A 112,214-nucleotide genomic window follows, 5' to 3' on the forward strand; every position below is an offset into this window, starting at 1 on the left:
ACCACGGCTACAAGATGATCGGCGTCGGCAAGCTGGTGGCGGACGATCTCTGCGGCAACGAGAGCGACCTGCTCAGCCCGTTCCGCTTCTCCCGCTTCGCCGAAGGCAAGCTGCATCCCACGTCGAACTCGCCGTTCCCGTGGAGTTGAGGAGCAGCCCCAGCTAGAACTCGGAATCGGGCTGACGATCTCCTGTCGGCGTCGTGGCGAACTGTTCGCGGTAGCACTTGCTGAAGTGCGAGGCCGAGGTGAAGCCGCACATGATCCCGATTTCAAGGACCGGGAGCGAGGTGCGCTGCAGCAGCTTGCGTGCTCGCTCCAGCCGGATCTTCATGTAGTATTTGGATGGTGATGTACTGAGATAGCGCTTGAACAGGCGCTGCAGCTGACGCGACGAGATATCCAGCCCTTCGGCGACCTTCATCAGGTCCAACTCGCCCTCCGACGACCTTTCCATCGCCTCGATGGCCTTCACGATCATCGGTTGTGCCACGCCAAGTCGGTTCCGCATGCTCATGCGCTGCCGGTCGGCGGGCTGACGAACACGGCCGTGGATGAACTGATCGGAGACCATTGCCGCAAGGCCGTTCCCCTGGCGCGTGCGTATCAGATGCAGCATCATGTCCATGGCGGCGGTTCCGCCGGCGCAAGTAAAGACGCCGCGATCGACGACGAACAACTCTTCCAGGGCTTCAAGCTCGCCGAATGCCTCGCGAAAGGCCTCCAGATAGTCCCAGTGGACCGTGCATCGCCGGTCCTTCAACAGACCGGCGCGAGCGAGAATGAAGCTCGCCGTGCTGACCGCGCCGACCAGCGTCCCGCGGCGGGACTGCGCCCGCAGAAACGCCAGAAGCCTGTCGTTTCTGTAGGTTTCGCAGCCAAGACCGCCGCACACGACGATGATGTCGACGTCGGCCTCGCCCGAAGGCAGGCGACTGGTAATGACCTCGAGACCACCGCTCGATGAGACCTTGGCGCCGCCGGTGGACAGATAGGTCCATCGATAGAGGGTCTTGCCGGCCATCAGGTTGGCGCTGCGCAACGGTTCGACGGTCGAAGCAAAGGCCATGAGGGAGAAGCCCGGAATCAACACGATTCCGACGTGGCAAACATCGTGCGCCACCGTCACTGATCAATCCCTTGGCGAACAGGATTGCCGTGGGGCGGAGTTCTGCCACGCTCGAAAAGTCCATTGGTACGGAAGATGTTGCAAGGACAGGAATCCCTAGCCTGGTTGCGCATTTGATCAAACGCGCCAATGGAGCACAGCACTGGTCGGAATCAGGATAGTGGGAACATTGGGTCGGATCAAACACTATCCGATAGAAACCGCTTTCCAGGTGCCTTATGGAAGAACCGCTACGGCGACGGCGCAGCCGCGAGACAAGACGGAGCGCGGGCCCCGCTGTCTCCAAGTGGAGGCGCGTGCGCACCGGCCTGGCGCCGGTTGAGCCGCTGGCGCCCGACCAGTTGATGGAAATCCACGAGGCTTCGCTCCGGCTTCTGGAAGAGATCGGAATCGAGTTCATGGGCGCGGCGGCGCGCGAACTTTTCCGCAAGGCCGGTGCGGAAGTCGATGAGGCGACGGGGCTTGTCCGTATCGCGCCTGAAATGGTGACCCAGGCGCTTTCGACTGCTCCTGCCGCTTTCCAGCTCACGCCTCGGAATCCGGATCGCGCGCTTTTTGTCGGCGAGAACGCCATTTCGTTCAGCCTGGTCGCCGGTCCGCCCAACATCCACGACTGCGTCAACGGGCGCCGCTCCGGAAACTATGCGGACTACGTGAACCTGATCAAGCTGGCTCAGAGCTTCGATATCATCCACTATGTCGGCAATCAGCCCACGGCGCCCATCGAGCTCCCCGCCGGCACGCGCCACCTCGACTGCTATCGCGCAAATCTCGTCTATTCCGACAAGGTGTTCCACTGCACGGCCATTGGTCGCAACCGGGCGCTCGACGGCATCGACATGATGGCGATCTCGCGCGGAAAGACCCGCGAGCAGCTGATCGGCGATCCGTCGGTTCTGACGGTCATATCGGTCAACTCTCCGCGCCGCTTCGACGAGGCGATGTCCGATGGCTTGATGGCGATGTCGGAATTTGGACAGCCGGCGATCGTGACCCCCTTCACGCTCATGGGCGCCATGACGCCGGTCACCGTGGCGGCCGCCTTGGTGCAGCAGAATGCCGAGGCACTGGCGGGCATCGTGCTGTCGCAGTTGACCAGGCCAGGTGCGCCCGTGGTCTATGGCGCCTTCACCTCCAACGTCGACATGCGCAGCGGCGCCCCGGCCTTCGGCACGCCCGAGAATGCCAAAGCCACCATGGCGGCCGGACAGCTTGCGCGCCTCTATCGCCTGCCTTATCGGGCGAGCAACGCCAGCGCCAGCACGTCCGTGGACGCCCAGGCCGCCTATGAATCGCAGATGTCGATCTGGTCCGCGGTCATGGGCCGTGCCAACCTCGTCTATCACGGCGCCGGATGGATGGAGGGCGGGTTGACCGCATCCTTCGAGAAGATCGTCCTCGACGTCGAAATGCTTCAGATGATGGCCGAGACTATCAGCCCGATCGAAGTGAACGCAGCGGAGATCGCCCTGGATGCCATCAGCCAGACTCCGCCCGGCGGCCATTTCTTCGGTGCCGCCCACACACTAGAGCGCTACCAGACCGCGTTCTACGAGCCGCTGGTGTCTTCCTGGAAGAACTACGAGGCATGGCAGGCGGGCGGCGGCCTCGACGCCACGCAACGCGCCACGGCAGTCTGGCGGAATACGCTCCAGTCCTATGAGGCGCCGCCGCTCGATCCCGCCATTGTGGAAGAGCTGGATGCTTTCATCGCGCGCCGCAAGGAAGAACTGGCGCACGTCGATCACTAGGCGATGGATCCTCATCATCGTGGTCGCGAGCCTTGAGGTGGCGGACTATCGCCTAGTGGGCCGAGCAACTTCAGCCGTTCCCCGCCCGGCTAGAGGTGATCCCGGGGGAGCGCAATGTCCCATTCGCGTGAGAAGACTCGTGCCTCGCCTTCATATGCATCCAGTGTCGCGGTCAACAGCAAGTCGTCCTTTCCAACTGTCAAGACCGTCCGCGTATCGATACGGACGCGGAAATCGCCGCGCCCATATTCCTTTTTCCAGGTGATCTCAGCTCTTGCGGAGAGCGGGTCGTCCGGCGTTATCGAGAACAGCTTCTGAGTCTTGGCGGCATATTCCCAGTCGAACTCCGGAATCCGGATCAGGCCGCTGTCACTGTACTCGTCCAGGGTAACTGTGCCGGTGGCTAGGTCCGCAGTGATCCGCGCATGTGTGTCGCCGCGCCTGATACATGTCGACTCAAACGCCGGCGCGTTCTCTGCCGGCTGGAAGGCCGGGAGGTCGACATCTGCGGCCTGAGGCGGACGAACAGGAAGCATAAGCCCGCTTTCGCCGGTGAAGATTGTCAACGTTACTGGCTCTGGTGAGGGCCATGTCGTGGGCCAATAAGTCGAGGAGATGGCAACGCGCAGGCGGCTGCCGACGCCGAGTCTCTGGGCGCAGTCGTTAAGCTTGATTCGCACACGATAGGCCTCGCCGGGGCGGAGCGCCTCGAGTTTCTCGTGACCGTTGCGATGAGTGAGATTGAGCAGCCCGTAGCTGAAGCGGGTCACCGCGCCGTCGGGCAAGACCTCCGACAGGGTCGCCGCGACGAAGGCATTCGGCCGGTCGGCCGCCACCTTGAGGTCGAGCACCGGCGCGCCGACGAACTCCAGCGGCTGCTCCAGCACCGCGGTATCGAACACCAGCGACCCGCCGGCCTCAGCGCGCTGATCAGTCGCCTGATCGGGTGACAGGCCGTACGGGCACCAGCTTCCGGCGGCGAGGCCGACCGTCTGCGGCGATCTGATGCTGATCATTTCCGAGGCAGTACTGGTCCCGGGTTGCGCAAGTATGCCCTTGGCCAAGAGATAGGCCACGGGCGTGATACGCGGGCTCGGCCAAGCCTGCTCCGCGACCCAACGGCCCGGCCGCTCCTGATACATAGCGCGCGGTGCGACGCTGTCCTGCATCCAGACCCGCAGCATCGGCTCATCCATGATGCCCGTCTCCTTGCCCTTCAGCCACTTGTCCCACCAGCGGAGGCATTCCTGCAGGAAGCCGATGCGTGGGCCGGGCAGGGCGAAGTTTGGATACTTGTGCGCCCAAGGGCCGACCAGCCCCTTTCGCGGGCAGCGCAGATGCTCCAGCATCCGGAAGATTGGATTGGTGTAGCCATCGGCCCAGCCGCCCACCAGATAGACCGGACACTCGATCGCCGCATAGTCCTCGCAGATCGAGCCGTGCTTGTAGAACTCGTCGCGGCGCTGGCGGCGGTGCCATTCCTCCAGCCAGAAACCGGATTCCTCCAGCCTCCGCTTCCACATGTTGCGCCACTTGTCGCCGACCAGCGCCGGGTCCGGCGGCGCCGCGTTGTAGGCGAACATGGTCGAGCCCCAGATGACCTTGTCGACCAGCAGGCAGCCGCCCATGAAATGAATGTCGTCGGCGTAGCGGTCATCCGTGGAGCAGAGCGAGATCACCGCCTTCAACTCCTTCGGCCGCCGCGCCGCCACCTGCAAACCGTTGAAGCCGCCCCATGAGATTCCGATCATGCCGATCGCGCCAGTACACCAGGGCTGCGCAGCGATCCAGCGGAGGACCTCCAGCGCATCGTCCTGCTCCTGCTTTAGGTATTCGCCTTTGAGCACGCCCTCGGAATCGCCTGAACCGCGCATGTCCACGCGCACCGATGCATAGCCATGCCCGGCGAAATAGGGATGGTTGAGGGCATCGCGCTCCGTGGTGCCGTCGCGCTTGCGATAAGGCAGGTACTCGAGAATGGCCGGAACCGGATTGCGTTCGGCATCCACTGGCAGCCAGACGGTCGATGACAGGATCGTGCCGTCCGCCAGCGGGATCTCCACATGGTGCAGCGTCTTGGTCTTGTGCGGAAATTCGGTCCGATGGTTCACGCGTCTCTCCCTGGTCATGGGCGGCGCGCGATCGCCGCCGCCCGAATTGGACTCCGTTGCTCTAGCCTGTGAGTGGAAAATGGCAGCGGATCGTGCGGCCATCCGAAAGGACTGTCTCTTCCGGTGGCTCTTCGCGGCAGCGCGCCTGGGCGTAGCGGCAGCGCGCATGGAACTCGCAGCCGCGGGGCCGGAAGGCGACGCTTGGCACTTCGCCCTCGATCGAGGCCAGCGTGCGTCGATGCTCCGGGTCGGGCTGCGGGATGCCGTTGATCAGCGCCTCGGTATAAGGGTGGGCCGGGCGCCGGAATATCGCCTCGCAGTCTCCCTGTTCCACAATCCGACCGAGATACATGATCGCAAGCCGGCCGCTGATGTGCCGGACCACCGGAAGATTGTGCGAGATGATGAGATAGGTGAGGTTGTGCGCGATCTGCAGATCGCGCATCAGGTTCAGCACCTCGCCCTGGATCGACACGTCGAGTCCGGCGGTCGGCTCGTCGGCGATGATCAGGTCAGGCTCGAGCGCCAGGGCCCGCGCCACGCCGACGCGCCGCGCCTGTCCGCCGGACAATTGGTGTGGGTAACGCGACAGAAGCTCGCGTGGCAGATTGACCATGTCGGCCAGCTTGAGGGCAACAGCATCCCGGTCGAATCCCTTCGGGCGATGCACGTCCAACGGCTCGACGATCAGCGAACGCACGCTTTGCCGCGGACTCAGCGATCCGACCGGGTCCTGGAACATCATCGCCATGTTCTCGCGCAGCGGCCGGAACTCGCGTTCGCTAAGCCGGGTCAATTCCCGGCCGCGCAGCGTGATCGAACCCGATGAAGCCGGAATGAGACCCAGGATGCAGCGGCCGAGCGTGGTCTTGCCCGATCCGCTCTCGCCGACCAGGCCCAGGGTCTCTCCGGCCCGGAGGTCGAGATTGACGTCGACAAGCACGTCGATCTTCGCCGGCTGCGCGCCAGGTAGCAGCGACGCCAATCCGCCGCGCCCGGGAAAACTGACGCGAAGGTCCCGTACCCGGACCAGTGGCTCTGTCGCTGCCACGTTGGAACCGGGATCTACCGGCACCCATCCTTCTTGGCGCGACGCCGCGGTCACGGATGAGGAGGCTACCTGCCTCGGGTCCAGGAGGTGACAACGTGCGTCGTGTCCTTCTTCCAGGACGTGGGCAGCGGGCTCCTCATGGCGGCAGCGATCGAAGGCTTTGGGGCAACGGCCGGCAAAGATGCAGCCCGCCTGCTTGAACCGGACATCGGGCAAGTCGCCCGGAATGGTGGGCAGGTAGCGCCGGCGCTCGGTGACCCTCGCCGGGTCGGAGTTGATCAACGCCTGCGTATAGGGGTGTGCCGGCCGAGCATAGACCGCGCCGATCGGCCCACGTTCCACCACCTCACCCGCATACATCACCACCACTTCATCGCAGAGTTCGGCGACTAGGCCAAGATTATGGGAGACGAGGATGATCGTGGTGTGCATCTCCGCCTGGAGGCTGCGCAGCAGGTGGATGATCTGCGCCTCCATGGTCACGTCGAGCGCAGTGGTCGGCTCGTCCGCCATGAGGAGCTGCGGCTTCATCAGCAAGGCCATCGCGATGCCCATGCGCTGCCGCATGCCGCCGGAGAACTGATGCGGGAACTGGTCGATGCGCTGCTCGGAGTCCGGAATGCCGACGCGGCGCATCATCGCCAAGGCATGGCCGATCTTCTGCGAACGGCTTTGCTCCCGATTGCGATAGAGGATGTCGATGATCTGCTGCCGATAGGACTTGACGGGTATCTGCGACGTCATCGGATCCTGGAACACGATCGATGCCTGCCGGCCGCGGAAGTCGCGCAGTGCAGCCTCGCCCAGGTCACACAGGTTCCGCCCGTCGAACAGGATCTTGCCGCCGACGATACGGCCATTGGCCGATAGCAGCCGCGCGATCGACCAGATAACGGTGCTCTTGCCCGAGCCGCTCTCTCCCACGACTCCGACGATCTTGCCCCGCGGCACGTCGAAGCTGACGTCGCGCAGTGCCCTGACCGGACCGCGGTCGGTATCGAATATCACGTCCAGATTGCGGATTTGCACCAGCGGCGTCATCGGTCAGTGACCCTTGGCCAGCCGCGGGTCGAAGACGTCACGCAGCGCCTCGCCCAGGAACGTGAATCCCAGCGTGGTGAGCACCAGGGGGATGCCGCCGGCGACGATTGGCCATGGCGTCTGGCGGATCAGCAGATAGCCCTCGTTGAGGATGCTGCCCCAGCTTGCAGTCGGCGGCAGCACGCCGAGGCCGAGGAAGCTCAGGCCCGCCTCGACCGTCACCACAACCGGCACGTCCATGGCGGCCAGGATGAACATGGGGCCGATCACGTTGGGCAGGATGTGCCGCCAAAGGATGCCGCTGAGCGTTACGCCCAGCGACCGCTCGGCGATGATGAATTCGGTGTTGCGCAATGCCATGGTGCTGGTCCTGACCAGCCGCGCATATGCGGGAATGGTGGTCACGATGACGATGGCAAGAATCAGGTTGAGGCTCGGACCCAACAGCGCCACCGCGGCCAGTCCAATGATAATGGTCGGGAAGGACCGGATCACGTCGAACAGCAGCAGCAGCGTGTTGTCGAGCCAGCGCGGCCCGTACCCCGCCAGCATACCGAACAGCAGGCCGAACACCATCGAAACGGAAATTCCGATTGTCGCGACGTAGAGGGCGACGCGGCCGCCATGCAGTACGCGGGAGAACGTATCGCGTCCGAGCTGATCGGTGCCGGCGATGTGCTGCCAAGTGGGGCCTGATAGCCGCGCCGGAATGTCCAGCGCGTTCGGATCGTAAGGCGCCAGCAGCGGCGCGAAGATCGCGCTGGCCAGGAACATCATGACTAGCACGACGCCAGTCAGGCCCTGCCAGTTGCCCAAGAGGCGGCGCAGCTTACGCCCGCCCTCGCCGCGGAAGGTATTGGCCGCCAGCGCCGCGCTGGCCGGATTCTCAGAGGGAGTCACGGACACGGGGATCCAGCCACGCGACCACCAGGTCGGCACCAAGATTGATCAACACGTATACTCCTGTGGTGATGAGCACGGCGCCCTGCACGACAGGGAAGTTGCGATTCATCACCATGTCGTAGATCAGCTTGCCGACCCCGGGCCGGGTGAAGATGATCTCAGCAAAAAGGGCGCTGGAAAGCAGGCCGCCGAAGCCGATGCCGATGAGCGTGATGGTCGGCAGGATCGCCACCTTCAGCGCATAGCGAAATACCACGGTGCGTGGTTCCAGGCCGAAGGCATGGGCGGCACGGATATAGGTCTCGTTCATGACCTCGAGCATCGAGGCGCGCACCATGCGGGCAAGATAGCCAACCCAACTCAGCCCGACCGCAAACGCCGGGAGAACCAAGTGGTACGCCTGGTCGGCGAGGTCGCCGGGCTCTCCCGCGCCGATCACCGGCAGCCATTTCAGGATCACCGCGAAAACTAACAGCGACCAGATGGAGACGAGGAACGATGGAATGGCGATGGTGGCGACTGAGATGACGCCGGTCAGCCGATCGAACCAGCTGTTCGGCCGGACGGCGGAAATGCAACCCAACGGAACGCCGATCAGCGCGGCCCAGAGCAGGCCGACCGCCGCCAGGATCAGCGTTGAGGGCAATGCCTCCAGTACGATCCGGGTGACGCTGCGCTCGGAGAACACGTCGACGCCGAGATCGCCGCTCAGCGCATTGAACAGATAGATTTGAAACTGCAGAAGAATCGGCTCATCCAGGTGCATTTTCGCGGCATAGCGGGCGATGGCTTCCGGCGTGGCCCTGGGACCAAGGGCGATCGTGGCCGGATCTCCCGGAATCAAATGCAGCAGCAGGAATAGCGCCAGCAGTGCGCACAGCACGATAACGACCGACAGGCCGATGCGCTTGAGCAGGTAATGAAACACTTTCGGACGATGCCCTCGGCTGCTGCCAGGAGGCGGCCGGCCAGCGTGACGCGGCCGGCCGTTGCGCTCCGGATTTTGTGTTCCCTACGGCCTAGGCCTTGGTGAACGCACGAAACCGCATTTCGCCGGACGGCAGGACGTCGACCTTGATGTCCTTCCGATGGACGACGACCTCGGGCTCATGATTGACCCAGACATAGGCGCCGGTATCCTCCATGATCTCCTGCATGCGCAGATAGATCGCCTCGCGCTTCTCCTCATCGCTTTCGGCGATGCCCTGCTTGTAGAGCGCGTCGTACTCGTCGCTCTTCCAGCGCTCCCAGTTCCATACCCCGACCTGATCGCTGGTGAACCACTGGGTGGCTTCCTGCGGATCAGGATTGGTGCCGAAACGCATCAGCCAGATCTGCAGGTTCTTGGGGTCACCCTTCTTGTCATCGCCCATTTCCCAGAACGGGCCGGAATCCAGCGGGATCACCTTGACCGTGATGCCGACCGCGGCCAGCTGCGACTGGATGATCTGCGCGGCCAGGACGCGTTCCTGCTCGTTAAGGGTCTTCAATTCGAGTTGCAACCCGCTGACCCCAGCCTCAGCCAGCATCGCCTTGGCCTTCTCCGGATCGTAGCTGTATTTCGTCGCCTTGCGGTGGCCGATCAGGCCCGGGCAGATGATGCCGTTCGACTTCTCCGTGGTACCATCATAGGCGCCCTGGATGATCTGCTCGGCGTCGACCGCGTGCTGGATCGCCTTGCGCACGCGGATGTCCGAGAGCTTCGGGTGCTCCGTGTTCATGCCCAGCCACATATACTGCAGCGCGCCCGCTACATGGATCGCGCCGTTTGGCGGCGGATTGTCCTTGTACCGGGAATAGGTCGAGGCGGTGATCTCCGTAACCGCGACCTCGCCGGCTTCGAAGGCGAGTTCCGCCGCCGAAGCCTCGGTGATGATCAGCACGTCCACTTCCGCGAAGGCTGGCTTCGGACCAGTCCATTCGGGGTTCGGCCGCAGGGACAGCTTCTGCTTGGGCGTCCACTGGAACACGTAGGGACCGCAGGTCGCGGGAAACTCGGTAGTGAATTTCTCGCCGACCTTCAGCATCGCTGCCTTGCAGAGGATGGCGGCGGGCCCGCTGGTCAGACCGAGCAGCGTGAACGGCGCATAGGGCTGGCTGAGCACCAGAGTGCCGCTGTACTTGCCGGTCACTTCGACACGATCCAGCGCTTCGAAATTTCCGCTCCAGTCGGTGGTCTTGATGCGCTCGTACGTGTATTTGACATCCTCGGCGGTGAATTCACCGTAGCCGTTGGTCCACATGAAGCCCGGCTTGAGCACGAAATCATAGTGGGTCGGATCGCGCTCCTCGAACTTCTCCACGTAGACCGAGGGTTGCCAACCATAGACGCCGTCGTCTCCGATATGGAAGTTCAGCAGCACCGGCAGCACCGCGTTCTGCATCTCGATCTCTGCGTCGCCGATCATGTAGCCCGGATCGAGGATGCTGATGTCGCCATTGGTGCGGGCGATGAGCTTCGTCGCCTGCGCACTGGCATCTCTCGCGAACAGCGGCAAACCGAAAAGGGTCGCGCCGCCGACCATTGCCGAAGATGCCAGAAACGTACGTCTGTTGAGTTTGTCTTCGATCATGACGTCCTCCCCTTGCGTTTTTGATCTTCTTGTTGTTGGCGCCGTTCGAGCGCCGAGTTTCCCGTATTGAATCGCGCCTTACCGGTCAAGGGCGCGGCGTGTGGCGCCAGACCGCCAGCCCTACGCCTCCTACCTGTATATAGCTTTAGGATAAGCCTGTCATATGCGGCGTTGCTTGGCAATGCATCCGAGGAGTCAAGCGCGATGGCTGCGCCTGGAGGTCCGACTGGCGAACTGGCGCCGATGGATCATACGTCCCCGATTTGGCGCGTGCCGCTCGAGCATTCTGGAGACGAGCTCTTATGCCAGTATTCCTTTTACGTGGAGAGTAGCGAGTGCGCGGCAGCCAAGGTACCACGGCCCAGGCACTCTCCACGTCAAGACAGAATCCCTGGTGTCTTCCAACGCGGAAGTCACGTGCACGCCACCCGGTTGCCGAGCACAGTGTTTCGCAATCCTGGTGCGTTAGCAGCGCACGCGGGGATCTGCGCCGGGGGCGACCGGAAACGGTCGTCCCTACCGAGACCGTGGGCCGAGAGCTGGTGCTGCGCCAGGCAGGCTTGGCTGTCGATCGAGATGCGAATCAGGAGGCCCGCGCCAAGAACGACTGAAACTGGGACTTCGCCTCCAAGAGACGCAGGATGTTGGTGCGCGACCCACGGATGTGCTGCCGTGCGAGCTCGCCGGCACGTGGTGCGTCGCCCGCACAGATAGCCTCGACAATCGCGGCATGCTCATCACGCGCAATGCGCCACTCATCCAGCCAGAGCAGCTCCATCCAGACATAATGCTGGCATTTGTCGAGGATGCCGTTGAGCAGGTCGCGCAGCATTTCGTTTCCGCTGATCTCGGCGATCGCGCGGTGGATGTCCATCCCGATTTGCAGCTCCTGGAACATGTCATCGCGGCTGCGATCGGGCAGGTTCGCCAGCCGCTCGCATTCACGGACCATCTCGCGCAGGCGCTGCTTGTCGGGTGCGGTGATCTTCGCGGTCGCCAGCTCGGTCGCGTGGCCGTCGAGCAGCTCGCGCACTTCGAATGCCTCGCGGAACATGTGAATGTCGAATTCCTTGACCGCGTAGCCTTGGCGCCGACCTGCCACCAGTCCGTCGCGCTCGAGGCGATTGAGTGCTTCCCGAACAGGCGTGCGGCTGACCTTCAGCTTCGCAGCCAGCTCGTTCTCGGTGAGGCGGGCGCCGGGTGAAAGCTGGCCCGTCACGATCATCGCCTTGAGCGATCCGTAGACGGACTCGCGCAGCGTGTTCTTCTTTTTTCCTCTGGGCATCCCTGGCGCATTCCCTCCTTGGGGCTGATTGCTCACCGAATCCATCGTTGGTCCCCCAGTCCCAGCTTGGCCGCAACCAAGCGGATAGGCGAGCCCCTCATCGACGGCTACGCATTGACAGACCCCTGGCTCATCTGATTACATGCAGAAATGTATACAATTTAGTATGCGACAACAAGCCGGCGTAAGCCGGCACAGGGAGGAGGCGAACATGACCAAGTTGTGGATGGGTGTGCTGACGGCGGCTGCGCTGTCAGCGTCGGCCAGCGGGGTCGCGGCCGCGGCGGATACGATCACGGTCGCATCGTGGGGCGGTTCCTATCAAGAAGCGCAATCGAAGGCTTTCTTCAAACCGACGGCGGACGCACTGGGCATCACCATCAAGGAGGACACCACCAACGGCCTTGATGATGTGCGGCTCCAGGTCAACGGCAACGCCGTCAAGTGGGACCTTGTGGAGCTCGGCGCGGACGAATGCGCGCGCGGCACGAAGGAAGGGCTGTTCGAAAAGCTGGACTACGAGGTGATCGACGCGACCGGAATCGACCCGAAGCTTGTGCATGACGATTGGGTCGGCATCACCTTCTATTCGGTCGTGCTCATCTATCGCACCGATGTCTTCGGCGAGAACGGGCCCAAGACCTGGGCGGACTTCTGGAACGTCGAGAAGTTCCCCGGCCGACGCGCGCTGGGTGGCGCTTTCGCGACTGAGACGCTGACGGTCGCGGCGATCGCTGATGGCGTGCCGCTCGACCAGGTCTATCCGCTCGACATCGAACGCGCGCTCAAGTCGCTGGAGAAAGTTCGGGACCACGTCGATGCATGGTGGACGTCCGGCGCGCAGGCCATGCAGCTCATCAAGGACGGCGAGGTCGACATGGCGAGCATCTGGAATGGTCGTGCCAGCACCTTGAAGGCGGAGGGTGCGCCGATCTCGTACACCTACGACCAGGGCGTGCTGAATGCCGATTGCATGGTGATTCCGAAAGGTGCCAAGAACAAGGATGTGGCCATGAAAGCACTGGCCATGTTCTTGAAGCCTGAGATCCAGGCAAATCTGCCGCTCTACATCGCGAACGGCCCGGTCAACCTGAAGGCGTTCGAGACCGGTAAGATCCCCGCCGACAAGGTCGCGGAAATCACGTCCGCACCGGAAAATGCCAAGAAGCAGGTCTTGATGGATCCGAGCTTCTGGGCCGACCATATGATCGAGGCGCAGGAAGAGTTCGACAACCTGATCCAGCAATAGAAAAGGTTGCTTCGTGCAGCGCGGGAAGGCAACGGTACCGTGCTTCCCGCGCTTCGCCTCAGCCGACCAGCCGAACAGGAGTAGGCCGTTGTCCGCCGCGCAGTCCGCATTGCCGATCAGCATGCGAGGTATTACCAAGCGTTACGGCCCTGTATCGGTGCTGGCCGATCTGGATCTCGATGTCGCTCCGGGTGAGTTCCTGACACTGCTTGGTCCGTCGGGATCCGGCAAGACAACGCTGCTGATGATCATCGCCGGCTTCGTGCGCGCCAACGCGGGTAGCGTAAAGGTCGGCGGCGAGGAGATCATCACCATGCCGCCGCACAAGCGCAACATCGGCATGGTATTCCAGAACTACGCGCTATTCCCGCACATGAACGTGTTCCAGAATATCGCGTTCCCGCTGAAACAGCGGCGCGTTGGAGCCAAGGAAACGGCGACCAAGGTAGGAAGGGCGTTGGAACTCGTGCAGCTCTCCGGGCTCGGCGATCGCCGCGTCGACCAGCTCTCCGGCGGCCAGCGGCAGCGTGTCGCGCTGGCGCGTGCCATCGTGTTCGAGCCGCGTATCGTGCTGATGGACGAGCCGCTCTCCGCGCTGGATAAAAGCCTGCGGGAGCACATGCAGATCGAGCTGCGCAGTCTCCATCGCCGCCTTGGCATGACGACCGTTTACGTCACGCACGATCAGCGCGAAGCGATCACCATGTCCGACCGCATCGCGGTGATGAACAACGGACGGATCGAGCAGTTGGATCGGCCGGAAGCTCTCTACGCACGGCCGAAAACCAAATTTGTCGCGAGCTTCATCGGAGAATCGAACTTCATCCCGGTAGAATGCAAAGACGGCGCGGTCTGGTACGACGGTCAGCGGCTGCAAACGACATCCGAACTGCCTTCGGCGGGCCAGCACTGGCTGGTGGCGCGGCCTGAAAAAGTCCGGGTAGCGGGCGGCGCCTCGAACCTCAATGGCGCAAACGTGCTGCAAGCGGTCGTGCGGGATGTCGTCTACCAGGGTGACAGCTTCCTCTGCTATGCGGTCCTCGCGGGAGGTGAGCAGATCGCATTGCGTGATTATTGCCGCAGCGACGTCCTGTCCCTCATTCCTTCGGCCGGGGCGCAGATCCGCCTGCAAATTCCGGCCGAGGATACCACCGTCGTGACCGAGCGATGACCGCCCAGGTTGCCGACATGGGTGTACTCGCCGATCGAGGCGCTCTCAATTCCGCCAGGCTGACGCAGGATGCGCGCCGCGAATCGCTGACTTTCCTGGCGCTCTGCTCGCCCGGCCTGATCCTGGTCGGTCTTATTATCGTACTGCCGATCGGCTGGCTGTTCTGGCTGTCTTTCTTCGACGAGTCCGGCGCCCTCAGCGGCGCCAACTACGCGCGCTTCTTCGAGCAACGCTCGTACGTTCGGACATTCATCACTACCTTCCAGGTGGCGTTTCTGGTGACCGGCCTGACGGTCCTTATCGGCTATCCCTTGAGCTACATGCTCTCGCAGATCTCGCGCCGCGCGGCGGCCATCTGCATGATCTTTGTGATCCTGCCGTTCTGGACCTCGGTTCTCGTCCGCACCTATGCCTGGCTGGTCATCCTGCAGCGTAAGGGACTGGTCAACACTTGGCTGATGGATCTCGGTGTGATCGATCAGCCGCTGCCGCTCGCGCACAACTTCACCGGCGTAATCATCGGCATGACGCATATCCTGCTGCCCTTCATGGTCCTGCCGCTCTACGGCTCCATGAAGTCGATCGACACCGACTATCTCAGGGCAGGCATGAATCTCGGGGCCAGTCCGACGGCGACGTTCTGGCAGATCTTCTTCCCGCTCTCGCTGCCCGGGCTGGCGGCGGGAATCATCATGGTCTTTGTCCTTTGCCTCGGTTTCTTCGTGACACCGGCGCTGATGGGCGGCGGGAATGTCATCATGTGGGCGATGCGCATGGAGCAGACCACCAGCCTCTATGCCAACTGGGGAGCGGGCAGCGCGCTGGGCGTCGTGCTGCTGGCTGTGACGCTCGGGTTGCTGGCGCTGTTCCATCGCCTGATGGGCGCACGCGCAACCAGCGTGTGGGGTGGGTAATGTACTCGGATCAAGCCCTGCCGATCTCCCATTGGCGCCGCTCGTGGCTCTATGTGACGGGCGGGCTGGTGCTAGTCTACCTGATTGGACCATCCCTCATTATTGTGCCCATGTCGTTCTCCGGGTCGACCCTGCTGCAGTTCCCGCCGCAGAGCTGGTCGTTGCGCTGGTACGAGGCGTATTTCGGGTCAGTCGAATGGCGCGACGCGACAATCGTCTCGGTGAAGGTGGCGGTCATGACGACGCTGGTGGCCACGCCGATCGGCACCGCAGCCGCCTATGCGATCAATTCGGGCGTACTGCGCTTTTCCGGCTTTATTCAGACGCTGTTGACCGCGACCCTGATTATTCCCGTCATCCTCGTCGGCATTGGCACGTTCTTCCTCTATGCGAAGCTCGGGCTGAACAACACGCTGACCGGGCTGGTGATCGCCCACACAGTGCAGGCCTTGCCCCTGGTCGTGCTGACTGTGCTATCCGGCTTCAGGACTTACGACATGAACCAGGAGCGAGTCGCGCGCAGCCTAGGCGCCAACCGGTTCGCGGCCTTTTGGCAGGTGACGGTGCCGCAGATCCGGTTCTCGATCGTGTCAGGCGCGTTGTTCGCCTTCATCACGTCGTTCGACGAAGTCGTGGTGGCTTTGTTCATATCAGGCGGAGAGACGACCACGTTGACGCGCCGGATGTTCACTGCCTTGCGGGATCAGGTCGATCCCACCATTGCCGCGATCTCGACCTGCCTCATCGTCCTTTCCGTTCTCTTGCTCACGCTTGCCCAACTGCTGGGGCGCCGTCGCTCTTAGGGACAAGGTCAGATCATGCGTGACTTTCAGCTTCCCGGCCGTTCGCCGGTCCGCACGACCGAAACCATGGTGGCAACATCTCATCCGCTCGCGACCTGCGCGGCATTGGACATGCTGCGTTCGGGTGGCAACGCGATGGATGCGGCCGTTTGCGCCGCGGCGGTCCAAGCAGTCGTCGAGCCTCAATCGACGGGAATCGGCGGCGATTGCTTTGTGCTGTACTGCCCAGACGGTCGTGGGGAGGTGCTCGCGTTCAATGGATCAGGCCGCGCTCCCGCCGCTGCCACGGTGGACTGGTACTTGGCAAACGGCTTTGACCAGGTGCCGGCCTACGGCGCCCATTCGGTCACGATCCCCGGTGCGATCGATGCCTGGTGCCGGCTGCTCGAGGACCATGGACGCAAGGGGATCGATGCGGCCCTGGTTCCGGCGATCCGATATGCGGAGCAGGGTTACGTGGTTCATGACCGCGTCGCGCTCGATTGGTCCGAAAGCGTGGAACTGCTACGACAAGATCGAGCGGCAGCGCGCATTTTCCTTCCGGACGGCGCCGCACCGAGACCAGGTGATCTGCATGTGCAGCCCGAATTGGCGGCAACGCTTCGCATCATTTCGGAGCGCGGACGCGACGGGTTCTATGCGGGACCGGTCGCGGAAGACGTTGCCTTTTGCCTGGGCGCGCTCGGCGGTCTCCATACGCTGGAGGATTTCACGGAAACCAAGGGCAACTACGTGACACCGGTCAGCACGCGCTACCAGGGCTACGACATCCATCAGATGCCGCCGAACAATCAGGGTCTGACCGCGCTTCTGATGCTCAACCTCCTCTCCGGATTCGAGCTTGGCGCGCTCGACCCGCTTGGCGCCGAGCGGCTGCATCTCGAGGTGGAAGCGGGCCGCCTGGCTTACCGCGACCGAGATCGCTTCATCGCGGACCAGGATCAGGTGGCCGTGCCGACTGGCGACCTGTTGTTAGCGCGCCACGCCGATCAGCTCCGCGCCGTGATCGATCCGGCGTGCGCCATGACGGATCTGCCGCAGATGGTTCTACCGACGGGCGACACGGTCTACATCTCCATCGTCGACCGGGACCGCAATGCGGTCAGTTTCATCAACTCGACCTTCCACTCATTTGGCAGCGGCATCGTTTCACCGAAGACCGGCGTGGTGCTTCAGAATCGTGGCAGCAGCTTCAAGCTTGATCCCCGGCATCCCAACTGCATCGCGCCGCGCAAGCGGCCGATGCACACGATCATGCCCGGCATGGTGACACGCGATGGTCACGCCATCATGCCATTCGGTGTCATGGGTGGCGGTTATCAGCCTTTCGGCCACGTCCACCTGCTGACCAACATGCTTGATTTCGGCATGGATCCGCAGGCGGCGCTCGATGCGCCGAGGGTGTTCTACGACGCCAATATCCTGGAGGCCGAGCGCGCCGTTCCGTCCGCGGCGGTCGAGGGGCTGCGCAAGCGTGGTCACCGCGTTGAAATCGCGCCTGAGCCTCATGGCGGTGGCCAGGCGATCTGGATCGACTGGCACAAGGGAACACTGACCGGCGCTTCCGATCCACGCAAGGATGGTTGCGCGCTGGGTTATTGACCTATCCCGCTTCGAGGCAAGGGGATCGTGCTGGAAACGTGTCCTCGAGGGCGCGATCCAACGACGCGTCGCATGCCGCATCTGTCAGCTGAGGTGCGAGCTAGTTGTCGATCGTCTCGCGAGGCCTCAGGGTCAACCTGCTAACAGAGGCTGCCGCGTAACTCGCTCGGTGAAGCTCCAAACTGGCGACGGAAACAGCGATTGAAATAGGAAATGTCACCGAAGCCGGCTTGAAGGGCAACCGCGCTGATGCTCCATCCACTGAAGGAGGGATCAGCGAGCATTTCGCGCACACGCGCCAATCGTGTTTCCAATAGAAACCTCGAAAACGTCGTGCCGTCGGTTTCGAACAGACGCTGGACGTGGCGAGGCGTCACATGAAACCGGGACGCAACGGTGTGCACTGTAAGCCGACAGTCGTCGCAATGCCGAGCGACAAATCGCCTGATCGCTTGCAGGCGGGCGGTCCGCAGACTGTGGCCCAAGGCGACGGCCGCCTCCTTTCCGGGACCGAGCGCGAGCGCGAACAGGTCGCGCAGGTGAAGCGACGCCGATTGCGCGACCTGCGGACTCAGGGCTACCCCATCTTCCTCGAGGAACCGCATGTAGCCCAGCAGGTATCGCAGCGCCTCCGATCGTTGCGGAAGGGGCTGCGTGACCGCTTCATCGAGGTCGGGAACGAGCGGCGCAAGCGCGGCGCGGCTCACCAAAACGGAGCGGAAGCGCGGCGAGGAATGCCACAGCATCGTTGCTGCCGTGGTGGTGGCCATTGCGACGGCGTAGCCGGCTTCTACGTCAACCTCGCGCCCACCCAACCTCACGACGACATCCTCAGACCCCATGATAAGACCGATAGTGTCAGTGTCATCGGTCACCATCGCTGGAACGCAGGAAAACCGGCTTGGCGAACATGTCGCCGAGACTAGCCCGACTTCGGGCAGGAGTCGGGCTGTCACTTCGACATGGAACGGAGTGTCACGAATGGGCTCGATATCCGCACCGAAGAACGACCGCCCCCAGAATTCCCGCCACACGGGAACACGCTCCCGCTCGGGCAGATCGCTGCTCGAGAAGCGGATAGGCGTGAAGCTGGCATCCTGCTTTTTCACGATGCATCCCCGCCGATGTCCAGAATTGAAAGATACCGTCTTCCGGACGCCAAATCGAGCGCGTTCCGTTCGCCAGAGTCCAAGGCTTTGTCGCCATTGTCCAAGACGGGGCCGGCCACTTCGATCACCAATTCATGACAGCAGGACTCTTGCCCATGATAGCAAGCTGCGCGTCCTATCTGACGTCCGCGACGGCATAAATCGTCATACCGCCGGTTGCGGATGGACAAGCTCCTGCCTGGCCGCGCACTGGATTCTCAGACCGTGATTGCGGCAGCGGAGCAGCTGCCCATCCAAATTCGAAGGAGCTTGAAGATGATTTCGTTCAGGTCGTTCGCAGCGTCGGCGGCATTGGTGATTGCGGGATCCGTCGTTGCTTCCGGAGTGGTATCCGCCGACGATTCAACCTCGGCTTCCCAGCAGATCATCGTCACTCCGCAAACTCAGGGAAATGCCCAGATGCGCGTGAATAGCCGGATCATGTCCGGCTATAAGAAGAACTCCTGGGAGAAGTATCAGTCCCTAGCGTCGGGCGGAACCCAGGCTGCGGCCGGCAGCGACGTTCCTCCCACCGATTGTCCACCAGCGCCGACGCAGGAGTGCCTCGACAGCTGGAAGCCCAAATTGATCAACCCGTTTCCGGAGAAGGACACCAAGACGATCAACCCGTTCGAATGATGGCGATCCGGTCCACTCTTTGCGCGATTCAACCTTCTCCCGCGGAGGACATCAGATGCCCGACCCGACAATACCACATCATTTGCTCCGACACGTGCCTGGCCTTGCCTTTGCGCTCATCTTCGGCGCTGCCGTTCTGGCCACATTCTTTGCAACGCCTGTCTCCGCTGACGGCGGAGTTGTCGCCATCTGCGGCAACACATGCGTCGGCGAGGAGCGCAATGGCGACCCGCTTTGCCATTGGGTCCCAGCCACTCCGGAACAGACCTGCAAAGCAAAGGGCATCTGCAGCCCGAGCGAATGTACAGTCTGGTGGGCGGCGCAGGCTCCTGCGGCCGACGCTTTCCAGATCACTCCGGAACAAGCGAAACGATTGCCTGGCGCTCGGACTACCAAAGGATCGCGTCCGCCATCCCGCTGAACAGATTCATCAAGTGGGGACGTTACCGGGAGGTTGAGGATGTCAAGGGTACTGCGTCTCTTCCTTGTCGGCGCGGTGATCACTGGCGTGCCGCCAGCCAGCGGAAACGAAGCCGGTGGTGAGTCCGCCGCCAGCGCGCTGCTCCGTACGTTGCACAATGCACCGATCGATGTGGCGGAAGTCGATCAGCTGAAGGTGCCGCCGTACAATCCACCCGGACCGGTCGGACCCGCGCCCGGCACCGGACTGAAGAGCGTGTTTTCGCTTCCCTTCTCGGGCGAGGGTGCCCCGCAAATGGCGCCTGTCGATAAGCTCGTGCACGACTATCTCATGGCCAACAAGATTCCGGGCGCCACGGTCGCGGTGTCCAAGGGACGGCGTCTGGTGTGGTCGAAGGGTTACGGCTATGCCAACTTCGCCACCAAGATCCCAATGCAGCCCTGGCATCGCACCTTCTTCGGCAGCGTCGCGAAATTCGTCACAGCGCTCGGGGCGATGAAACTCGTCGATGACGGCAAGCTGAAGGTGGAGGACCTCGTCTACGGCAAGGCGACGGCGTTGCCCGGAGGCAACGCCAACGATACACCCGGCGTGATTTTCACGCCCGGCGCGCTCCCCGATCCGGGTGCGTATTTCAATGCGATGATACAAGGTGTCGCGAATCTGAAGACGACAAGCCCGTCACTTGCTGCGGGAGCGGTCCCGACGCCTACGCCCAACGTCGAAACGGTTCTTGCCTGGGCGAGCAAGGTGCGGGTCAAGCATCTCCTGAGCCACACGTCCGGGCTCCTGCGCAACGGCGACGTCGACGCCGCTACGGCGTATTTCGGCAAGAGCGAGGCGGACCTCACCTATAAGGAGCTGCACCTCGCCATGCTGCTGGGGGAGGCAGGCCCGCCGTTCCTGTTCGAGCCGGAAACGAAGCAGAGATATTCCAACCACGGGTTCGGGCTGGTCGGGCATATCGTCGCCGAGCGCAGCGGAATGTCCTACGTCCAGTTCATTCAGCAGCGGATTCTGCAGCCGCTCGGACTTAGTCAAATGGTCCCGGCCTACACGTCGGTCGGCCCACTCGATGCATTCCGGCACACGCGCGACAAGAACGGTAATCCGCAACCCATCGCACACAAAATCCTCAACGCGCCAAATCTGGGCGTCGCGGCTGGGGGGTGGGTCGGCACCGCACAGGATTTCGTCCGCCTGATGTGCGCGACCGACAAGCAGACGGCTATTCCGATCCTTAGCGCCGCGTCGATCGACCTCATGGAAACAGTTGCCTATCCCGCGATCGATTCAGATCAGCCGCTCGGCTGGGACAAGCGCGCCGGCGCCGGCGAACTCGTCAAGGACGGCGCGCTCGACGGCGGGAGTGCCCTCATCCATAAATATGTGCCCGGGTTCATCTCTTCGGGCGACCATATCGACCTCTCCGATATCAATGTCGCAATCGGCTTCAACATCGATGCGGATAATCCGACCACACTGATCCGCGACATCGCACGCGCGGCCGGCAAGGCAAACATTCCGCAAGGTTACGATTTGTTCGATCCGCTCTATCGGTGCGCAAAGCAGCCTGGATACACTGTTGCCCCGCTGCCACCGCCGCCAGCGGGCAAGCTGGCTGTACCTGAGGCACCGGCGCTGCCGCGTCTCGTCTGCAACGGCGGCAAAGCGGTCGCGTCGGCCAGCATCCAAGGCAAGGCGACTCAATACTCGTGCCAGTGCCCCGCCGGGCAAATTGCGAAAGCGGTCGGCAAATATCGAAACACGTTTCAGTGCATTCCGGCCGCGGTACTGCCAGTGCCACTGCAGCTGCAACTCCCACAGGCAAAGCTTACGTGCAGTGGCGGCAAGGTCAGCGGCAGCAGTTGCATCTGTGCAAGTGGTTTCAACGCGGTGGCGACCGGCGCCAATGCATATCGCTGCATCCGCAGCGTGACGCTGCCGGTGTCGCCGGCAGCGCCGAAGAGTGCGTGTGCCGGCGGCGTTGTGCGCGCGAACAAATGCCAGTGCCCGAGCGGTCAATCGCTGAAGAACGGCGCGTGCACGGCGACCAACGCACCGCAGCGCAGCGGCACGCCCGTGCGCGTGCAATAGGCAAGAGCACGAGCGACAGGTGCACGAAGATCAGCCCCAACCTGAATGCGGCGCCAGAACTGATTCAAGCGGCCCACCCCGGCTTTCGCATCGCGCGATGAAGGCTCAACAGGGAGATGCAGCCATGAGCACGGTTTTTCATGCAGCGATAATCGCGGGGGCGGCGGTCTTTGTCGCCGCGTGGGCCACGAGCGTCCGGGCGCTCGACGTCAGCAAGGTGGAGCTCGCCGTCATCGACAACGGCGGCGTCAGTTGCCCACGCGACGCCACCGTCACGGCCTGGGCGCACACCAACGAGCCTGGCACTGTGAAGTTCGTCATCCGCAACGATAGCGGCGGCAAGACCGGCGAGTTGTCGGCCGCCGCCGTCAAGGGGCCTGCCGGCAACTACCTCGCGACATACACGCAGACTTTCAAGATCACCGCAGACGTCGACATCAATTACATGGCGGAAGCGGTCGGCCAAGGGAAGCTCTCGGACTGGGTGTCGTTCAAGGCAACCTGCGGCCCGCAAGTGCGCACCAAGAAGTCAAGTGCGGAGCCGCCGGCAAAAAAGACGCCGGCGAAGAAGACGTCCGACGTCAACAAGGATGAACCGACTACCAAGGGACCAGACGCCGAGCCGCCCGCCCAGCAAACCTCGACTGGCAAGCCGGCCAGCAGCGGCAAGCCTACCGGGGCCGGGAAGCCGACGGCCGGTCCCGGCAAACCGGTCGAGCAATGCGGCGACGCGATCTCGGTGACGCGGCTCGCGGCCGTGACCAGGATCGGCGGCAAGGCGACGGCCGAGGCTGGATGGGCGCAGGAAGTGAAAAAGCACTACCCGGACAACTGGGGCAACTGGAACAACGCCAAGGACCGCAATACGAGCTGCAAGTTCGCCGGGACGTGGAATTGTACGGCGTCCGCCCGCCCGTGCGCACCCTAGCCGTTTCGGACCGGCCGCCCGCCCCGCGCGTCACGCAAGAGCCGGCTGGGGTTTCGCATAACCGTGCCGCGCAAGATCGGTGAGGACGACAGCATGAGGAGCTGCCTCAGCTCCAGATCAAATCCGCCGCCGTCGTGGCTGGAGCGTCGCTGCTCGAAAGCGAGGCGCGCCGCTACGATTTGGCAGCCGATCCGGGCCAGGCGTCACTGCTCGTGGTGCTGGACATCGAAAGACGATGGCCTCGCTTATGCACGATCTGATGCGCGCCAACGATGCGCCGCCGGAAGCCTTCGCGCGCCATCGCACTCGCGTGATACGCGGCGCCGACCCGCGCTGAACTATCTGATCCCGCCCGCTGCGGCGCGCCGCGACCGCGCGAAGGACACCTCAAGGCGCGGCCCGCGGGGCGTCGGCAGGCATTTGCGCAGATCGCGTATGAACTGGCGCACGACCTGTACGTCGCCGCTGCCGCGGCGCTGGATGAGCGAGAAGGGCGAAACGTAGGTGAGGCGCTCCGGCAGCAAACGACGCATCTTGCCCTCGGCGACCCAAGCAGCGGCGTAGTGCTCCGGCAGATAGCCGACGTAGGCGCCGGAGAGGATGAGTGTCGCCTGCGCCTCCATGAAATCAACCGAGGCGGCCTCACGCTCGATGCCGAGGCGGGAGAGATCGGCGTGGCGCCAATAGCTGCGCGCGATGACGCGGCTCGCGCGGATATCGGAAAGCGAGACGTCAGCCTTGTGAAAGAAGGGATGGCCTAGGCCGCAGTAGAAGCTATTGATCTCGTCATAGAGCGGCTCGGCGGGCAGCGCCGAGATATCTGAGGGGAAGCAGGCAATGGCAAGATGCAGCCGCTTCTCCAGAACGCAGCGCTGCAGGCTGACGGGCGCTGCGATGGAGACCTCGAGCCGCACGTCATGATCGCGCGCGCTGAAGCGCTGGACCGCCTCGATGACCGGCGAGCGTGGATCGGTCACCATGCAATCGACCAGGCCGATGCGGAGGGTGCCGGTCAAGCGTCCCTTGACCGCGCCGGCGTTGGCGGCGAATTCGTCGGCGGCGGCGAACAGCTTCTGCGCCTCACGATAGATGATGGCGCCTTTGTCGGTCAGAGCGAAGCCGGCGCGACCGCGGGTGCAGAGCCGCACGCCGAGGCGTTGTTCCAAAGCCGTCATATAGTTGCTGATCGATGGCGCGCTGAGATTGAGCTCTGCCTGGGCGGCGGCGAAGCCGTTGCATTCGGCAACGGTCGCAAAGATCTTGAGGAGCCGGAGGTCGGCATCGGAGACGCGTCTCATGGGACCCGCCTATTACTTTTGAGATCACAAAAGTAATATTTGACTAACCCTTATCCTCCCCGAAGTAAAGACGGTCTAGAGAGTTGGGGAAACAAACATGCAATGCTGGCCCTTAGCGTACCGGCCCCAAAGAGGGTGGGCCGCCTAGCCACGGGAGGATCCGAACGTGACCCATCGTCCGACGAACACGATTCATAAAGGGAGCCTGACACGACGCTCCCTGCTGGCCGGCGCTGCCGGCTTGGCGGGTGCCACCGCGATCGGCTTCCCTTCCATCAAGACCCGCGCCGCCCAGACCCTTAAGGTCGGCACCTATGGCGGCTATTTCAAAGACTCCTTCGACGAACACATCTATCCCGACTTCACCAAGGAAACAGGGATCGAAATTCAATCGGTCGCCGAACCTACGGGGGAAGCCTGGCTCATCCAGCTGGAGCAGGCGGCAAAAGCCGGCCAGGCCCCGGCCGATGTGTCGATGATGGCGCAAGTCACGCGGCTGAAGGGACAGAGCGCCAAGCTCTGGGCGCCACTGGACGAGGCGAAGCTCGGTAATACCAAGAATCTCGAGCCGCATTTCGTGCAGCGCTATGACGATGGCGGCATCGCCGCGATCGGCGCCGTCTCGTGGTACATCACCCTCGTCACCAACACCGACGTCTATCCGACCTCGCCCGACAGCTGGAAGGCGCTGTGGGATCCGGCCAACAAGGGCAAGATCGGCCTGCTGGCGCTCGCCACCAACTCCTTCCTCCTGGAGATCACGGCCAAGGCCTGGTTTGGCGGCACGGAGATGCTGGATACCGAGGACGGCCAACTGAAGGCGCTGGAGAAGCTCGCGGAAGTCAAACCCAATGTCGCGCTCTGGTACCGCGACGAGGGCCAGTTCCAGCAGGCACTGGAAACAGGCGAGGTGCCGATGGGCCAGTACTATCACGATGTAACCGGGCTGGCCGCCGCGGAGGGCAAGCCGGTACGCTCGGTCTTCCCGAAGGAAGGCGGTGTACTCGATTCCGGCTCCTGGTGCGTGTCGAAAGCCTCGAAGGCCATCGAGGAAGCGCATGCCTTCATCGATTATATGTGCCGGCCAGAGATCCAGGCCACGCTCTCGCGCAAGGTTGGGACGGCGCCGACCGTGAAGCGCAGCCTGCTCGATCTGACGGATGAGGAATTCGCTGCCGTCGCCAGCGACATTCCCCCGATCATTCCGCGTTACGACATCTATGCGGAGCGGTCCGACTGGCTGAACCAGAAATGGACCGAGATGATCGCCGGCTAAGGCCGGATTCGTCGGCACGGAACAACGCGACCGGGCTGGTCCACCGCAGGCGTGGACCGGCGCGGTCGCAGCGTACATTGCTGTTTGGGTAAAGTGAGGCAATGAGAGCGGCGGTCTCGCCGGACCAGTGGAGGAGGGCCCATGGCCGGATTGCGCCTGGAAGAGATCGGCAAGATCTATGGCAGCTTGGCAGCGGTGCAGGACGTCACGCTCGACTTCCCGCAAGGCAAGTTCGTCTGCCTGCTCGGCCCGTCGGGTTGCGGCAAGACCACGCTGCTGCGGCTAATCGCTGGCCTCGAGACGCCGACGACCGGCCGCGTTCTGCTGGATGGCAAAGACCTGACCGAATGGCCCGCGCATAAGCGCGAATTCGGCATGGTGTTCCAGTCTCTGGCCCTGTTCCCGCATCTGACGGTTGGCGAAAATGTCGCCTACGCGCTGCGCATCCGCGGCGCCGACAGGCCGACCCAGCGCAAGCGCGCTCAAGAACTCCTGGAACTGGTGCGGTTGCCGGGCGTGATCGACCGCCATATCTCGCAGCTCTCGGGCGGCCAGCGCCAGCGCGTGGCGATCGCCCGTGCCCTTGCCCTCAATCCGAAGCTCTTCCTCTTGGACGAGCCGCTCTCGGCCCTGGATGCAAAGCTGCGCGAGGCGATGCAGGTCGAACTCCGGCTGCTCCAGCAGCGCCTCGGGATATCCACCATTGTCGTTACCCATGATCAGCGCGAGGCGATGACCATGGCCGATATCGTGGTCATCATGGATCACGGTCGGGTGCAGCAGGTCGCTTCGCCGCTCGATACTTATCGCAGTCCGGCCAATGCCTTCGTTGCCGATTTCATCGGCACCAGCAATCTCATCGCTGCTATCCTGCAGAGCCCGACCAGCGCCAGTGTGCAAGGCCGTGCCATCCGCATCGAGCGCCTGCCCCAAGGTGTCAGCACGGGTGCGCAGGTCACGCTGTCGGTGCGGCCGGAGGAGGTCCACATCCGGCCCGCCGGTGAAGCAGGCGAGAACCGGATTTCCGGCGAGATCACCTTCATCCGCGATCTCGGCGCGAGCATCGAAGTTACCGCACGTTGTGCCGATGCCGAGATCCTGGCCGTCATGACGCCGCGCGAGCGGCCGAGCGCCCGGATCGGCGATCCGGTGATGGTCGAGCTGCCGGCCCCGGCCTGCGTGGTGCTGAAGCAATGAACGGCGCGCCTCCCAAAGGGCTGCAGCAGCACAGCGCCGTCATCTATCCGGCGGTGATGCTGCTCATCTTCTTCGTGGCGCCGTTCGGCATCATGCTGGCGGTGAGCTTCTATCATCGCGTCGAATCGGCGTTCTACGAGCCGGCCTTCGAGCTCGCCAACTACGCGCGCTTCCTGACAGCGTTCTTCGGCAAGGCGCTGGGCTTCTCGATCTGGATCGCGGCGCTCGCCAGCGCCATTTCGGTGGCGGTGGCCTTCCCGTTCACCTATTTCATGACGCGGCTCGGCCGGCCGGCCCAGGTGCGCTGGCTGGTGCTCATCCTCGCGGTGCTGTCGCTGTCCGAAGTCATCATCGGATTCGCTTGGTCGTCGCTGCTGTCGCGCACCGCAGGCGTCTCCAACATCCTGGTCTGGCTGGGACTCATGGCGCAGCCGGAGGCGTGGACGCCGGCTTTCTCGGCGCTGCTGATCGGGCTCGTCTACCTGGGCTTTCCCTATACCGTTCTGGTGCTCTATCCGGCACTCTCGCGCCTGGATCCGGAACTGGCGCAGGCCTCCCGCATGCTCGGCGCCTCGCCATTCAAGACCTTCTTCCTGGTGATCGTGCCCGTCCTGCGCAATGCGATCATGAGCGCGTTCATCATGGTGTTCGTGTTCGATCTCGGGGCCTACATCCTGCCTCAGGTCCTGGGCAAGCCGGAGCACTGGACGCTGTCCGTGCACATCACGGACCAGGCGGTGTTCCAATCCAATATCCCGTTTGCGGCTGCGCTCGCCATTTTCCTGATGCTGGTCAGCCTGGCACTGGTCAGCCTTACCATGCTGCTGGGTCAGCAGCGGAGGACCCCGTAATGAACAATATCGGCCGCAACATCTTCATGGGCGCCGTCCTGGCCGTGCTGCTGGCGCCGCTGGTGGTCCTGGGGGGCGTGTCGCTCAACGAGCCCAAGCAGCTGCTGTTCCCGCCTGAGGGCTTCTCGCTGAAATGGTACGTCGAGCTGATTACGCTGCCCGACTGGCTGAATGCGGTGAAGAACAGCCTCATCATCGCGATTACGTCGGCGTTCCTGAGTGTCTCGATCGCCTTCCCCCTGGCTTACTTCCTGTGGCGCTATCGTGTCTTCTACGCACGGATCCTGTTCGGACTGGGCCTGGCGCCCTTCATGCTGCCGCCGGTCATCACCGCGCTCGGATTCCTCATCTTCTGGGTCGATGTCGGGCAGCTGCTGAACCTGCAGCTCTACGGCTCGATCATCGCCACCATCGTATCCCATGCGATCTTCTTCGTGACCTTGCCGCTGGTCACCATCTCGCTCGGCCTCGAATCGATCGAGGCGCAGGTGATCGAAGCGGCCTCGACCATGGGCGGGGACGACCGGACCATCTTCCGCACCGTGGTCCTGCCGCTGGTTCGGCCCTATCTCATCTCCGGCTACGCCTTCGCTTTCGTGCTGAGCCTCAACGAGTACATCGTGGCTTACATGGTAGCCGGATTCACGGTTGAGACTCTGCCAATCAAGATCTTCAACAGTCTGCGCTATGGCTACACGCCAGTCATGGCTTCGGTCGCCGTCGTATTTGTGCTCGTTGCCATCCTCGTCTTCGGCCTGATCGCCCGGTTCGGGGATCTGCCGAAGCTGATGGGCGCGTGGTCGAACAAGGAAACCTGAGACCTGAAACTGCGGGACCTTGGAAGGGGTCCAAGACCCGTAGTGTCTTTCGGCCCTCATCCCCAGGGCTGAGTCTTACTACTGGGCAGCTGCTCGAATTTCATCCTCGATGTGGACGCTCTCCACTGGGGCCACCGGGCGAACACGGAACCAAATTGCGTAGAGCGCCGGCAAGAAAAGCAAGATCAGTGCCGTGCCAACCGCAGTTCCGCCGATCAGTGTGTAGGCCATGGAGCCCCAGAACACGGACTGCGTCAGCGGCACGAAAGCCAGGATTGCGGCGAGTGCCGTCAAAATGACGGGGCCGCGCACGTTGGACGGTGGCCTCTATGACGGCGCGATAGGGATCAAGCCCTTCCTCGCGATTGGTCTGGATCTGCCCGATCAGGATGAGCGTGTTGCGCATTAGGATGCCCGACAGCCCGATGAGGCTGTGGACGGTCGTCAACGAGCGCGACGAACTCGGGCCCAACCTCGTGCCGGATTACATGACATCTGTGCAGGAGGGGGCCTTCTACGTCTGGCCGTGGAGCTACTACGGCAATCATGAGGACAAGCGGGTCCACCCGCCGCGGCCTGATATGGTGGAGCAGGCGATCGCGCCCGACTATGCACTCTCCAGCCACGTAGCGGCGCTCGGTCTGATTTTCTCCCACGGCCCGGCCTTGCCGAATGCTTACCAGAACGGCGCCTTCATCGGAGAGCATGGCAGCTGGAACCGCAACTTCTTCGACGGCTGCAAGGTGGTCTACGTGCCGTTCGAGGACGGCAGGCCTGCCGGCAAGGCGCAGGACGTCGTGACCGGCTTCATCGATGGCGACCAGGCGCATGGCCGGCCGGTCGGTATCGCCATTGACGGCACCGGCGCGCTCTTGATTGCGGACGACGCCGGCAACACCGTCTGGCGTGTCGCGGCGCCAGACGGCTCAGTCACCCGGGAACCGATCGGCACAGATCGGGTCGCAGCGGGCCCAGCGCCGGTCGGAGAAGCCGCAGGCGGCGGGATGCCGTCGGACGCCGTCGGCGGCCAAGGATCCGCGGGACAGAACTCGTCAGCATCCCCGTCTCGAGGCGAGACTCCGCCGGAGCCATCACAGACGGAAATCGCGCCGGCCGTCTCGCCGGGTGCGGTACAGGAGGGCGGGGCGCAGCAAGATCACTAGCTCTGGCCGGGCTGACTCTCTTCGCCAGGACTTTCAAATCCGACACCGGCCGAACAACGTGCCCTCATACGCCGTCAAGTTTGCTCGCGCTCTAGCGGCTATTCGCTACGTCACGCAGCCTTCTGTCTCATGCGACGCCTTGACTGGTACCCTGCGGCATCACTGCGGCTGTGGTCGACGTGATGTCCGGATTGTTGCGGCTGCCGCGCACAGTTCGATGGTGGGTGCGACAGGGATTGAACCTGTGACCCCTACCGTGTGAAGGTGTTGCCATCACAATTCTTACTTCTTAAAGTGCAACTATAAAGGGCAACCTTTTCAGAAGTGGCAGGAAATTGACACACGGCAAGCCGAATTTTGGCAACTCACGTTGCAAAACTATGGAATCTCTTCGGCGCCTAGAGTTGCGCAACGAGGGAAGCAAACCGTAATCTGTTCCTGTCCGAGCGACGTGTAATACTGGCGGAGTATAAACGTGACCACAGTTGCTGTGGGCCGGCTAACCCACCCCTGCCCCGTCCCGTTACCCAGATTTTTGGACTGAGGATTACGATGAGATTGATGATGGCACTAGCGCTAGTCGTCGCGACGACCACTCCGCTTCTCGCTGATGGCCAGGAAGTCAATGAAGGCATCCACAATGTGGACCTTTCCGATATTGCTAAGTCACTGCGGCAATGTCCCGGAATACCACAGGTCGCGCAGAACTTGTGCGCCCAGGAACATGCGCTCGCCGCCGCCTCCGAGTTCCAGGCTGTGTCTGGCGGAGTTCGCGCGGCACTCGATCCACAGATGCGACCCGCATTCGACGACGCGCAAACCGCCTTCGTTGCCTTCGTCAAAGCTTCCTGTCAGTTCGACGCAGCACGGTTCAAAGGAGGCAGCGCAGCAATGTGGCTGTTTGAAAGCTGCGTGGCACGTCGGTATGCTGCGCGCGCCCGGTCGTTGACGGCCTATGCCCAATACCCTGACCGCGATGTTGCAGGCCTAACGCTAACAGATTTCGATCTTGGCGACCCGGAGTAGCTTGCGAGCGCATGTCCGGTTTGTGGTATCTGCAGACTGGTGCCCGCCGACTATGTCACAAGACAGAGCGGTGCAGAGGGTCCTTCAGCTTCAGATTGTCATCCGAAGTTGTTGCGCGAGAGAGGACTGAATCCGGGGCGGATTGGCACAAAACTGACAAGTCTCGCGAAGCCAGCTCGCTCCGCATCAAAGAAAGGACTCGACGATTCGGATGGTGGGTGCGACAGGGATTGAACCTGTGACCCCTACCGTGTGAAGGTAGTGCTCTCCCGCTGAGCTACGCACCCGGCCAAGAAGAAAGCCGCGAACAACGGCTTTGCGGTCCGGTCAAGACAGGCCGGTTGTTTAATGGCCGGCCGCTGGCCTGTCAACAACACCGCCGACCCCTGCCATATTGTTGCCCTCATCGCATCGTGAAGTGCGGCCGCTTGACAGAGCCGAGGCTAAATCGCCATCTGCCAAGACCGCAGGGCGCGTGCGGAGAAGCGTCATAAATCAGGAGCTTAGGCGATGAAAACGAGCCTCTTGCCACGTCTGGGCGTGCTGGCGGCATTGGGTGCGGCCGCCTTCGTGCCCGCCGCGTCTGCCAACCAGGCGCAGCTCAGCTATGTCGGCTACATCGCCGGCGCGCCGGTCCTGAACCTCAGCGCTGACATCACCGTGCCGGAGGGCACCAAGCCGGGCGATGGCGCTTATCGGATCGCGGCGGATATCGCGACCATGGGCAACCTTGCCGTGCTTTATCCCTATACCCAATCGCTGCAGGCGACCGGCGCGCTCAAAGCCGGCAAGGCGCGGCCGGCAAAATACAATTCCACGATCCGGATCTGGCAGAGACAGGAGACCGTCACCCTGACCTACGCGCCGAACGGCGCGGTCGGCATCGAGGCCGTCCCGCTGACGCGCCAGGCGCAGATGGCGAAGGAGCAGGGCTACGCCCATGGAACCATGGACCCGGCCAGCCTGGTGGTTGCCGTCGCATCCCTGTTCGCCAAAGCCGGCAGTTGCGAGGGCACGTATCAATTGTTCGACGGCGTGCGCCGCTACGACCTGAGCCTGGCACAGGGCGGTTACGCTGACCTCGTCGCCATGCCCAACTCTTACTATGACGGGTCGGCGACGGAATGCATAGCGACGCCGCAGCTGGTCGCCGGCTTCCAGCAGAGCGCGCTCAACGCCAGCCTCTATCCTCAATCGGCCCGGCTCTGGATGGCCCCCGCGATCGCCGGCTTCCCGACCGTGCCGGTGCGCATCAAGGCGCAAAGCGCGTTCGGCGAAGTGACGCTGGAACTTGTCCAAGTCACCAAATAGCTGGAATTAAAGCCGCGCCAACACCCGCGGCAAATCGGCGAAACTGGCAGCGGTGACGGTCGCCTCTGGCTGCATCATGCCGTAGCCCGACGGAATGATGATCGCCGGCACGCCCGCCGCCGCGGCGCAGGCCAGGTCGACCGCGCTGTCGCCGATCAGGACGGCTCGGTCCGGCGTGCCGCCCAGCGCCTGGATGACTGTCAGCAAAGGCTCGGGCTGTGGCTTGCGTTGGGGCAGGGAATCGCCGCCGACCACCGCCTCGATCAGGGAGTCAAGGCCGAACGCCGCCAGCAGCGCGCGCGTCGGTCCGATCGGCTTGTTGGTACAGACGCCGAGGCGGCATCCGACCTTGCGCAGCGCCGTCAGTGTCTCGATCACCTCCGGATAGACCTTAGTCAGCTTGACCGCGTTGTCGTCGTAATGAACGCTGAAGCGCGCCATCAGGTCGGCCGCCTTGTGGGCGGCGCCGACATGGAGCAGTGCGCGCTCGAGCAGCATCGGCGCACCGTCGCCGATCATGCGCTGGATCGACGGGACCTCGACCTCCGGCAGGTCGAGCTCGGCGAACAGCGCATTGACAGCGGCGGCGATATCGGGCGCGCTGTCCACCAGCGTACCGTCCAGATCGAACACCAGCGTATTGCGGCGCAGGGCTTGCGTCATAATTTTGCCGTTTTCAAGATATTGATTTCACTCGGCTTTCGCGGTGCCACGATCGCTTGGAGTTCACCACCGGATATGGCATTTTCCGCATCGACCGTGCAACGAGCATAACGCCGCGGCGGCCGGCTGATCCGCCCTCCAGTCCAAGAAGCCCTTGAGCCACCATGCCAGACACCAAAGCCGCTGCCATCGTCCTTGCCGCCGGCAAGGGCACGCGCATGAAGTCGAAGCTCCCCAAGGTGATGCACCGCATCGCCGGCCGCACGCTCATCGGCCATGTGCTGGATCATCTGGCGCCGCTCAAGCTGGCGCGCGTGATCGCCGTCATCGCACCCGGAATGGACGATGTGACGAAGGAAGTCGCGCCGCACGGTATCGTTTTCCAGGCGAAGCAGCTCGGCACCGGTCACGCGGTCGGCAGCGCGCGCGAGGCGTTCAAAGATTTCTCCGGCGACATCCTGGTGGTCTATGGCGACACGCCGTTCGTCGCGACCGTAACTCTGCAGCGCATGTTCAAGCGCCGCCGCGAGCCGGACAATCCTGCGATCGTGGTGCTCGGCATGCGCCCGGTCGATCCGACCGGCTACGGGCGGCTGGTGCTGGGTAGCGACGGCACGCTCGACCGCATCGTCGAGCACAAGGACGCCACGGAAGCCGAGCGCGCGATCGGCCTCGCCAATTCCGGCGTGATGGCGATCGATGGCTCGGTCGTCTGGAGCCTGATCGATCGCCTCGACAACAAGAATGCTAAGGGCGAGTTCTACCTGACCGACATCGTCGCCTTTGCGCGGAAGGATGGCCGTCGCTGCGCCGTGGTCGAAGCGCCAGCGGAGGAACTGCTCGGCGTCAACAGCCGGTCGGAGCTGGCAGCGGCGGAGGCCCTGTTCCAGACGCGGGCCCGCATCGCCGCCATGGAGAACGGCGCAACACTGACAGATCCCGCCAGCGTGTTCTTCGCCGCGGACACAAAGGTCGGCCGGGATGTGGTGATCGGGCCCAACGTGCAGTTCGGCCTGGGCGTCGAGATCGCCGACGATGCGGAGATCCGCGCCTTCTGTCATATCGAAGGCGCAAAAATCGAAAGCGGCGCCATCATCGGCCCATTCGCGCGCATCCGGCCGCGCACCACCATCGGCGCGGGCGCGCATGTCGGCAACTTCATCGAGCTCAAGGCCACCGAGTTCGGCGCCGGCGCGAAGGCCAATCACGTGAGCTATCTCGGCGACAGCACCATCGGGGCGAAGGCGAACATCGGTGCCGGCACGATCGTGTGCAACTACGATGGCGTCACCAAGTCGCGCAGCACGATCGGCGCCGGCGCCTTCGTCGGCTCCGACTCCGTGCTGGTGTCGCCGGTCACGGTGGGAGAGGGCGCGTACGTGGCTGCCGGCTCGGTCATCACCCACGATGTCCCGCCGGATGCCTTGGCCATTGCGCGTTCGCAGCAGACCGACAAGCCGGGCTGGGCAACCAAGTTCCGCGCTATGAAGTCAAAGAAGAAAGACTGAAATCCATGTGCGGCATCATCGGCATTCTCGGCAAAGGGGATGTTTCCAACGCCCTGCTCGACGGGCTGAGGCGGCTGGAGTATCGCGGCTATGATTCGACCGGCATCGCCACTCTGGTGAATAGCCGGATCGAACGCCGCCGCGCCAAAGGCAAGATCTCCAACCTCGAAGTGTTGCTGCAGAAGGAGCCTTTGTCCGGATCGACCGGCATCGGCCACACACGCTGGGCGACCCACGGACGGCCGAGCGAGAACAACGCCCATCCGCATGCGACCGACAAGGTCGCGGTGGTCCACAACGGCATCATCGAGAACTTCCAGGAGCTGCGCGACGAGCTCAGCAAGCAAGGGCACGTCTTCACGACCGAGACCGATACCGAGACGGTTGCCCATCTACTGACGCACCTGCTGGCCCAGGGCAAGACGCCGGAACAGGCGATGGCGATTACCATGTCCAGGCTGCAGGGCGCGTTCTCCCTCGCCATCATGTTCGCCGACCGATCCGACCTGATGGCCGGCGCGCGCCGCGGCTCGCCGCTCGCGGTGGGTTACGGCGATGGCGAGATGTTCTTGGGCTCCGATGCCATGGCTTTGGCGCCCTATACCAACCGCATCTGCTATCTCGAGGAAGACGATTGGGCGCTGCTGACGCGCGACGGCGCCACCATCTACAACGGCGACAAGCGCGTGAACCGCGAGGTGCGGCAGACCGCGTTGTCCGGCGCGCTGATTGGCAAGGGCAACTACCGCCATTTCATGATGAAGGAGATTGCCGAGCAGCCGACGGTGATCGGCGACACGTTGCAGGCCTTCGTCAATCCGCTGGCGCGGCGCATCGAGCTGCCGAAGCTGCCGGTCGATCTCGCCAGGCTGTCGCGCCTCACCATCGTCGCCTGCGGCACGGCTTATCTCGCCGGCTATGTGGCGAAATACTGGCTGGAGAAGATCGCGCGCCTGCCGGTGGAGATCGACGTGGCGTCGGAGTTTCGCTATCGCGCGGCGCCGCTCGACGCCGACGGGGCCACTTTGGTCATCTCCCAATCGGGCGAGACCGCCGATACGCTGGCGGCGTTGCGCTATGCGAAGGCGCAGGGCCACAAGATCCTGGCTGTACTGAACGTGCCGGAAAGCACCATCGGCCGCGAATCCGATCTCGTGCTCCACACGCTCGCGGGGCCGGAGATCGGCGTCGCCTCGACCAAGGCCTTCACCACGCAGCTGGTCGTGCTGGCTGCGCTTGCCATCGCGACCGCGCGGGCTCGCGGTGCAATCGATGCCAAGCGCGAAGCGGAACTATCAGCCGCATTGCTTGAAGTGCCGGCCCGCGCCGCCGAAGTGCTGAACCACGACGAGACCTTGAAAGCCATCGCGCTCAAGGTGGCAGAGGCCCGCGACGTGCTGTTCCTCGGCCGTGGTGCATCCTATCCGATCGCGATGGAAGGCGCGCTCAAGCTGAAGGAGATCTCCTACATCCATGCAGAAGGCTATGCCGCCGGCGAGATGAAGCACGGTCCCATCGCCCTGATCGACGAGACGGTCCCGGTGATCGTGGTTGCGCCCAGCGACGACCTGTTCGAGAAGACCGCCTCCAACCTCCAGGAAGTGCGGGCGCGCGGCGGGCGCGTGATATTCTTCTCCGATGCGGACGGCATCCGCCGTCTCGGCGCCGAAGCGATGGCGGCGGTCGAGCTGCCGAAGGTCGATCCCTTCGTTGCGCCCATCCTCTATGCCATCCCGGTCCAGCTGCTCGCCTATCACGCCGCGGTCGCCAAGGGCACCGACGTCGACCAGCCGCGCAATCTCGCCAAGAGCGTGACAGTCGAATAGCGGCCGAATACGCCCATTTTCTTCCACGACGGCCGGCAGCAGCCCGCTGCCATTAAGGCCGGGTTAACCATCTGCCGCGACAATTCCTGATCCATTGCAGTTGGGGTCTGCATGACTCAGGTTTGGGACGTTTCCGTCCTGGTTGACGGTGTAGGGCGCATCCTCGAGGTGCGGGGCCAGGCGAATCTGCATCTGGGGCAGGACGGCAAGGGCTTGATCGGCCAGTCCATCATCAACTTCGTCGATGATTCGGACGTCGAGCACTTCCAGGGCTTCTTCAAGAAGCTGCGCCCGGTCATCGCGGCGCCGCGCTGCGTCGTCCATCTGAAGACGCCCGCCTTTGGCATCCGCTCCTATGTCATGCAGGCGGAGCCGGGCAATCAGCTCGAGACCTACTGGCTGATGTTCGCCGCCGCCGGGCCGGGCATGTCGGCGACCGCCATCAAGGATGCCCAGTTGCCGGCGACCTTTGCCGATGACTCGCGCATGCTGCGGCTCATCGAAATGGCGGCGTCTGAATCCGATTCCACCCTGGATCTGACGGTCATCGCGATCGCGGCCCTGCGCGACCGTCGCAAGCGCGGCCAACTGCAGGGCAAGAACATCGAGCTGCTGGAAGCCGAGCTCGAGCAGGCGATCCTCGATGTGTCGAAGGAAGGCACCGCATCCAAGACCGGCGCCGGCGAGTTCAGCGTCCTGCATAGCCATCAGCAGTCGGTCCACGAGATTGAATCCAATCTCCGCGATGTTGCGGGCCGGTTCGGCGTCGGGAAAGAGGAACTCGGCTTCCACGCCACCACGGTGAAGATCGAGGCCGGCAGCACGCCGTCGGCGATCCGCGAAAAGATCGCCTTTGCCTACAATTCGGTCCGTGAGGACCTCGACGAGTTCGACAGCACCGCGACGCCCGTCGACATGATGAAGGTGCTCGCCTTCTGCGTCGTCGCCCTCGCGATCGGCGGCATCGTCGGAGCCGTGCTGGCTTACATGCCCTGAGGCCGTCGCGCGCGCTTCTGCGCCATGGACAGTAGCCAGTCCTTGAAAATGCCAGCCGGCGATCGCGGCGCGAGTCCAGGCGGATGAACCAGATAGACGTTGTCCGTCGTTTTCAGTCGCAGCTTGAACGGTGCCACCAATCTCTTCTCGCGGAGTAGGTCTTCCGCGAAGCTCGTTCGACCGAGCGCAACGCCGTGACCGAGAGCCGCCATTTCCAGTGACAGCAGCACCGAATCGAATTCGATGTCGCGCTCGCTCGCGTGCCGCTCGATGCCGGCCATCTCGAGCCAATCGCTCCAGCCCTGAGCAAAGCCGATCGTGTGCAGCAACGGAACGGTGAGGAGGTCCGGTGGCTTACGGGCGCGCAGGATGCTAGGGCTGCAGACTGGAAACAGCTCATCTTCGGTGAGCTGAAAACACGCCATGCCCTGAATCGGCGCCGATCCAAGGCGGATATCGATCTCGACATTGGGATCGAGCGGCTCTCCTGCCCAGATCGATGCCGCGATGCGCAGCGGAATTTCTGGATACCTGGTTGAGAAATCCGCGAGTCGCGGCAGCAGCCAATGCCGCGCGAATCCGGCCGCAACCCGTATGACGAGGCGGCCGCCCTTGCGGTCGCCGAACAATTCAAGCAACGCCGCATCCAAGCGCTCGAAGGACTCTCGGCAGACCGGCACCAGCGCCTCGCCCGCCCCGGTTAGGCGAAGCCCGCGCGGCAACCTCTGGAACAAGGCACGCCCGAGTCGATGCTCCAACAAGCGGACCTGCTGGCTGACCGCAGAGGGCGTTACGCGCAGTTCTTCCGCCGCGGCGGAGAAGCTGAGATGCCGCGCCGCCACCTCGAACACGCGCAGCCAGCCGACCGGGGTCTTTGAGCCGCCCATGAAGCGAGCTTAAAGAAAAACTTAAAGCAAGACTACAAACTTGTCGTTTGTCGCTTCCTTGCGGCTTTGCTCACCATCCTGCGTAAAGGTGGCCCGGAGGAATCGATGCTGAGCGCAGCGCCGACGAACAAGGCGTCGGGAACGATCGACATGCTGGATCTGGCGGCTGACCGAACCGACCGGCGGATCATTCAAGTCAGTCACTCTCCAGACGAGCTGCTCCTCACCTGGGACGACGGCCGGTTCAGCCGCTTCCATGCCCTCTGGCTGCGCGACAATTGCCCTTGTCCGAGCTGCCGCCATCCACAGGCGCTGGAGCGCACCTATAAATTCATCGACCACCCGGCGGCAAAGATCGCTACGGCAAGCCTTGGTGCTTCCGGCGAGCTCTCGGTCGAATTCGCTTCGACGGAGGGACGGCACGCCAGCAGTTTCTCTACGGGCTGGCTGCACAGACACTGCTATTCAGAGGCCGCGCGCTATGAACGCGTGAAAAGGCCAAGGTTGTGGGACAGGGCCGCCAGCTGCGACTTACCGGTGGTCGACTTCGCCGATTATATGAACACCGACCACGGTCTGCGCGCGTGGCTCGAAGCCCTATGCAGCTGGGGCATCGTGCTGATGCGCAACGCGCCGGCGGAGCCCGGCAAACTGCTGGAGATCGGCCGGCGGGTCGGGCCAATCCGCGCCACCAATTTCGGCGAGTACTACGACGTCGTGTCCATGCCCAATCCGAACGCCAGCGCCTACACCGCGATGGAGTTGGAGCTGCACACCGATCTGGCCAATTGGCGCTGGCCGCCGGACTACCAATTGCTGTTCTGTGTGCGCAACGATGCGGTTGGCGGTGGCTCGATCTTGGCGGACGGCTTCCGCGTCGCGGAGGATCTGCGGCGCGACGATCCAGAGTCTTTCGATCTTCTGTCGCGCTATCCCGTCGAGTTCCGATTCCATGACGAGAGCTGCGATATCTCCGCAAGCGCGCCGACCATCGGCCTCGATGGTGACGGCCGGCTGCGCAGCGTCCGCTTCAATAACTGGCTTCGCAGCACTTTGGATGTGCCAGCGGACGTGGTGGCGCCGCTTTATCGTGCCCTGGGCCGTTTCTGGGAGCGGCTGCGGGACCCGTCTTATCATCTGACCATCCGCCTCCGGGCCGGTGAGATGCTGGCCTACAGCAATCATCGCGTGCTGCACGGCAGGGAGAGCTTCGACCCCTCGACTGGCGGCCGCCATCTACAAGGCTGCTACATCACCCATGACGATGTGATGAGCCGGTTGCGCTCAATGGATCGCCGCTCTTAGGCCCCGACGCACGGGCTGAGCGAGCCGATCGGCAGCGCGGCGTCGTTGCCCATCGCCGTCTTCAGGCTGAACGAGGCGAGATAGGAGAAGCCTGCATCGGCGATCGCCACGAACTGGATCTGTCCGCCCGGCCGGCGATAGAGCACGAAGCAGTTCGGCGCGTTGTTGTGATAGTTGGGATAGGCGTAGCAGACTTGTCCCTGCTCCATCCACCACTTGCCGGGATAGGTGCAGCCCTTTTCCCAATAGGCCGTCCTGCCGTCAGGCAGGTGATATTCGATCCAGTTCTCGCCATCGACATAACGGCCATAGATGGTGAGGTCGTCCAGGATCTTCTTGATCTCGTCCGGATCGAACACGGCGACAGCGTCCGGCGCCACGTCGGCCGGCACCTCAGTGCCAAGACCTTCCGGGCCTTCAGCGTTGTCCGCCAGCGACAGCGCCGGCGCCATTCCGAGCGTCCCCAGCCAAAGCGCAAGGGCCAACCTGAGATTTCGATGAAGCGCGGTCGTCATGGAGTGCCTGGAGCTATATGTGTCGTGTCGAACAATTCTATCGGCGGATTGTGGCGATGTCAGGATCAAAGCCCATTGTTCACACCGCCGGATCGCCGCAGTTGGGCGCGCCGTCCAGCGGCAGATGATCGGGATTGCCCTCCGCCAGTTCGACTCCGTTGCTGATCAGCCACTGCTCGCCGGTCGCGGGATCCAGCCAGACGAAATGCGTCAGCTGCTCGGATTGATACACCACGAAACATTGTGGCCGCCCGTTGTCCCAGGTCGGGTAGACGTAACAGATCGCGCTGCCGCTGACCCGCCAAGTACCGGGATGCAGGCAGCCGTCGAACTCCCAGACTGTACGGCCGTCCGCCGCGCTGTATTCGCGCCACTTCGTACCTTCCGGCAGATAGACGCCGCGGACGGTGTGGTCCGCGAATAAGGCGGTGAGCGCGGCCGGGTCGGTCACCAGTTTGGCATCGACCGGCAGCGGCACCCACGGGTCCCGGACGCCGCGCGCTTCGGCCGCCACGCCCGGCAGCGTCGCGCAGAACAGCACCGCCAGCAGCCAAATCCCACGTCCGATTCGCTTCATGAGGCCACACATCCTGATCCCAGGCGGATTGTGTCGCCTCCCGCCCGTCACGGCAACCGTCCTTGACACCGACGCGCTCCCCGAATAGAACGCGGTAAAATAAGCTATAAGCCGAATAGTTTTTGGCAATGGACGATATTGACAGGATTATTATAGATCGGCTGCAGGAAGACGGGGCGCTGACCTACGCGGAGATCGGCGCCGCCGCCGGCCTTTCACCCTCCGCCGTCAATGACCGGCTGAAGCGCTTGCGGGCGGAAGGCGTGATCCGCCGTATGACCGCCGAAATCGACCCGGCGGCGATCGGCCTCGGCCTGCTCGCCTTTGTCCTGGTCGCGGTCAACGAGCCGGAGAGCGAGGTCCGGTTTCGAGAGGCCATGAAGGCCACGCCGGAGGTGCTGGAATGTCACCATCTGACCGGGGATTTCTCCTATCTGCTGAAGCTGCGGCTGCGCGACACTGCGCACCTTGAACATTTCCTGATGGATCGGCTAAAGCCGCTTTCCGGGATTGTCCGCACTCACACGCTGATCGCGCTTTCCTCGGTAAAGGAGACCCACATCTTGTCCGCCTCGTTGTCCGGCGCCGTGCATGCTTGATCTGTTGCTGTCGCAGGCCTGGGTGATGGCGGAGGGCGGGGGCATCGGCTTCCTGGTCGCCGCCGCGATCGGGCCGATCGCCATGCTGTGCATCCGCACGACGCTGGAGCGCGGGCGCCTTGCCGGCATTGCCGCCGGGATGGGAGTTGCGGTCGCAGACACCGTCTTTGCCGCCATCGGCGCTTACGGCATCAGCGTCGTCGGCAGGGTGTTGGCCGCCGGCGAATCCTGGCTCAAGCTGGCAGGCGGCCTGTTGCTGATCACGTTCGGCATCTATCTCGCCCGTAAGCGGCCGAACTCAGCCGCCGAGGACAACCGCGAAGTTCCGAAGAGCCTGCACGCCGACTTCGCCATGACCCTTGTCCTGACCCTCACCAACCCGATGACCGTCATTTCCTTCGCAGGGCTGTTCGCGGGCATCTCCGGCCTGCATGGGTTCGCGCTCAATGTCATCCCGGCACTTCTGATCGGCGTGTTCATTGGATCGATGGTCTGGTGGGTGGTGCTGGCGGTCGTGATCGGGCTCATCCGGCACAAGATCGATTCCGCGACCATGCTCTGGATCAATCGGGGGTCGGGTGCCGCCATTGTCGCGTTCGGGCTCTATATGCTGGTCGGGCCGGTGCGGGCTTTTGCCGAGCCGCTGGTTGCACAGCTCATGACCCAATGATAGGGTCCCGCCCGCTTCGCCGGGCCTGATCAAGCCAAGGCCAAGTCAACCCCGAAAAAGCTGGAATACCATGTCGTTAGACAGCAAAACCGTTGCTCACATCGCCATGCTGGCACGCATCAAGGTGCCGGAGGCGGAGCTTGCCGCCCTCGCCAAGGAGCTCTCCGGGATCATGACCTGGATCGAGCAACTGAACGAGGTCGACACGACGGGGGTCGAGCCGATGACCGGGGTGCTGCACCGCAACCTGCCGCAGCGCGAGGACAAGATCACGGACGGCGGCTATCCCGACAAGATCCTGATGAATGCGCCCGATGCCGCACATGGCTTCTTCACCGTGCCGAAGGTGGTCGAATGAGCAGCGAGCTGAACAATCTGACGATCGCCGGCGCCCTTGAGGGTCTTGCGAAGAAGGACTTCAGCGCAGTCGAGCTCGCGCAGGCGCACCTGAGGGCGATGGAGAAGCATCGCGACCTCAACGCCTACATCGTGGAGACTCCCGAGAAGGCGCTGAGCATGGCGAAGGCCTCCGACGAGCGCCGCGCCAAGCGCGAGAAGCTCGGCGCGCTCGATGGCATTTCGCTCGCCATCAAGGACCTGTTCTGCACCGACGGCGTACAGACCACCGCGGGCTCGCACATCCTGGAAGGTTTCAAGCCGCCTTATGAATCGACCGTGACCGCCAATTTGTGGAAGGCGGGCGCCGTGATGCTGGGCAAGGTGAACATGGACGAGTTCGCCATGGGCTCCAGCAATCTCACCTCCTATTTCGGCGGCGTCGGCAATCCCTGGCGAAGGAGAGGCGACAACAAGCGCCTGGTGCCGGGCGGCTCCTCCGGCGGCTCTGCCTCTGCGGTGTCCGCGCGCATGGCGCTGGGTGCGACGGCGACCGATACCGGCGGCTCGATCCGTCAGCCGGCTGCCTTCACCGGCACGGTCGGCATCAAACCGACCTATGGCCGCTGCTCGCGCTGGGGCATCGTCGCGTTTGCCTCGTCGCTCGATCAGGCCGGGCCGATGGCGCGCAGCGTCAAGGATTGCGCCATCATGCTGGGCGCAATGGCCGGCCACGATCCCAAGGATTCCACCTCCGTCGACCTCCCGGTGTCGGATTACACCAAGGCGCTGACCGGCGATGTGCGCGGCCTGCGCGTCGGCATCCCGAAGGAATATCGCCTCGATGGCATGTCGCCGGAGATCGAGAAGCTCTGGCACGAAGGCGCCGAGTGGCTGAAGAAGGCCGGCGCGGAGATCAAGGAGGTCTCCCTCCCGCATACCAAATACGCGCTGCCGACTTACTACATCATCGCGCCCGCCGAGGCCTCGTCCAATCTCGCACGATATGACGGTGTGCGCTTCGGCTTGCGCGTGCCGGGTGAGAGCCTGGATGACATGTACGAGAAGACGCGTGCCGAAGGCTTCGGCAAGGAAGTGCGTCGGCGCATCATGATCGGCACTTACGTGCTGTCGGCCGGCTATTACGACGCGTACTATCTGAAAGCGCAGCGCCTGCGCAGCTTGATCGCGCGCGACTTCGACATCGCGTTCAAGGATGTGGATGTGATCCTGACGCCGTCGACGCCATCGGCCGCTTTCGCCGAAGGCGAGAACACCGACGATCCGATCCAGATGTATCTGAACGACGTCTTCACCGTGACGGCAAACCTGGTCGGCCTGCCCGGCATCTCGGTGCCCGGCGGCCTCGACAGCCAGGGCCTGCCGCTCGGCCTGCAACTGATCGGCCGCGCGTTCGACGAGGAGGCCTTGTTCCGCGTCGGCGGCGTGCTCGAGAGCAGCGCCAACTTCACCGCCAAGCCGGCAGGATATTGATCATGAGCGACGAGAAGAACCTGATCGAAGGCCGCACCGGTATGTGGGAAGTGATCCTGGGGCTGGAAGTGCACGCCCAGGTGATCTCCGAAGCGAAGTTGTTCTCCGGCGCCTCCACCAAGTTCGGCGCGGACCCCAACACGCAGGTCAGCCTGGTCGACGCCGCATTCCCGGGCATGCTGCCGGTCATCAACAAATACTGCGTGGAGCAGGCGGTCAGGACCGGCCTCGGCCTCAAGGCGGAGATCAACCTGAAATCCGTGTTCGACCGGAAGAACTATTTCTACGCCGATCTGCCCGCCGGCTATCAGATCTCGCAATACAGCCAGCCGATCGTCGGCAAGGGCACGATCGTGCTGGACATGGCGGGCGGCGTGAAGCGCCATATCGGAATCACGCGCCTGCACCTGGAGCAGGATGCGGGCAAGAGCCTGCACGATCAGCATCCGACCAAGAGCTACATCGATCTCAACCGCTCCGGCGTCGCGCTGATGGAAATCGTATCGGAGCCGGACCTGCGCTCCTCGGAAGAAGCGGCGGCATATCTTAAGAAGCTGCGCTCCATCCTGCGCTATCTCGGTACCTGCGACGGCAACATGGAGGAAGGCTCTATGCGCTGCGACGTCAATGTCTCCGTGCGCAAGGTGGGTGATCCGCTCGGCACGCGCTGCGAGATCAAGAACGTGAACTCGATCCGGTATGTCCAGCAGGCGATCGAGCACGAGGCGCGCCGGCAGATCGAGATTCTCGAAGAAGGAGGCTCCATCCGGCAGGAGACGCGGCTCTACGATCCGAGCAAGGGCGAGACCCGGTCCATGCGCTCCAAGGAGCAAGCGCATGATTACCGCTACTTCCCCGATCCCGACCTGCTGCCCCTGGTGCTTGATCCCAATTGGGTCAGCGAGATCAAGGCGACGCTGCCGGAGCTGCCGGATGAGAAGCGTGCGCGCTTCATCAGCCAGTACGGCCTCAGCGACTACGATGCCGGCGTGCTGTCGGGCGAGAAGGAAATCGCCGAATATTACGAGACCGTGGCCAAAGGCCGCGATCCCAAGCTCGTTGCCAACTGGGTATCCAGCGAGTTGTTCGGTCAGCTCAACAAGGTCGGCAAATGGATCACCGATTCACCGGTTTCGGCGGATGCGCTGGGCGGGCTGATCGACCTCATCGCCGACAACACGATCTCCGGCCGCATTGCCAAGGACGTGTTCGCCGCGATGTTTGAGACCGGCAAGCCGGCCAAGCAGATCGTCGAGGAAAAAGGCCTGCGCCAGGTGACCGATACCGGCGCGATCGATGCCGCGATCGACGAGATCATGGCCAAGAACGCCGACAAGGTCGCCGAATACCGCGGCGGCAAGGACAAGCTGCTCGGCTTCTTCGTCGGCCAGGTGATGAAGGCGACCGGCGGCAAGGCGAATCCCGCGCTGCTCAACGAACGCCTGAAGGCGAAGCTCGCGGGCTAGGTCTGTGCGGTCATCGCCCTATACCTCTGCACATCCGTTCGGATAGGCGGCCACTGACCTGCTCGCCTAAAGGAATTCCATCATTTGACGCCAAAAATTGTCGTGTCTGAACAGACGCAATGAGAATTTTATCTCAGATTGGTTCGCGCTAGGATCTAATAAATCGCACAATTTCAAATACTACTTAAGTATATTCAGTATTCATGTTTTATTGACGGGACCAATTTACGGTTTCCCTCAAGGGCGCAGCGTTCGACGCCAGAAATGCCCAATGCTGGCCGAATCGTGAGGGGAATTTTCGATGAATGTGCGACTGAAGATTGCGACCGCGGTCAACCTTTTCGGCGTGCTGGTCGGCGTGGGTTTTGTGGCCGTGATCGTGACCGCCCTCATGGCGATCGGCGAGTTGAAGGTCGGCGGCCCCGTCTATACCAGGATTGTGCTCGGCAAGGATCTCATCGCCGATATCCTGCCGCCGCCGGAATACATCATCGAGCCGTATCTCGAAGCGACGCTTGCATTCAACGACCCCAAATCCGTCGGCGCGCGCAAAGAGCGCCTGGCGCAACTGCGCAAGGAATATGATGCCCGCCACGATTACTGGGTCGCGGACAAGACCTATGATCCTGCGATCGTGGGCAAGCTGATCGGCCCGGCGCATGCTGAAGCCGTCAAGTTCTGGGACGAGTTGGAGAAGACTCTGCTGCCCGCGATCGAGCGCGGCGACGCGGACAAGGCGGCCGCTTCCTATGCCAGCATCGCGGCCGCGTATACCGCGCACCGCGCCGTCATCGACCGGATCGTCGCGGAGGCGAACGGCTACAACGCGGAGAGCGAAGCCGCTGCGGCGCGCGATGAAAGCTGGTACATGGCAGTGGTGTGGTCCGTTTCCGGGCTGGTGCTGCTGGTGGTGCTGGGCGGCGTGCTCTTCATGGCAATCGGCGTCGTGCGCCCGATCACCCGCATGACCGGCGTGATGAAATCGCTCGCCGAAGGCACGCTCGACATCGAGATCCCATCTGCTCATCGTCGCGACGAGGTGGGCCAGATGGCTAAGGCTGTCGACGTGTTCCGCGAGAACGCGATCGAAGCGCGCGCCGCGAAGGAGCGCGAACTGAAGCAGCAGGCCGAGCGACAGCAGCGCTACGAGCGCATGGATCAGCTGACCCGCGGGTTCGACGCCAGCGTCAAGGAAGCGCTGCAGCGCCTGGCGCAGGCGGCCGAGCAGATGGAGAATTCCTCTCGTCGCCTGACTGAGGTCGCCGCCCAGTCCAATCAGCAGGTAACCGCGATGACCTCGGCAACGGAGGAGGCATCCAGCAACGTGCAGACTGTCGCGAGCTCTGCCGAAGAGCTATCCGCTTCCTTCACTGAAATGACCCGCCACGCCGGCGAATCCGCCGAGATCGCGCGCGCCGCCGCCAGCCAGGGCTCCGACGCGAAGAGCATGGTCGCCGGCTTGGTGCAATCGGCGGACCGGATCGGCGAGGTGGTGCGCCTCATCAACGACATCGCGGCGCAGACCAACCTGTTGGCGCTCAACGCCACGATCGAAGCGGCGCGTGCCGGTGAGGCCGGCAGAGGCTTCGCCGTGGTCGCCGGCGAAGTGAAGAACCTGGCCTCCCAGACCGCGAAGGCGACCGAGGAGATCCAGGGGCAGATTGGCGCAGTTCAGTCCGCGACTCAGTCGGCAGCCGGCGCCATCTCGGCGATTACGGAAACGATTAACCGTGTCAATGCCATTGCGGCAGAGATCTCCGAAGCGGTCGAGCAGCAGACCGCCGCGACGCATGAGATCGCGCGCTCGATCCAGGAGGCCGCCATAGGAACCCATGAAGTCTCCAGCAATATGGCGGGCGTGAAGCAAACCGCGGAGCACACCAAGGAGTCCGCCGGCGCGGTCCGGGCGACCGCCGATGACCTCAAGCACGAGAGCGAACAGCTGCGTACCCTCGTCGGCAGCTTCCTGGCGGAGGTGCGGGCGGTCTAGTCAGCTCTCGCGCAGGAAGGGCAGGAGGGCCGCCAGCACCTCCTGCGGCTTCTCCTCCGCGACGAAGTGGCCGCACTGGACACCGAGGCCGCGCACATCCGCGGCCCAGCGCCGCCAGATCTCGATCGCCTTGCTCTCGCCGGTGTGGAGATACTGCTCGCCGGAAATGACCAGTACGGCGCAGGCGATGCGCTTGCCGGCCTTCTGGTCCGCGCGGTCCAGCGCATCATCGATGCCGTAGCCGGCGCGGTAGTCGGCGCAGGTGGCGGCGATGTTCTCCGGCTTGCGGAAGCAGCGGCGATACTCGGCCAGCGCCGCAGGGTCGAGCGCAGCGTAGTCGGCTGCCCACAGCCGCATCAGGTAATCCTGGAAGAAATCCGGCTCATGGCCGATCAGGCGCTCGGGCAGGCCGCCGTCCCGCGCCAGGAACCCCCAGTGAAACGTATTCACGGCGAAGTGGCGGTCAGCGGTGTCCCAGTAGTCCGAGGTCGGCACGATATCGAGAATGCCGAGGCGCGTGACGGTACGGGGATGGTCGAGCGCCAGGCGGTATGCGACCCGCCCGCCGCGATCGTGCCCGACGAGGGCAAAGCGCTCGTGGCCAAGCTCCCTCATCAGCGCCAGCATCTCCTCGCCCATGACGCGCTTGGAATAGTTGGCGGAATCCGCTGCCGGCGGCGGCGCATCGCTGTCGCCATAGCCCTTGAGGTCGGCGCAGATCACGGTGAAGTGGCGCGCCAGCTCCGGGGCGATCTTGTGAAAGGCGACATGGGTCTGCGGTAGACCATGCAGCAGCAGGACCGGATCGCCTGATCCGCCGATCCGCACATTGAAAGCGATGTCACCGACCTTGACCCGCCGCTGCTCGAAACCTGGAAAAAAGCTCATGGTATCTGTTCCTGCTTCCAACCGCCGGGAATCCGACTATGCTCCGGCCGAAAAATCCAGCGCCATTATGGCCGCCCTTGCGCAAGGTCCTGTCATGATCGTCTCCGAGCCGCTCCCGCAACCCAATCCGTTGCGCGCCCGTCTGCGCGCCCATTACCGCGCCGATGAAACCGGCGTGGTGCAAACCCTGCTGGCCCAGGCGGACCTCTCCGCCGACATGCAGGACCGGATCGCCCAGCGCGCCCGCAAGCTGGTGCGGAAAGTGCGGGAAAACCGCGTGGGGCAGGGGGGCATCGACGCCTTCATGCACGCCTACGAGCTCTCCAGCAAGGAGGGCGTGGTGCTGATGTGCCTTGCCGAGGCGCTGCTGCGGATCCCCGATCCCGAAACCGCCAACATGCTGATCCGCGACAAGCTGCGCGATGCCGATTTCAGCGCGCATCTGGGCGAGAGCGATTCCATCTTCGTCAATGCCTCGACTTGGGCGCTGATGTTGACCGGCCGCATCATGCAGATGGAACCCTCCAAGGACCTCAAAGGGGTGCTGAAGCGGCTGGTGACGCGCTCCGGCGAGCCGGTGATCCGTCAGGCCGTCACACAGGCCATGAAGATCCTGGGCCGCCAGTTCGTCATGGGCCGCAATATCGACGAGGCCCTAGAGCGCGCCGAAGGCATGGAGCGCAAGGGCTATCGCTATTCCTACGACATGCTCGGCGAAGCGGCCCGCACCGCGCGCGACGCCGACCGTTACTTCGAGGCCTACAGCAACGCCATCGCGGCAATCGGCCGCGCCGCCGCCGGCCGTGGTCCGATCAACAGCCCCGGCATTTCCGTCAAGCTCTCCGCTTTGCATTCGCGCTACGAGATGGCGCAGCGCAAGCGCACGTTGGACGAGATGGTGCCGCGCCTCATCGAGCTGGCGAAAGCGGCCAAGACGGTCGACATCGGCTTTACCATCGACGCGGAGGAGGCCGACCGCCTCGACCTCTCCCTCGACGTGATCGAAGCCGTCTCCGGCGACCCGTCGCTGAAGGGCTGGGATGGATTGGGCCTCGCCATCCAGGCCTATCAGAAGCGCTGCCTGCCGCTGGTCGATTGGCTGGCCGATCTCGCGCGCAAGCATCGCCGGCGCCTGATGGTGCGCCTGGTCAAGGGCGCTTATTGGGACAGCGAGATCAAGGTGAGCCAGGAGCGCGGCCTCAGCGGCTATCCGGTCTTCACGCGCAAGGCATCGACCGACGTCTCCTATCTCGCCTGCGCACGCCGCCTGCTCGCCGACCAGAGTGCATTCTATCCGCAATTCGCCACCCACAACGCGCACAGCCTTTCCACCATCATCGAGATGGCTGGCGGCGAAGCGACGGCGCGCGAGCGGCTCGAATTCCAGCGCCTGCACGGCATGGGCGAAGCGCTCTACAACGAGGTGACTCCGGCGGACGCGATGGGCATTCCCTGTCGTATCTATGCGCCGGTCGGCAGCCATGAGGATTTGCTGGCCTACCTCGTGCGGCGCCTGCTGGAGAATGGCGCCAACACCTCCTTCGTCAACCGCATCGTGGACGAGAAGGCGCCGCTGGATGAGATCGTCGCCGATCCCATCCTGCGCGTGCGCAAGCTGCCGCAGATCCCGCATCCGCGCATTCCCCTGCCGCGCGATCTCTATGGCGCAGAGCGCAAGAACTCGACCGGTGTCGATCTCTCCGACCCCGACGTGCTGACGCCGCTCGCCTCTGCGCTGGAGGCAGCTGCGGCGAAGCCCGCTTCGGCGGCGCCGATCATCGGTGGCCTCGAGATCGCCGGCAATGCGCAGCCGGTGGTCAATCCAGCCGACACGCGCCAGAGAGTGGGGCAGGTCACCAACGCCACGCCCGCGCAAGTGTCCGACGCCGTCGCCCGCGCGCTGCGCGCGTTCGAGGATTGGTCGAGAACGCCGGCCGAGAAGCGCGCCGCCTGCCTGGAGCGCGCCGCCGACCTGCTGGAGGCTGCGCAGACCGAGGTGCTGGCGCTCTGCATTCGTGAGGCAGGCAAGACGATCCCGGACGCAGTGGCCGAGTTGCGCGAAGCTGTCGACTTCTGTCGCTACTACTCCCTGCGCGCCCGCGCCGATTTTGCCAAGCCGTTGCCGCTGCCCGGCCCGACGGGAGAGCGCAACCAGATCCAGCTTCACGGCCGGGGCGTGTTCGCCTGCATCTCGCCGTGGAACTTCCCGCTCGCAATCTTCATGGGCCAGGTGACGGCGGCCCTTGCCGCGGGCAACACCGTGGTGGCAAAGCCAGCTGAGCAGACGTCGATGATCGCGGCCCTCGGTGTGCGCATCCTGCACAAGGCCGGTATCCCAGCCGAAGTGCTGCATCTGGTGCCGGGAGACGGGCCTTCTGTCGGCGCGCCTTTGGTCAACGATCCGCGCATTGCCGGCGTCGCCTTCACCGGCTCGACCGATACGGCACGCGCGATCAACCGCGCGCTTGCGGCCAAGAACGGCGCGATCGGTCCGCTGATCGCAGAGACCGGCGGGCAGAACGTGATGATCGTCGATTCCTCAGCCCTGCCGGAGCAGGTGGTGCGCGACGTCCTCATCTCGTCGTTCCAGAGCGCGGGCCAGCGCTGCAGCGCCCTGCGCGTGATGTTCGTGCAGGAGGACATCGCCGGGAAGCTGACGGAGATGCTGGCAGGCGCGATGGCGGAGCTGAAGGTCGGTGACCCGTCGCTGCTGTCAACCGACGTCGGCCCGGTGATCGACCTCGACGCCAAGACCATGCTCACGAAGCATGCCGAGCGCATGAAACGCGAAGCGGAGCTCATCTACGAGGTGCCGCTCGGCCCCGAGCATGCGCACGGCCACTTCTTCGCGCCGGTCGCGTTCCGCATCGATGGCCTGCCGCGCCTGACCCATGAAGTGTTCGGTCCCGTGCTGCATGTGATCCACTACAGCGCCGAGCGGCTCGACGACGTGCTCAATGCCGTGAACGACACCGGCTATGGCCTGACGCTGGGCGTGCACAGCCGGATCGACGGCAAGGTGCGCCACATCACCGAGCGCCTGCGCGTCGGCAACGCGTATGTGAACCGCAACATGATCGGCGCCGTCGTCGGCGCGCAACCCTTCGGCGGCGAAGGCTTGTCCGGCACCGGCCCCAAGGCCGGCGGCCCGCGTTATCTCCACCGCTTCGCGACCGAGCGCACACTCACCATCGACACGACAGCGGCAGGCGGCAACGCCAGCCTGCTCAGCTTGAACGAGGAGAGCGCGGCGTAATATTCTCGCGGCCGTCACTTGGGGATTGGGCCGATGAGTGTGTCACTGGAGCCAAGGAAGCGCCGCGCCTGGCTCGCTGCCTTGTTGTCGCTGTTTTTGCCTGGCTTGGGGCAGCTCTATAACCGGGATACGCATCTGGCATTGCCGCTGATGGTGGCGGCGTTCCTGCTGCCCATTCCCGGCCTCTGGCTCATTGCAGCACTGCCTGCCACCGTTGCCGCGCTCGCGACTGCTGTCGCTGCCCTGGCCGTGATCGCCTTCACTCTTTCCGCAATCGTGCAGGCGGTAATCAGAGCTAGACGCGCTGGCGCCATCTCGCTCGCTTGGTTCAATCGCTGGTATGTCTATATTGGCTTGTATGTCTTGCTGGTGATCTGGCAAAGCGCCGCGCCGCTTGTGCCGATCTCCTCGGTGACGGGATACAGCATGCCGAGCGGCAGCATGATTCCCACGCTGTTGGTCGGCGACCATTTCGAGGCGCGAACTAGGTCGTTCAGCGGTCGATCGCCGGAACGCGGCGAACTTGCTCTTTTCAGATTGCCAAGCTACCCGGACATCGATTTCGTGAAACGCATCATTGGGCTGCCTGGCGATCGCGTCCAGCTGCGCGAAGGACGGCTCTATCTCAATGACGCGCTGGTCGAGCGGGTACCGCTCAGCGACGAGGAAGTGGCTCCACTCGTTCAGGATTTGCGAAGCGCGCGGGCGTATCGAGAGACGCTCCCCGGCGGCATCAGTTACCTCATCGCCGAGATCGGCGATGATGAGGGACTCGACAACACGCCGGAGTATCTCGTGCCGGCCGACCATGTATTTGTGCTCGGCGATTATCGCGATCGATCGAATGACAGTCGCGCCAAACTGGGCTTTATTCCGATCGCGTTGCTGCGTGACAAGCCATTGTTCATCTTCTGGTCCAGCGATTTCTCGCGCCTTGGTGCGATCTTGGAATAGTCCGAGACGTCCGTCAGCTGCTCTTCGTCGCCAACCTTGTCACGTGTCCCATCTTGCGCCCGGGCCGGATCTCGGTTTTGCCGTAGAGGTGCAGCTTGGCGTTGGGTTCGGCGAGGATCGCGCGCCAGTCGCGCACGTCATCGCCGATCAGGTTCTTCATCACCGCGTCGGAATGCCGCTCCGGTGAGCCGAGGGGCAGGCCGCACACGGCGCGCACGAACTGCTCGAACTGGCTGGTGTTGCAGGCATCGATGGTCCAATGGCCGGAATTGTGAGGGCGCGGCGCCAGCTCGTTCACCAGCACGTCGCCGTCGCGGGTCACGAACATCTCGACCGCCAGCAGCCCGACCAGCTTGATCTCCTGCGCGATGTGGCGCGCGATCGCCTCGGCCTTCACCGCGACCTCCGGCGTGATGCGCGCCGGGGCGATGGTGGTGTCGAGGACGTGGTTGCGGTGCTGGTTCTCCACCGCCACGTACATTTCCATGGCGCCGTCATGCCCACGCGCGATCAGCACCGAAATTTCGCGCTGGAAGTCGACGAAGGATTCCAGGATCGCGAGATCGCCGCCCATCTGCTGCCAGACAGGGCCGAGATCGGTTTCCGGATCGATGCGCACTTGGCCCTTGCCGTCATAGCCGAAGCTGGCGGACTTGAGCACGCAGGGCCGGCCCAGCGCCTGCACCGCCTGCGGCAGCGCTTCCTTGTGCGCGACCTCGAGATAGCGCGCGACCGGCACGTTGATGGAGGAGAGGAGGTTCTTCTCCCGCAGCCGCTGCTGCGTCAGATGCAGCACGCGCGGGTCCGGCCGCGTGGGTCTCCACGCCGCCAGCTTCTCGCCGGCTGCAGCGGGCACATTCTCGAACTCGAAGGTCACGACATCGACCACCTGCGCAAACGCTTGCAGGGCGGCGAGGTCGTCATAGGCTGCCACGGTCGTCGCGGCGGCCACGTCGCTGGCCGGCGCGTCCTCGTCCGGGCAGTAGATGTGGCAGCGATAGCCGAGCCGCGCGGCTGCCATGGCCGTCATGCGCCCAAGCTGCCCGCCGCCCAGGATGCCGATGGTGCCGCCCGGCGCGATGCTTTGTCCGTTGTCCGCGGTCATTCTGTCTTGTCCCGTCCGATAGGTGCCGCCGCCTGGCTATTATTGGTCCCGCGTCGGGATTTCCGCCACTGCTTCGGTCTGTTTATGACGATAAGTATCGAGCCGCTTACCCAGCGGCGGGTCATTGAGGGCGATGATGGCCGCCGCCAGCAGCCCGGCATTGGTCGCCCCGGCCTTGCCGATCGCCAACGTCCCGACCGGGATCCCGGCCGGCATCTGGACGATCGAATAAAGGCTGTCCTGCCCCTTCAGCGCCTGGCTTTCGATTGGAACGCCGAGGACCGGCAGGGGGGTCACGGCGGCCACCATGCCGGGCAGGTGGGCAGCCCCGCCGGCGCCGGCGACGATCACCTTCAAGCCGCGGTCGCGGGCGCTCTCGGCATAGTGCATGAGGCGCTTGGGTGTGCGATGCGCGGAGACGATCCTGACCTCGTGTGGAACGTCGAGATGTTCAAGAACATCAACGGCATGGCGCATGGTCTGCCAGTCGGATTGACTGCCCATGATCACTCCGACCAGAGGCTTTTTGTTGCGCGTTGCCATGGAATCCCCGACTCAAAAGGAGGCGGCATTATAGGGACCGACCGTCTGACCGCAACGAACGAGGCGCGAACAGGTGACTGCCCGGTCCGTCGGTTTAAGATGGTTTTAACCAAGCAACCCTAGCATCACTGCCGGGATTCGCATTTACTATCCGGGCAGCCGGACGAGACCATTCAGGAGTTCTGGAACCCGCGCTGATGAGGATCCGAGACAACCTTCCCCCCGGATCGACCGCCCGCGTCGCCACTGTCAAACCGGTCACGCAGGTCCGCAACGCCGAAGCGGCGAGCGCTGCCGCGGCCACCAGCACCTCCACGCAGGCTGATCAGGCCACGTTCCTGGGGCTCAACGAGACCGAGCTGTCGCCGAACGTGCGCGCCGCCCTGATGGCGCTGCTGGACGAGGTGAGCCGACTGCGGCAGGAATTGGAGCTGACGCGCAAGCGCATCTCGCACCTGGAGCGCATGGCCGACGAAGATTCGATGCTGCCGATCGCCAATCGCCGCGCCTTCGTGCGCGAGTTGACGCGGCTGATCTCTTATTCCGAACGCTATGGCACCGCCGGCAGCGTGCTCTATTTCGATCTCAACGGCATGAAAGAGATCAACGACCGCTACGGCCACCCCGCGGGGGACGAGGCGCTGCGTCATTTCGCGCGGATCCTGGTTGCGAACGTGCGCGATTCGGACGTGGTCGGCCGCCTGGGCGGCGACGAATTCGGCGTGATCCTGGCGCAGGCCGACGAGACGCAGGCCCGGGACAAGGCCGGCTCCCTGGTCGAGCTGGTGAATAGCCATCCGGTGGTGTGGCAGGGGGAGGCGCTGCAGCTGTCCTGCGCCGTGGGCATCCATCAATTCTCGGCCAGGCAGAATGCGGATGAGGCGTTGAGCAAGGCCGACGCCGACATGTATGACGAGAAGCGCCGCTATTATGCGGAACTGAACAAGCAGCGCTAGCGGAGCCGATCGAGTCCCTCGCAGCGAACCGCGAAACGCGCTAACACTCACCGCATGTATATCGCATCACCGCGCCATCTGCCCTCGATCAAGGAGCTCCACGACTACTGGAGACAGTCCCGCGGCAACCGCGCCATGCCGCGGCGCGCTGACATCGATCCGACCGACATTCCGCACCTGCTGCCCAACATCTTTCTGGTCGATATCGAACCGTCGCCGTTCCGCGTGCGCTACCGCCTGGTCGGCTCCAACGCCGTGGAATGGCAAGGCCGCGACTTCACCGGCCACTATCTCGACGAGATGCGCTTCAACAAGCCGGACGAGGTGCTGGCGCTCTATCGCCGCGCTGCGGAGGAGAAGATGCCGACCTTCCGCTCCAGCACCTGGCAGATGCCGAACGGCGTCACCCGCGCCGTCGAAACCGCCATCCTGCCGCTATCCGAAGACGGCGAGCACGTGACGCAGTGCATCGCGATCGAAGATTTCCAGGACTTCCGCGACCGAGCATACCTGCCGTGGGGGTAGGAGTGCGACGTGCGCATCCCCCGATGTCATCCCGGCCGAGCGTAGCGAGAGCCGGGACCTATACGATCCATCAATCGCGCGGCCAGATCCCATAGGTCCCGGCTCTGCGCCACTTCGTGGCTCGGCCGGGATGACAGCGGAAAAAGACGGTATCTGCTACGCAATAATATCCGGCAGCAGCTGGCTTTCGAGCTTGATGATCTGGTCCTTCAAGACCAGCTTGCGCTTCTTCATGCGCTGGATTTCGAGCTGGTTAAAGGGCGACGTCTCCGCCAAGCTTTGGATGGCCAGGTCGAGGTCGCGGTGCTCGGCACGCAGCTCTTCAAGCTTGGCCCTGAGTTCGCTCGTCCCGAGAATGATGGTCACCACATACTCCTTCGAGGGCACATATTTTAGCGCATAGGGGGGCCGCGCGTCACGGACTTGAGGGGGTGGAGCGGCCATCTTGCACCGCCCATCCAGTCCCTCTAAACAGGGATAGTCCCCTCATTTTCCGGCGGTTTCCGGGGCCGGTTAGGATCATTGGCGGCAAGAATGCCAGACAAATTCGATCTTGTAATCGCGGGCGGCCAGGTGGCGACTCCGAATGGCATCGAATCCTGCGATATCGGGGTTGCCGGCGGGCGAATCACGGCGCTCGGCGCGCTCGGCAGCGCCCCCGCCGGGGCGCGTTTCGACGCTGCCGGCCTCGCGATCCTGCCAGGCGTGATCGATACCCAGGTCCACTTCCGAGAGCCCGGCCTCGACCACAAGGAGGATCTCGCGAGCGGATCGGCCGGTGCCGCCATGGGCGGGGTCACGGCCTTTTTCGAGATGCCCAACACCAGCCCGAACACAACCGACGAGGCGGCGCTCGAGGACAAGTTGCGCCGGGCGGCCGGCCGGGCCTGGGTGGATCATGCCTTCTTCATCGGCGCGACCGACGAGAATGCCGAGAAACTGGACCGGCTGGAGCTGCTGCCCGGCTGCGCCGGGGTGAAGGTCTTTATGGGCTCCTCCACCGGCTCGCTGCTGGTTGCCGACGATGATGCCCTGGAGGCGGTGCTGCGCCACGGCCGCCGCCGGGTCGCGATCCATGCGGAGGACGAGCCGCGGTTGCGCGAGCGCCTGGCCCTGGTGCGCGATGGCGCCGATCCATCGATGCATCCGGTCTGGCGCGACGAGGAGGTGGCGATCCGCGCCACCTCGCGCCTCCTACGCCTGGCGCGGCAGGCAGGCCGGCGTGTGCATGTGCTGCATGTCAGCACGGCGGAGGAAATGGACCTGCTCGCCGCCAACAAGGACCTCGCCACGGTCGAACTGCTGGTCAATCACCTGACTCTGGCCGCGCCGGATTGCTACCAGCGGCTCGGCACATTCGCGCAGATGAATCCGCCGATCCGCGATGCCCGGCATCAGGACGGGCTCTGGCGCGCGCTGCGGGCCGGCATCGTCGATGTGATCGGTACCGACCACGCACCCCACACGCGCGAGGAGAAGGCGCGGCCCTATCCGCAAAGCCCCTCCGGCATGCCTGGCGTGCAGACTCTGATCCCGGTCATGCTGGACCATGTGAATGCCGGCCGTCTCACCCTGCAGCGTTTCATCGACTTGACCAGCGCGGGTCCCGCACGCATCTACAATATAGCGGGCAAGGGCCGGATCGCCCTTGGCTACGATGCGGATTTCTCGGTGGTGGATCTGAAGGCGAAGCGCACCATTACCAATGCGATGATGAAGACCAAGTGCGGTTGGACACCGTTCGACGGCATGGAAGTCACAGGTTGGCCGAAGGCCACCATCGTGCGCGGCCGCATCGTGATGCGCGAGGATGAGCTGATCGGATCGCCCATTGGCGCGCCGGTGCGGTTCCAGGAAACCCTACAGCAGGAGGATGCGGCATGACGGGCACCTCGATCATCGGCTGGGCGCATCTGCCGTTCGGCAAGCATGCCGACCGCGACATCGAAAGCATGATGGTGGAAGCGGGCGCCGCCGCGCTGAAGCATGCGGGCGTCGCGCCCAAGGATGTGGATGCGATCTTCGTCGGCCATTTCAATGCCGGCTTCTCGGCCCAGGATTTTCCGTCCTCGCTCAGCTTCGGCATCGATCCCGCTCTGCGCTTCAAGCCGGCTACGCGCGTGGAGAACGCCTGCGCAACCGGCTCCGCCGCCGTGCATCAGGGCATCAAGGAGATCGCCGCCAAGCAGGCGCGCATCGTTCTGGTGATCGGCGTCGAGCATATGACCGCGAACGACAACGCCGCCATCGGCCGCAACCTCCTGAAAGCGAGCTACGTAAAGGAGGAGGCCGACATACCCGGCGGCTTCGCTGGCGTGTTCGGCCGGATTGCGGAGCTCTATTTCCAGCGCCATGGCGACCAGTCCGACGCGCTGGCGCGTATCGCGGCCAAGAACCACCGCAACGGCGTCGACAATCCGTACGCCCAGATGCGCAAGGACCTCGGCTACGATTTCTGCCGGAACGTCTCGGACAAGAACCCGCTGGTCGCCGGCCCGCTCAAGCGCACCGATTGCTCGCTGGTATCGGATGGCGCTGCGGCACTGGTGCTCGCGGATTTGGGTACCGCGCTCGCCGCCGACCGCGCGGTGCTGATCCGCAGCGCAGCGCAGGTCAACGATTTCCTCCCCATGCGCGCCCGCGACATCGTGCAGTTCGAAGGCTGCTCGCAGGCCTGGTCGCGCGCGCTCGCGAAAGCGAAGCTCACGCTCGATGATCTGAGCTTCGTCGAGACCCACGATTGCTTCACGATCGCCGAGCTCATCGAATACGAGGCAATGGGCCTGACGAAACCAGGCGAGGGCGCCCGCGCCATCGACGAAGGCTGGACAGAGAAGGACGGCAAGCTCCCAATCAACCGCTCCGGCGGCCTCAAGGCCAAGGGCCACCCGATCGGCGCCACTGGCGTCTCCATGCACGTGCTCACCGCCATGCAGCTCAAAGGCGAAGCCGGCGCCATGCAGCTCAAGAACCTCAAGCTCGGCGGCATCTTCAACATGGGCGGCGCCGCGGTGGCGAATTACGTCAGTATTCTGGAGCCGCTGCGCTAGCGGTCAATCGCGGAAGAGGGCTGCGATCTCTGACATCTGATCAGCTGTCAGGGGGCCGAATTCCATGGCGCCAACATTTTCTTCGATCTGGGCAACTGTCCTGGCACCGGGGATGGGAATTGTGCAGGCACTGCGTGCCCAAATCCATGCCAGTGCACCCTGAGCCAGGGTGCGGCCGCTTGAGCTTAGGATCTCTTTGACCGCCTCGAGCGCTGCGTGCCATTCCCGCGATGTGCTCCCGCCCTCTTTGAAGTAGCGGAGCCATGCTGGTGGCCTGCTGCGGATATCGTCCGCGGGAAGGTGACTGGCAGGTGAGTATTTTCCGGTCAGGAATCCCATGGCCAGCGGAAGGCGGACGATGCCAGCGAAACCGCGGGACTCACAGATCTCAACGATCTGAGGGGAGTCTTCAAACACGTTCATATCGAATTGGACGGCCGTGGCGGCGGGGCGGTCCGCAAATGCCGCCGCACAGACAGGATTATCTGTGCTCCAGCCATAGTAGCGGACTAGACCCTCCCGACACAGGTCATCAAGAGTGTCCGCCACGATTGCAGCCTGATCGAGGGGGAGTTCGCCGATGTGCAATTGATAAAGGTCGATCCAGTCGGTTTGAAGTCGCTTCAACGAAGCGTAGCAGGCTTCACGAATGTAGCTTGGGGACGCATTGGTTCCCGTAAGTTCCCGGCGATCCTCGTCATAAGTATTGCCGAACTTCGTGCAAATCAGCACGCGGTCACGCACATCTTTGAGGGCCTCTCCGACAATCCGCTCGCCGTGACCGGTTCCGTAGGCATCCGCTGTGTCGAACAGCGTGATGCCAAGCTCAGCAGCCCTTCGCAGGGTCTGAATTGAGATCCTGTCGTCCGTCTCGCCGTACCCCAGCGGAGCGCCCAACGGATATCGACACCCAACGCCGCTAAAGAACGGCCCTCCGATGGCCCAGGTGCCCACGCCTAAGGGGCCGGTCACAAGCCCCGACCGGCCAAGCCGACGCATGCGAAAGTCATCACTCATGGCTTACTTTCCTTGTAGGTTGCGGGGAACGGCATCACAAATGAAACAATCAGCACCCAATCTCAAAATAGCGCGTAGAATGCTTGAGTTTTTAGCGAAAATCGCGGAACGGCCATTTCATGAATGAAACGATCCAGTGGGATGATCTGCGTCTGTTTATTGCCGTGGCACGCGCTGGCGGGCTTGCCGGCGCGGCGAGGGCGGTGGGCGTCAGCCCCCCGACTTTGGGCCGCAGGATGACAGCGCTGGAGCAATCCCTGGGCCGACAGCTGTTCGTGCGTCAGCGCGACGGTTACGAACTGACGAGCGGAGGCAAGGACCTTCTGCGCCTCGCCGAGGCACTTGAGTTGGATGCGCTGAAAATCGATCGTTGGCGTACCTCGAACGGGATCGGCTCCGTCATCAGGATCGCGGCGGGGGCGTGGACCAGCGCATTTCTCGCGCGCCATATGAGTGAACTCGTTGACGACGACGAGGATACACAGATCGAGCTTGTGACTAGTACAAGCCCCGCGGACCTGCTGCGGCGCGAGGCAAATCTCGGGCTCCGGAATCGGCGGCCGGAGCTTCCCGGTTTGGCTGGCTACAAGCTAACGCGCGTGGCTTTTGCCGTGTATGGCGGGCGAGCTTATGTGGAGGAGAAAGAGGGCGCCGCTGATCACAGGAGATTCAAGACGTGCCGGTGGATCGCTTTTTCGCCTCCTGGACCCAAGACGCCGTCGGCGGTATGGCTCGACGAACATCTCGCGCGAGCCCCTGTGTTGCGATGTAGGTCAGCGCAGGAGGTGCTGGAGGCTGCCAGCAGCGGTTTTGGTCTGTGCGTCCTCCCATGTTTCATCGGAGATGCGTGTGGCGACCTGAGTCGGGCCTCGGGCAACATTGACGAGCTGGAGCATGATCAATGGCTGGCGAGTCACGACGAGGACCGGCAGCAAAGGCACATTCGGCGGGTCAGTAAGAGACTCCAAATCCTGATGAAGACCCATCGGAACCTCTTCATAGGTCTGCATAGTGCTGATCCGTCGAAGCTCCCATCAGAGAACGTAGTGCGGAGGCGGCCTACAAGGGTAGAGCGATAAGGGCTTGCAAATTTGCATTGGCAATTCAGGATATAGGTCGATCAATCGTGCACGTGCGGCCGTGCAGCCAAAGAACGCAAAGCTCGGCGGCATCTTCAACATGGGAGGGGCCGCGGTCGCGAACTACGTGAGTATGCTGGAGCCGCTGCGGTAGCCGGCGTCCTTTCGAACAGATTGGAGAGGATATGAGCCAAGCGAGTTCACAAGCTCATGCCTTCTACAAGGACATCGCGACATCGCGCCATGTTTGGGGAATTCGGGATAGCGGTGGAATTCCAGCACCTAAAGGTGACGGCGGCAAGCGGGTGATGCCCTTCTGGTCCTCTCTGGGCCGGGTTGAGACGATCATCAAGACTGTGCCTGCTTATGCCGGCTTTGAGCCGTTCGAACTGAACTGGGACGAGTTCCGAGACGAATGGTTAGCCGGTTTGGAACGTGACGGCTTGCTTGTCGGTGTAAACTGGAGCGGTCCGCGGGCCGTCGGATTTGATGTCGAACCCAAGTCTGTCCGACTTGCGGTCGAGGCGTACATCGAAGACCAGGAGACGAGTTAAGCTCGCCTCCAATTCAGGAGCTATCCTGCCCATGTTCAAAGCCCTTCTGCTGACCGAGAAAGATGGCAAGGTTTCATCGCAGATCACGCAGCTTGACGAGGAGCGGCTGCCGGACGGCGATGTCACGGTGCGCGTGCAATATTCCACGCTGAACTACAAGGACGGGCTGATCCTCAACGGGCTCGGGCGGCTGGTGCGCAATTACCCGCATGTGCCCGGCGTCGATTTCGCGGGCGTGGTCGAGGCCTCGCAGCACCCGCGGTTCAAGTTGAACGACAATGTCATCCTTACCGGCTGGCGGGTGGGCGAGGTGCATTGGGGCGGTTATGCCGAGCGTGCGCGGGTGCGCGGCGATTGGCTGGTGAAGCTGCCGGCGGATCTGACCGCCCGCAACGCGATGGCGATCGGCACGGCCGGCTTCACCGCCATGCTTTGTGTGATGGCACTTGAGGCGCACGGCCTGACGCCGAAATCCGGCGACGTGCTGGTGACGGGTGCTGCCGGAGGTGTTGGCAGCGTTGCGGTCGCGATCCTGGCGAAGCTCGGCTATCGCGTGGTCGCGTCGACCGGCCGTGCCGACACGCATCAGTATCTGAAGGACCTTGGCGCGGCGGAGATCATCGACCGCGCCACCATCGCACAACCCTCGGGCAAGCCACTGGAAGGCGAGCGCTGGGCCGGCTGCATCGATTCCGTCGGCGGCTCGACGCTCGCGGCCGTGCTGCCGCAGATGAAATACCGCGCGAGCATCGCCGCCTGCGGCCTCGCCGGCGGCAACAAGCTGGAGACGACTGTCATTCCCTTCATCATCCGCGGCGTGAAGTTACTCGGGGTCGATTCCGTCATGAGCCCGCCGGACGAGCGCTGGGAAGCCTGGACCCGCCTCACGCGCGACCTGCCGGCGGAAAAACTGGACTCGATGATCGTGCCGGCCAAGCTCGAAGACCTGCCCGCGCTCTCCAAGCAGATCCTCGAAGGCAAGATCCGCGGCCGCGTGGTCGTATCGATCGGGGCTTAGTTTTCTCCCTTCAGGCACAGTTCCGGGAAGGTGATCAATGACCGAGGCGAAGGCGCCCGAAATTCTGCCGAGTTCCGAGCCCGCCTTGCGGGCGATTGCGATGCCGGCAGACGCAAACCCGCACGGCGACATCTTTGGAGGCTGGCTGCTTTCCCAGATGGATCTCGCTGGCAGCACTGTGGCGGTCCGGCGTGCCAAGTCGCGCGTGGCCACTGTCGCCGTTACCACCATGACCTTCCGCAAGCCGGTCTTCGTCGGCGACGAAGTCAGCTGCTACGCTGAAATCACCAAGGTCGGAACAACGTCAGTCACCGTGAGAATCGAGAGTTGGGTCCGCCGTGGAATCAGCGGCGAGGCCGTAAAAGTGACCGAAGGCGTGTTCACCTATGTCGCCATCGATCCTGAGCGGCGTCCTTCGGCAATAGCCAGGGAATGAATGTCTCGCGACGGCGCTCGCGTCGCAGGTTCGTCCCCGCCAGTGCGCGCTATTTCCGCGGCGTAAAGCCCGCCTTGCTGAGCGCCGCCGCCAACGCATTGTCGGGAGCCTTCGCCGCGCCGGCCTTCGGCTTGTCCATCATGTGCTGCCGGTCGCGCTGCGACAGCGGACGTTCACCGGATCTCCCAGCTGCCGTCGTCGGTCGCCCACTGGCCTCGTCACGCAGCCGCATGGTGAGGGAGATGCGCTTGCGCTTGAGGTCGACCTCCAGCACCTTGACCTTCACGATGTCGCCGGGCTTCACGACTTCGCGCGGATCCTTCACGAACCGGTCGGCCAAGACAGAGACATGCACCAGCCCGTCCTGATGAACCCCGATATCGACGAAGGCACCGAAATTGGCGACGTTGGTTACCACGCCTTCCAGCAGCATGCCGGGTGTGAGGTCCTTCATCTCCTCGACACCGTCCTTGAAGCTCGCCGTCTTGAATTCCGGCCTCGGATCACGACCGGGCTTCTCCAGCTCCTTCAAGATATCGGTCACCGTCGGTGCGCCGAACTGTTCGTCCGCGAACTCTTCGGGTCTGAGGCTGCGCAGCACGCTCGCATCGCCGATCACCGCGCGGATCTCGGACTTCAGATGAGTCAGGATGCGGCGCACCACCGGATAGCTTTCCGGATGCACGGCGGACGAATCGAGCGGATTGTCGCCATCTCGAATACGCAGGAAGCCGGCGCATTGTTCGAACGCCTTGGGACCGAGGCGTGACACCTTCAATAGTTCCTGGCGCGACCGGAACGGGCCGTTCTGGTCGCGATGCGCGACGATGTTCTGAGCGAGCCCGTCGTTGAGACCCGAAACCCGCGCCAGCAGCTTGGCCGACGCCAGATTGACGTCGACGCCGACGGCGTTAACGCAATCCTCCACCACCACGTCGAGCGCCTGGGACAGCTGGGTCTGATTGACGTCGTGCTGGTACTGGCCCACGCCGATCGACTTCGGGTCGATCTTGACCAGCTCCGCCAGCGGGTCCTGCAGGCGCCGCGCGATCGAGACCGCGCCGCGCAGCGACACGTCGAGCGACGGGAGCTCCTTGGACGCATACTCCGAGGCCGAATAGACCGACGCGCCGGCTTCGGACACGACGATCTTGGTCAGCTTCAGCTGCGGATGCAGCTTGATCAGCTCGGCCGCCAGCCGGTCGGTTTCGCGCGACGCCGTACCGTTGCCGATGGCGACCAGCTCGGCCTGGTGACGCGCCGCCAGGGCGGCCAGGATCGCGATGGACTCGTCCCAGCGCCGCTGCGGCTCGTGTGGATAAATCGTCGCCGTCTCCAGCACCTTGCCGGTGGCGGCGAGCACGGCGACCTTCACTCCCGTCCGCAGGCCCGGGTCAAGACCGATGGTGGCCCGGCCGCCGGCGGGCGCCGCCATGAGGATGTCCTTCAGGTTCGCGGCGAACACCCGCACCGCCTCGGTCTCCGCCTGCTGGCGCAGCCGCGTCATGAGCTCGACGTCGATATGCAGGCGCAGTTTCACGCGCCAGGTCCAGCGCACAACCTCCTGCAGCCATGAATCTGCCGGCCGGTTGCGGTCGACGATGCCGAAGCGTGCTGCGATCTGCCTTTCGCACGGGCCCAGTTCTTTGCTTTTCGGCTCCTCATCCAGCACCAGGGCCAGCGACAGCACCTCCTCGTTGCGGCCGCGCAGCAACGCGAGGGCACGGTGCGACGGAATCTTCGCGATTGGCTCCGATGCATCGAAGTAATCGGAGAACTTGGCGCCCGCCTCCGCCTTTCCTTCCACCAGCTTGGAGGTGAGCCGTGCGTGGCTCCAGACATATTCGCGCAGCGCACCGACCAGATCGGCGTCCTCGGCAAAACGCTCCATCAAGATCTGCATCGCGCCATCGAGCGCCGCCTTCGCGTCAGCGACGCCCTTGTCGGCGTTGACGAAAGCCAGAGCCTCACTCTCCGAGGAGCGCGTCGGATCGCCCAGGAGCAGGTCGGCAAGCGGTTCCAGGCCGGCTTCGCGCGCAATCTGCGCCTTGGTGCGGCGCTTGGGCTTGAACGGCAGATAGAGATCCTCCAGCCGCGCCTTGGAATCCGCCGCCTCGATCTGCTCGCGCACCTCGGGCGACAGCTTGCCTTGCTCCTCGATGCTCTTGAAGATCGCGGTGCGACGATCTTCCATCTCTCGCAGATATTTGAGGCGCTCATCGAGCGTGCGCAGCTGCGTGTCGTCGAGCCCGCCGGTCGCCTCCTTACGGTAGCGCGCGACGAACGGCACGGTCGATCCGCCATCGAACAGCTCGATGGCGGAGGCAACCTGTGTCTCGCGCACGTTCAGTTCCTGCGCGATGCGCGAGGCAATGGAGAGAATCGACAAGGAAACACCTGTGCGACATGCCGGAGCGAAGAGCGGTCGCTCTTCTAGCTTGGCACTGGGCACGGCTCAAGGCCAAAGGGCGATTGACAAGCCGCAAGCTTGCCCTCTCGGCGTCCGCTAACCCAGCTCCGCCGAGCCCGTGATGCGGTATAGCCGCTTCACCTGCGGGGCCGACAGCTTCTGCTCCTGATCCGGATTGAAGCGGCGCACGAAGATGCTGTCGTGGGTGCGGCGCAGGAACTGGCGGATTTGGCCGCGGCCGTCCGCCATCTCGATCGCGACGAAGCAATTGGGCGTGATGGGGCGGTTGGGGTTGACGAACAGGAGCTCGCCCGCGAAGTAGCGCGGCTGCATGCTGTCGCCATCGGCATAGAGCGCGAAGGCGTTGGCGACGCCGCGCAGGTTGGCGGGCCGCTCCACGAATTCCTTGGCGTCGCCCTCGATGAACCAGAAGCCATCCGATCCTTCGCGGAAAGCGCTCTGGACGGGCAGGTCACGCTGACCGGCCGAAGCGTTCAGCGAGACGGGGCGCACGACGGCGGCCCCGGCGCGCGGCGGGATGGTCTGGCTGCCCTCTAGTCCGGCGAGCTGCAGAACGGCACCGGCCTGCACGCCTTGCCGCACAAACATGTCCTCCAGCGCACGGGCGAGCTCGAACGGCAGGTATTTGCGCTTGTAACGATCCTCGTAGTGCTGATAGCGCGTCAGGCTCCAGCCCAGGGCGTCGCTGACCGATCGCATGGTCAGGCCCGCCTGCTCCCGCAGCTCCTTCAGCCGCCGCGCGACTTCCGAGACTTCCGACATTCCACTCTGTCCCAACGCAAACCGCAAAGACCGTAACGCACTTTACGTTATTCTGGTCTGCCGTTCAACCCGGGAAGACCACGATCGAGGGGGCCAGGACCTACCGCGCGGGGTCGATCAGGCTCTTCATTTCCTGGCATTGCGGGGCGGCCTCGTTGCCGCCGGCGCATTTCTGGCGATACATCGCTTCGCCGACCGCGGGGCATTGCTTGATCGCGCTGCGCGCCAGGTCGGCAGGGTCGCCTTTGAATGGACTGCCGCCAATGCTGGCTGGCTCATTGGCCCTGATGGCGTCTTCAATCTTGAGCCGGGCTTCGTCGGTCAGGAAGGAGACCATCACCGGCGCCATGCAGGCGCAGGCGCCCTCGAGCTGCGCCGGCTCCAGTTGATAGGCGTTCTCCGAGACGCACCGGACATAGAAGGCATCGACAACAGGATCCGCCGGCGCGGCGGTAACGGGCACCGAGCACGCCAAGATGAGTGCGCCGAGGATGCCTGGAAGCTTCATGTGCGCTCCGGTTGCAAGGATCTCGGGGACCATAGCAGGCGGATTCGGCCGCGCACAGGCGGGGCGAAAATGGCGGCAATAAGGCGCGTTCGGCCCCATTCACGCCATCTTGGGCGGCGACACAGGAACTCGGTGTGTGGGGCGGGGGTTAAGGGCCTTGGGGGGAGTTCCGAAAAGAGCAGGGCCGGGAGAATCGCCATGAACAACGTCTATGCGATGACTGAAATCGTCGGCACCTCCGACAAGAGCATTGAAGACGCCATCGATCAGGCCATCAACGTCGCAAACCAGTCGCTCCGCAATCTGGATTGGTTCCAGGTGTCTGAATTGCGCGGTCACATCCAGAATGGCCGCGTCGCGCATTATCAGGTCGCGCTGAAGCTCGGCTTCCGCTATGAGGCCAAGTCGGGGTGACGCAATCCTGAAGACTCCCAGCCACGGACAGACTGGACATTTCATGAGAGCAAAGGACCAACGAACGCCAGGACTTTGCCTGGCGGTCGCAACCGTCGCAGCTATGCTGGGCGCCGCCCAGGCCCGGGCCGACGACAACAGCCGCTTTGGCGTCATCGAAGAGAACGATTCGATCGGCTTCGGTAAGGACAAGTACTATACGCAGGGCATCGAGTTCATCTATCTCGGGCCGGACGTCGCGGCGGACAGCGCGTTGATGGCGCCATTCAACACGCTCGCGGATCTTGGGCCCTTCGATGCGGCGGGCGCCGGCGAGGTCTCGCGGCGCTATGAGGTGATGCTGGGACAGAGCATGTTCACGCCGGAGGATACCGCGCGCGAAGATCCCGATCCCAGCGACCGGCCTTATGCGGCCTGGTTCTATGGCGGCGTCGGGCTCATCCAGGATACCGACCGGCGCCGGCTCGATCATCTCGAGCTGCTGGTTGGCGTGGTTGGTCCAGCAGCCTTTGGCAAGAAGACGCAGAACGACTGGCATCAATATATCGGCGTCGATGAATCGCGCGGCTGGGACAAGCAATTGGACAACGAGCCTGGCCTGGTGCTCTCTTACGAGCGCAAGTGGCGCCTTCTGCAGCCGATCGGCGACGGCTTCGGCGTCGATGCGATCCCGGAGCTGGGCGTCACGGTTGGCAACGTCTTCGACTACGTGCAGGCGGGTGGCATGCTGCGCTTCGGTAAAAATCTCGAGGCAGACTATGGCCCATCCCGTATCCGGCCGGCCCTATCCGGCACGCCCTATTTCAACAGCGACTATCTGGACGGGCCATTCGGCTTCTATTTCTTCATTGGCGCGCAAGGCCGCGCCGTCGCACGCAACCTGTTCCTCGACGGCAACACCTTCGAAGACAGCCGCAGCGTCGATAGCGAAGCGCTGGTGGGCGACCTCTCAGGCGGATTGTCGATGTTCTGGACCGATGCGGTGAAGCTGGATGCGGTGGTAACCTACCGTAGCGAAGAATTCGAGCGGCAAGACGACCCGACTAAATTCGCTGGCATTAATGTAACTATCGGATTCTAATTCTTAAGCATCAGCAAAAGCTATTCGGGATCCGGGTGGACTCATTTGCCGGAGGCGGGCGCCGACGCAGCGTCAGCATCCGCACCAAACGTCGCATGTGCCTGCCGATACGTTTCATTGAGATTCCCCACTAAAGATATGAGCAAGCCCGAAGGCAAATTCCGGGCCTGCCGTTGCGAATCGCCCCCTAGCGATCCCGGGTCTGGAGCGGATCCTGCCGCGATTGGCGGCGCGCCGCGTCCCTTTCACCCATATCGGGGTCGGAAGCGCGCTCCTTCGGCTCCTGGCTCTGCTGCTGGGGCGATGCGGATTCATGCTCCCGCTGCGGGTCCTGCTGACTACGACGTGAGGTGGATTTGCGCTCGCGCTGCTGGCCGCCGGCCTGGCCCGGCATCTTCTGTTCGGCCATGATGATCTCCTGATCTCGGGTGTAGGAAGCAAACACGCTTGCGGACGCGCGAGTTCCGTCCGTTAATGTCGCAGGGGGATCAAGACTTCGAGGCAGGCCAGTCCGCAGGATGTCCAGCAGGCGAGGCGGCACCGGCTCATCCATCATCTGCAGGTACAGCTGCCTGATTTCGAGTTCAAACTCCGAAAGAATGCGGGGTCCAGCTCGTGCGCGGGTCCTCCCCCGGAGCGGGGCCATGGGCGGGCCACCCTCCCGCTGCATCAATCCCATGCGACCTCCTCTCGGCCAGCGGGCTTGCCGTGCGTTTTCGGAATAGGAAACAGGCGAGCCGCCCTTCTGTTGCAAGCCTGATCGATAAAATAAGCCGTCAGTCGGGATCGCCCGGCTCGACAAGGGCGGTCTGCGTCCGGCCGTGCCAGGGGTCCGGCGCCAGGCGATCCTTAATGAGATCATCGAACGCCTTGAGGGTATTGGCTGCGCGATCATAAGCGTCGGTGGCCGGGACCCCTAGGAACAGTTCCACCGCTTCCTCCACCCGATCGACCGCCCAGATGGAGAAGGTGCCGTCGGCCACGGCGGCAGCCACGTCGTCCTCCACCACCAGGTCGCCCGTATTGGCCAGTGGAATAACCACGCCGTGCCGCACGCCGTCGGCGCGCTCCTTCGCTGTCACGCGGAAAAACCCTTCGGCCTTTTCGATCACGTCGCCCACCGCCTGCACCTCGCCGAGCTGATTGAAGGAGCCGGTGACCGCCAGCTCCTGGCGCACGGGCAGGCCGGACAGCGCCGAGATGATCGCGACGAGCTCGCTGACGGAAGCACTGTCGCCCTCGATGCTGCCGTAGCTCTGCTCGAACGTGATGGAGCAGTCGAACGAGATTGGATGCCTGCGCGCGAAAGTGCCGCGCAAATAGCCTTCGACCACCAGCGCGCCCTTCTGCTGGGTGCGGCCGCCGAGCTCGGCCATGCGCTCGATGTTGATGAGGCCGCGATGGCCGACGGAAGCACGCGCCGTGATGCGACTGGGCCGTCCGAAATGGCTGTCGCCAAGTTCGCGGATGGTCAGAGCGTTCACCTGGCCAACCGCGGCGCCGCTGGTGGCGATCGCGACATGGCGCCGCTGCATGCTGAGGTGAAAGCGTTCTTCCGCTCGCGCTTCGCGTCGATAGCGCGCGCGCCAGGCGGTCAGCACCGCCTCCGGCTTCAGCCGTTCGCCGGCCTTCACGTGCCCGCCGGATTCGTGCAGCAGATCCTCGATCAGCTCAAAGCGCGAGGATAGGGCATCACGTCGCGTCGCAAGGCGCGAGGACAGGCCGAGCAGCAGCGATACTGCCTCCGGCGTGCAGAGGATCCCCTGCCGCGCCGCCATGCGATCGATCAGGCTGCCCAGTATGTTGCGGTTTTCCGGCGTCGCCGGCATGTCCGGATCGATGTCGGCCTTCACCTTGAAATAGGTTTTGAAGTCCGGATCGTTACTGAAGAAGTTGTAGTAACTGTCGGGCGTGCCGACGATCACGATCTTAGCGTCGAGCGGGATCGCCTGCGGGCGCGGTGTTCCGCTCAGCAGCATGCCGCCGCTGCGATGCGGTTCTTCGATCCGTATGGCGCGGTCGCGCAAAGCCGCCTTCAGATAGGTCCAGACGGTTTCGTCCTTGGCGAGCGGCTCAGCGCGCAGCACCAGCACGGCACCATTGGCGCGATGCAATGCGCCGGGCCGGATCAGCATCAGATCGGTCTCCGACGTACCGTCGACCCGGCGATATTCGATATAGCCGAACAGGTTCTCGTAGGTCGGATTGGGCTCCAGCACCACGCATTCGTCGGTGCGCGCGTGATCGACGATCAGGTTGGTGCAATATTTGGCGGGCAGCCGATCGCCGTCCGGTGCAGGCCGGCCGAGATGGCGCACGTCGCGCAGCATCTCCTCGGTCAGATCGTCGATCCACTCCGACAGCGCGGGATAGTCGGCAAACGTGGCGGCGAACTCCGCGACCTCCGCTTCGATCAGGCCGGCCAGGGTCTGGCGATCCAGCGCCAGGGCCTGCGCCTCCGCACTCGCACGCAGCTGGCCGGCCTCGCGTTCCAGCTGGTCGAGCGCGCTGGAGAGCCGGTAGCGGTTGCGCTCTCGGTCGGCCGTTTCCGCGACGGTCGGGCGCAGGCGTACGCCTTCGGAGCTCTCCTCAAGCGTGAATCCGACCTCTTCCGCAGCGCGGGCGAGGGCAGCCTGCTTCTCGTTGATCTGCTCATCGGCGATGCGATAGATCGCCTTGATCCGCTCGCGATGCGCCTCGCTCTCCAGCGCCGCGACGAGCATGGACCGGATGCGGCTCATATAGCGCCGCAACGCCTCGGAGAAGCGCGCGCCATCGCCGACCGCGAGTCCGAAGGTTAGCGGCTGGCGCGGGTCGCGGAAGTTCTGCAGGTAGATCCAGTCCTTGCGTCTTGACCGCTCAGGCGTGCAGATGGCGTTGAGATAGGCGACCGTTGCCGTCATCCGGCCAGTACGATCGTCGCCCAGGACATAGACGTTGAAGCCGGGAGCGCCGATGGAGAGCGCGAAGTCCAGGGCCTCGCGCGCCCGCGCGTGGCTGCTCAGGGCAAAGGTGTCCTCGTCGACGGCTTTCCAATCGTGGCGCGGAATTCCGACATCTGCCGCGCGCAATGCAAGCATGGGCTCCCTCTTGGGCGAGCCAGTGAGCGCGAGCTAGCCCTGGCTCCACATGGCAAGCAGGACGACCATGGCGATGATGGCAATGGCGAGACCGGCAATCAAGATGGTCCGCACATGGCCACTGGTCTCGCCCGAGCGGGCCTCCTTGGTCGTCAACCTGACGTGATCGTCATCCTTGTTCACGCAGCAGATGCTTCTTTGGCTGAAACCGTCCTTGGTTGCGCGCCAGGGCGTTCGGCAGCTGGGCCGAGCTGTTCCATCTGCGAGACGGCGATGTTCGCCTCAAGCAGGCCGGCGAAGTTGCCGCAGTCGAAGCGGCGGCCGTCATATCGAACGGCGCTGACGCCTGCAGACCGGCAGGTGGCGGCAATCGAATCCGTCAACTGTATCTCGCCGTTCAGCGTCGGGCGCGCATCCTGCAGCCGCTCCAGCACCTCCTCGTCCAACACATAGCGGCCGATGACAGCGAGATCGGACGGGGCGATCGCGGGTTGCGGCTTCTCGATCACGCTACGCACGCGCCAAGTGCTGCCCGGTCCGCCGTCGATATCGACGATGCCGTAGCGGCTCACCTCAGACCGGGCGACCCGCTTGACTGCAATCGCCGAGCCGCCATCCCGTGCCCGGCAGTCAAGGAGCTGGGCGAGGCAATTCTCGCCGATCAGCAATTCATCCGGCAGCAGGACCGCGATCGGCTCACCGGCTGGGGCGCCGCGGCGCACGGCATCACCCAATCCCAGCGCCTTCTCCTGCAGGACGAATTCGATGGAGATGCCTTCGGCGCCGTTGGAATGGTCCGCGAAATAGGTCTGCAAAGCTTCCTTGCCTGGCGCCGTGATGATGATCACGCGCTCGATCCCCGCGAACGCGGCTTCCTCCATTGCGTAGTCGAGCACCGGGCGTTTCCAAACCGGCAGCAGTTCCTTGGGAACCGCCCGCGTCAACGGCAGCAGGCGTGTTCCGAGACCACCGGCCGGAATGACGGCGGTTCGAATGCGTGTCGCCATGGAAAACTCTCCCTGTTGCGGCTGGAATTTGTGCGGGCTGAAGCGTGTCGGTCTGAACTCAAAAATTGGGGACGCAAACAGCCGCAGCCGTTTACGCTATTAACCGAAACAGTCCGCGCTTGCTTTTGTTCCTTCTATCCAGCTGCGAAAAGGTGTGCGCACGGCCGGAACCATAGCGCCTTGCGAGACTTGGTTTTTCGAGCCCGCGACAGCGGTGCCGCTTGTCCGGCCACATATTGGCCATGGGAGTACGGTCGCGATGCTGAATGAGGAGTTGAGCGAACTCATCGAGCAGGAGATCCCGCGGCTGCGACGCTACGCGATGTTCCTCGCCAGAGATCCGGAGAAGGCGGACGATCTGGTGCAAGAATGCTTAGTACGCGCGATCGACAACATCGACAAGTTTCAGCCGGGAACGAATATCCGGTCGTGGCTGATGACGATCCTGCACAACATCTTCGTCAATGAGACGAAGAAGCGCAGGCCGCTGCTGACGCAAGACGGCGTCATCGAGCGCTCCACGCCAATCGAGGGCGGGCAGGAAGCGCGCCATCAGATGCGCGACGTGCAACGCGCGTTCGAAGCGTTGAGCTGGCAGCATCGCCAGATCATCTGGTTCATCTGCGTCGAGCAGATGGACTACAACGAGGTCGCGCGGCAGCTCGAGGTACCGGTTGGCACGGTGCGCTCGCGCCTGTGTCGTGCACGCGAGCATCTCAAGCAGCTCATCGAGCTGGAGAGCAAAGGCAAGAACGACGATCTGGGCGAAGAAGGAATGGCGCGCCTGAAAGGCGTCAAATCCCGTCCGCGCAGCGGTCGCTCCGTGAGCGATGCGCCGAAGCGAACGGGAACGCGCGGATGAACCGCTGCTAGATATAGCCGGTCAATAGCGCCACAACCGCGATGACCACAAGGATCGTGAGGAGGCCGCTCGGTGCATAGCCCCAGGACCGGCTGTAAGGCCACGTCGGAACGGCACCGATCAGAAGCAGAATGAGAATGATCAGCAGGATAGTTCCAAGCATAGTTGTCTCCTCCTAGGCTTTTGGCTCTTGAACGCGCCGGCGTGGACCTTGGTTCCTGCGGCGCTCCCCAGCGTCACTGCCGGCCTGGCGCTTGGGCCTTGATTCATCGCGCTTTTCCTTCTCCACAGCGGCTCCGTTGGCGAGTTCTCTGTAGCGATCGTGCAGCTGCTGCAGCTCCTGCTCGCTACGCTCCTCCAGGTCGACGAGCCGGGTATCCGCGGCATCAAGCGCGCGGAGCAGCTCGTCGATCTTGAGATGCAAAGCATGGTTATCGCGGTTCTGGGTGTTCTGGATCAGGAACACCATCAAGAAAGTCACGATCGTGGTGGAGGTGTTGATGATGAGCTGCCAGGTATCCGAATAGCCAGCGATCGGACCGAGCCCGGCCCATACGATGACGATCAGACAGGCCAGGGCGAAGCTAAATGGATGCCCGACCAGTCGGGCAATGTGGGCAGCGGCTCGATCGAAGAAGCTCATGCGCAACTTTTGCACTGCCTATGTTGCTGGATGGCACAACGCCGAGGCATGACCCTGGTTCCTGCGGGAGCGGGGAGGCGTCCAGCAACGCCGAGACGTCCCGGTTGTTTTGGAAGCATGAAACGCATGCAGAGGGCCGCGAAAATGGATAGGGACCGTTCGGATTATTGGGGCTTGTTCGAGAATCGGCCGGCGAGGGAGCGCACATCCTCCGCGGCCGCGACAAGAACGCCAGCGCCACCGAGGGAGAACTCCTCGCCCCGCGGCCGAACGTCCCGCGAGGATGCCGCGGTGGAGCGCAGTAGATGCTAGAATGGATTTTGGGCAACCCAGTGCCGCCCGAGCCACCAATGCCTCCGCCGATCCCACCGGCGCGACCGCAGCCGAGCGATCCCCCGGTCAATCCGCCAGGTGACCCAGTTCCGCCGCCTATTCCCGGGCCGGGCCAGCCGGAGCCGCCCACACCAGATCAGCCGGTCAGCGCTGGGCTCTCGTCTTTCCCTGGGGTGGGGTGACCGAGCCCGCCTTGGCGGGGCCGGAACCTTCATCACTCATTTCAGCGCCCAGCTTCTCGGCAGCGGCGCGCACTTCGCGGATCTTCTCCGCATTGTTTCCGGGCGCTGCGTCGCTGGTCATGTTCTCTTCGGTCGCCACCTGCATCAAGTGCAGGTCGTATTCCCATTGCCGCAACAGCGCGAGTTTCTGCTCGCGCGTCAGGTCCTCTTTCGCGAGCAGAGCCGCAAGGCTCTTGAAGTGACTCGCTACGTCCGTCATGAGCGCGTCAAACGCTTGCTGATCCATGATTCCCTCGTCTCCGTAGCTCGAGGAATCGTGCACACCTAATGGTCAACACGCACGGACTCGTGAGGTTCCGAAACTTGCGGCAACCGGCGCGTCTCCGGCCTGTTTACGAGCACTGAAGTTGTCACTCAATTGTGGAGAGCATGAGATGAAGAGAGCATTGCTTCTGAGCGGCGCGGTTACAGCGATGCTAGGTGCTGCGCCAGTCCTCGCATTTGCCGACGATGCCATTCCGAGCAACGCACCGTCGGTGCAAATAGCGGAGGGCCAAACAGAGACTGGCCAAGTCGACGCAGGCAACCTCATAGGCAAAGAGGTGCAGGATGCGAACGGCGAAAAGGTTGGGGATATCGAGAGCGTGATGGTCGACGAGAGTGGCGAGGTGAAATCTGTGGTCCTCGACGTGAGCGGCTGGCTGGAGGGCGAGAAGCTGATCTCTGTGAACTGGTCGGATCTTCAGATGGCTGAGGACGGCAAGATCACCACGTCCATGACCAAGGAGACCGCTGAGACCGCCGCGAACTATGAATACAAGGACGAAAATCTGCGCGGTCAGGTGATGACCGAAGCCGGCGAGCCTTACACCGCGGCTGGCGCGGCGCCGCGGCCGGTCGGTGGCGAAACGACGACAGCGGATACCGGCACAGCAGATACCGGCACCGCAGATACCGGCGCCGAAGATACGGCCGTGATGAATCCTGACGGCACACTGAATGCCAGCAAGCTGATCGGCCTCGACGTCCAGAGCGCAGAAGACAAGAAGGTCGGTGACATCGGTGAAGTCGTGATCGACAAGAGCGGCCAGATCGAAGGAGTCGTGGTCGACGTGGGCGGATTCCTCGGGTTGGGCACCCATCCGGTGTTGCTGGACTGGAAGGATGTGACCTTAACCAGTCAGGACGGTAGCGACCGGGCCGTGGTCAACCTGAACCGCGAGAAGCTGGAACAAATGCCGGCGTACGAAAGTTCAAGCAGATAACCGACCTGCCACGAGTTGCAGGGAACAGGCGGGTCCCAGCCCGCCTGTTTTCGTTTTGGATTTACCGGCTTGGAAGAGGAGGCAATGATGTCGAGGCGCAGCAAATTCAGCCACACGGAGCGGGCCTATGACGACCTAGTGGATGAGTTCGGCAATCTGGTTGAGGCCATGGAGGAGGTCTTTACGGCGGCCAAGGAGGATGGAAGCGAGAGATTGACCGAGCTCAGAGGGCAAGCCGAAGCCAGCCTCAAGCGCGCGAAAGCACGGCTCGGGCACATGGAGAAGAGTACCGTTGCCAAGGCGCGCAAGCTCGCGTCCGATTCCGATGAGTATGTGCACGAGAATCCGTGGACCGCGATCGGGATCGGGGCCGGGGTCGGATTGCTGGTCGGATTGCTGATCGGACGGAAATGAGCCTGCGCGCAGGCGAGCATCACTCGATGTCCGTGCACGCCACCGATGGCATCGTTCGCTCCGGCCGGCGCATGCTCGCCATTCTGGTCGGCATGGTGCGTACGCGGCTCGGCCTGCTGGCCGTCGAGCTCTTGGAGGAAAGGAATCGCATCTGGCTGATGCTGGTGCTGACGGCGCTGGCACTGATCTTCGCCGCCATGGCGCTGTTGATGCTCTCGCTCTTGGTGGTCGTCGTATTCTGGGACGAGAACAGGTTGCTCGCGATCGGCGCGCTATTCATCTTCTATCTGCTGGCGGCTGGTGCAACGCTGCTGGTGCTTCGGCAAAAGACCAAGGCGGGCTCGGCATTGTTTGCGAGCACGCTTCGTGAGCTCGAAAGGGACAGCGACGAGCTGGGAGGCGAGTTCGAGACGGAAGATGAAGACATCGACTTCGATCGTCCGCGCGGGCGTGCGCGTGGCTAGCGCGCGAGCCGGCGCAGTCGAACTCAGGCGCCGCCGGGAGATGCTGATTGCGCGGGCCGCGCTTGAGCGCGCCGAAATGCGCGATGCGACGCAGGACTTGCTGATTGCCAGCGATCGCATCGCCCGCTTCGTGATGGTCGGTGCCACGCTGATCCGCCGATATTGGCTGCCGCTGAGCGTGCTGTTGGCCGGCGGTTTGTTCAAGCGGACCCGTCCCGTGCTTCGCTTTGCGCGCACTGGCCTTGCGATCTGGCAGACGGCGCGCTTGTTGCGCGCAGCGCGCAGATAGCAACGGCGTGAGCTTTCATCTGTTTACGCAAAGGAGGCGGCAACGACGTTGCCGCTCGTCAGCAGTCGCTACATGACAGGAGCAACCATGAACAAGGACCAAATGCAGGGCAACTGGAAGCAGTTGAAAGGTAAAGTGAAGGAGCAGTGGGGTAAGTTGACTGATGACGATCTTACGATCGTTGAAGGTAATATGGATCAGCTCGCCGGTCGCGTGCAGGAGCGTTACGGCGTTCAGCGAGACGAGGCGGAACGCCAAATCAAGGAGTTCCGGCGTCGTAACGAGGATCTCTGGCCATAGGCACTAAGTGAAGCAAGAACGAATACGGCCCGCATTGCGGGCCGTTTCTTTTTGCGGAAGGCGCGTCAGAAGATGGTGCGGGCCGGGCCGCCTTTCTGCATCGCGCACACGATGAGCGCCACCAGCAGCATGATCAAGGAGATGCCGAACAGGAGCTGTCCGATACTGCTGGCGATCGGCGAAGAGGCACCGAAGCCGAGCGCGCCGGAACTGACCGTGGTGATCAGAAACAGAACGACCCACCGCATGGCGACCTCTCCTCGGAGACCGAACCAGTGAATCAGTTGAACAGCAGCCAGATGACGATCAGGATCGGAATTGGCACGCCCAACAGCCATAGCAACGCGTACCGCATGGCTTACCCTTCACCAAAGTCCCGCCACGCCATCCCGGCGCGACACTGGATTGCCGACAAAACCCGAAACAGGGGCGGTTTGTTCCGGAGGCGCCTGGGCTAAACCGGCTCGGGCGAGCGGGCGGCGGTGTCGGCGCTTGCGGCCTGCTGGCGGTCGTTGGCGGTATCGGGGCGGGCGGGACCGAGGCGGAAGCTCAGTGTGCTGGTTGTGCCTGGCGGGCCGGACGTCGTGATCTCGCCGCCCAGCTGGCGGGTGAAGGCCTCGATCAGAGTCTGGCCCATGCTGCCAGGCATCTCGCCGTCCACCTTGCGCTCCGACTGGCCGATGCCGTCATCGGCGATGATCAGCTTCGCCATGCCGTTCTCTTCGCGCGAGATCCGGACGATGATGTTGCCGGAGCGCTGATTGGGAAAAGCGTGCTTGAAGGAATTGGTGAGGATCTCCGTCGTCAGCAGCGCGAGCGGGACAGCGCGGTCGCCCGTCACCTGGAGATGCGGAATATCGACGTTGAGCCGCACACGCCGCGGCGGGACCCCCGAGCCATCCTGTAGCAGGCTGCACAGGTTCGTCATGAAGGGATGCAGATCCACCTCCTGCATGTCCTGGCTCTCGTAGAGATGCCGATGCACCAGGGCGAGCGCGTTGATCCGCATCTGCACATCGGTGAAGGCCTGCTTGACGGCCTCGCCGCGCGGGATGCGGGCGTAGAGATTGAGGAGGCTGGTCACCGTCTGCAGGTTGTTCTTCACGCGATGGTGGATCTCGCGCAGCATCATCTGCTTCTGCGCCAGCGACTGACGCAGATCGGCTTCGCGTTCATCGAGCCGGATCGCCATCTCGCGCAACGTGTCCGCCAGCTCGCGAAACTCAGCCGGCGCGCCCTCGAATTCGCGTTTGACCGAGAGGTCGCCGACGCTCATGGACCCTGCGGCCTCGGTCAGGCGATTGATCCATTTGGTGACCAGGAAGCGCGTGCCGATGAGGGCTGCGGCCATTGCCGCCACCGAGACGAACGCGAGCACGCCGATCTGGAGGAGAAGCGTAGTCCACAGCGGCTCGATCAACCGGGCCGTCGGCTGACCGAGCAAGACGAACAGCTCCTTGTCACCGATGACGTTGACGGCGTAGTTGCGCCGAATTCCGTCCTGTCCCACGGAATCGAAGGTCCGCACGTAGCCACCGACGACTTCCTGAATGATCTCTGCATCCGGCAGACCGGCTTGCGTATCCACCCCCTGCGCCTTCGGCCCGACCAGAACCTGGCCCGCGCGGTCGAGCAGATAGACCATGGCGTCGGGTGGCAAACCGGGTTCCTGCCCGATCGCCGACAGCCACTCCAGGCGAATGGCCAGCGAGAGGACGCCGGTCACTTCGTTTCGGTCGTTCATCACCGGCGCCGCATAGATGATGACGCCCTCCTGCATCCGGGCAGCGTAGAAGTATCCGCTGACGGCCTCGCGGCGGGTTTCCATCACGGACCTGAACCAGTCCGCGGTCATGACATTGGGAGCGTGTGCGGCTGGGTCGGACTGGCAGACCGCATCGCCCTTGGCATTGCGCAGCACGGTGATGGCGTAGGCGGGGTAGGGGCGGATTGCCGTTTCCAGCAGCTGCGCGCATTCCGCGCCGACTCCCGGCGCGCCGGCAACTGCCGCCACCACCGGGGGCTGATGCGCCAGGTTCTGGATGATGCGGTTGGACTGCCAGAGCAGGTTGGTCTCGTAGTTCGACGCTAGCGTCGCGAAGCGCACGGTCGATTCATGCGCCTGGCGGACCTGATCGCGATAGCGATCGATGGCGGCGATGATGCCGAAGGTGCTGGGAACGACGAGAACGATCGCGAACAGCAGGATCAGCCGGTGGCGCAGTGGCTGCAGGAGCTGACCGAACATAGACAACAGGTCTCCCTCATCACCCGCCCGGGATCTTCGGGGCGCACGACATCGACTCGCGCACCCCGACCCAGACGGCCGACAGGCTAGACCGCCTGTCTGCTCTGTCTAGGCTGACCGAAAAAGGACAGGGCCTGGGAGATCGTAACCTTCAGCGTGTCCGGCTCGAACGGTTTGGTGACGAGGTAGGTCGGCTCCGGCCGCTCGCCGGTGAGCAGGCGCTCCGGATAGGCGGTGACGAAGATCACCGGCACCCTCATGGAATCGAGGATCTCCTTGACCGCCGTGAGGCCCGAGCCACCCGGACCGAGGTCGATATCGGCCAGGACCAGGCCCGGCTGGCTCTTCTGCGCCAGGCGCACGGCTTCGACTTGGCTGGAGGCGATCCCAACCACGGAATGCCCCATGTCCCGCACCAGCCCCACGATGTCGAGGGCGATCACCGGCTCGTCCTCGATCACCAGGATCGAGGTCGCCATCTGCTCGTTCACCGAGGACCATGCGGATGCGAGCAGATCGGCACCTGCCTCGTGCGGGATGCCGAGAATTTGCGAAGCGTCCTGGACCGAAAAGCCTTCGAGCGTTGTTAACAGTAGGATCTGGCGTTCGGAGACGGGCAGGGCCTGCAGACGCGCCTCGACCGACAGGTCGTTGGGTTCGCTCTCACCTTCGTCTTCGTCGTGGACCCCCGTGCGGGACCAGACGTCATGGAACAGGCGGAACAATTGCAGGCGAACATCGCCCGTGGCGGATATGCGATCCGGCTCTTGGAGCAGGTCCTCGAGACAGATGCGCACGTAGGTATCCCCGGTCTGCTGCGAGCCCAAAAGCGCCCTGGCGTAGCGCCGCAGATAGCGCAGGTTTTCTACGATTTTTTCGGATACGTCTGGCATAAGTCCCTCTCTTGCCACCCGTTGATTTTTTTTATGACCAAAGGAACCCCAACCGTAACGTCGGGGTTCCCGTCAGGAGATAAAAATGTGCGGCTCGGGCATAGCTCCATATTCCTACCACATCGGGGATTTGCAGGAAAATGGCTACCGCGTCTAAAAAATCCCCCAGCGACAACAGTGATTTCGGGGCGGCGCACTACGCGTCGGGGGTGAGGTCAGTGAGTAAAGACGATAAAGACAAGGGCGTGAAAAGCGAAGTGATAACATCCCAGAGTTCCCAAACACGCGCGAAAAAGGGCCGCCGCGCGCCGGCCGTGCTTGACCGCTGGTTCGATGCCCAGCTTGGGCGGCTCTATGCCGACGTAGCATCCGAACCCGTTCCCGTTGAAATGCTGCAACTGATCGCCAAGTTGAAGAAACCAAAGCAACCGGGCTCCTGAGAACGCGGTCAATCAATTGGGAAGAAGAGGCATGGAGGAACCGGCGTTCGATCGTATGTCGGCCGAGCTGCAGTCGGCATTGCTCGATGTGCTGCCGCACTTGCGCGCTTTCGCGCGGTCTTTGACACGCAATCGCGACCAGGCCGATGACCTTGTCAACGACACGATCGTGCGGGCGATCAGCGCATCGCAGCAATTCACCCCGGGCACCAATTTCAAGGCGTGGATTTTCACCATCCTGCGCAACCTGTTCTACAACGAGGGACGCAAGCGGCATTCCAGGTTCTCCTCACTCGACGACCTCACGGTGAACGAGCCCTCGATCGGTGCTTCGCAAGAATCGAGCCTGGAGTTCTGCGATTTCCGCCGCGCCTTCTGGCAGCTCAACCCGGATCAGCGCGAGGTGCTGATCCTGGTGGGGGCGAGCGGCCTGAGCTACGAAGAAGCGGCCGCCGTGTGCGACTGCCGTGTCGGCACCATCAAGAGCCGCGTGTCGCGCGCACGGGCCGATCTCAAACGCATGCTCGACGAAGGGACGCTGGCAACCGTCCGCTCCGACATCGCGCCGATCAGCGGCGGCAGCGGCTTGGCAGAAGCTTTGGAACCGGTCATTCCCGCCAAGGCATTCAAGCGCGTGCGCTGACCAGCAATCGCAGTTCCAGAACCAGTGCAATGATGCGGCCAAGCGCCATGTCATCCTCGGCACCGCACTGCGCCGCCGCGGCGCCGAGCTGCGTTTCGTCCTGAACTGCCGCCAGGAACTGCGCAGCGGGCGCATCCAACTCCCGCACCACCAGCGCTCGATCCGGCCGGCAGACCAGCAGGACCTGGGGCCGCGCCGTCATGTCGATGACGGAGAGATCCGGATCGGGCACCTGGTGCGCCTTCCAGAGCTCCGCCACCGGCGCCTTCACCGGAACGACCTGTGCATGCTGCGCCCGGCGGATCGGAAGCGCCTCCAACTGATCCGGCGGCAAGTTCGCAAGCGTGTCTGGTGAGACATACCGTTCGACGGCTGCGTTGTACGAGGCTATGCGCGCGAACTCGAAGCGCGCCACCTCCGAGACATAGGGCAGCGCACCCAGCTCCGGCAGGTCGCTCAGATAGCCCGGAAACTCCGCGCCATATTCGAACAAGCATGGCCGCCGCGGCGGACGCGCGAGCACGAAACGCCGAGCAGCTTGCTCGAAGAAATCGCGTCCGAGCAGGTGCAGCGTGACCGGGAAGTTGGCTTTCAGCGCCTCGCTGAGACCGACCAGGAAATTGTTGCGATAGATGCCGAGGCGCTCCGCGCCGTCGAACGCATCGGCGACGATGGCCGGCGCGAGCTGCGCACTATCACCGGTCAGCAGATAATGGCGATAGGCGCCCTGCAGGTCCGCGAGCCTCACGCGACGCTCCCTTTCGCATGATCGAGGCGTCTTTGCGCCTTCTTTGCCTCCGCCAGCAGGGTTTCCAGCGGCGGCAGAGCGCTGTCCCACTCGATGAGGGTGGGGCGCGGCCCGATCAGAGCGAGTGCGTGCTCGTAAAGGGACCAGACCTGGTCCGAAACCGCAGAGCCGTGATCATCGATGCGGATCGCGCGGTTGCCGATCTGACGCAGATGATGTCCGGAGAGATGGATCTCGCCGATCGGCAGATGCGCGACCGCAGCGAGATAGGCGTGCGCGTCGTCACCGTGGTTCTCCGACGAGACGAAGACATTGTTGACGTCGAGCAGCAGGCCGCAGCCGCTGCGCTGGCAGAGTTCCCTGAGGAACTGCGACTCGGCGCGATCGGATTGCGCGTGCCGCAGATAGGTCGAGGGGTTCTCCACCATCACCGGCCGGCCGATCGCGTCCTGAAAGCGCATGACATTACGCGCGATGATGCCGAGCGTCTCCTCATCGTACGGAATCGGTAGCAGGTCGTTGAAATAGACGCCGCGTGTCACGCTCCATGAAACGTGGTCCGACACCGCGGCCGGGTCTATGCGCCGGACCAGAGCCGCGACGCGTGACAGATGATTCTCGTCCAGACCCTCCGCCGAGCCCAGCGACAGGCCGACGCCATGCAGGCTAATTGCGTAACGCTCGCGTACAGTGTCCAGCAAGGCCGGTGCCGCGCCGCCGCCCAGGAAATTCTCGGTGTGAACCTCGAGCCAGGCGATCTCCGGTCGTTCGGTCGCGACGTGCTCGTGATGTGCTGCGCGCAGGCCGATGCCGCTTGCGACCGGCAGATGTGAGCAGGATGGCAAAGCAGCGTTATCCATTTCATCCGTCCGGGAGAAAGCCGCTGGCGGAGATGGGAGCAGGACGGGCCGTGCCGCCCCAGATGATGAGGGGCCGCAGCCAAGCCAGTTCGGCCGCATCATCGTAGCGGATGGCGCCGTCCGCCACGGAAACACCGAGGCGGCGCCAGAGCTGGTCCAGGTCCATCGCAGAGCCCCGCTCGATATGCTGCTTGGCGAGCGCGGCGATGACGTTTCCGCCCAGCAAGGCATCACAACGGTCGAGCAGTTTCATGGTCGGCCATTTGACTGTCACATCGCCACCTTCGGCCAGGACGGCGCGCAGGCAATCGCTGAACCCGATCTTGCCGCCGCTCGCCTGCAAGGATTCGATCTCCGCCATCAGCACGAACAAGGCTCCGCCCCAGTAGATTCCGCCGCGCCCGGCATTCGCCAATCCGGCGCCGGTCACAGCCGGGATGCCGCGCGGCATCTGGGAAATCCATTCGTGCCAGACGTCGTCCTCGGATTTCCATCCTGCGCGGGCGCGCAGCACGGGTTCGTAGAAGGTCGCAATGCCTTCGTTGAGCCAGGCGCCGGTGTCTCGCATCAGGGGCGAGCCAAGATGAAGCATCTCGTGCACCAGCACCCAGTCGTCGTAGAGATCCTGAGGCGTCGCCCGGCGGCCGACCAAAACCGTCACGACGGCGCCGCCAAGCGACAGCACGCGCCCGAACGGAACGCCGCCGCGCGGAGTGGGAACGAGGATGATTAGACCTTTCCGCGCGGGAGAGCGTGCCCAGAACCGGCGATTGCCCTCCGCCACGGCCGAGACCCAAGCGATCAGTTGTTCCCGCGCGATCAGCGAGCCGTCGGGCTGAATCGCGAGCGTCAACTCCGGATCACCCACGATCTCTTCGGCCGTGACGTTGCCGAGAATCAGCGGCCCGGCTTCGTTGAGGCGCAGCAACGGGACCCGGTAGTAGCCATCCTTGTCCGGCTGGAGCGCGGTGAGAACGGCGCCACCCGCAGGGAACTTGAGGCGGAAACGCAGCATGACCGCGTGCTCCGTCTCGGGCAAGGCCAGCAGGAAGCCCGGCGTCACCAGCGCGGCGTCGCCGAACACCATGGCCGAGCCCATATTGTCTTCGCTCTTCGCGAAGGCGCCAAGATCGTAGGTGAAGCGGCCGTTGCCGTCGCGATAGCCCTCGGGATCGGTCCACCAGTGATCGCGATTGCCGAGCGCGGTGAATTGGGTGACCTTCACCGCGGGATCGCAGGCAACGGAAATGTCGAGCTTGACGGCGCCGGGATCGACGAGCGTGACGTCATAGTCGCAGGTAAGATCATCCGCACGCGCAGGCACCGCCGTGGCGGCCATAAGCGCCGCGCACGCCGTTGCAATGATGCTATGCCGCAGAGCCCAGCCCCTCATGTCCAACCGTTGCCACGATGCCACATTCCAGCCACCCTTGCAGGATCTGCGCGGCGCGCAGCGGCGCTGCATCTGGGCTGACCTGCTGCGCCACCAGCTCGCACATGTCGCCGAAGGTGGCGCCATTCTGCATGGCCTGCAGCGCGGCGTGTTCCAGCAGGTCGATCGCGCGGAACTTCAGGTCGTAAGCAATGCGCCAGACCATGATTGCACGGTCGCAGCGCGCCTGACGATCGAGCGTGACGTCCGCGTTCTCCAGCAAGCGCAACCGCGCTTCGTCGACCGGAGTCGAGACGCCGAAATGGTCGAGCGTCGGATGAAACTGGAGCCGAATGGTGCCCCAGAACTCGGGCGGCATGCCGGCCAGATCTGCAAGCGCCGCCGCCGGCGCGTCCGGCGCATCGAAGGCGAAAGCGAGCGCCCAATCGAAGCGCGCCATGTCGCCAAACCATGGATCATCGCGGTACGGCGCCTCGCCGGCCAGGAATTCAGCGAGTCTTCGGCCGGCCCAGCGGATCGAGGGATGCTGAGATGGATTCCTGGCGATGTAGGCGCGCGCCATGCGGTCGAACGCTTCGTCGCCCATCAGCGCGTTCAGCGCGGGGAAATCGTTGCCGAGCGCTTCGACCAGCCGGGCCCAATAGGCTTTGCGATAGACGCCGAACATGGTCTCGGCGCTCTCGCGCGCATTGCCGCGCACCACGCGCAGAACGTCCTGCGAGCGGCCGATCAAGCCGTCCTGGAACGCGTGCTCGGTGCGCAGCAGATCCATCACGCCACCTGTGCCTGCTTCTTGAGTGCAGCGGCCGCGACCTTGCGGGCATGCGCCAACTCCTGAACCAGCTCTTCGAGCGGCGGAATCTTGTCATCGCGCTCGATCATGGTTGCGACCGGCCCCAGCCGTTGGATGGCATGGGCATAGAGCTGCCATACGTCGCCGACCACCGGATGGTCATGCGTATCGATGATGTAGGTCTTGTTGTTCTCGTGCCCCGCGAGATGGATGTAGGCCACCGCCTCGCGCGGAATCGCGTCGATATAGTCGATGGCGCGGAAATCGTGATTGAAGGCGCTGACATAGATGTTGTTCACGTCGAGCAATAGCCGGCAGCCGGTGCGACGCGCGATCTCCGCCAGAAACTCCCATTCCGGGATCGCATCCTGCGCGAAGGTCACATAGGTCGAGGCATTCTCCAGCGCGAGCTCACGTCCCAGGAACGATTGCACCTGATCGACGCGCGCGGCGACATGCGCCAGCGCTTCCTCGGTCAGCGGCAGCGGCAGCAGATCGTGCATGTTGAGGCCGGCGACGCCGGTCCAGCATAGATGGTCGGAAACGATGGCTGGCTCCACCCGCGCGGCGAGCGCCTTCAGCCGCGCGAGATAATCCATGTTGAGCGGATCGGTGGATCCGATCGACAGCGAGACTCCATGCATCACCATCGGATAGCGCTCGCGGATTGCCATCAGCTTGGCGAGCGGGCGCCCGCCATCCACCATGTAGTTCTCGGAGATGATCTCGAACCAGTCCACATCCGGCGTTCCTTCCAGGATTGCCGGGTAATGCTGAGACCGGAGGCCGAGGCCGAAACCGAGATCCGTGACCGCGCGCTCTGCCATGCTGCGACGCCTGAGGACAGAGTGAAGAAAGGAACAGGCGCCGGCCGATATGCGACCGGCGCCCGTCGATCTTAGCAGAACTCGGTTAGCCGTTGATCACGGTGCCGCCGGCCGCCGTGCAGGCTTCCGCGCTGGATTGCTCGACCCAGCCCTGGCCCTTGCAGGCATTCTGGCCCTTGCAGGAATTGCTGGCGGACTTGCAGGCGCTCTGACCCTTGCATGCATTGATCCCTGCACAATGGACACTATCGGCACTGGCCGGCGCGCTGGTCAGGCTGACTGCGCCACCCATCAACATGGCTGCGGCGGTGGCGGCGAGGGTCGCGCCTGTGATCTTTCTCATCGAAGTCATGGAACTTCCTCCTGGGTCTCAGGTTTTGGTCTCTCGCAGCTGCCGGGAACGGTAGCGGTTCACTTCATGGGGGATAAATCACCTTTGTGTGAGAAAAGGTTATAGAAAGGTCATGGCGCGCCTGTTGCACCTGCGAAGGACGGTCGGTATGTAGGTAGCCTCGCAAATTAGACAGCAGGACTGCCCCACGGGGCTCCACTTTTCACAGCTTGGAGCTGCGAGACGCCATGAATCATCTGGACCGGTTGGAGGCGCAAAGCGTCTACATCCTACGTGAAGCTTTCAACCGTATCGATAAGCTGGCCATGCTCTGGTCCTTGGGCAAGGACAGCAATGTCATGGTCTGGCTCGCCAAGAAGGCGTTCTTCGGCCACGTGCCCTTTCCAGTGATGCACATCGATACCGAGAAGAAATTCCCGGAGATGTACGCCTTTCGCGACCGTTACGCGAAAGAATGGAAGCTCAACCTGATCGCCGACAAATGCCCGCCCGTGGAAGAGGTGGATCCCACTTTGCCGCCGGCTGCACGGTCGGCAGCGCGCAAGACACTGGGCCTCAGGATGGCGATCGAGCGCTATGCTTTCAACGGCATCATCGCTGGCATCCGTCGCGACGAGGAAGCGGTTCGCTCCAAGGAGCGCGTGTTCAGCCCGCGCGGCGAGAGCGGGCAGTGGGATTTCCGCGATCAGCCGCCGGAATTCTGGGACTACTTCAACACCGACCTGCCGCCGGGCACGCATCTGCGCGTCCATCCGCTGCTGCATTGGACCGAAATGGACATCTGGCGCTACATCGCACGCGAGAATATCCCGATGGTCGACCTCTATTTCGCCAAGAACGGCAAGCGCTACCGTTCGCTCGGCGATCAGGACATCACTTTCCCGATCGACAGCACGGCCAACACGATCGAAGAAATCATCATCGAGTTGGAGCAGACGCGGGCGCCAGAGCGTGCTGGCCGCGCCATGGACCGTGAGACCGAGGATGCCTTCGAGCGGTTACGCGCCGCCGGCTATATGTGAGTGTTCCAGCAATGAGCAATGAACGCGATCTGATGCGAGTCGTGATCGTCGGCCACGTCGATCACGGCAAGTCCACCATGGTTGGCCGTCTGTTCCACGACACCGGCTCGCTGCCCGAAGGCAAGCTGGAGCAGATCAAGGCGATGTGCGAGCGGCGTGGCATGCCGTTCGAATGGGCGTTCTTGATGGATGCCTTCCAGTCGGAGCGCGACCAGGGTATCACCATCGATACCGCGCAGATCTGGTTCAAGACGCCGAAGCGCGACTACACCATCATCGACGCGCCCGGCCATCGCGAATTCATCAAGAACATGATTACCGGCGCTTCAAGCGCCGAAGCCGCCATCATGCTGATCGACGCCAGCCAGGGCGTGCAGCAGCAATCGCGCACCCATGCATTCCTGCTCAATCTGCTCGGCATCCGGCAGATCATCGTGATCGTCAACAAGATGGATCTGATCGACTATTCCGAAAGGACCTTCGAGGCGATCAAGGCCGAATATGTCCGCTATCTGGACGAGATCGGCATCGTGCCGAATTTTGTCATTCCGGCCGTGGCGCGCGACGGCGACAATCTGGTCCACCGCTCAGAGCGCATGAGCTGGTTCCAGGATGGAACGCTGATCTCGGCCCTGGATTCGTTCCAGAGCCAGGGCGATCTCAAGGCGTTGCCGCTGCGCTTCCCGATCCAGGACGTCTACAAGTTCGATGACCGGCGCATCCTCAGCGGGCGCATCGTGAGCGGGCGGATCAAGGTCGGCGACCGGCTGATGTTCTCGCCCTCCAACAAGGTCGCGCGGGTCAAGACCATCGAGGCGTGGAACGCCGCGCCGCCGGACGAAGCGGGGCCTGGTCAGTCAATCGGCATTACCACGGACGAGCAGCTCTTCATCGAACGCGGCGAGATCGCCAGTCACGAGGAGGACGCGCCGATCGAAACCAACGTGTTTCACGGCCGCCTGTTCTGGCTCAGCAGGAAGCCGATGACGGAGGGCGAGACCTATCGCCTCAGGATGCAGACCAGGGACGTGCAGGTGACGGTCGAACGGATCGAGGCGATCTACGATCCGGATGCGCTGGCACAGCGGCCGGCGGAGCGGGTGGAGCGGAACGAGATCGCCGATGTCGTGCTGCGGTCCTACGCCCTGCTGGCCCTGGACGATGCCGAGAAAAATCAGCGCACCGGCCGTTTCGTGCTCAGCGACGGCGCGAATATCGTCGCCGGAGGCACCATCAGCATGCGCGACTATCCCGACCAGCGGAAGCTGGTCACGATCAGGTCGACCAACATCACCGCGGTCGCGCATCGCATCACCAACACGCAGCGCGTGTCGCGCAACGGACACAAGGGCGGCGTGCTGTGGTTCACCGGTCTGTCCGGCGCGGGCAAGTCGACCATCGCCATGGCGGTGGAGCAGGAGTTGTTCCGCCGTGGCTTCCAGACGTATGTGCTGGACGGTGACAACGTGCGTCGTGGCCTCAATTCCAACTTGTCCTTCTCGCCGGAGGATCGCGCCGAGAACATCCGCCGGGTAGGCGAGGTGGCGGCCCTATTCGCGGATTCAGGCCAGATCGTGGTCACCGCCTTCATCTCGCCCTACCGTTCCGACCGGCGGCGTGCCCGCGCGGCCGCCAAGGACGGTTTCCACGAGATCTACATCAAGGCGAGCCTCGAAACCTGCGAGAAGCGCGATCCGAAGGGCCTGTATCGGCGCGCGCGTAGTGGCGAGATCGCGGAGTTCACCGGCGTGACCGCACCCTACGAAACGCCGGAATCACCCGAGCTTACCATCGACACGGACAAGCTCACGATCGAGGAGAGTGTTGCTGCGGTGCTCGAGTATGTCGACAAGACCTTCAGGAAACACTCGTGATTTCGGCGATTCACCGCTGTGCTGAAACTGCGACTCAAGATGCTGTAAAGTCACACAATATCGTGGTGGCGTTTTAAGCTTGCGCCGCCGATTTCCCCTGCTTTAAGTTGTCTTTAAACAACGCGGCCGCGGCATGGCTAATACAGCCGTAAGTTCGCGGCGTTTGGGTGGCTAAGAGCATAGATTGCCGGTGTGTTGCTTGCCGCTCCCTGGGTTTGTGGGCCCCAAGGAGCCATGGTGCTTTTTGTCCAACGCTTCATCCTGTTGGGGGGTATGGCAGAGATGAAAGATGTGAAGGCCCGACTTGGCGAGCTCGTTCGCCGGTGGTTTGCCCCGCGCGAAATCATCATCCGCACCAGCGGCCGCATCCAGTTCATATGCCTGTCCACACGCGCGCAATTCATTGCAACCACCGTGCTTGGCGGCGTTGTTCTGGGCGCGCTCGGCGCTTCGATCAATCTCGCGATCGAGCAGCTGCACCAGTATTCCCGCGACATCGCGGTTCGCCAGGCGGAATCGGCCTATAACGAGCTGCTGACCGCGTTCGGCGATTACGTCGAGCGGGCTGGCGACTCCATCGCGGCAGCGGACGCCGAAGTCGCGGCGCTGGCAGCGCGCGCCAATCCGGGCGGCAGCGCCCTGTCCACGCCGGCCCAATCCGGTGACATGCTGGCGAGCTTGTCCGGCCGCGGCGATGCCGCGCTGAAATCGGCGCTCCGTGACCGACTCACGATGTTCGAGGCCGACCTGCGCAAGGTGTCGGAGCGCAACAAGCTGCTGGTCGGCGAGCTCTCGGTGCTGAAGCGCGAACTGCAGCAGGCGCAGTTCGACCGCGACACCGCGATCGACGCGCGCCAGGCCAAAGCTGCCCAGCTGGCCGAAGAGATGAACAAGACCCGCACGCTCGGCGAACGCGGCGCGGCCTTGCAAAGAGAGCTGGCGGAAGTGACGGCGCGCGGCGCGGGCGCGGAAACCCGCATCAATTCGCTGAACGCCAAGGTGGCAAGCCTGGACGCGGAGCTTCGGGACACCAACCGCCGCGCCGGCGACATCGAGGAGCAGGCCCGGCAGTTGACCGTCGCGCTCAATACCGCGATCGAGCAGCGCAACCGGCTGCAGAACGAGCGCGCCAGGATGGCCGGGACGGTGGGCGAGCTGCGCCAGCAACTGGCGTCGTTGCAGGAAAGCCAGGCCAACTTTGTCGCCAACCTCGCGGAGCGCGCGCGCGACAATATCGAAGACATGGAAAAGACCGTCGCGATGACGGGCCTCGATGTCGACAAGCTGCTGCAGAGCATCGACCAAGAGTCCGGCGAAGGCGGACCGTTCATTCCTGTACCGGCCGGCACCAACGACGAGGGCGAGCAGAAGTTGCTGGCGAGCGTCGCCTCGCTCGGCGATCAGGTGGAGCGCTGGGAAAAGCTGCGCCTGATCCTGCGCACCCTGCCGCTGACCGCTCCGATCGACAGCTACTATATTTCCAGCATGTATGGCACGCGCACGGACCCGTTCAACGGCGCCCGGGCGCTCCACGAAGGCGTCGATATGGTCAGCAAGCTCCGGTCGGAAGTGCTGGCGACCGCGCCGGGAACCGTAACATTTGCCGGTTGGAAAGGCGGTTACGGTCGCCTGGTCGAGATCGACCACGGCCTCGGCATCGTCACCCGCTATGCCCACCTCCATGCCATTAACGTAAAGGTAGGAGATGTGGTCGACTATCGGCAGGAGATCGGCAAATTGGGAAGTTCCGGCCGATCCTCCGGGCCGCACGTCCATTTTGAAGTCCGTTACAATGGCCGTCCGCTCGACCCCATGGCATTTTTGAAGGCGGGTCGATATGTTTTCAAAGGGTAGCAAGAAGGCGTCTGCCGGCAGCACCAGCGACAGCGCGCGTTCAGCCAAAACCTCGGTGCCCTCCATCATCAGTTCCGATCTCCGGATCAACGGCGATCTCGTCTGCAGCGGCGACGTACAGGTCGACGGCTGGGTGGAAGGCGATATTCAAAGCCGCAACATCGTGATCGGGGAGGCCGCCACCGTGCATGGCGCGTTGCAGGCCGAGACGGTGCGGATCTGCGGCCTGGTGAAAGGCGCGATCAAGGCTGACTCGGTCGTGCTGGAGAAGACCGCCAAGGTCACCGGCGACATCCTGCACAAGACCCTGACGATTGAGGAAGGGGCTCAGCTCGAAGGCATGTGCAAACGGCTCGACGCGCCGACCGCGCAGGGTGTACTGCCAGCGCCGGCTGTGGCCGCGAATGAGACCAAGGCGCTCGCCAGCAGCGACGCCATCAAGCCGCTCGCCGAGCGGATCGCGGCGATCGGGTAAGGGCCACCCTCTGCGTAAGTTCTTGTCATGGTCGTGCCAAGCACGAGCATGACGAATGAACGCAGACTAATTCGCGAGCGCCTTGCGCAGCATTTCGTCGTCAATGTTTCCGCCGGAACAGACGATGACGATGGTGCGCGCGTCCTTGGGGGCGCGGCCCTGCAGGGCGGCGGCGAGCGCGACTGCGCCGCCGGGTTCCACCACCAGCTTCAGACGCCGCGCGGCGAACGCGACGGCGGCGAGCGCCTCTTCGTCGGTGGCGACGAGGCCGCCGGACAGCAGGCGTTTGTTGATTGGGAACGTGATCTCGCCCGGCGACTTGGAGAGCAGCGCATCGCAGATGGACTTCTCGCTGCCTTCGTTCTCCAGCCGCCGACCTGCCGCGAGGGAGCGCGCCGTGTCATCGAAGCGCGCCGGCTCGCAGGCGAAGACCCGCGCCTCCGGAGAACGCGCCTTGATGGCGGTCGCGATGCCGGAGATGAGGCCCCCGCCGCTGCATGGCGCCAGCACGACATCCGGTGTGACGCCGAGCTTCGCGCAGTCCTCGGCGATCTCCAGACCGATCGTGCCCTGGCCGGCGATGATGGCCGGATCGTCATACGGCGGAACGACCAGATAGCCTTTGTCGCGCGCGATCGCCCGCGCGATGGCTTCGCGATCCTCCTTGTAGCGGTCGTAGAGCTTCACCTCCGCACCGAGGGCGCGGGTGTTCTCGATCTTGATGCGCGGGGCGTCCTCCGGCATCACGATGATCGCCGGCACGCCGAGCTGCCCGGCGGCAGCGGCGACGCCCTGGGCGTGATTGCCCGACGAAAAGGCAACGACGCCCGGGACCTCTTCGTGGCTCTCCAGCGCCGACTTGATCTTGTTGTAGGCGCCGCGGAACTTGAACGAGCCGGTCAGCTGCAGGCATTCGGGCTTCACGAACGCGTGCGTGCCGAGCCGCCGGTCGAGTTCGAGCCAGCTGAGGAGGGGCGTGCGCTGCGCGTGACCCGCGATCCGCCGCGCCGCGGCCTCGACGTCGGTAAAAACCGGCGCCGGCGCGGCGCCGTCAGTATTTGAGAGCAATGCCAAGATCCTGTGAGATTCGCAGGTTCGCCACGCCGTCACCATTGAGGCGAGCGCGGTAGACCTGGGTGTTTTCAATGATGCGCATCACGTAGTTCCGGGTCTCATCGAACGGGATCGACTCGATCCAGTCAATCACATCCGTCGAGCGGTCGCGCGGATCGCCATAGGTGGAGATCCAGTTCCGCACGCGGCTCGGGCCGGCATTATAGGCGGCGGCGGTCAGCACGTAAGAGCCGCCGAACCGGCTCAGCAGCTCGTCGAGGTAGGCCTTACCGAGGGTGATGTTGTAGTGCGAATCGCTGGTGAGGCGCGTCTCTGCAAACTTGACCCCGGCCTGCTTGGCGACGCCCTTGGCCGTGCCGGGGAGCAGCTGCATCAGGCCGCGCGCACCGGCACTGGAGACGGCGCCGACGTCAAATGCGCTTTCCTGCCGGATGATTCCCAGAACCAGTGCGGGCTCCGGATTGTGTCCGCTGGGCAGCGTGATGACCGGATAGAGGAAATCGATCATCTCCGTACCGCGGGTGCGGGCTTCCTTGGCCACCACCACGGCGAAGTCCTTGCGGTTGATCTCCATCGCGAGGGCCGCAATCAGTTGGTACTCCGCGGGACGAGAGCTGAGCTCCATCAGCTTGGTGAGAAAAAGGCGCGTGCGGTCGCCCTCGCCAAGCGCGGTCAGCATGCGGACCACCCGCACCAGTTCTTTCTTATCGAACAGGGCCTTTTCCTGGGCAGTGGGCTTGGCGGTCGCTGCCAGCTGCAACTTGCGTCCGTCATTGAGGTGGGCGGCCGCCAATTGCCCGTAGAAGGTGGTCATGCCCTTGGCCGCGGTCTTGTACCAGTCCTGCGCCTTGGCCATGTCGCCCATCTGCTCCGCCGCCCGGCCTGCCCAATAGGCGCCGCGCGACTGGGAGATGACCGAGGTCGTTCCGGCGTAAAGCGCGGTGAAGTGTTTCATCGCGGTCGGCGCGTCCTGGAGGAAGCGCAGCGCAATCCAGCCGGCCATGAACTCGCCCTCGGCAAAGGACTCGCCGCTGGTGGTGCCGTGTGCCGCCGCCAAGCGATAGGCGGCAGAGATGTTGCCCTCGTTAAGCAGCCCACGGGATGCCCTTTTGAGCTCGGCCCACATCGTGTCGGGCCGCAGCACTCCCTGGGGCGGTGGGTCGAGCAGGGCAGCCGCTTGGTTGAACTTGTCCTGGCGCCGCAGCAAGCGCGCATGCTCGAAGATGAGGCCCGCGTCCTTGCGCAGCTCCGCCGGAACAGCGGCCACGGCCGCCAGCGCATCCGTCGCTTCGCGTGCCAGCTTCAACCGCGCTTCTGCGAGCGCCTGCCGATTGGCATCGACCCTGTCCAGCATGCGCAGCGCCTGGTCGCGCTCACCGTCCCACATCAGGCGATCGAGCCGCGCCCAGTGCTGCTGCGGGTGCAGCAGGTGCCCGAAGCGCTGCAGGAAGACCTGCTCGTTCTCCTTGTTGAAGTCACGCCCGATCCAGGCGGCCCAGACGATCTGCTCGGCACGCTTCTCCTGGCGGGTGGCGCTCAGCGCGCCCGCCAGCTTGATGGCGCCCTCGACCGTTAACGGGTCGCGCTCGCCGAACCACTTCAGGATGTCCTGCGGTTGGAGGTATTCCGGCATCGCGCGCTCGGCCTGCTGGGTCAACGTGTAGCGCAACGGCCAGTCCGGATTGGCCCTCAGGAACTCGCTCATCTCCCTGAAGTCGCGGCCGGGCCCGGGGCGGGTCAGGTCCAGCCACTGGATCACCTTGGCCGGGAGCGGATCCTTGGCCGTGGCGGCAATGCGCCGCGCCTCCTTCCAGCGATCCTTTTTGATCGCCGCGAAGGCCTGCTTATAGACGGTGATGTCACGACTGCTGAGGCCGCTGGCATCCGCAGCGGCTCGATCTTGGGCAATGAAAAGCGCGGCCGCTCCGAGCACGACCGCGACAAAACTCAAAAAACGCCGCACTTTGGCCCTCATACGCAACTCTATCTGCATTTTAACCATGGTGCGCCGGCCGGGCAATTCGGCCAGCCGGTCGATTATGGCAAAGAAACCCTTAACAGCGTCTTGAAAGCCGAGGATGGGCGTGGCAATTGTCCCGGTTCGCGCGCAGCATCACAGTCTGGTGAAAAGGGAAGGGCAATATGGCGAGATTCCAGGGGTCGATTACCGCACTGATCACGCCCTTCAAGAACGGCGCGGTCGATGAGCAGGGCTTCCAGCGTTTCGTCGAGTGGCAGATCGACGAAGGCATCGACGGCCTGGTGCCGGTCGGCACCACCGGCGAGTCGCCGACGCTGAGCCATGACGAGCATAAGCGCGTGGTGGAGCTATGCGTCGAGGCGGCGCGCCGGCGCGTGCCGGTGATCGCCGGCACCGGCTCCAATTCCACCGACGAGGCGATCGACCTCACCCGACACGCGCAAAAGGCGGGCGCCGACGCCGCGCTGATCGTGCTGCCCTACTACAACAAGCCGACGCCTGAAGGGCAGTATTTGCACTTCAAGGCCATCCACGACGCGACCGACATCCCGATCCTCATCTACAACGTGCCACCGCGCAGCGCGGTCGACATGACCGTCGACACGATGGCGCGCCTGGCGAAGCTGCCGCGCATCGTGGGCATGAAGGACGCGACCGCCGATCTGGTGCGCCCGATCCGCACCAAGCTCGCGATCGACAAGGACTTCATCATGCTGTCGGGCGAGGATGGGACGGCGCTGCCGTTCCTGGCGCAGGGTGGCGTGGGCTGCATCTCGGTCACCGCCAACGTGGCGCCGCGCCTGACGGCCGAGATGCACAAGGCCTGGCGCGAGGGCGACATCAAGCACGCGATGCAGGTCAACGAGCGGCTGATGCCGGTCAACGATGCCCTGTTCTGCGAGACCAGCCCTGGGCCGGTGAAGTATGCCGTGAGTCTGCTCGGCCGCTCGTCGGACGAGGTGCGCCTGCCGCTGGCGCCGATCGCCGAAGCGTCGCGCCAGAAGGTGCGGGCGGCTCTGGTGAAGGCCGGGCTGCTGAACTAAGAACCAGCATGACATCATGGCACGAGACCCGGCGACCCAGCGCTTTGCGGCGCAGAACCGCAAGGCGCGCCACGACTACCTGATCCAGGACACGATCGAAGCCGGCATGATGCTGACCGGCTCCGAGGTGAAGTCGCTGCGCCTGGGCCGGGTCTCCATCGCGGAGGCGTTCGCCGCCGAGAAGGACGGCGAGTTCTTCCTGTTCAACTCCTATTTCCCGGAATATGAGGCGGCCAAGCACTTCAGTCACCAACCGCGCCGCGCCCGCAAGCTGCTCCTGAAGAAGCGCGAGATCAACAAGCTGATCGGCGCGACGCAACGCACCGGCATCACGCTGGTGCCGCTCTCGATCTATTTCAACCCACGCGGCATCGCCAAGGTCCAGCTCGGCCTCGCCAAAGGCAAGCGCAAGGTCGACAAGCGCGAGGCAGAGAAGGAACGCGACTGGAAGAGGGAGCAGGCAAGGCTGCTGAGCCATCGCGGCAGGGACGAATAGGAGCCACTTCTCTCGTCATGGTCGTGCCAAGTACGCCCATGACGATATGGGTTGACGTCTGCATGCTACTTGTTCCGATCTCACCAGGAGCGACGATGCCTGTCAGGGCGGCGATACCTGTCTCCGCTGCTTCGCGCATGCGTCCCGTACGCACCCGCGCAGCCAGCGGTGGGCTGGGTCGGCGTCCATGCGCGGGTGCCAGAGCAGTGACACAGTGATCTCCGGCGTCGGAACCGGAATGGCAAAGCTGTGCATGCCGGCACGCTGCTTTCCGGTGTGCCGTTCGGGAACGGTGGCGATCAGGTCGGTGGCTCGCGCGAGCGCCAGCGCGGCCGAGAAGCCGCCGACGATCGTGACGATCTCCCGTTCCAGGCCGAGTGCCTCCAAGCCTTCGTCAATCGGCCCTTTGTCGAGCCCACGTCGCGACACCAGGATGTGCCGGCCGGCCACGTAGCGGGTGGGCGTGATCTTACCGCGGCTCAGCGGGTGGCCCTTGCGCACGACGCCGATGAACCGGTCTCGGAACAGGGCCTGCGTGCGCACCTCAGGGCCTGTCATCTTTCCCACCACGCCGGTCTCCAGATCGACGGTGCCGTCGCGCAGCGGCGTGCTGTCCTTGCTTGTCTTCGGCACGAAGAACAGCCGCACGCCGGGTGCTTCCTTGCCGACGCGCGCGATGAGGTCGGGCCCGAAGTTCTCCACGAAGCCGTCGCTGGTGCGCAATGTGAACGTGCGGACCAGCTGCTTGAGATTGAGCTTCTCGGCCGGCCGCAGAACCGCCTGTCCATCCTGCACGAGCTGGCTGACCCGCGCGCGGAGCTCGAGCGCGCGCGGCGTGGGGACGAGATCGCGTCCGGCCCTGACCAGCAGCGGATCGCCCGTCGTGTCGCGCAAGCGCGCCAGAGCCCTGCTCATCGCCGAGGGGCTGAGCCGCAGTCGTTGGGCGGCGCGCGCAACGCTGCCCTCCGCGAGCAGCACGTCCAGGGTGATCAGCAGGTTGAGATCGGGTCGCGACATGCACCGACCGTAGCAAATCCTGACATGGCGTCAAATGCACGAATACAGTGCATATCGTGCGTCTACCGCCATGTGACGCACGGAACTACGTTTCCGACAGCTCTCTTCGGGAGTTCGCGGAAAACGGAGTTCACGTTGAAGCCAATCCTTGCAGGAAACAGCGAACCGGTCGCCGGAAACGGGGCACCTTCTGTCCCGTGGGCACTCGCCAGCCTTTCGCTCTCCATCTTGTTGTCCTCGCTCGGCACAAGCATTGCCAATGTGGCCTTGCCGACGCTGGCACACGCGTTCGAAGCCTCGTTTCAGCAGGTCCAGTGGATCGTTCTCGCCTATCTCCTCGCCATCACCACCCTGATCGTTAGCGTCGGGCGGCTTGGCGACATCATCGGCCGCCGACGGCTGCTGCTGGCCGGACTGCTCTTGTTCACCGTGGCCTCCGTCCTGTGTGGCCTCGCGCCTACGCTCTGGCTGCTGATCGCCGCGCGGGCGGTGCAGGGGCTGGGAGCGGCCGTCATGATGGCGCTCGGCACGGCGCTGGTCGGCGAGACGGTGCCGAAGGCGAGGACCGGCCGCGCCATGGGTTTGCTCGGAACGATGTCCGCGATCGGCACCGCGGCCGGCCCTACCATCGGTGGCGTCCTGATCTCCGGCTTCGGGTGGCCGGCCATCTTCCTGGTCAACGTGCCGCTGGGGATCCTGGCTCTTCTGCTCGCCAATCGCCATCTGTCCGTTGACCGCCAGGGACGGAAGGCTGGCCGGGCGGGCTTCGACACTTTGGGCACGGTGCTGCTCGGCTCGTCGCTCGCAGCTTATGCGCTCGCTATGACGATCGGGCGCGGCAGCTTCGGCTCGCTCAACATGACGCTGCTGTTAACCGCGGGACTGGCTGTGGGACTCTTTGCGCTGGTGGAGGCGAAGACGGCCTCGCCCTTGATCCGGCTGGAGATGTTCCGCAATCCGGTGCTGAGCGCAGGGCTCGCGATGAGCGTGCTCGTCCTGACCGTGGCGATGGCGACCCTCGTCGTCGGGCCGTTCTATCTCTCGCGTGCGCTCGGACTCGACGCGGCCGCCGTCGGACTCGTCATGTCGACCGGCCCGATCATGTCCGCACTGAGCGGCGTGCCGGCCGGTCGCATCGTCGAGCGTCTGGGCGCGTCGTTCATAAGCCTCGTTGGGCTCGTCGCAATGGCGGCCGGTTCGTTCGCGCTCGCCGTGCTTCCGGAGATGCTCGGGGTTGCCGGCTACGTTGCCGCCCTCATCATCCTGGCGCCGGGCTACCAGCTGTTCCAGGCCGCCAACAACACGGCCGTCATGATGGATATGCACGCCGAGCAGCGGGGCGTCGTGTCCGGCATGCTCAACCTGTCGCGCAATCTCGGCGCCATCACCGGTGCTTCCGTCATGGGCGCCATCTTCGCCCTTGCAACTGGCACAACGGACATCGCAACGGCAGATCCCACCGCCGTCGAAACCGGGATGCGGATAACATTCACCGTCGCGGCGATCCTGATCGTCGTGGCTCTGGCCATCGCGGTTGGAGGGCGGGCGCTCGCGCCGCGCCGCTCACGCGATCTCACAGCGCGGCCAAGGAAGCCCAGCGCCATCATCGGGGTGCGTTCGTCCGGAGTTACAGACTGATTGGATGTTGCGCGCCCGTGATCGTCACTCATGGACCGCTCTTGCAGCTTGACTCACCACGTCGCGGAACATCTGGGTGGTGAGCCGTCCCGTGTTCGTGTTGTAGCGGGAGCAGTGATAGCTGTCGTAGAGGACCAGGCCGCGCGGCAATTGGTGGCGTGCGCCGTGGGCGAACCTGGCCGTCGACTTGCGTTGACCCAGGCCGACCAGCACGGCATCGTGCGCGATCGAACCCAAGGCCAGGATGACCTTCAGCTTCGGCAATGACGCCATTTCTTCGGCCAGGAAACGGTTGCAGACGCGGATCTCCTCGGGCGTCGGCTTGTTCTCCGGCGGCACGCACTTGACGGCATTGGAGATGCGGCAGTTGACGAGCTGCAGACTGTCATCCGGCCGCTCCTCATACTCGCCGCGGGCCAGGCCGAATTCCTTGAGCGTGGCGTAGAGCAAGTTGCCGGCGTAGTCGCCGGTGAAGGGGCGGCCGGTGCGATTGGCGCCCTGCAAGCCGGGCGCTAGGCCGACGATCAGCAGCCGCGCGTCGTCGGGCCCAAAGGGCTGAACGGGCGCGTTGTGCCAGTCGGGGAACTTTGCCCGCGCGGCCAAGCGAAAATCGACCAGCCGCTTGCAAAGCGGGCAATCGCGATCGGGAAGAATCATGCGCGCAACTTAGCGCATGAATCAAAAGCTCAGGAAGCGTCGGCTTCGGAAGCCTCCGGAGTGTCTGCCGGAGCCGCCTGCTGTTGAACGTGACCGCCGTGACCGCGCTGACCGTTATGCTGGCGCGCGATCAACGGCGACAGCTCTTCAAGCTCGATGAAATTGTCAGCCTGACGGCGCAGCTCATCCGCCACCATGGGTGGAGAGGACCGGATCGTGCTGACGACGGAGACCCTGACACCCTTGCGTTGCACTGCCTCGACCAGGCGGCGGAAATCGCCATCGCCGGAGAACAGCACCACATGGTCCAGGTGCGTCGCCATCTCCAGCACGTCGATGGCGAGCTCGATATCCATGTTGCCTTTGATTTTCCGCCGGCCCATGGAATCGGTGTATTCTTTGGTCGGCTTGGTCACCATGGTGAAGCCGTTGTAGTCGAGCCAATCGACCAGCGGCCGGAGCGGCGAATACTCCTGGTCCTCGACCAGCGCCGTGTAGTAGAAGGCGCGGATTAGGTGGCACTGTTCCTGGAAGTGCTTCAGCAGCCGCTTATAGTCGATGTCGAAGCCGAGTGAGCGCGCTGCGGCGTGCAGATTGGCTCCGTCGATAAACAAAGCCACGCGCTCATTAGGGTAAAATCGGTTAAACATGGATGGTGCCCTCGCATGAATCAGTGTTGCGTATAGCCGCGTTGGATCGCGGCGTCGGAATATGGCGGATGGTCCGCGGCGCCCCAGATGCCTTCCCCAAGTTCAGGCCGCCGCGAAACCGTACCGCCACAATTTATGACCGAACTGGCCAATGCTTGACGATCTATACATTGGGTTAGGTGCAAATCTGCCCCACCCGCGGTTCGGACCGCCGAAATCGACCCTGGAACACGTCCTTACTCTGTTCCCGGACCATGGCCTTCGGGTGCTCGCACGCTCGCCTTGGTATGAATCTGCACCAATTCCGGCCTCCGATCAGCCTTGGTACGTGAATGGTGTTGTCCGCGCGGCGACAGCCCTCTCTCCTTCAGATGTGCTGTCGGAATTGCAAGCCATTGAAGCAGAATTAGGTAGACAAAGAGTTGAGCGGAACGAGGCACGCTCGGTGGATCTGGACATTATTGCATTTGGGAATATGATCCTTAACGGGCCTAGGCCGCCCATCGTGCCGCACCCCCGCATGGCAGACCGCGGCTTTGTCCTTCTGCCGCTGGCGGATCTGGCCCCAGATTGGCGGCACCCGGCGACCGGTGAGCGGATTTCGAGCCTGGTCGCCAGGCTGCCCCGCGATCAGGTCACCCGGCCCCTGCAGGAAACGCCGGGTTCCGGCGCTTGAACGCAGTGCAATAATAGGTTAGCTACAATCAATTAGCCCAATTCCTGGAGAGACTTGAAGAAATGGCACGCGTTACCGTCGAAGATTGTGTCCTGCAGGTGCCGAACCGGTTCCAGCTGGTGATGCTCGCTGCCCAGCGAGCGCGCGAGATCTCGGCCGGCAGCCAGCTCACCCTCGATCGGGACAATGACAAGAACCCGGTCGTTGCGCTGCGCGAGATCGCCGATGTCACGCTCAATCTGGATACTTTGGCAGATAGCCTGGTAAAGGGCCTGCAGCGGCAGGTCGAGACCGATGAGCCGGAGGAGGAGGGTGCGGGCTTCGGTGCCGGCGCCGGCGACTTGCTGGCCGAGATGCAGCAGGCGCAGATCAGTAAGGAAGAGGCCGAGGACTCCGATCTGTCGATCGACGGCGAGTTCGAAGACGCGGCGGTCGGCGACGAGGAGTGATGAAACACCCCGGGATCCCGGTCTCGGGGTTGATATGGACGGGGCCATCGGCGGGACAATTGAGCGAGGCACGAAACGAAGCGTGACGTCACCCAATTATCGCGGCCACAACATCTGATCAGCTCAATCCATGATTAGGCAATTTGAACTGGTCGAACGTGTAAAGGCCTATGATCCAGGCGCGGATGAGGACCTGCTCAACCGCGCCTATGTTTTTTCCATGAAAGCGCACGGCTCGCAGTCGCGGGCATCGGGTGACCCCTACTTCTCCCATCCGCTCGGCGTCGCGGAGATCCTGACGCGGCTCAAGCTCGATTCCGCATCGATCGTCACCGGCCTGTTGCACGATACCGTCGAGGATACCGAAGCCACGCTCGACCAGATCGAAGGGCTGTTCGGGACGGAGATCGGGCAGCTGGTCGACGGCGTCACCAAGCTATCGCGCCTGGAGCTGCAGTCGGACCACACCAAGCACGCGGAGAACTTCCGCAAGCTGGTGCTGGCGATGTCCAACGACATTCGCGTGCTGTTGGTGAAGCTGGCGGATCGTCTGCACAACATGCAGACCATCCACTACATCAAGGACCCCGAGAAGCGCCGGCGGATCGCACTAGAGACGCTGGAGATCTATGCTCCGCTCGCCGAGCGCATGGGCATGCACGAGATCAAGGACCAGCTCGAGAACCTCGCTTTCGCGCAGGTCTACCCGGAGGCCTACGCTTCGATCGTGCAGCGCCTCAGCTTCCTGCGCGAGCAGGGGACGGACCTCGCCGACCAGATCATCGCGGAATTGGGCGCGGTGCTGACCGATGACGGCGTCCAATGCACCGTCTCGGGCCGAGAAAAGACGCCATACTCGATCTGGCGCAAGATGCAGAAGAAGCGCATGGAGTTCGAGCAACTCTCGGACATCATGGCGTTCCGCATCATCGTCGATGATGTGACGGCGTGCTACCAGGGGCTGGGCGTCATCCACAGCCACTATTCGATGATCCCGGGGCGGTTCAAGGATTACATCTCGACGCCGAAGCCGAACAACTACCGCTCGCTCCATACCGGCGTGATCGGGCCGTTGCGCCACCGCATCGAGATCCAGATCCGCACCTACGACATGCACGAGGTGGCAGAGCTGGGTGTTGCCGCGCACTGGCAGTACAAGCAGGGCCGGCCGCTGATGGAAGGACGGCAATATCGCTGGCTGCGCGAATTGCTCGACATCCTGGAGCATGCGGCGGGACCGGAAGAGTTCCTCGAGAACACCAAGCTGGAGATGTTCCAGGACCAGGTGTTCTGCTTCACGCCCAAGGGCGACCTCATCGCCTTGCCGCGCGGCGCGACGCCTGTCGACTTCGCTTACGCCGTCCATACCGAAGTGGGCAATACCTGCGTCGGCGCGAAGATCAACGGCCGCATCGTGCCGCTCAGGAGCGAGCTGCACAACGGCGACCAGGTGGAGATCGTCAACTCGCGTGCACAGACGCCCTCGCCCACGTGGGAGCGCTTCGTCGTCACCGGCAAGGCGCGCGCCTGCATTCGCCGCTTCATCCGCACCCAGCAGCGCGCGCAATACATCGAGCTCGGCCGCGCGATGATCCAGAAGGAGTTCCAGCACGAAGGCTACGAATATGCCGACAAGTCGCTGGACGGTGTCCTGAAGAAGTTCAAGGCCGAGGAACCGGAGGACGTGCTGGCGCAGATCGGCGAAGGCATGCTGGGTGCGCGCGAAGTCGTCAACGCGATCTTTCCCGGCACGCGCGCCAAACAGGTGCCGGACAAGGTCGTGCCGCTCAACCGACAGCGCGCCAAGGCCGCCAAGGGCAGCACCGCCATTCCGATTCGCGGCCTCATTCCCGGCATGGCGATGCATTTCGCCGGCTGCTGTCATCCGCTGCCGGGCGACCGCATCGTCGGAATCGTCACCACCGGCAAGGGCGTCACCATCCACACCATCGACTGCGAGACGCTGGAGAGCTTCGCGGAAACGCCGGAGCGCTGGCTGGATGTCGCCTGGGACCAGGATCCGAACGCTGCCGACAGCCATGTCGGGCGCCTCTCGGTCGTCATCACCAATCAGCCGGGCAGCCTGGGCAGCCTCACCACGGTGATCGGCAAGAACCTGGGCAACATCTCGAACCTCAAGATCACCAACCGCTCGATCGATTTCTTCGAGGTGCTGGTGGACGTGGAGGTCAAGGACGTGCGGCACCTCACCAACATCATCGCCGCCCTGCGCGCGACGCCGGCGATCAGCTCCGTCGACCGGGCGCGGGGATGACGGGTAGGATGATGCTCAGATCCGAAGCATTCTCTTTGTCGTCATGGTCGGGCTTGGGTCCTCGGCGCAGGCCGATATTCGGCGGCAGGCCATCCATATGTGGACGGCCCTTTGCCTGCACGAGTTTGCCTGCGGCTTCTCGCTGTTGCTCATCGAAACCCGTGGATGGTCGGACCAAGTCCGACCATGACGGAGTACGGGGGCGCGACGAAGGCCACTTCCAGCCAGGGGCCACCACATGATCCTCGGCATCGGCAATGACATCATCGACATCCGGCGCGTGGAGAGGTCCATCGAGCGCTTCGGCGATCGGTTCCTCAATCGTGTCTTCACGGATATCGAACGTGCGAAGTCCGACCGGCGGGCGCAGCGCGCGGCCTCCTACGCCAAGCGCTTTGCCGCGAAGGAGGCGTGCGCGAAGGCGCTCGGCACCGGGCTCAATGCGGGCGTGTTCTGGCGCGACATGGGCGTGGTCAATCTGCCGTCGGGCAAGCCGACGCTGAAGCTGACCGGCGGGGCGCTGAGGCGGCTGCAGGCCATCACGCCACCGGGGATGGTGGTTCAGATCGATCTCACCATCACCGATGATTTTCCACAGGCCCAGGCCATCGTGATCATCTCGGCTAATCCGGGCTGACACCGCAAGTCCATGATAAGATGCACAAAAATACCGTCGGGTCAGGACGGCGAGTTTCTTGACTTTGGCGGCTCTGGCTGGCTTGATCGCCCGCGGTCGGGCGAGGCGGCGCTCGCGCCTTGTTCCGTGGATTAAAGAAGACCTATGTCACGCAAAGCTTCCGGCGCCTTCAGCGAGTTCTGGGAAATCGTCAAGACACTGCTGTGGGCGGCGATCATCGCGATCGTCATCCGCACCTTCGCCTACGAACCGTTCAACATTCCCTCCGGCTCCATGATCCCGACCCTCCTGGAAGGCGATTATCTGTTCGTCTCCAAGATGGCCTACGGTTATTCCAAGTTCTCGTTCCCGGGCGGGCTGGTGCCGATCGAGGGGCGGATCTGGGAAGGCGAGCCGAAGCGCGGCGAGGTGGTAGTGTTCCGTCCATCGCGCGAGCCGGACACCGACTTCATCAAGCGAGTCATCGGGCTGCCGGGCGATCGCATCCAGATGCGGCAGGGCCTCCTCTACATCAACGATGTCCCGGTCGAGCGCCAGCGCATCGAGGACTATGTCGATCCGGACAATCCGACCGATCAGGTGCCGCAATATCTGGAGACGCTGCCTGGCGGTGTCACACACCGGATTATCGAACGGTTCGGCGACAGGGCCGATTCGGACAACACCCAGACATTTATCGTCCCCGCGGGCCACTATTTCATGATGGGCGACAACCGCGACGGCTCCAATGACAGCAGGGCCTTGAGCCCGGCGAATTTCATCGCCTCCGTGAAGGTTGGCGACAACCAGGGCATGGAACTGGCGGAAGCGGCGTTCAACGAGCGCTGCCGCAGCCGGGGCATCATTGATGAAAGCAACAAGGATTGCCTCGCCACGGTCGGGTTCGTGCCGAAGGAGAACCTGATCGGGCCGGCCAAGATCCTGTTCTGGTCGTATGGCAGCTCGTTCCGGTGGTACAATCCGGTCACCTGGGCCACTGCCTTGCGCTTCGGCCGCTTGCTGAACGTGATCCAGTGAATGACGAAGGACGGGGACTCGCCGCTTGAAGAACTGATGCAGGTCCTGGGGCACAGCTTCGGAGACCCCGAGTTGCTGCGCACGGCATTGACCCATCCGAGCGCCTTGACTCGCCGCAGCGGCCGGCAAGGCCCGCGCCAGAAGGGCGGCCAGGACAATCAGCGGCTGGAATTCCTCGGCGACCGCGTTCTGGGCCTGATCGTCGCGGAAATGCTCTATCGCACATTCGGCAAGGAAGACGAAGGCGCGATGGCCAAGCGCCTCGCCGCGCTGGTGCGACAGGAGGGCCTTGCCCATGTCGCGCGCTCGATCGACCTCGGCAGTCATCTCATTCTCTCGCGCGGCGAGGCGGAGGGCGGCGGGCGCGACAACGCCGCGACCCTGGCCGATGCGTGCGAAGCGGTGATCGGCGCCATCTATCTCGATGCCGGCCTGGATGCGGCGCGGCGGTTCGTCGAGCGCCACTGGAGCAGCCTGATCGCTGCTGATTCCAAGCCGCCGCAGGATGCCAAGACGGCGTTGCAGGAATGGGCGCAGGCCTCCGGCCTGCCGCTGCCGATCTATCAGGTGGTGGAATCGAGCGGGCCGCCGCACGATCCCACCTTCACGGTCGAGGTGCGGGTCAGCGGCAAGCGCGCCGCCAAGGCCAGCGGCAAGTCCAAGCGCGCGGCGGAACAGGCGGCGGCCGCTTCGCTGATAGCGGAACTGCGCTCGTGACGAACAAGGAAGACCGTTCCCGATGCGGCTTCGTCGCATTGATCGGCGCGCCCAACGCCGGCAAGTCGACCCTGCTCAATCGCCTGATCGGAGCCAAGGTCTCGATCGTCAGCCCGAAGGTGCAGACCACGCGGCGACGCGTGCTGGGCGTTGCGATGTGCGGGAACGCGCAGGTTATCTTCGTCGACACGCCCGGCATCTTCGCACCCAGGCGCCGCCTCGACCGCGCCATGGTGGCCGCGGCCTGGAGCGGGGCAGGGGATGCCGATCGCATCGTGCTGCTGGTCGACGCCATCAAGAAGAAGATCGATGCGGACACGCGCGCGATCATCGAGGGATTGAAGAAGAATGGCCGGCAGGCAATCTGCGCCATCAACAAGGTCGACGCGGTCAAGCATGAGGTCCTGCTGAAGCTGGCCAGCGAACTGAACGCCGCCTTTCCGTTCGAGCGCATCTTCATGATCTCCGCCGAGACCGGCGACGGCGTTGAAGACCTGATGGATGAGGTGGTGGCGCATCTGCCGGAAGGACCGCATCATTTCCCGGAGGACCAGCTGACGGATCTGCCGGTGCGCCTGCTGGCGGCGGAGGTGACACGCGAGCATCTGTTCCGCCAGCTCCACGAGGAAGTGCCCTACGCGTTGACGGTGGAGACGGAGGCTTGGGAGGAGTTCAAGGACGGCAGTGCCAAGGTCTCGCAGACCATCTATGTCGCGCGCGACACGCACAAGGCGATCGTCATCGGCAAAGGTGGCAGCCGCATCAAGCAGGTGCGCGAAGCGGCGCAGAATGAGCTGGAGCAGATGCTCGAGCGCAAGCTGCACCTCTTCTTGTTCGTCAAGGTGCGCGAGAACTGGCAGGACGATCCGGAGCGCTACCGCGAGATGGGGCTGGATTTCGAGCCGTAACGGTCCTCTATCTTCTACAATGGAGCGCTTGCTTCCCCCACCCTAACCCTCCCGAGGGAATACAGGATCCTTCTCCCCCGACACGGGGGAGGGCTGGGGAGGGGGAAGATGCAGTGCCTAGTATCGCGAGCAAATGGACTGGCAAGACCAAGGCTTCGTGTTGGCGGCGCGGCGGCATGGCGAGAGTGATGCCATCCTGACCGTGCTCACGCGCGAGCACGGGCGGCACCTTGGCATCGTCAAGGGCGGAACGGGGCGGCGCCAGCGCGCGGTGGTCGAGGTCGGCAATGCGGTCATGGCGCATTGGCACGCGCGGCTCAGCGAGCATCTCGGGCGGTTCCAAGTGGAGCTCGGCACGCCGCATGCGGCGCTGTGCATGGCGGACCCGGCACGGTTGGCGGCCCTGAGTGCGGCCTGCGCGACGTTGGACGCCGCGCTGCCCGAGCGCGAGCCCCACGAGGACGTGTTCGATGACTTCGCCGCGCTCGTCGAACAATTGTCGCGTAAGGCGGTGGACTGGCCGACACAATATGTGCGCTGGGAGGCGCGGCTGCTCTCCTCGCTCGGCTTCGGGCTCGATCTCTCGCAATGCGCGGTGACGGGCGAGCGGGAAGGCCTCGCCTATGTCTCGCCGAAGACCGGCCGCGCCGTCACGGTCGAGGCCGGAAAGTTGCACAAGGATCGACTGCTGCCGCTGCCTTCGTTCCTGATCCAGGGTCACGTGAAGCCAAGCCGTGACGAACTGGTCGCCGGCTTGCGCTTGACGGGATACTTCCTGGACCGGCATGTCTTTGCCCACGCGATCAAGCCGGGCGCGACGGAAGCCCGGGCGCGCTTGATCGAACGACTGGCGGCGAAGTGACGGGGGAGCAGGTGGGAAGGAACGTTCTGGTGATTGGCGCCGGCATCGTCGGATGCTCGGCGGCGCTGTGGCTGCAACGCGACGGCCATCAAGTGACGATCGTCGACAGGAGCGGGCCGGGAGAGGGCGCGTCCAAGGGCAATGCCAGTGTGATTGCGACTGAGTCCTGCATTCCGGTGGCGACGCCGGGCATCCTGTGGGACGTGCCGAAATATCTCGCCGATCCGCTGGGGCCGCTCGCGATCCGCTGGTCCTACCTGCCCAAGCTGGCACCCTGGCTGTGGCGCTTCGTGCGATCGAGCGGCGAAGCCAAGGTCGAGGAGATCTCCATTGCCTTGCGCGCGCTGCTCGTCGAGGCGCTGGCGGCGCACAAGGAATTGGCGAAAGCCGCAGGCTGCGGCGACCTCATCCAGGATACCGGCTGGCTGGGCATCTTCGAAAGCGATGCCAAGTTCCAGTCCTACCAGTGGGACCTGGAGCTGCAGAAGCGCCGTGGCGTCAGGTTCGAGATCCTGAAGGCGGAGGAGATTCGCCAGTTCGAGCCGAGCCTGCAGCCGATCTACAAGCACGCGGTCTATTATCCGGAGAATTCCTACGTCCTCGACAACTACCGCCTGGTGCGCACGCTGGCCGAAGACGTGACGCGCAACGGCGGGCGCGTCTTGCAGGACGAGATCCAGGATTTCGAGATCGGCGCCGTCGGACCGAAGGCCGCGATCGGCAAGAACGGGCGCTACGACTTCGACGCGGTGGTGATCGCGGCCGGCGCCTGGTCGCGCTTGCTGTCCGCGAAGCTTGGCGAAACCGTGCCATTGGAGACCGAGCGCGGCTATCACGTGACCTTGCCGCATGCCGAGAAGCGGCCGCGCATGCCGCTTTATTCCGGCGACCATTCCTTCGCCGTCACGCCGCTCGACATCGGATTGCGTTTCGCCGGCACCGTGGAGCTGGGCGGGTTGGAGCTGCCGCCCAATCCTGGGCGCAACGAGGTGCTCCTCAAGCACGGCCGGCGCATGTTCGGCGCACTCGACGAGACTGGCCGCAGCGACTGGATGGGTTTCCGTCCTTCGATGCCGGATTCCAAGCCTGTGATCGATCGCGGCCGCCGCTTCAAGAACGCGTTCTTTGCGTTCGGTCACGGCCACGTGGGCCTGACGCTCGGCCCCATCACGGGCAAGCTGATCGCAGACCTAGTGAGCGATCGCAAGCCAGCGATCGATCTGAAGCCGTTTGCGATGGATCGATTTTAGCTGATGCACTGCTCTCTCGCTCGTCATGGTCGTGCTTAGCACGACCAGCGAGTTTGTCTGCGACCCTGCCTATGGAAACTCGTGTATGGTCGGACCAAGTCCGACCATGACGAATAGAGGCGTGAAGCGGGGCGGCGAGTCGCAGGCCGTTATGCTTGACGCCCCGGCTTTCGCGCCTAAATTGACGCCGAATATTCCGACTCGAGATCGATATGGCCAAATCCGCTACTCCTGTTCCGCCGCCTGAGGGCGAGATTCGCATTGCCAACCTCGCGGATGCGCTGGGCGAGCGTTATCTCTCCTATGCGCTCTCCACCATCATGTCGCGGTCGCTGCCGGATGTACGCGATGGGCTGAAGCCGGTGCATCGCCGCGTGCTCTATGGCATGCGGCAGCTGAACCTGGAGCCGGGACCGAACACTAGGCACAAGAAGTCGGCGCGCGTGGTCGGCGATGTGATGGGCCAATACCATCCGCATGGCGACCAGGCAATCTATGACGCCATGGTGCGCATGGCGCAGGAGTTCGCGCAGCGCTACCCGCTGGTCGACGGCCAGGGCAATTTCGGCAATATCGATGGCGATAACGCGGCGGCCATGCGCTACACCGAGGCGCGCCTGACCGACGCCGCCGGGCTGATGCTGGAGGCAATCGACGAGGAAACTGTCGACTTCCGCCAGACCTACGATGGAGAGCACAGGGAGCCGGTGGTGCTGCCTGCCGCCTTCCCGAACCTGCTCGCGAACGGCGTGCAGGGGATCGCGGTCGGCATGGCGACCAGCATCCCGCCGCACAACGTGGCGGAGATCTGCGATGCGCTCCAGCACCTCATCAAGACGCCGAACGCACGCACCGAGACGCTGCTCAATTACATGCCGGGCCCGGACTTCCCGACCGGCGGCGTGCTCAGCGAAACGCGCGAGACCATCGTCGAAGCCTACAAGACGGGCCGCGGCTCGCTGCGCGTGCGGGCGCGCTGGAAGAAGGAGGATCTGAAAGGCGGCGGCTGGCAGATCGTCGTTACCGAGATCCCATACCAGGTCGCCAAGGGCAAGCTGATCGAGAAGATCGCGGAGCTGCTGCAGGAAAAGAAGCTGCCGTTCCTGGACGACGTGCAGGACGAATCCGCTGCCGACGTCCGCATCGTGCTGGTGCCGAAGAGCCGCAACGTCGATCCGGAACATCTGATGGAACAGCTGTTCCGGATGACGGATCTGGAGATCCGCTTCGGCCTCAACATGAACGTGCTGGACGCCAACCAGGTGCCGCGCGTCATGTCGCTGGCGGAGGTGCTGCGCGCCTATCTGGACCACCGGCGCGAGGTGCTGCAGCGGCGCACCAAGTGCCGTCTTGCGGAGATCGAGCGCCGCCTCGAGATCCTCGAGGGCTACCTCAAGGCCTATCTCAACATCGATGCCGTCATCCGCGTCATCCGCACCGAGGATGATCCGAAGGCGGTGATGATGAAGAGGTGGGATCTCACCGACCTGCAAGCCGACGCGATCCTCAACATGCGGCTGCGCGCGTTGCGCAAGCTGGAAGAGATCGAGATCAAGACCGAGCACAAGAATCTCACTGCCGAGAGGAAAGAGCTCAACGCGCTGCTCAAGAGCGAAGACAAGCAGTGGGAGAAGATCTCGGGCGAAGTGACGGAGCTGAAGAAGCGCTACGGGCCGAAGACGGAGCTGGGCCGCCGCCGGACCGAGATGGGCGAGGCGCCGTCCGCCATCGTCATTCCGATCGAATCCCTGGTGGAGCGCGAGCCGGCCACGGTGATCTGCTCGGCCAAGGGCTGGATCCGCGCCATGAAGGGCCATGTCGAGGACACCAGCGAGATCAAGTTCAAGGAAGGCGATAGGGGCAAGTTCGAGCTGCGCTGCGAGACCACGGACAAGCTGCTGGTGTTCGGCACCAACGGCAAGTTCTACACCATCGGCGTCGACAAGCTGCCGGGCGGTCGCGGCCACGGCGAGCCGATCCGCCTGATGATCGATCTCGGCAACGAGCAGGATATCGTGCAGCTCATGATCTACAAGCCGGGGCAGAAGCTGCTGGTCGCCGCGGCTGACGGGCGCGGCTTTATCGTCAATTCCGATGAGGTGCTGGCGCAGACCCGCACCGGCAAACAGGTGCTCTCGCTGCCCGAAGGTGTCGAGGCGCAGGTCTGCACACCGGCCGAAGGCGACATGGTCGCCTGCATCGGCGAGAACCGGAAGATGCTGCTGTTCCCGATCGACCAGGTGCCGGAGATGACGCGCGGCCGCGGCGTGATGCTGCAGAAATACAAGGATGGCGGTCTCTCCGACGCCAAGATCTACAAGAAGTCGGAAGGCCTCACCTGGCGCCTCGGCGACAAGACGCGCACGGAGACGAACTTGCGCGACTGGATCGGTGAACGCGCCCAGGCCGGAAGACTCCCGCCGCAGGGCTTCCCAAGAGGGAACAGGTTTACGTAGACACTGGCGCGTCTACCGGGCGCCACCGCCGTCGACGACGATGGTCTGGCCGGTAATGTACGGCGCGCCGGCAAGCAGATAGAAGATCACCTCGGCGTAGTCTTCCGGCTTGCCGGCCCGTCGGAGGGGGAGCTCGGCGACGCTCTCGGCGAGCGCGGCGGGATCGAAGCGGCATTCCCAGCCGGAGCCTTCCACCACGTTGGGTGCGATCGCATTGACCCGCACGTCTGGCCCGAGCGCATGAGCCCATTCCTTGGTGAGCAGGATCAGCGCGGCCTTGGTCGAGGCATAGACCGACGAGGAGCCGCCATAGAGGCCTGCCGTCGACGCTACGTTGACGACAGCGCCCTTCGCCTGGCGCAGATGCGGGGCGGCGGCCTTGAGGCAGCGATAGGGCCCGATCTGGTTGATCGAAACGAGCTTGGCCCAGAACGCCTCGTCTTGCCGCTCGAAATCGTCGGGGGGAATCGGCGCCGTCGTGCCGGGCGTCGCAGCGTTGTTGACCAGGAAGTCGAGGCGGCCGAAATGCTGGACCGCTTGCTCGATCATTGCGTCGACCTGCTCCGGCTGGGACACATCGGCGCCGACCGCTTGCACCTCGAAACCGGCTGAGCGCAGCCGCGCCATCTCCTGATCCAGGCGCGGGTTGCCAGCGAGATCATTCATCGCAACGTTGCAGCCGTTTGCCGCCAGCCGCTCGACTGTAGCGAGGCCGATGCCCGAGGCAGCGCCGGTGACCAGCGCCACCTTGCCGGAAAGCTCTGCCGTGATCATCGTCCTCAATCCTCCTCGTCGCGAAATTCGCCGCTGACCGTTAGGCCTTCGATGTTGGTGGCGCCGTCTTCCTTGATGACGCGGCGGGCTTTCTTGCCGGTTTCCTCGTACAACGCGGCAGCGAGGGCCTCGGAGTGGGTCACGATCCAGATGCGTGTGCGCTGGGCGGCCTGGGCGATCAGGCGGGCGAGGGGCGGGAGGAGCGAAGGATGCAGGCTCGCTTCCGGCTCGTTGAGCGCGACAAGAGAGGGCAGGCGATAGCCCATAAGGGCGCCGAGCAGGCAGAGATACTTGAGCGTGCCGTCGGAGAGCTCATGCGCGCCGAAGGGACGCGGCATGTCCGGGAACTGCATCTCAAGTTTGCACCAGCTTCCTTCATCACGCGCTTGCAGTCGCGCTCCGGGAAAAGCGTCATCGATGGCACGCTGGAGATCGATGGTGTCTTGTCGGATCATGAACAAGGTCGCAAGCAGAGCGGCGAGATCGTGCCCGTCGGCGCTCAAGGTCGGCGTGGTGATGGCATGGCAGGGCTGGCGGATCAGCGAAGCATCATCGGTTCGGAAATCGTGATAGAGCCGCCACTCAAGCAGCTCGCGGCGGATCACTTCGATTTCCGGATAGCGCGAGGCGTCGCGAAAAGCCGCCAAGGCGGTTTCCGACGACAGTACCGCGTCTTTGTGGACCTCGCGCGCACCTTCTTCATTGCGCAAGGCGACCATGGGTCCTTTGCGTTCCATCATCACCGCTTTGCGGGACCCGTGGCGAGCTGTCAGTTGTTCTTCCTTTACCAGCGGCTCGATCTCGAAGGCCGCTTCGGTGCATTTCGGCAGGCCGACCTCGACCTCGTAGGCTAAATCCTCGAACTTGGCCTCGAGGATCATGCGCACCGGCTGGTTGCGCTGACGCTCGCCGGCCCACAGCACGGACTCGATCCCGCCTTCCTGAGCGATGGCACGGGTGAGGGTGCCCTCGGCGGCGCCGCGTAAGAGGCCGAGCGCCTTGTAGAGATTGGTCTTCCCGACGCCGTTCCCGCCCACGAAGATCGAGCAGGCGTCCACTTCAAAGTAAAGATTACGGATCGACCAATAGCCTTTGATTGAAATCGCAGTTAAAGGCACGGCTCATCTCCCTCTAGTCGCGTGGCAGCGGGAGGTTATGCAGCCTGAGGAAGCTCAGCTTGTCCCGATAGCCGCGCTGGGACACGATCCTGCC

109 protein-coding genes and 1 tRNA gene (1 of these 110 running past the window's edge) are annotated in these 112,214 nt (G+C 63.6%); 64 read left to right on the forward strand and 46 right to left on the reverse strand.

Features of this window, described 5'->3' with window-relative positions; genetic code table 11:
* Positions 1-162: 162 nt before the first annotated feature.
* Positions 163-1,128 (reverse strand): GlxA family transcriptional regulator, encoded by a 966-nt coding sequence (locus tag DTX69_RS23175; protein WP_119303967.1) that lies wholly within the window; start codon positions 1,126-1,128, stop codon positions 163-165.
* Between the two features lie 218 nt (positions 1,129-1,346).
* Here DTX69_RS23175 and DTX69_RS23180 point away from each other — a divergent pair, with 218 nt between their 5' ends.
* Positions 1,347-2,879, forward strand: coding sequence for a trimethylamine methyltransferase family protein (locus tag DTX69_RS23180; protein ID WP_119303968.1), 1,533 nt, complete (start codon positions 1,347-1,349; stop codon positions 2,877-2,879).
* Positions 2,880-2,968: 89 nt separating this feature from the next.
* Here DTX69_RS23180 and DTX69_RS23185 read toward each other — a convergent pair whose 3' ends face one another.
* The 6 genes from DTX69_RS23185 to DTX69_RS23210 all read right to left on the reverse strand — a co-directional run bounded on the left by DTX69_RS23185 (position 2,969) and on the right by DTX69_RS23210 (position 11,843).
* Positions 2,969-4,990, reverse strand: coding sequence for a CocE/NonD family hydrolase (locus tag DTX69_RS23185; protein ID WP_284736012.1), 2,022 nt, complete (start codon positions 4,988-4,990; stop codon positions 2,969-2,971).
* A 61-nt stretch (positions 4,991-5,051) separates the two neighbouring features.
* Entirely contained in the window at positions 5,052-7,082 is a 2,031-nt protein-coding gene (locus DTX69_RS23190) for a dipeptide ABC transporter ATP-binding protein (protein ID WP_119303970.1), read from the reverse strand.
* 3 nt (positions 7,083-7,085) lie between these two features.
* Positions 7,086-7,982: an ABC transporter permease gene (locus DTX69_RS23195; RefSeq protein WP_284736013.1), complete on the reverse strand. Its 897-nt coding sequence runs from the start codon at positions 7,980-7,982 to the stop codon at positions 7,086-7,088.
* A complete protein-coding gene (locus DTX69_RS23200; RefSeq protein ID WP_119303971.1) occupies positions 7,969-8,913 on the reverse strand; it encodes an ABC transporter permease in 945 nt (314 codons plus the stop codon). The genes DTX69_RS23195 and DTX69_RS23200 overlap by 14 nt, the downstream gene beginning before the upstream one ends.
* A 91-nt stretch (positions 8,914-9,004) precedes the next feature.
* Positions 9,005-10,558 (reverse strand): ABC transporter substrate-binding protein, encoded by a 1,554-nt coding sequence (locus tag DTX69_RS23205; protein ID WP_119303972.1) that lies wholly within the window; start codon positions 10,556-10,558, stop codon positions 9,005-9,007.
* A 583-nt stretch (positions 10,559-11,141) separates the two neighbouring features.
* Complete coding sequence (locus DTX69_RS23210; protein ID WP_119303973.1) at positions 11,142-11,843, reverse strand: GntR family transcriptional regulator; 702 nt, start codon at positions 11,841-11,843, stop codon at positions 11,142-11,144.
* 211 nt (positions 11,844-12,054) lie between these two features.
* On the opposite strand from DTX69_RS23210, the gene DTX69_RS23215 reads away from it, so the two are divergent.
* From DTX69_RS23215 to ggt, 5 genes are all read left to right on the forward strand, one after another.
* Positions 12,055-13,092 carry an ABC transporter substrate-binding protein gene (locus DTX69_RS23215; RefSeq protein WP_119304072.1) on the forward strand — a complete coding sequence of 346 codons (1,038 nt, stop codon included), beginning with the start codon at positions 12,055-12,057 and terminating at the stop codon, positions 13,090-13,092.
* An 88-nt stretch (positions 13,093-13,180) separates the two neighbouring features.
* Positions 13,181-14,263 (forward strand): ABC transporter ATP-binding protein, encoded by a 1,083-nt coding sequence (locus DTX69_RS23220; protein WP_119303974.1) that lies wholly within the window; start codon positions 13,181-13,183, stop codon positions 14,261-14,263.
* Positions 14,260-15,177: an ABC transporter permease gene (locus DTX69_RS23225; protein ID WP_119303975.1), complete on the forward strand. Its 918-nt coding sequence runs from the start codon at positions 14,260-14,262 to the stop codon at positions 15,175-15,177. Before DTX69_RS23220 ends, DTX69_RS23225 begins: the two co-directional genes overlap by 4 nt.
* Positions 15,177-15,980 (forward strand): ABC transporter permease, encoded by an 804-nt coding sequence (locus tag DTX69_RS23230; RefSeq protein ID WP_119303976.1) that lies wholly within the window; start codon positions 15,177-15,179, stop codon positions 15,978-15,980. The genes DTX69_RS23225 and DTX69_RS23230 overlap by 1 nt, the downstream gene beginning before the upstream one ends.
* Before the next feature lie 15 nt (positions 15,981-15,995).
* Positions 15,996-17,582: a gamma-glutamyltransferase gene (ggt, locus tag DTX69_RS23235; protein ID WP_119303977.1), complete on the forward strand. Its 1,587-nt coding sequence runs from the start codon at positions 15,996-15,998 to the stop codon at positions 17,580-17,582.
* A gap of 140 nt (positions 17,583-17,722) precedes the next feature.
* Here the strand turns inward: ggt and DTX69_RS23240 are convergent, their stop codons facing one another.
* Positions 17,723-18,691: a helix-turn-helix transcriptional regulator gene (locus DTX69_RS23240; RefSeq protein WP_119303978.1), complete on the reverse strand. Its 969-nt coding sequence runs from the start codon at positions 18,689-18,691 to the stop codon at positions 17,723-17,725.
* Between the two features lie 222 nt (positions 18,692-18,913).
* Here DTX69_RS23240 and DTX69_RS30370 point away from each other — a divergent pair, with 222 nt between their 5' ends.
* The 3 genes from DTX69_RS30370 (at position 18,914) to DTX69_RS23255 (ending at position 22,815) form a co-directional block, all read left to right on the forward strand.
* Positions 18,914-19,369 carry a hypothetical protein gene (locus DTX69_RS30370; protein ID WP_162917494.1) on the forward strand — a complete coding sequence of 152 codons (456 nt, stop codon included), beginning with the start codon at positions 18,914-18,916 and terminating at the stop codon, positions 19,367-19,369.
* Positions 19,370-19,829: 460 nt separating this feature from the next.
* Entirely contained in the window at positions 19,830-21,887 is a 2,058-nt protein-coding gene (locus tag DTX69_RS23250) for a serine hydrolase domain-containing protein (RefSeq protein ID WP_119303980.1), read from the forward strand.
* Positions 21,888-22,011: 124 nt separating this feature from the next.
* Positions 22,012-22,815: a hypothetical protein gene (locus DTX69_RS23255; RefSeq protein ID WP_119303981.1), complete on the forward strand. Its 804-nt coding sequence runs from the start codon at positions 22,012-22,014 to the stop codon at positions 22,813-22,815.
* 338 nt (positions 22,816-23,153) lie between these two features.
* On the opposite strand, the gene DTX69_RS23260 is transcribed toward DTX69_RS23255, so the two are convergent.
* Complete coding sequence (locus DTX69_RS23260) at positions 23,154-24,113, reverse strand: LysR family transcriptional regulator (protein WP_119303982.1); 960 nt, start codon at positions 24,111-24,113, stop codon at positions 23,154-23,156.
* Positions 24,114-24,279: 166 nt separating this feature from the next.
* Between DTX69_RS23260 and DTX69_RS23265 the strand changes: the two genes are divergently transcribed.
* The 7 genes from DTX69_RS23265 to DTX69_RS23295 all read left to right on the forward strand — a co-directional run bounded on the left by DTX69_RS23265 (position 24,280) and on the right by DTX69_RS23295 (position 30,444).
* A complete protein-coding gene (locus DTX69_RS23265; RefSeq protein WP_284736014.1) occupies positions 24,280-25,389 on the forward strand; it encodes an ABC transporter substrate-binding protein in 1,110 nt (369 codons plus the stop codon).
* A 141-nt stretch (positions 25,390-25,530) separates the two neighbouring features.
* Positions 25,531-26,586, forward strand: a complete 1,056-nt coding sequence (locus tag DTX69_RS23270) for an ABC transporter ATP-binding protein (protein ID WP_119303983.1) — start codon at positions 25,531-25,533, stop codon at positions 26,584-26,586.
* Positions 26,583-27,437, forward strand: coding sequence for an ABC transporter permease (locus DTX69_RS23275; protein ID WP_119303984.1), 855 nt, complete (start codon positions 26,583-26,585; stop codon positions 27,435-27,437). The genes DTX69_RS23270 and DTX69_RS23275 overlap by 4 nt, the downstream gene beginning before the upstream one ends.
* The gene (locus tag DTX69_RS23280; protein ID WP_119303985.1) at positions 27,437-28,255 is read left to right on the forward strand and encodes an ABC transporter permease; all 819 of its coding nucleotides are present in this window, start codon (positions 27,437-27,439) and stop codon (positions 28,253-28,255) included. Before DTX69_RS23275 ends, DTX69_RS23280 begins: the two co-directional genes overlap by 1 nt.
* 229 nt (positions 28,256-28,484) lie before the next feature.
* Entirely contained in the window at positions 28,485-28,664 is a 180-nt protein-coding gene (locus DTX69_RS31115; RefSeq protein WP_407643995.1) for a hypothetical protein, read from the forward strand.
* A gap of 16 nt (positions 28,665-28,680) precedes the next feature.
* On the forward strand, positions 28,681-29,418 hold the full coding sequence (locus DTX69_RS23290; protein WP_456073061.1) for a hypothetical protein: 738 nt from the start codon (positions 28,681-28,683) through the stop codon (positions 29,416-29,418).
* Positions 29,419-29,970: 552 nt separating this feature from the next.
* Positions 29,971-30,444: a lysozyme inhibitor LprI family protein gene (locus DTX69_RS23295; protein WP_119303986.1), complete on the forward strand. Its 474-nt coding sequence runs from the start codon at positions 29,971-29,973 to the stop codon at positions 30,442-30,444.
* A 212-nt stretch (positions 30,445-30,656) separates the two neighbouring features.
* Here the strand turns inward: DTX69_RS23295 and DTX69_RS23300 are convergent.
* A tRNA-Val gene (locus DTX69_RS23300) sits at positions 30,657-30,731 on the reverse strand.
* 223 nt (positions 30,732-30,954) lie between these two features.
* Between DTX69_RS23300 and DTX69_RS23305 the strand changes: the two genes are divergently transcribed.
* The gene (locus DTX69_RS23305; RefSeq protein WP_119303987.1) at positions 30,955-31,755 is read left to right on the forward strand and encodes a DUF3108 domain-containing protein; all 801 of its coding nucleotides are present in this window, start codon (positions 30,955-30,957) and stop codon (positions 31,753-31,755) included.
* A gap of 6 nt (positions 31,756-31,761) precedes the next feature.
* Here the strand turns inward: DTX69_RS23305 and gph are convergent, their stop codons facing one another.
* Positions 31,762-32,418, reverse strand: a complete 657-nt coding sequence (gene gph, locus DTX69_RS23310) for a phosphoglycolate phosphatase (RefSeq protein ID WP_119303988.1) — start codon at positions 32,416-32,418, stop codon at positions 31,762-31,764.
* A 164-nt stretch (positions 32,419-32,582) separates the two neighbouring features.
* Between gph and glmU the strand changes: the two genes are divergently transcribed.
* From glmU to DTX69_RS23325, 3 genes are all read left to right on the forward strand, one after another.
* Positions 32,583-33,926, forward strand: coding sequence for a bifunctional UDP-N-acetylglucosamine diphosphorylase/glucosamine-1-phosphate N-acetyltransferase GlmU (gene glmU, locus DTX69_RS23315; RefSeq protein ID WP_119303989.1), 1,344 nt, complete (start codon positions 32,583-32,585; stop codon positions 33,924-33,926).
* 5 nt (positions 33,927-33,931) lie between these two features.
* Positions 33,932-35,752, forward strand: coding sequence for a glutamine--fructose-6-phosphate transaminase (isomerizing) (glmS, locus tag DTX69_RS23320; RefSeq protein ID WP_119303990.1), 1,821 nt, complete (start codon positions 33,932-33,934; stop codon positions 35,750-35,752).
* Between the two features lie 111 nt (positions 35,753-35,863).
* On the forward strand, positions 35,864-36,748 hold the full coding sequence (locus tag DTX69_RS23325; protein ID WP_119303991.1) for a hypothetical protein: 885 nt from the start codon (positions 35,864-35,866) through the stop codon (positions 36,746-36,748).
* On the opposite strand, the gene DTX69_RS23330 is transcribed toward DTX69_RS23325, so the two are convergent.
* Positions 36,736-37,635: a LysR substrate-binding domain-containing protein gene (locus DTX69_RS23330; RefSeq protein ID WP_119303992.1), complete on the reverse strand. Its 900-nt coding sequence runs from the start codon at positions 37,633-37,635 to the stop codon at positions 36,736-36,738. The genes DTX69_RS23325 and DTX69_RS23330 overlap by 13 nt on opposite strands.
* A 105-nt stretch (positions 37,636-37,740) precedes the next feature.
* On the opposite strand from DTX69_RS23330, the gene DTX69_RS23335 reads away from it, so the two are divergent.
* Positions 37,741-38,940, forward strand: coding sequence for a TauD/TfdA family dioxygenase (locus DTX69_RS23335; RefSeq protein ID WP_119303993.1), 1,200 nt, complete (start codon positions 37,741-37,743; stop codon positions 38,938-38,940).
* Here the strand turns inward: DTX69_RS23335 and DTX69_RS23340 are convergent.
* Positions 38,937-39,455, reverse strand: a complete 519-nt coding sequence (locus DTX69_RS23340) for a hypothetical protein (protein WP_119303994.1) — start codon at positions 39,453-39,455, stop codon at positions 38,937-38,939. The genes DTX69_RS23335 and DTX69_RS23340 overlap by 4 nt on opposite strands.
* Before the next feature lie 79 nt (positions 39,456-39,534).
* The gene (locus tag DTX69_RS23345) at positions 39,535-40,032 is read right to left on the reverse strand and encodes a hypothetical protein (RefSeq protein ID WP_119303995.1); all 498 of its coding nucleotides are present in this window, start codon (positions 40,030-40,032) and stop codon (positions 39,535-39,537) included.
* A gap of 128 nt (positions 40,033-40,160) precedes the next feature.
* Between DTX69_RS23345 and DTX69_RS23350 the strand changes: the two genes are divergently transcribed.
* From DTX69_RS23350 to DTX69_RS23375, 6 genes are all read left to right on the forward strand, one after another.
* Positions 40,161-40,631: an Lrp/AsnC family transcriptional regulator gene (locus tag DTX69_RS23350; protein WP_119303996.1), complete on the forward strand. Its 471-nt coding sequence runs from the start codon at positions 40,161-40,163 to the stop codon at positions 40,629-40,631.
* Positions 40,624-41,301 carry a LysE family translocator gene (locus tag DTX69_RS23355; RefSeq protein WP_119303997.1) on the forward strand — a complete coding sequence of 226 codons (678 nt, stop codon included), beginning with the start codon at positions 40,624-40,626 and terminating at the stop codon, positions 41,299-41,301. Before DTX69_RS23350 ends, DTX69_RS23355 begins: the two co-directional genes overlap by 8 nt.
* 70 nt (positions 41,302-41,371) lie before the next feature.
* Positions 41,372-41,659, forward strand: a complete 288-nt coding sequence (gene gatC, locus DTX69_RS23360; protein WP_119303998.1) for an Asp-tRNA(Asn)/Glu-tRNA(Gln) amidotransferase subunit GatC — start codon at positions 41,372-41,374, stop codon at positions 41,657-41,659.
* Positions 41,656-43,131: an Asp-tRNA(Asn)/Glu-tRNA(Gln) amidotransferase subunit GatA gene (gatA, locus tag DTX69_RS23365; RefSeq protein WP_119303999.1), complete on the forward strand. Its 1,476-nt coding sequence runs from the start codon at positions 41,656-41,658 to the stop codon at positions 43,129-43,131. The genes gatC and gatA overlap by 4 nt, the downstream gene beginning before the upstream one ends.
* A gap of 2 nt (positions 43,132-43,133) precedes the next feature.
* Entirely contained in the window at positions 43,134-44,597 is a 1,464-nt protein-coding gene (gatB, locus tag DTX69_RS23370) for an Asp-tRNA(Asn)/Glu-tRNA(Gln) amidotransferase subunit GatB (RefSeq protein ID WP_119304000.1), read from the forward strand.
* Positions 44,598-44,898: 301 nt separating this feature from the next.
* Positions 44,899-46,587 carry a methyl-accepting chemotaxis protein gene (locus DTX69_RS23375; RefSeq protein WP_119304001.1) on the forward strand — a complete coding sequence of 563 codons (1,689 nt, stop codon included), beginning with the start codon at positions 44,899-44,901 and terminating at the stop codon, positions 46,585-46,587.
* On the opposite strand, the gene DTX69_RS23380 is transcribed toward DTX69_RS23375, so the two are convergent.
* Entirely contained in the window at positions 46,588-47,475 is an 888-nt protein-coding gene (locus DTX69_RS23380; protein WP_119304002.1) for an alpha/beta fold hydrolase, read from the reverse strand.
* A 94-nt stretch (positions 47,476-47,569) separates the two neighbouring features.
* Between DTX69_RS23380 and putA the strand changes: the two genes are divergently transcribed.
* Together putA and lepB (DTX69_RS23390) are read left to right on the forward strand one after the other, a co-directional pair.
* Positions 47,570-50,731: a bifunctional proline dehydrogenase/L-glutamate gamma-semialdehyde dehydrogenase PutA gene (gene putA / locus DTX69_RS23385; protein WP_119304003.1), complete on the forward strand. Its 3,162-nt coding sequence runs from the start codon at positions 47,570-47,572 to the stop codon at positions 50,729-50,731.
* Positions 50,732-50,815: 84 nt separating this feature from the next.
* Positions 50,816-51,685 carry a signal peptidase I gene (gene lepB / locus DTX69_RS23390; RefSeq protein ID WP_162917495.1) on the forward strand — a complete coding sequence of 290 codons (870 nt, stop codon included), beginning with the start codon at positions 50,816-50,818 and terminating at the stop codon, positions 51,683-51,685.
* Between the two features lie 13 nt (positions 51,686-51,698).
* Here the strand turns inward: lepB (DTX69_RS23390) and DTX69_RS23395 are convergent, their stop codons facing one another.
* A complete protein-coding gene (locus DTX69_RS23395; protein WP_119304005.1) occupies positions 51,699-52,790 on the reverse strand; it encodes a 5-(carboxyamino)imidazole ribonucleotide synthase in 1,092 nt (363 codons plus the stop codon).
* Between the two features lie 39 nt (positions 52,791-52,829).
* Positions 52,830-53,294, reverse strand: a complete 465-nt coding sequence (purE, locus tag DTX69_RS23400; protein ID WP_284736015.1) for a 5-(carboxyamino)imidazole ribonucleotide mutase — start codon at positions 53,292-53,294, stop codon at positions 52,830-52,832.
* Positions 53,295-53,530: 236 nt separating this feature from the next.
* Between purE and DTX69_RS23405 the strand changes: the two genes are divergently transcribed.
* Positions 53,531-54,289: a GGDEF domain-containing protein gene (locus DTX69_RS23405; protein ID WP_119304007.1), complete on the forward strand. Its 759-nt coding sequence runs from the start codon at positions 53,531-53,533 to the stop codon at positions 54,287-54,289.
* Between the two features lie 54 nt (positions 54,290-54,343).
* A complete protein-coding gene (locus DTX69_RS23410) occupies positions 54,344-54,814 on the forward strand; it encodes a PAS domain-containing protein (RefSeq protein WP_119304008.1) in 471 nt (156 codons plus the stop codon).
* 156 nt (positions 54,815-54,970) lie between these two features.
* Here DTX69_RS23410 and DTX69_RS23415 read toward each other — a convergent pair whose 3' ends face one another.
* A complete protein-coding gene (locus DTX69_RS23415) occupies positions 54,971-55,180 on the reverse strand; it encodes a YdcH family protein (RefSeq protein WP_284736016.1) in 210 nt (69 codons plus the stop codon).
* Between the two features lie 168 nt (positions 55,181-55,348).
* On the opposite strand from DTX69_RS23415, the gene DTX69_RS23420 reads away from it, so the two are divergent.
* Both DTX69_RS23420 and DTX69_RS23425 read left to right on the forward strand, forming a co-directional pair.
* Entirely contained in the window at positions 55,349-56,698 is a 1,350-nt protein-coding gene (locus tag DTX69_RS23420; protein ID WP_119304010.1) for a dihydroorotase, read from the forward strand.
* Positions 56,695-57,864, forward strand: a complete 1,170-nt coding sequence (locus DTX69_RS23425; RefSeq protein ID WP_119304011.1) for an acetyl-CoA acetyltransferase — start codon at positions 56,695-56,697, stop codon at positions 57,862-57,864. Before DTX69_RS23420 ends, DTX69_RS23425 begins: the two co-directional genes overlap by 4 nt.
* A gap of 3 nt (positions 57,865-57,867) precedes the next feature.
* Here the strand turns inward: DTX69_RS23425 and DTX69_RS23430 are convergent, their stop codons facing one another.
* Positions 57,868-58,881 (reverse strand): aldo/keto reductase, encoded by a 1,014-nt coding sequence (locus tag DTX69_RS23430; RefSeq protein WP_119304012.1) that lies wholly within the window; start codon positions 58,879-58,881, stop codon positions 57,868-57,870.
* Between the two features lie 119 nt (positions 58,882-59,000).
* On the opposite strand from DTX69_RS23430, the gene DTX69_RS23435 reads away from it, so the two are divergent.
* The 4 genes from DTX69_RS23435 to DTX69_RS23450 all read left to right on the forward strand — a co-directional run bounded on the left by DTX69_RS23435 (position 59,001) and on the right by DTX69_RS23450 (position 61,968).
* Positions 59,001-59,960, forward strand: a complete 960-nt coding sequence (locus tag DTX69_RS23435) for a LysR family transcriptional regulator (RefSeq protein ID WP_119304013.1) — start codon at positions 59,001-59,003, stop codon at positions 59,958-59,960.
* A gap of 185 nt (positions 59,961-60,145) precedes the next feature.
* Complete coding sequence (locus tag DTX69_RS23440; RefSeq protein WP_119304014.1) at positions 60,146-60,514, forward strand: DUF2750 domain-containing protein; 369 nt, start codon at positions 60,146-60,148, stop codon at positions 60,512-60,514.
* A gap of 31 nt (positions 60,515-60,545) precedes the next feature.
* A complete protein-coding gene (gene acuI, locus DTX69_RS23445; protein ID WP_119304015.1) occupies positions 60,546-61,532 on the forward strand; it encodes an acrylyl-CoA reductase (NADPH) in 987 nt (328 codons plus the stop codon).
* A 37-nt stretch (positions 61,533-61,569) separates the two neighbouring features.
* Positions 61,570-61,968, forward strand: coding sequence for an acyl-CoA thioesterase (locus DTX69_RS23450; protein WP_119304016.1), 399 nt, complete (start codon positions 61,570-61,572; stop codon positions 61,966-61,968).
* A 49-nt stretch (positions 61,969-62,017) separates the two neighbouring features.
* On the opposite strand, the gene DTX69_RS23455 is transcribed toward DTX69_RS23450, so the two are convergent.
* The 3 genes from DTX69_RS23455 to DTX69_RS23465 all read right to left on the reverse strand — a co-directional run bounded on the left by DTX69_RS23455 (position 62,018) and on the right by DTX69_RS23465 (position 65,669).
* Positions 62,018-64,351 carry a Tex family protein gene (locus DTX69_RS23455; RefSeq protein WP_119304074.1) on the reverse strand — a complete coding sequence of 778 codons (2,334 nt, stop codon included), beginning with the start codon at positions 64,349-64,351 and terminating at the stop codon, positions 62,018-62,020.
* A 123-nt stretch (positions 64,352-64,474) separates the two neighbouring features.
* Positions 64,475-65,161: an XRE family transcriptional regulator gene (locus DTX69_RS23460; RefSeq protein ID WP_119304017.1), complete on the reverse strand. Its 687-nt coding sequence runs from the start codon at positions 65,159-65,161 to the stop codon at positions 64,475-64,477.
* Between the two features lie 100 nt (positions 65,162-65,261).
* On the reverse strand, positions 65,262-65,669 hold the full coding sequence (locus tag DTX69_RS23465) for a hypothetical protein (protein WP_119304018.1): 408 nt from the start codon (positions 65,667-65,669) through the stop codon (positions 65,262-65,264).
* Positions 65,670-65,867: 198 nt separating this feature from the next.
* Here DTX69_RS23465 and DTX69_RS23470 point away from each other — a divergent pair, with 198 nt between their 5' ends.
* Positions 65,868-66,083, forward strand: coding sequence for a dodecin (locus DTX69_RS23470; RefSeq protein WP_119304019.1), 216 nt, complete (start codon positions 65,868-65,870; stop codon positions 66,081-66,083).
* A gap of 43 nt (positions 66,084-66,126) precedes the next feature.
* Complete coding sequence (locus tag DTX69_RS23475) at positions 66,127-67,164, forward strand: lipid A deacylase LpxR family protein (protein ID WP_162917496.1); 1,038 nt, start codon at positions 66,127-66,129, stop codon at positions 67,162-67,164.
* A gap of 187 nt (positions 67,165-67,351) precedes the next feature.
* On the opposite strand, the gene DTX69_RS23480 is transcribed toward DTX69_RS23475, so the two are convergent.
* From DTX69_RS23480 to DTX69_RS23490, 4 genes are all read right to left on the reverse strand, one after another.
* Positions 67,352-67,843: a hypothetical protein gene (locus DTX69_RS23480; protein ID WP_162917497.1), complete on the reverse strand. Its 492-nt coding sequence runs from the start codon at positions 67,841-67,843 to the stop codon at positions 67,352-67,354.
* Between the two features lie 97 nt (positions 67,844-67,940).
* Positions 67,941-70,244, reverse strand: coding sequence for an AAA family ATPase (locus tag DTX69_RS23485; protein ID WP_119304022.1), 2,304 nt, complete (start codon positions 70,242-70,244; stop codon positions 67,941-67,943).
* A 33-nt stretch (positions 70,245-70,277) separates the two neighbouring features.
* Positions 70,278-70,427 (reverse strand): hypothetical protein, encoded by a 150-nt coding sequence (locus tag DTX69_RS30375; RefSeq protein WP_162917498.1) that lies wholly within the window; start codon positions 70,425-70,427, stop codon positions 70,278-70,280.
* Positions 70,424-71,251 (reverse strand): UTP--glucose-1-phosphate uridylyltransferase, encoded by an 828-nt coding sequence (locus DTX69_RS23490; RefSeq protein ID WP_119304023.1) that lies wholly within the window; start codon positions 71,249-71,251, stop codon positions 70,424-70,426. The genes DTX69_RS30375 and DTX69_RS23490 overlap by 4 nt, the downstream gene beginning before the upstream one ends.
* A gap of 259 nt (positions 71,252-71,510) precedes the next feature.
* Here DTX69_RS23490 and DTX69_RS23495 point away from each other — a divergent pair, with 259 nt between their 5' ends.
* Entirely contained in the window at positions 71,511-72,113 is a 603-nt protein-coding gene (locus DTX69_RS23495) for a sigma-70 family RNA polymerase sigma factor (RefSeq protein WP_284736017.1), read from the forward strand.
* Positions 72,114-72,120: 7 nt separating this feature from the next.
* Here DTX69_RS23495 and DTX69_RS23500 read toward each other — a convergent pair whose 3' ends face one another.
* The 3 genes from DTX69_RS23500 to DTX69_RS23510 all read right to left on the reverse strand — a co-directional run bounded on the left by DTX69_RS23500 (position 72,121) and on the right by DTX69_RS23510 (position 73,557).
* Positions 72,121-72,276: a DUF3309 family protein gene (locus DTX69_RS23500; RefSeq protein ID WP_119304024.1), complete on the reverse strand. Its 156-nt coding sequence runs from the start codon at positions 72,274-72,276 to the stop codon at positions 72,121-72,123.
* 12 nt (positions 72,277-72,288) lie between these two features.
* On the reverse strand, positions 72,289-72,756 hold the full coding sequence (locus DTX69_RS23505) for a low affinity iron permease family protein (RefSeq protein WP_119304025.1): 468 nt from the start codon (positions 72,754-72,756) through the stop codon (positions 72,289-72,291).
* Positions 72,757-73,233: 477 nt separating this feature from the next.
* The gene (locus DTX69_RS23510) at positions 73,234-73,557 is read right to left on the reverse strand and encodes a hypothetical protein (RefSeq protein WP_119304026.1); all 324 of its coding nucleotides are present in this window, start codon (positions 73,555-73,557) and stop codon (positions 73,234-73,236) included.
* A 148-nt stretch (positions 73,558-73,705) separates the two neighbouring features.
* On the opposite strand from DTX69_RS23510, the gene DTX69_RS23515 reads away from it, so the two are divergent.
* The 5 genes from DTX69_RS23515 to DTX69_RS23535 all read left to right on the forward strand — a co-directional run bounded on the left by DTX69_RS23515 (position 73,706) and on the right by DTX69_RS23535 (position 76,003).
* On the forward strand, positions 73,706-74,536 hold the full coding sequence (locus DTX69_RS23515; RefSeq protein WP_119304027.1) for a PRC-barrel domain-containing protein: 831 nt from the start codon (positions 73,706-73,708) through the stop codon (positions 74,534-74,536).
* 87 nt (positions 74,537-74,623) lie between these two features.
* Positions 74,624-74,950: a DUF883 family protein gene (locus DTX69_RS23520; RefSeq protein ID WP_162917499.1), complete on the forward strand. Its 327-nt coding sequence runs from the start codon at positions 74,624-74,626 to the stop codon at positions 74,948-74,950.
* A complete protein-coding gene (locus tag DTX69_RS23525) occupies positions 74,947-75,414 on the forward strand; it encodes a phage holin family protein (protein WP_119304029.1) in 468 nt (155 codons plus the stop codon). Before DTX69_RS23520 ends, DTX69_RS23525 begins: the two co-directional genes overlap by 4 nt.
* Positions 75,368-75,703, forward strand: a complete 336-nt coding sequence (locus DTX69_RS23530; RefSeq protein WP_162917500.1) for a hypothetical protein — start codon at positions 75,368-75,370, stop codon at positions 75,701-75,703. Before DTX69_RS23525 ends, DTX69_RS23530 begins: the two co-directional genes overlap by 47 nt.
* 87 nt (positions 75,704-75,790) lie before the next feature.
* Positions 75,791-76,003 carry a CsbD family protein gene (locus DTX69_RS23535; RefSeq protein ID WP_119304031.1) on the forward strand — a complete coding sequence of 71 codons (213 nt, stop codon included), beginning with the start codon at positions 75,791-75,793 and terminating at the stop codon, positions 76,001-76,003.
* A gap of 65 nt (positions 76,004-76,068) precedes the next feature.
* On the opposite strand, the gene DTX69_RS23540 is transcribed toward DTX69_RS23535, so the two are convergent.
* The 3 genes from DTX69_RS23540 to DTX69_RS23550 all read right to left on the reverse strand — a co-directional run bounded on the left by DTX69_RS23540 (position 76,069) and on the right by DTX69_RS23550 (position 79,144).
* Positions 76,069-76,251 (reverse strand): DUF1328 domain-containing protein, encoded by a 183-nt coding sequence (locus DTX69_RS23540; RefSeq protein WP_162917501.1) that lies wholly within the window; start codon positions 76,249-76,251, stop codon positions 76,069-76,071.
* Positions 76,252-76,457: 206 nt separating this feature from the next.
* A complete protein-coding gene (locus DTX69_RS23545; protein ID WP_119304033.1) occupies positions 76,458-78,251 on the reverse strand; it encodes a sensor histidine kinase in 1,794 nt (597 codons plus the stop codon).
* An 86-nt stretch (positions 78,252-78,337) separates the two neighbouring features.
* Entirely contained in the window at positions 78,338-79,144 is an 807-nt protein-coding gene (locus DTX69_RS23550; protein ID WP_119304034.1) for a response regulator, read from the reverse strand.
* A gap of 140 nt (positions 79,145-79,284) precedes the next feature.
* Here DTX69_RS23550 and DTX69_RS23555 point away from each other — a divergent pair, with 140 nt between their 5' ends.
* Together DTX69_RS23555 and DTX69_RS23560 are read left to right on the forward strand one after the other, a co-directional pair.
* Positions 79,285-79,584 carry a NepR family anti-sigma factor gene (locus DTX69_RS23555; RefSeq protein ID WP_119304035.1) on the forward strand — a complete coding sequence of 100 codons (300 nt, stop codon included), beginning with the start codon at positions 79,285-79,287 and terminating at the stop codon, positions 79,582-79,584.
* Positions 79,585-79,615: 31 nt separating this feature from the next.
* Positions 79,616-80,227, forward strand: coding sequence for a sigma-70 family RNA polymerase sigma factor (locus tag DTX69_RS23560; RefSeq protein ID WP_284736018.1), 612 nt, complete (start codon positions 79,616-79,618; stop codon positions 80,225-80,227).
* Here DTX69_RS23560 and DTX69_RS23565 read toward each other — a convergent pair.
* The 6 genes from DTX69_RS23565 to bufA2 form a co-directional block, all read right to left on the reverse strand.
* A complete protein-coding gene (locus tag DTX69_RS23565; RefSeq protein WP_162917502.1) occupies positions 80,211-80,975 on the reverse strand; it encodes an HvfC/BufC family peptide modification chaperone in 765 nt (254 codons plus the stop codon). The genes DTX69_RS23560 and DTX69_RS23565 overlap by 17 nt on opposite strands.
* Positions 80,972-81,835: an MNIO family bufferin maturase gene (bufB, locus tag DTX69_RS23570; RefSeq protein ID WP_119304037.1), complete on the reverse strand. Its 864-nt coding sequence runs from the start codon at positions 81,833-81,835 to the stop codon at positions 80,972-80,974. Before bufB (DTX69_RS23570) ends, DTX69_RS23565 begins: the two co-directional genes overlap by 4 nt.
* A gap of 1 nt (position 81,836) precedes the next feature.
* On the reverse strand, positions 81,837-83,174 hold the full coding sequence (locus DTX69_RS23575; RefSeq protein WP_119304038.1) for a gluzincin family metallopeptidase: 1,338 nt from the start codon (positions 83,172-83,174) through the stop codon (positions 81,837-81,839).
* Positions 83,175-83,202: 28 nt separating this feature from the next.
* Positions 83,203-84,000: an HvfC/BufC N-terminal domain-containing protein gene (locus tag DTX69_RS23580; protein WP_119304039.1), complete on the reverse strand. Its 798-nt coding sequence runs from the start codon at positions 83,998-84,000 to the stop codon at positions 83,203-83,205.
* Positions 84,000-84,848: an MNIO family bufferin maturase gene (gene bufB, locus DTX69_RS23585; protein ID WP_119304040.1), complete on the reverse strand. Its 849-nt coding sequence runs from the start codon at positions 84,846-84,848 to the stop codon at positions 84,000-84,002. The genes DTX69_RS23580 and bufB (DTX69_RS23585) overlap by 1 nt, the downstream gene beginning before the upstream one ends.
* Before the next feature lie 85 nt (positions 84,849-84,933).
* Positions 84,934-85,200 carry a BufA2 family periplasmic bufferin-type metallophore gene (gene bufA2, locus DTX69_RS23590; RefSeq protein WP_284736019.1) on the reverse strand — a complete coding sequence of 89 codons (267 nt, stop codon included), beginning with the start codon at positions 85,198-85,200 and terminating at the stop codon, positions 84,934-84,936.
* 227 nt (positions 85,201-85,427) lie between these two features.
* Here bufA2 and cysD point away from each other — a divergent pair, with 227 nt between their 5' ends.
* The 4 genes from cysD to DTX69_RS23610 all read left to right on the forward strand — a co-directional run bounded on the left by cysD (position 85,428) and on the right by DTX69_RS23610 (position 90,425).
* Positions 85,428-86,222 (forward strand): sulfate adenylyltransferase subunit CysD, encoded by a 795-nt coding sequence (gene cysD / locus DTX69_RS23595; RefSeq protein ID WP_119304041.1) that lies wholly within the window; start codon positions 85,428-85,430, stop codon positions 86,220-86,222.
* A gap of 11 nt (positions 86,223-86,233) precedes the next feature.
* Positions 86,234-88,096 carry an adenylyl-sulfate kinase gene (gene cysC, locus DTX69_RS23600; protein ID WP_284736020.1) on the forward strand — a complete coding sequence of 621 codons (1,863 nt, stop codon included), beginning with the start codon at positions 86,234-86,236 and terminating at the stop codon, positions 88,094-88,096.
* Between the two features lie 282 nt (positions 88,097-88,378).
* The gene (locus DTX69_RS23605; RefSeq protein WP_284736021.1) at positions 88,379-89,950 is read left to right on the forward strand and encodes a M23 family metallopeptidase; all 1,572 of its coding nucleotides are present in this window, start codon (positions 88,379-88,381) and stop codon (positions 89,948-89,950) included.
* Positions 89,934-90,425: a bactofilin family protein gene (locus DTX69_RS23610; RefSeq protein WP_119304043.1), complete on the forward strand. Its 492-nt coding sequence runs from the start codon at positions 89,934-89,936 to the stop codon at positions 90,423-90,425. Before DTX69_RS23605 ends, DTX69_RS23610 begins: the two co-directional genes overlap by 17 nt.
* A 66-nt stretch (positions 90,426-90,491) precedes the next feature.
* Here DTX69_RS23610 and DTX69_RS23615 read toward each other — a convergent pair whose 3' ends face one another.
* Together DTX69_RS23615 and DTX69_RS23620 are read right to left on the reverse strand one after the other, a co-directional pair.
* Positions 90,492-91,493 carry a threonine ammonia-lyase gene (locus tag DTX69_RS23615; RefSeq protein WP_284736022.1) on the reverse strand — a complete coding sequence of 334 codons (1,002 nt, stop codon included), beginning with the start codon at positions 91,491-91,493 and terminating at the stop codon, positions 90,492-90,494.
* Positions 91,477-93,462, reverse strand: a complete 1,986-nt coding sequence (locus tag DTX69_RS23620) for a lytic transglycosylase domain-containing protein (RefSeq protein WP_162917503.1) — start codon at positions 93,460-93,462, stop codon at positions 91,477-91,479. Before DTX69_RS23620 ends, DTX69_RS23615 begins: the two co-directional genes overlap by 17 nt.
* 179 nt (positions 93,463-93,641) lie before the next feature.
* On the opposite strand from DTX69_RS23620, the gene dapA reads away from it, so the two are divergent.
* Together dapA and smpB are read left to right on the forward strand one after the other, a co-directional pair.
* Positions 93,642-94,523 (forward strand): 4-hydroxy-tetrahydrodipicolinate synthase, encoded by an 882-nt coding sequence (gene dapA, locus DTX69_RS23625; RefSeq protein WP_119304046.1) that lies wholly within the window; start codon positions 93,642-93,644, stop codon positions 94,521-94,523.
* Between the two features lie 16 nt (positions 94,524-94,539).
* Positions 94,540-95,019 (forward strand): SsrA-binding protein SmpB, encoded by a 480-nt coding sequence (smpB, locus tag DTX69_RS23630; protein WP_119304047.1) that lies wholly within the window; start codon positions 94,540-94,542, stop codon positions 95,017-95,019.
* Positions 95,020-95,121: 102 nt separating this feature from the next.
* Here the strand turns inward: smpB and DTX69_RS23635 are convergent, their stop codons facing one another.
* Entirely contained in the window at positions 95,122-96,036 is a 915-nt protein-coding gene (locus tag DTX69_RS23635; RefSeq protein WP_119304048.1) for a LysR family transcriptional regulator, read from the reverse strand.
* 135 nt (positions 96,037-96,171) lie between these two features.
* Between DTX69_RS23635 and DTX69_RS23640 the strand changes: the two genes are divergently transcribed.
* Complete coding sequence (locus DTX69_RS23640) at positions 96,172-97,674, forward strand: MFS transporter (RefSeq protein ID WP_284736023.1); 1,503 nt, start codon at positions 96,172-96,174, stop codon at positions 97,672-97,674.
* 24 nt (positions 97,675-97,698) lie between these two features.
* Here the strand turns inward: DTX69_RS23640 and DTX69_RS23645 are convergent, their stop codons facing one another.
* Both DTX69_RS23645 and DTX69_RS23650 read right to left on the reverse strand, forming a co-directional pair.
* Positions 97,699-98,331 (reverse strand): uracil-DNA glycosylase, encoded by a 633-nt coding sequence (locus DTX69_RS23645; protein WP_119304050.1) that lies wholly within the window; start codon positions 98,329-98,331, stop codon positions 97,699-97,701.
* Positions 98,332-98,360: 29 nt separating this feature from the next.
* The gene (locus tag DTX69_RS23650) at positions 98,361-98,981 is read right to left on the reverse strand and encodes a LabA-like NYN domain-containing protein (protein ID WP_119304051.1); all 621 of its coding nucleotides are present in this window, start codon (positions 98,979-98,981) and stop codon (positions 98,361-98,363) included.
* Positions 98,982-99,132: 151 nt separating this feature from the next.
* On the opposite strand from DTX69_RS23650, the gene folK reads away from it, so the two are divergent.
* The 10 genes from folK (at position 99,133) to parC (ending at position 110,228) form a co-directional block, all read left to right on the forward strand.
* Entirely contained in the window at positions 99,133-99,657 is a 525-nt protein-coding gene (folK, locus tag DTX69_RS23655) for a 2-amino-4-hydroxy-6-hydroxymethyldihydropteridine diphosphokinase (RefSeq protein ID WP_119304052.1), read from the forward strand.
* A gap of 62 nt (positions 99,658-99,719) precedes the next feature.
* A complete protein-coding gene (gene rpoZ / locus DTX69_RS23660; protein ID WP_119304053.1) occupies positions 99,720-100,106 on the forward strand; it encodes a DNA-directed RNA polymerase subunit omega in 387 nt (128 codons plus the stop codon).
* Positions 100,107-100,236: 130 nt separating this feature from the next.
* The gene (locus DTX69_RS23665) at positions 100,237-102,381 is read left to right on the forward strand and encodes a RelA/SpoT family protein (RefSeq protein ID WP_119304054.1); all 2,145 of its coding nucleotides are present in this window, start codon (positions 100,237-100,239) and stop codon (positions 102,379-102,381) included.
* Between the two features lie 238 nt (positions 102,382-102,619).
* The gene (gene acpS / locus DTX69_RS23670) at positions 102,620-103,018 is read left to right on the forward strand and encodes a holo-ACP synthase (protein WP_119304055.1); all 399 of its coding nucleotides are present in this window, start codon (positions 102,620-102,622) and stop codon (positions 103,016-103,018) included.
* A gap of 144 nt (positions 103,019-103,162) precedes the next feature.
* The gene (gene lepB / locus DTX69_RS23675; RefSeq protein WP_119304056.1) at positions 103,163-104,035 is read left to right on the forward strand and encodes a signal peptidase I; all 873 of its coding nucleotides are present in this window, start codon (positions 103,163-103,165) and stop codon (positions 104,033-104,035) included.
* Positions 104,036-104,752, forward strand: coding sequence for a ribonuclease III (rnc, locus tag DTX69_RS23680; protein WP_162917504.1), 717 nt, complete (start codon positions 104,036-104,038; stop codon positions 104,750-104,752).
* Positions 104,749-105,660, forward strand: coding sequence for a GTPase Era (gene era / locus DTX69_RS23685; RefSeq protein WP_284736024.1), 912 nt, complete (start codon positions 104,749-104,751; stop codon positions 105,658-105,660). Before rnc ends, era begins: the two co-directional genes overlap by 4 nt.
* Before the next feature lie 133 nt (positions 105,661-105,793).
* The gene (gene recO / locus DTX69_RS23690) at positions 105,794-106,522 is read left to right on the forward strand and encodes a DNA repair protein RecO (RefSeq protein WP_119304058.1); all 729 of its coding nucleotides are present in this window, start codon (positions 105,794-105,796) and stop codon (positions 106,520-106,522) included.
* 11 nt (positions 106,523-106,533) lie between these two features.
* Positions 106,534-107,772: an NAD(P)/FAD-dependent oxidoreductase gene (locus DTX69_RS23695; RefSeq protein WP_162917505.1), complete on the forward strand. Its 1,239-nt coding sequence runs from the start codon at positions 106,534-106,536 to the stop codon at positions 107,770-107,772.
* Positions 107,773-107,984: 212 nt separating this feature from the next.
* Positions 107,985-110,228 carry a DNA topoisomerase IV subunit A gene (parC, locus tag DTX69_RS23700; RefSeq protein ID WP_119304060.1) on the forward strand — a complete coding sequence of 748 codons (2,244 nt, stop codon included), beginning with the start codon at positions 107,985-107,987 and terminating at the stop codon, positions 110,226-110,228.
* Positions 110,229-110,240: 12 nt separating this feature from the next.
* On the opposite strand, the gene DTX69_RS23705 is transcribed toward parC, so the two are convergent.
* The 3 genes in view from DTX69_RS23705 to DTX69_RS23715 are tightly spaced (at most 13 nt apart) and all read right to left on the reverse strand, a layout consistent with a single transcriptional unit that may run on beyond the window.
* Positions 110,241-111,002, reverse strand: a complete 762-nt coding sequence (locus DTX69_RS23705; RefSeq protein ID WP_119304061.1) for an SDR family NAD(P)-dependent oxidoreductase — start codon at positions 111,000-111,002, stop codon at positions 110,241-110,243.
* Between the two features lie 5 nt (positions 111,003-111,007).
* Positions 111,008-112,120: an AAA family ATPase gene (locus DTX69_RS23710; protein ID WP_119304062.1), complete on the reverse strand. Its 1,113-nt coding sequence runs from the start codon at positions 112,118-112,120 to the stop codon at positions 111,008-111,010.
* A 13-nt stretch (positions 112,121-112,133) separates the two neighbouring features.
* On the reverse strand, positions 112,134-112,214 hold the end of the coding sequence (locus DTX69_RS23715; protein ID WP_119304063.1) for a nuclear transport factor 2 family protein. 279 nt of this gene lie beyond the right edge of the window; the window shows 81 of its 360 coding nt (coding positions 280-360); the start codon falls outside the window, past its right edge — the gene reads right to left on this strand; its stop codon occupies positions 112,134-112,136.

It is taken from the genome of Dongia deserti (genome assembly GCF_003574735.1).
Taxonomy (GTDB): domain Bacteria; phylum Pseudomonadota; class Alphaproteobacteria; order Dongiales; family Dongiaceae; genus Dongia_A; species Dongia_A deserti.

Coding starts and splice junctions, on each gene's coding strand:
- DTX69_RS23180 (WP_119303968.1), top strand. CDS start 1,347: ATGGAAGAACCGCTACGGCGACGGCGCAGCCGCGAGACAAGACGGAGC.
- DTX69_RS23190 (WP_119303970.1), bottom strand. CDS start 7,082: ATGACGCCGCTGGTGCAAATCCGCAATCTGGACGTGATATTCGATACC.
- DTX69_RS23205 (WP_119303972.1), bottom strand. CDS start 10,558: ATGATCGAAGACAAACTCAACAGACGTACGTTTCTGGCATCTTCGGCA.
- DTX69_RS23210 (WP_119303973.1), bottom strand. CDS start 11,843: ATGCCCAGAGGAAAAAAGAAGAACACGCTGCGCGAGTCCGTCTACGGA.
- DTX69_RS23215 (WP_119304072.1), top strand. CDS start 12,055: ATGACCAAGTTGTGGATGGGTGTGCTGACGGCGGCTGCGCTGTCAGCG.
- DTX69_RS23225 (WP_119303975.1), top strand. CDS start 14,260: ATGACCGCCCAGGTTGCCGACATGGGTGTACTCGCCGATCGAGGCGCT.
- DTX69_RS23230 (WP_119303976.1), top strand. CDS start 15,177: ATGTACTCGGATCAAGCCCTGCCGATCTCCCATTGGCGCCGCTCGTGG.
- ggt (WP_119303977.1), top strand. CDS start 15,996: ATGCGTGACTTTCAGCTTCCCGGCCGTTCGCCGGTCCGCACGACCGAA.
- DTX69_RS30370 (WP_162917494.1), top strand. CDS start 18,914: ATGGACAAGCTCCTGCCTGGCCGCGCACTGGATTCTCAGACCGTGATT.
- DTX69_RS23250 (WP_119303980.1), top strand. CDS start 19,830: ATGTCAAGGGTACTGCGTCTCTTCCTTGTCGGCGCGGTGATCACTGGC.
- DTX69_RS23255 (WP_119303981.1), top strand. CDS start 22,012: ATGAGCACGGTTTTTCATGCAGCGATAATCGCGGGGGCGGCGGTCTTT.
- DTX69_RS23260 (WP_119303982.1), bottom strand. CDS start 24,113: ATGAGACGCGTCTCCGATGCCGACCTCCGGCTCCTCAAGATCTTTGCG.
- DTX69_RS23270 (WP_119303983.1), top strand. CDS start 25,531: ATGGCCGGATTGCGCCTGGAAGAGATCGGCAAGATCTATGGCAGCTTG.
- DTX69_RS23275 (WP_119303984.1), top strand. CDS start 26,583: ATGAACGGCGCGCCTCCCAAAGGGCTGCAGCAGCACAGCGCCGTCATC.
- DTX69_RS23280 (WP_119303985.1), top strand. CDS start 27,437: ATGAACAATATCGGCCGCAACATCTTCATGGGCGCCGTCCTGGCCGTG.
- DTX69_RS31115 (WP_407643995.1), top strand. CDS start 28,485: ATGGAGCCCCAGAACACGGACTGCGTCAGCGGCACGAAAGCCAGGATT.
- DTX69_RS23290 (WP_456073061.1), top strand. CDS start 28,681: ATGAGGCTGTGGACGGTCGTCAACGAGCGCGACGAACTCGGGCCCAAC.
- DTX69_RS23295 (WP_119303986.1), top strand. CDS start 29,971: ATGAGATTGATGATGGCACTAGCGCTAGTCGTCGCGACGACCACTCCG.
- DTX69_RS23305 (WP_119303987.1), top strand. CDS start 30,955: ATGAAAACGAGCCTCTTGCCACGTCTGGGCGTGCTGGCGGCATTGGGT.
- gph (WP_119303988.1), bottom strand. CDS start 32,418: ATGACGCAAGCCCTGCGCCGCAATACGCTGGTGTTCGATCTGGACGGT.
- glmU (WP_119303989.1), top strand. CDS start 32,583: ATGCCAGACACCAAAGCCGCTGCCATCGTCCTTGCCGCCGGCAAGGGC.
- glmS (WP_119303990.1), top strand. CDS start 33,932: ATGTGCGGCATCATCGGCATTCTCGGCAAAGGGGATGTTTCCAACGCC.
- DTX69_RS23325 (WP_119303991.1), top strand. CDS start 35,864: ATGACTCAGGTTTGGGACGTTTCCGTCCTGGTTGACGGTGTAGGGCGC.
- DTX69_RS23330 (WP_119303992.1), bottom strand. CDS start 37,635: ATGGGCGGCTCAAAGACCCCGGTCGGCTGGCTGCGCGTGTTCGAGGTG.
- DTX69_RS23335 (WP_119303993.1), top strand. CDS start 37,741: ATGCTGAGCGCAGCGCCGACGAACAAGGCGTCGGGAACGATCGACATG.
- DTX69_RS23340 (WP_119303994.1), bottom strand. CDS start 39,455: ATGACGACCGCGCTTCATCGAAATCTCAGGTTGGCCCTTGCGCTTTGG.
- DTX69_RS23345 (WP_119303995.1), bottom strand. CDS start 40,032: ATGAAGCGAATCGGACGTGGGATTTGGCTGCTGGCGGTGCTGTTCTGC.
- DTX69_RS23350 (WP_119303996.1), top strand. CDS start 40,161: ATGGACGATATTGACAGGATTATTATAGATCGGCTGCAGGAAGACGGG.
- DTX69_RS23355 (WP_119303997.1), top strand. CDS start 40,624: ATGCTTGATCTGTTGCTGTCGCAGGCCTGGGTGATGGCGGAGGGCGGG.
- gatC (WP_119303998.1), top strand. CDS start 41,372: ATGTCGTTAGACAGCAAAACCGTTGCTCACATCGCCATGCTGGCACGC.
- gatA (WP_119303999.1), top strand. CDS start 41,656: ATGAGCAGCGAGCTGAACAATCTGACGATCGCCGGCGCCCTTGAGGGT.
- gatB (WP_119304000.1), top strand. CDS start 43,134: ATGAGCGACGAGAAGAACCTGATCGAAGGCCGCACCGGTATGTGGGAA.
- DTX69_RS23375 (WP_119304001.1), top strand. CDS start 44,899: ATGAATGTGCGACTGAAGATTGCGACCGCGGTCAACCTTTTCGGCGTG.
- DTX69_RS23380 (WP_119304002.1), bottom strand. CDS start 47,475: ATGAGCTTTTTTCCAGGTTTCGAGCAGCGGCGGGTCAAGGTCGGTGAC.
- putA (WP_119304003.1), top strand. CDS start 47,570: ATGATCGTCTCCGAGCCGCTCCCGCAACCCAATCCGTTGCGCGCCCGT.
- DTX69_RS23395 (WP_119304005.1), bottom strand. CDS start 52,790: ATGACCGCGGACAACGGACAAAGCATCGCGCCGGGCGGCACCATCGGC.
- purE (WP_284736015.1), bottom strand. CDS start 53,294: ATGGGCAGTCAATCCGACTGGCAGACCATGCGCCATGCCGTTGATGTT.
- DTX69_RS23405 (WP_119304007.1), top strand. CDS start 53,531: ATGAGGATCCGAGACAACCTTCCCCCCGGATCGACCGCCCGCGTCGCC.
- DTX69_RS23410 (WP_119304008.1), top strand. CDS start 54,344: ATGTATATCGCATCACCGCGCCATCTGCCCTCGATCAAGGAGCTCCAC.
- DTX69_RS23420 (WP_119304010.1), top strand. CDS start 55,349: ATGCCAGACAAATTCGATCTTGTAATCGCGGGCGGCCAGGTGGCGACT.
- DTX69_RS23425 (WP_119304011.1), top strand. CDS start 56,695: ATGACGGGCACCTCGATCATCGGCTGGGCGCATCTGCCGTTCGGCAAG.
- DTX69_RS23430 (WP_119304012.1), bottom strand. CDS start 58,881: ATGAGTGATGACTTTCGCATGCGTCGGCTTGGCCGGTCGGGGCTTGTG.
- DTX69_RS23435 (WP_119304013.1), top strand. CDS start 59,001: ATGAATGAAACGATCCAGTGGGATGATCTGCGTCTGTTTATTGCCGTG.
- DTX69_RS23440 (WP_119304014.1), top strand. CDS start 60,146: ATGAGCCAAGCGAGTTCACAAGCTCATGCCTTCTACAAGGACATCGCG.
- acuI (WP_119304015.1), top strand. CDS start 60,546: ATGTTCAAAGCCCTTCTGCTGACCGAGAAAGATGGCAAGGTTTCATCG.
- DTX69_RS23450 (WP_119304016.1), top strand. CDS start 61,570: ATGACCGAGGCGAAGGCGCCCGAAATTCTGCCGAGTTCCGAGCCCGCC.
- DTX69_RS23460 (WP_119304017.1), bottom strand. CDS start 65,161: ATGTCGGAAGTCTCGGAAGTCGCGCGGCGGCTGAAGGAGCTGCGGGAG.
- DTX69_RS23465 (WP_119304018.1), bottom strand. CDS start 65,669: ATGAAGCTTCCAGGCATCCTCGGCGCACTCATCTTGGCGTGCTCGGTG.
- DTX69_RS23470 (WP_119304019.1), top strand. CDS start 65,868: ATGAACAACGTCTATGCGATGACTGAAATCGTCGGCACCTCCGACAAG.
- DTX69_RS23475 (WP_162917496.1), top strand. CDS start 66,127: ATGAGAGCAAAGGACCAACGAACGCCAGGACTTTGCCTGGCGGTCGCA.
- DTX69_RS23480 (WP_162917497.1), bottom strand. CDS start 67,843: ATGGGATTGATGCAGCGGGAGGGTGGCCCGCCCATGGCCCCGCTCCGG.
- DTX69_RS23485 (WP_119304022.1), bottom strand. CDS start 70,244: ATGCTTGCATTGCGCGCGGCAGATGTCGGAATTCCGCGCCACGATTGG.
- DTX69_RS23490 (WP_119304023.1), bottom strand. CDS start 71,251: ATGGCGACACGCATTCGAACCGCCGTCATTCCGGCCGGTGGTCTCGGA.
- DTX69_RS23495 (WP_284736017.1), top strand. CDS start 71,511: ATGCTGAATGAGGAGTTGAGCGAACTCATCGAGCAGGAGATCCCGCGG.
- DTX69_RS23500 (WP_119304024.1), bottom strand. CDS start 72,276: ATGCTTGGAACTATCCTGCTGATCATTCTCATTCTGCTTCTGATCGGT.
- DTX69_RS23505 (WP_119304025.1), bottom strand. CDS start 72,756: ATGAGCTTCTTCGATCGAGCCGCTGCCCACATTGCCCGACTGGTCGGG.
- DTX69_RS23510 (WP_119304026.1), bottom strand. CDS start 73,557: ATGGATCAGCAAGCGTTTGACGCGCTCATGACGGACGTAGCGAGTCAC.
- DTX69_RS23515 (WP_119304027.1), top strand. CDS start 73,706: ATGAAGAGAGCATTGCTTCTGAGCGGCGCGGTTACAGCGATGCTAGGT.
- DTX69_RS23520 (WP_162917499.1), top strand. CDS start 74,624: ATGTCGAGGCGCAGCAAATTCAGCCACACGGAGCGGGCCTATGACGAC.
- DTX69_RS23525 (WP_119304029.1), top strand. CDS start 74,947: ATGAGCCTGCGCGCAGGCGAGCATCACTCGATGTCCGTGCACGCCACC.
- DTX69_RS23530 (WP_162917500.1), top strand. CDS start 75,368: ATGAAGACATCGACTTCGATCGTCCGCGCGGGCGTGCGCGTGGCTAGC.
- DTX69_RS23535 (WP_119304031.1), top strand. CDS start 75,791: ATGAACAAGGACCAAATGCAGGGCAACTGGAAGCAGTTGAAAGGTAAA.
- DTX69_RS23540 (WP_162917501.1), bottom strand. CDS start 76,251: ATGCGGTGGGTCGTTCTGTTTCTGATCACCACGGTCAGTTCCGGCGCG.
- DTX69_RS23545 (WP_119304033.1), bottom strand. CDS start 78,251: ATGTTCGGTCAGCTCCTGCAGCCACTGCGCCACCGGCTGATCCTGCTG.
- DTX69_RS23550 (WP_119304034.1), bottom strand. CDS start 79,144: ATGCCAGACGTATCCGAAAAAATCGTAGAAAACCTGCGCTATCTGCGG.
- DTX69_RS23555 (WP_119304035.1), top strand. CDS start 79,285: ATGGCTACCGCGTCTAAAAAATCCCCCAGCGACAACAGTGATTTCGGG.
- DTX69_RS23560 (WP_284736018.1), top strand. CDS start 79,616: ATGGAGGAACCGGCGTTCGATCGTATGTCGGCCGAGCTGCAGTCGGCA.
- bufB (WP_119304037.1), bottom strand. CDS start 81,835: ATGGATAACGCTGCTTTGCCATCCTGCTCACATCTGCCGGTCGCAAGC.
- DTX69_RS23575 (WP_119304038.1), bottom strand. CDS start 83,174: ATGGCCGCCACGGCGGTGCCTGCGCGTGCGGATGATCTTACCTGCGAC.
- DTX69_RS23580 (WP_119304039.1), bottom strand. CDS start 84,000: ATGGATCTGCTGCGCACCGAGCACGCGTTCCAGGACGGCTTGATCGGC.
- bufB (WP_119304040.1), bottom strand. CDS start 84,848: ATGGCAGAGCGCGCGGTCACGGATCTCGGTTTCGGCCTCGGCCTCCGG.
- bufA2 (WP_284736019.1), bottom strand. CDS start 85,200: ATGACTTCGATGAGAAAGATCACAGGCGCGACCCTCGCCGCCACCGCC.
- cysD (WP_119304041.1), top strand. CDS start 85,428: ATGAATCATCTGGACCGGTTGGAGGCGCAAAGCGTCTACATCCTACGT.
- cysC (WP_284736020.1), top strand. CDS start 86,234: ATGAGCAATGAACGCGATCTGATGCGAGTCGTGATCGTCGGCCACGTC.
- DTX69_RS23605 (WP_284736021.1), top strand. CDS start 88,379: ATGAAAGATGTGAAGGCCCGACTTGGCGAGCTCGTTCGCCGGTGGTTT.
- DTX69_RS23610 (WP_119304043.1), top strand. CDS start 89,934: ATGTTTTCAAAGGGTAGCAAGAAGGCGTCTGCCGGCAGCACCAGCGAC.
- dapA (WP_119304046.1), top strand. CDS start 93,642: ATGGCGAGATTCCAGGGGTCGATTACCGCACTGATCACGCCCTTCAAG.
- smpB (WP_119304047.1), top strand. CDS start 94,540: ATGGCACGAGACCCGGCGACCCAGCGCTTTGCGGCGCAGAACCGCAAG.
- DTX69_RS23635 (WP_119304048.1), bottom strand. CDS start 96,036: ATGTCGCGACCCGATCTCAACCTGCTGATCACCCTGGACGTGCTGCTC.
- DTX69_RS23645 (WP_119304050.1), bottom strand. CDS start 98,331: ATGATTCTTCCCGATCGCGATTGCCCGCTTTGCAAGCGGCTGGTCGAT.
- DTX69_RS23650 (WP_119304051.1), bottom strand. CDS start 98,981: ATGTTTAACCGATTTTACCCTAATGAGCGCGTGGCTTTGTTTATCGAC.
- folK (WP_119304052.1), top strand. CDS start 99,133: ATGCTTGACGATCTATACATTGGGTTAGGTGCAAATCTGCCCCACCCG.
- rpoZ (WP_119304053.1), top strand. CDS start 99,720: ATGGCACGCGTTACCGTCGAAGATTGTGTCCTGCAGGTGCCGAACCGG.
- DTX69_RS23665 (WP_119304054.1), top strand. CDS start 100,237: ATGATTAGGCAATTTGAACTGGTCGAACGTGTAAAGGCCTATGATCCA.
- acpS (WP_119304055.1), top strand. CDS start 102,620: ATGATCCTCGGCATCGGCAATGACATCATCGACATCCGGCGCGTGGAG.
- lepB (WP_119304056.1), top strand. CDS start 103,163: ATGTCACGCAAAGCTTCCGGCGCCTTCAGCGAGTTCTGGGAAATCGTC.
- rnc (WP_162917504.1), top strand. CDS start 104,036: ATGACGAAGGACGGGGACTCGCCGCTTGAAGAACTGATGCAGGTCCTG.
- recO (WP_119304058.1), top strand. CDS start 105,794: ATGGACTGGCAAGACCAAGGCTTCGTGTTGGCGGCGCGGCGGCATGGC.
- parC (WP_119304060.1), top strand. CDS start 107,985: ATGGCCAAATCCGCTACTCCTGTTCCGCCGCCTGAGGGCGAGATTCGC.
- DTX69_RS23705 (WP_119304061.1), bottom strand. CDS start 111,002: ATGATCACGGCAGAGCTTTCCGGCAAGGTGGCGCTGGTCACCGGCGCT.